Below are 115,343 nucleotides of genomic sequence, written 5' to 3'. Positions count from 1 at the left end.
ATCTTACTCAATTCTGGAAAGTTAGAAACTACAACAGGAACTTTTGCCTGTACATAATCCGAAATTTTGTTTGGTAAAGAATAATAATAACTGAGTCCTTTATTCTCCTCAATGCTCAATCCAACATCTGCTGTAGGTGTAATAGCGCGTAATTCTTTAGGATGTAGTTTTCCTAAAAATTGGACTTTATCTAGCACTTCATATTGCTCTGCAATCGCACGAAACTCATGTTCCATAGGTCCACCGCCAGCAATTTTGAGTACGGCATTATCAATATATTGCATCGCCATAATCGCTTTGTCAATGCCGCGAGAATAATTAAGCCAACCTTGATACAGGATAATCTTTTGTTCTTGAGAATCTATTTGTTTTAGATTTTGCCTTTTAGGCAGATTTCTCACCACAACAGGTCTATTAATTTGATATTCTTTTACAAACCAATCAGCATAAGAATCGCTCGCAGTCATCATATTGCTAAGCTTAGGAAAATAGGTTCTCTCAATCCACCGCCATACTTTTTGCGATAATTTTCCTTGGACAGCCGGCATCTCACTGAACATTTCGTGGCTATCAAAAATCAAAGGGATGTCAAGTGTCTTAGAAATCTTATAATTGGGGATAATCGTCTCTAAATCATTGGATAATAAAACGGAATTTTTGTCAGCCCTTTTCTTTAAATCAGAATAAAGTTTTAGCATAAACTCTGGATAGGCAGTTTTCAGAGTTTTTGATTTTAACGGAATTCTATAGAAATCATAAGGCCTAGACATTGGCTCTGCACCGCCCCAATCGTTACCAATCAATATAATTTCGAAATTATTTTCCAAAAGACTTTGACAAACTTTCTCTACACGTTGATCGGTATACAAATTACTGAAAACACTGACTATGACTTTCTTTTTCAAGGAATTAAATTTTGATTGGCTAAAAATTAAGTAAGCCTACAAACCTAATTAAAAGCCTTAACATAAACAAAAAATAATGTCAGAAAGTCCATTTTTTTAGAATGGTAACAAATTTGCAAAACAAAAAGTATAAAATTCAATATTTTTTGTTGTAATTTTATTTAATCTTTTTTATTAACACAGAGACACATCACAATGGATTATAAATTTTCAGACGGTTTGAACGGCGTGTTCAAACAAAGCAAAAATGAAGCAAGACGTTTGCAGAGCGAGTTTCTGAATACAGAGCATTTTCTCTTGGGAATTATCAAGACCGAAAACTCTGCCAAAGAAATCCTTGAATTACTTAATGCCGATCTTACACAAATCCGTAGAAAAATAGAAACCATAAGCACCGCAAACTCTAACCCGTTTGTGACTAACATGGGAAGTATTTCTTTAACTAAAATGGCGGATCAAGCTGTAAAACGTGCAGAGCTAGAATGTAGACAATATCAAGCTTCAGAAATCAATACGGTTCATCTATTATTGGGTATTCTTTATAAACAAGAAGATCCTACAGCTAATATTTAACAAGCTTACGATGTTGATTATGAAGGTGTGCAAAGAGAATATCGCAAAATGCTAAAAAATACCGATCAATTACCACAAAATAGTGCCTACGACGATGACGAAGAGCGTGAGGATTTTGGTCAAATGAAAAAACCAACTGGTAATCTTGGCTCTGGTAAAAGCAAGACGCCGACTTTAGATAATTTCGGTAGAGATCTTACAACTTTAGCTAAAGATGGCAAATTGGATCCTGTTATCGGGCGCGAAAAAGAAATAGAACGTGTTTCTCAGATTTTATCTAGAAGAAAGAAAAACAATCCACTTCTTATTGGTGAGCCTGGCGTTGGTAAGTCTGCTATTGCAGAAGGTCTAGCGTTGAGAATTCATCAGAAAAAAGTATCGCGCGTCTTGTACGGAAAAAGAGTGATCACTTTAGACTTGGCAAGTTTAGTTGCTGGGACTAAGTACCGTGGTCAGTTTGAAGAACGTATGAAAGCCATCATGACAGAATTGGAGAAAAACCGAGATGTCATCTTGTTTATTGATGAGTTACACACTATTGTTGGTGCAGGAAGTTCTACAGGAAGTTTGGATGCATCTAATATGTTCAAGCCAGCTTTGGCAAGAGGCGAAATCCAAGTAATTGGAGCAACAACTCTTGACGAATACAGACAATATATTGAGAAAGATGGTGCGTTAGAAAGACGTTTCCAAAAGGTAATGGTAGAGCCAACTTCGGTTGAAGAAACCATCCAGATTCTTCATCAGATTAAAGATAAATATGAAGAACATCACAACGTAAAATATACCGATGAAGCAATTAATGCTTGTGTTAATTTGACAGCGAGATATATTACCGATCGTTTCTTACCGGACAAAGCGATTGATGCGATGGACGAAGCAGGATCTAGAGTGTATATCAAAAACATGAAAGTACCTTCTGAGATCATTGATTTCGAAACAAAAATCGAAGATGTTAAAGTACACAAACAAAGTGCTGTTAATGCGCAAGACTATCTTGAAGCCCGTAAGCTTAAAGACGAAGAAGAGCGCTTGCAGTTAGAACTTAACCTCGCTCAAGAGCAATGGGACAAAGATGTTAAAGAGAAAAAAGAAGAAGTTACCGAAGAAAGCGTTGCCGAAGTTGTCTCTATGATGAGTGGCGTGCCTGTAACCAAAGTAGGCAAGAATGAGCTAGACAAATTATCTGCGATGGATGATAAATTGAATGGCAAAGTGATCGGTCAAGAAGAAGCTGTTAAAAAGGTGGTGAAAGCTATCCAAAGAAACAGAGCTGGTCTTAAAGATCCTAACCGTCCTATCGGAACTTTCATTTTCTTAGGAACAACAGGTGTTGGTAAAACCGAATTGGCTAAAGTTATGGCGCGTGAACTGTTTGATTCTGATGATGCTTTAATCAGAATTGACATGAGCGAATATATGGAGAAGTTTGCAGTATCAAGATTAGTTGGTGCGCCTCCAGGATACGTTGGTTATGAAGAAGGAGGACAATTAACGGAAGCCATCAGACGTAAGCCTTACGCGGTTCTTCTCTTAGACGAAATCGAGAAAGCACATCCAGATGTATTCAATATTTTGTTACAGATTTTAGATGAAGGTCACGTTACTGACAGTTTAGGAAGAAAAATTGATTTCAGAAATACGATTATCATCTTGACGTCTAACATTGGGACAAGAGATCTTAAAGATTTCGGTGATGGTGTAGGATTCGGGACTAATGCTAAGAAAACTAATACGGATGCAAGAGCAAGAAGCACGATAGAAAGCGCTTTGAAGAAAGCATTTGCGCCAGAGTTTCTTAACCGTATAGATGATATTATTATTTTCAATTCTTTAGAAAAAGAAGATATCAAGAAAATCATCGATCTTGAATTGAACAAATTATATTCTCGATTAGACAAATTGGGTTATAAAGTTCAGTTAACAGATGAGGCTAAAGATTTTATTGCAGAAAAAGGTTGGGACAAAGATTTCGGGGCAAGACCACTGAAACGTGCCATCCAAAAGTACATCGAAGATCTATTAGCAGAGATGTTGGTTAACAAACAGATGAAAGAAGGTCAATCTATCACCTTAAAGCTTAACGAAGCTAAAGATGGCTTAGAAAGTGAAACGCTTGCTAAGAAAGAAAAAGAAAAGATCAAATAATTTTAAATAGAAAGCCGCTCAATTTTGAGCGGCTTTTTTTGTATATTTTTCTATTTAAAATCAAATAAAATGAGCAATCGTATAGATGATTAATCCTACCAATCCACCTACAATAGTCCCATTGATACGGATAAATTGAAGATCTTTCCCGACTTCTAATTCTAGTTTTCGGCTGAGTTCTTTGCCTTCCCAATTACCTACGGTATTACTAATTAAAAGGCCAGCTTCTTTGGTGTTTTTCAAGATATATTTGTACGCTGTCACTCTAATCCAAGAATCAATTTTGTGTTGTAATTTCTCATTAGATTTAAGGTTAGTGGCCAGTTCTGTAAGATTTTTTTTGATGTAAATTTTCAATGCAGATTGTTCTTCGGTAAGTTCATTAATCACGGATTTCTTAATTGAAAACCAAATATCCTCGGCATATTGCGTAAGCTTTTCGGTTTTAAGAAAGTCATCTTTAATGGACTGAAACTCATTCTCCCATTTGGTTTCAGTTTTTATTTCATCCGCGAATAATAGAATTTTTTCGGTGATTTCTTGTCGTAATGGATGATTAATGTTTTGTTCTATTTCTTCAAAATAATGGCTTAATCCAGACACAATTTTTTCGGAAATTTTCCTATCGACAGATTTTGGTACAAAGAAATAACTTTCTTTTTCTACACGTTCTGTGACGATGGTTTCATTTTCAATAATATAGTTCTTAATCTGGGCACTGAGATTAGTAATGATTTTTTGATGATCGTTTTTCTGGATGACATAATCTATTCCGTTTCCGACTAACTTATTAATTTTAACAGAATCTGTAAGTTCTAAAGCTTTATTGGTGATAAATTTTACCACTTCCTTATCATCTAATTTTTGCAGAATATCTAATAATATTGACGAAGCTTCTCTTACAAAAACCTCTTGATTACGATCTTTTTCTATCCAATCACCCGCAAAACCGGATATTTTTAGTTTAAGAATATAAGGTCTGATATTTTCAGGTGCCAAAAAATTATCAACGACAAAATTACCAAGGTTGTCTCCAATTTTCTCTTTGCTTTGCTCTATTAGGTTGGTATGTGGTATTTTAATCCCCATTGGATGATGAAACAACGCTGTAACCGCAAACCAATCTGCCAATGCGCCAACCATCGCAGCTTCTGAGAAAGCTCTTATGTAACCAATCCAATGAGATGGGTTATGTTTCTGTAAAAAAGTCATTCCTATAAAGGTAAAAGCCATTAATAAAAATAAGCCTGTGGCTAAGGTTTTATACCTTGTAAGCTGTTGTTGCTTTTGTTGATCTGTCATTATGAATAAAATAAAAATGCTATCCTAACAAAGTTAATTTTTTACACGGAATAAGTCATCTTAATCGATAGCTTTTATTGCTTTTAACAGAAAATCTCAATGAATCTTAGCTCAGGTATTTATATAATTTGCCGTAACTTTGATGCATTCTAAATAAATAAAATGCTAGACATTCAAAATATAAGAGAACAGTTCCCTATTTTGCATCAAGAGATCAACGGAAAACCTTTAGTTTACCTAGATAATGCAGCATCTTCACAAAAACCTAATTTTGTAATAGAGACTTGGGAGAATTATTATAAAACTATTAATGCTAATGTGCATCGTGGCATCCATACGTTAAGCCAGCTCGCAACGGAAGAAATGGAATTGGCGCGTAAAAAGGTTCAAAAATTTATCAACGCACAGCATGACTATGAAGTAATTTTTACGAAAGGGACTACAGAAGGGATTAATCTTATTGCTTATGCAATGAGCAATCTTGTAAAAAAAGATGACGAAATTATCGTCTCTTATTTGGAGCATCATTCTAATATTGTGCCTTGGCAAATGTTGTGCGAAAGAACTGGCGCAAAATTAAAAGTTATCCCAATGGACGACAACGGGATTCTTCAGATTGATGTTCTAGATTCTTGGCTTAACGAGAAAACTAAAATTATTGCTGTTAATCAGGTATCTAACGCATTAGGTGTTATCAATCCAATTGACGAAATTATTGCTAAAACCAGACAATTGTCTAATGCTTTTGTATTGATAGATGGTGCGCAATCTGTACCACATTTAGCAATTGATGTTCAGTCAATGGACTGTGATTTCTTTGTATTTTCTGGACATAAGATGTATGCACCGATGGGAACCGGGATATTATACGGAAAAGAATCTTCTCTTAATCAATTACAGCCTTTTCATGGTGGTGGCGAGATGATTGCGACCTGTAGTTTTGAGAAAACAACCTACGCGGATTTACCATTCAGGTTTGAAGCGGGGACGCCTAACGTTGGCGGAAATATTGCTTTGGGCGCAGCAATTGATTTTATGAATCAAATAGGCATTAATAATATCAATCAGCACGAACATGCTTTGTTAGAATATGCTCAAAAACATCTTTTAGAAATCGAAGGCTTAAAAATATATGGCGAAAAAGCCCAAAGAACTGGTGCGATTTCTTTCAATCTAGAAGGTGTTGGGATTGCCTCTGATGTTGGGATGATCTTAGACAAAATGGGCATCGCCGTGAGAACGGGACATCATTGTGCCCAACCGATTATGGCTTATTTCGATATTGCAGGTACTGTAAGGGCAAGTTTTGCAGTTTACAATACTTTCGAAGAAATTGACAGACTGGTAGAAGGCGTTAAGAAAGCACAGAAAATGCTATCTTAATTTCCCTAAAGATAAATTAACTAATCCCTCCAATTACGGAGGGATTTTTTATTTTCTGCCAAAAAATCCGATGGCATAAGAATTGTGAAATTTACTTACTTATTTCACAATAGCTTAATTGAGCTGATTATTCGGTATTAATTAGCTTTAACCTTTAAAACAAATGACAATTTGTCATCCTAATATATTATGACAGAATTTGAAGATCTCAATTTAGATGAAATCCTAGAAGATGGCTTCGGAATTATAACTGAGGAAATTAACTTAGCAGATCAGAAAGAAACAGACGCTGGACAGATTTTGTTTCCGATTCTTCCTGTAAGAAATATGGTGATGTTTCCTAAAGTTATTACGCCAATTACAGCTGGTCGAGAAAAATCAAAAAAATTATTAGAAGATGCGATGCGTGACAATCAACTCGTTGGTATTGTTACCCAAAAAAATGCATCAGAAGATAATCCTACAGATAAAGACCTTTACCGTGTTGGGACTTTAGCTAAAGTTATCAAAATTATTAAGCTGCCGGAAGGTAATATTACGGCAATTACTCGCGGCGTAAAGAGATTTAAAATTAAAAATCTATCAGCTACAGATCCTTATTTTATTTCAGAAATTACAGAATTAAAAGATTCTAACACGCGTAATAAAGAACAGTTTGAAGCTTTGGTTGATAATATAAAAGATCTTTCACTTAAGATTATCGACTTAGATCCTAACATCCCAAGTGCTGCTAATTTTGCGATTAAAAATATAACGGAGCAAGAAGATTTGCTTAATTTCATTGCGGCAAATGGTAACTTTTCATTCGAGAAAAAGCAAAGTCTTTTGGATGAAAAATCTATCAACAAGCGCGCCGAGTTGCTTTATGAGCTAATGCACGAAGATTTCAGATTGTTAGAATTAAAAAATCAAATTCATCAGAAAACAAGCAAAGATCTAGACAAGCAACAAAGAGAATATTTTCTTAATCAGCAGATCAGAACTATCCAAGAAGAATTGGGTGGCGGACCAGACTCTGATGTTGAAGAATTTAAAAAGAAAGCCGAAAAGGTAAAATGGACTGAGGAAGTAGAAGCGCATTTCCAAAAAGAAATACAGCGTCTGCAACGCCAGCATCCTAATTCTCCAGATTACAACGTCCAGAGAAACTACTTGGATTTCTTTACAGACTTGCCTTGGTTGCATTATTCCAAAGATGTTTTTGACCTTAAAAAAGCTGAAAAAACCTTAGATAAAGACCATTTTGGCTTAGAAGATATTAAGAAAAGAATCTTAGAACATATTGCCGTTCTTAAGCTAAAAAGTGATATGAAATCGCCGATCCTTTGTCTTTCTGGGCCTCCGGGCGTTGGTAAAACATCGTTAGGAAAATCTATTGCCTCAGCTTTAGGCAGAAAATATATTAGAATTTCGTTGGGTGGTTTACACGACGAATCCGAAATCCGTGGTCACCGTAAAACTTATATTGGTGCTATGGCAGGTAGAATTTTGCAAGCTATCAAAAAATCAGGAACATCCAATCCAGTCATTGTTTTGGACGAGATTGACAAAATCGGAAAAGGCATGCACGGCGATCCGAGTTCTGCGTTATTAGAAGTTTTAGATCCTGAACAAAACAATAATTTCTATGATAATTTCTTAGAAATGGGTTATGATTTGTCCAAAATCATGTTTATCGCGACAGCTAATAATCTTGGCGAAATCCAGCGTCCACTTTTGGATCGTATGGAGATTATAAATATTGCGGGTTATACTTTAGAAGAAAAAATAGAAATCGCTAAGCGCCATTTGGTCAAGAAGCAACAATCCGAAAATGGATTAACGGCAACCGCTTTTAAACTAGGAAATCCAGAAATCAAACATATCGTCGATGCGCATACCTCAGAAAGTGGCGTAAGAACTTTAGAAAAACGCATTGCAGCAGTTGCCCGTTGGGTAGCGCTACAAATTGCGATGGAAAACGATTACGATCCTAAAATCACGATCGAAAAAATTGACCAAATTCTTGGCATCCCAAGACCGAGTACGCTCGCCGAAACCACTGATGTACCAGGCGTTGTAACAGGATTGGCTTGGACAAGTGTTGGTGGAGATATCTTGTTTATCGAGAGTATTTTGTCCAAAGGAAAAGGCACGCTAACAATGACGGGTAACCTTGGAAACGTGATGAAAGAATCTGCAACCATTGCATTAGAATACATCAAAGCGCATTACGAAGATTTCGGATTAACAGAAGCAGATATCGCAGAGAAAAACATCCACGTGCACGTCCCAGAAGGCGCTACGCCCAAAGATGGACCTTCGGCTGGGATCGCGATGTTGACCTCCATGGTGTCGAGTTATAAAAATAAAAGCATTAAGCCTAATCTAGCCATGACGGGCGAGATTACTTTGCGCGGAAAAGTATTGCCTGTTGGTGGTATTAAGGAAAAACTTCTAGCCGCTACTAGAGCTGGGATAAAAGAAGTAATCCTTTGCGAAGCCAACAGAAAAGATGTCGAAGAAATCAACAAAGATTATCTAAAAACACTAAAAGTCAATTACGTTAAGTCCATGAGTGAAGTCATAGATTTAGCCATCAAAAAATAATTTTTCATATCAGAGAAAGAGTTCAGATTTAATTTGAGCTCTTTTTTTTGGCGCCATTTCCGTCTACAACTCCCACTCTTTTATCTTGGCTTTCGCTGCGCTTCGCCATGATAAAAGGAGTTCCGTCTCCGCCGGGGCGCATGATTCTTCGCTAGACGAGTCGTTAATAGACAAATTGTCACTTTGCCCGTTATGGTATTTTTTTTGAGATTCAATCATCAGTTTTGTTAGGGTTCAAAATTCTAACAAGACACCAACAACAAATCGTAAAATCATCAATTAACAAATTAACTAATACATCAATAAATATGTCAACAGGAAAAATTAACGTATCGGTAGAAAACATCTTCCCACTGATTAAAAAATTTCTTTACAGCGACCACGAAATATTCTTAAGAGAATTAATCTCCAATGCAACGGATGCAACGACTAAACTTAAACATCTCATTAATATCGGAGAAGCGCAAGTAGATTATGGCAATCCAATCATAGAAGTTAAGATTGATAAAGATGCCAAAACCATCTCTATCAAAGATCAAGGTCTTGGGATGACTGGCGAAGAAGTAGAAAAATACATCAATCAAGTAGCTTTTTCTGGCGCTGAAGAATTTCTAGAAAAGTACAAAGATTCTGCTAAAGATGCCGGAATTATAGGACATTTCGGTCTAGGATTTTACTCCGCTTTTATGGTGGCTAACCAAGTTGAGATCATCACAAAATCTTACAAAGATGCGCCAGCCGTACATTGGACTTGTGATGGTAGCCCAGAGTTTACACTAGTAGAAAGTAACAAATCCGACAGAGGGACAGAGATTATTCTTCACGTTGCAGAAGATTCTTTGGAGTTTTTAGAAGAGTACAAAATCTCTGAGCTGTTAACTAAGTATAACAAATTCAACCAAGTTCCGATTAAATTTGGTACAAAAACCGAAACACTTCCTTTGCCAGAAGGTGCTGCAGACGATGCAAAACCAGAAACGATCGAAGTGGATAATATCATCAACAATCCTAATCCTGCTTGGACTAAAAATCCGTCTGAGTTAAAAGACGAAGATTACAAAAACTTCTACAGAGAGTTATATCCACAACAATTTGAGGATCCATTATTCCACATTCATCTTAACGTAGATTATCCGTTTAATCTTACGGGCGTTTTATTCTTCCCAAAGCTGTCTAACAGCATGAATATCGAGAAAGATAAAATCCAATTATACCAGAATCAGGTTTTCGTAACCGATGAGGTTAAGGGGATTGTACCAGATTTCTTAATGTTGTTAAGAGGCGTTATCGATTCTCCAGATATCCCATTGAATGTCTCTAGATCGTACTTGCAAGCAGACGGTGCGGTGAAGAAAATCTCATCTTATATCACCAAGAAAGTGGCCGACAAAATGGTAGAACTTATCCGTGATAACCGAGAAGATTACGAACAAAAATGGAACGATATCAAGATCGTTATCGAATACGGAATGGTTTCTGAAGACAAATTCTATGAAAAATCAGATAAATTTGCCTTATATCCAACCGTTGACAATACCTATTTTCTTTGGGATGAGTTGATTGAAAAAATCAAACCTAACCAAACCGACAAAGACGGAAAAACTGTAATCCTTTATGCGTCTAATGCCGATGCGCAAGACAGTTATATCCAATCTGCGAGAGACAAAGGTTATCAGGTTTTATTGTTAGATACGCCAATTACGCCACATCTTATTCAGAAATTAGAAACGTCTAAAGACAATATTTCATTTGCGAGAGTAGATGCCGATCACGTTAATAATTTAATTAAAAAAGACGAACCAGTTCTTTCAAAATTAAAAGAAGAAGACAAAGAAACCCTTAAAAAATCTGTTGAAGAAGCGATTAATTCTCAGACTTACACCGTGCAATTAGAAGATCTGGATAGCCAAGATGTGCCATTTACCATTACACAGCCTGAGTTTATGCGTCGTATGAAAGACATGCAACAGATGGGGGCTCCGTCTATGTTTGGCAATTTCCCAGAGATGTACAATCTTGTGGTTAACGCTAATAGCGACTTGGCAAGTGACATTCTTAACACAGAAAATACGGAGAACAAAAATACTAAAATCCAACAAGCTTTGGATCTTGCAAAACTCTCTCAAAACCTATTGAAAGGGAAAGAATTAACCGACTTTATCAAACGTAGTTTTGATCAGTTAAAGTAATTTTTTTCATTCATTGATATTCCAGAATCCGAAACATTAATTTGTTTCGGATTTTTTTATTTTTTTTTAAAATTAGCGTATTTCAAAAAAAATAATATCTTTGTATCTGAAAATCAAGTTCAACCAATTAAAAAACAACGAAGTAATGTTCAAATACAATCAACATACATCTGTAGGATTGCCTTTTGCAAAGGCGAGGCTTCGTGGTTTGGTACACTCTTAGAATAGCAGTACAATGAAATATCAAAACCCGAAGTCGTAAGATTTCGGGTTTTTTATTGCGCAATATTTCAAACTCAAAACAGTTTCCCCGAAATCATTTTATTAGGAGCTTAATCCCGCTTTCCGCTATATCTTTTTTTGCCAATGCTGTCACTCTGAGCCTGCAAAAGTCCAACAACAAAAAAAGGATGTCGCTGCAATCGGGGCTAGGAATTACAACTCCAAACAAAGCTTTGTCATAAAATTGAAGATTTTGACAAAAAACAAATCAACTAAAAATCTAGTTGAAAAGAATTGGTGTGATTTATTGAAAATCTAATATCTAATATCTCACATCTAAACTCTAAAACAAAACAATGGGAAATTTAAAACTAAAAGGAAAAGATATATTAAAATTAGGCTATCCAAATAATCAGAGCGTAAACATTGCTTTGGAAGTGATGAAGAGAAACTTCGCCACCAAAAATATTCATTATGTGAAATCTCTTCTCAAGGAAATCCAGCAAAATCCGGAGAATTTCGAGAAAGATTTAACCTTCGGACAGATTGCAGAAGCTTTGCTTTCATCCAAGAAAACAGAAAAAAGAATGCTCAATACCAACCGAGCGACTTTCAATATTTTCGGAAATAATATTTCAGATGAAGCCAAAAACCAGTTGTATACCGCTTTAAAGCTTCCTATTTCAACGCAAGGTGCCCTGATGCCCGATGCACACAGCGGTTACGGACTTCCAATCGGTGGAGTTTTGGCGGTAGAAAATGCAGTGATTCCTTACGGAGTCGGGATGGATATTGGCTGTAGAATGAGCTTAAGTATTTTGGATACGCCAATTTCATATCTGGACGGCGCAAGAGATAAATATGAAAAAGCTCTTGCCGAACATACCAAATTCGGGATGTATGAAACGCACAAATCTCACATCGATCACGAAATTTTCGACAGAGATACGTTCGGTTTAATTCCGATTTTGAAAAGATTAAAAGTAAAAGCCATCAAACAAATGGGAAGTTCCGGCGGTGGAAATCACTTTGTAGAATTCGGGGAAGTAGAAATCACAGAAGAAGACAAACAAATTGGGCTTCCAAAAGGAAAATATTTAGGCATTCTTTCACACAGCGGTTCTCGTGGTTTAGGCGCAGAAATCGCTCAATATTATTCGAGAGTGGCGATAGAACAATGTCCATTACCCAGAGAAGCCCAAAATTTCGCTTGGTTAGACTTGAATACGCATCTCGGATTAGAATATTGGACGGCGATGAATTTGGCGGGAGATTACGCTTCGGCTTGTCATGATGATATTCACAGAAGATTGGTAAAAGCCGTCGGTGGAAGAGTGAAAGCCAAAATTGAGAATCATCACAATTTCGCTTGGAAAGAAATCCATAACGGAAAAGAAGTAATCGTTCACAGAAAAGGAGCAACTCCAGCCAACGAAAATGAGTTGGGAATGATCCCAGGATCGATGACAGCAAAAGGTTTCATCGTTCGAGGAAAAGGAAATCCAGATTCGTTAAATTCTGCTTCACACGGCGCAGGAAGAGCTTTCTCTAGAGGCGAATGCAGAAGCCGTTTCACTCAAAGTGATATTAAAAAAGAATTAAATTTCAAAAATGTCACGTTGATTGGCGGAAATACCGAAGAAGCTCCAATGGCGTACAAAGACATCAATGAAGTCATGAACGCACAAAGCGAATTGGTTGATATTCTGGGAACTTTCCAGCCTAGAATTGTGAGGATGGATAAGTAAAATGGTTTTTAGTTTTTAGTTGATGGTTGTTAGAATTTTTAACGTCATCAACTATTAACCATCAACCGACAACCGACAACAAACAAAAAAACAATGGACAAAATAATACAAATAACCTCAGGAAGAGGACCTTTAGAATGTCAATGGGTAGTTGCCAAAGTTCTAAAGGTTTTTCTTGAGGAAGCAAAAGATAATAAAATAGATTACGAAATTATCCATCGTGAAAAAGGTGATGAAAATCTGACTTTGAAGTCTGTAACGTTGCTTTTAAAATCAAAAAATATAAACGAATTTTTAAAAACTTGGTTGGGAAGTATTCTTTGGACAGGGAAAAGTACGTTTAGAAAATTGCATAAAAGAAGCAATTGGTTTATCGGGATTTTTGAGTTGGAAGGTTTGGGGAAAATTCAATTTAATGAAAAAGAAATTAAGTTTCAGACGGCGAGAAGTCAGGGAAGTGGTGGGCAAAACGTGAATAAAGTTAACACCGCCGTTAGAGCAACTTATCCGAAAACCGGACAAAGTGTTTTTGTGCAAGATTCGCGTTCGCAATTGGAAAATAAGAAGCTTTCTATTATTCGCTTGAAAGAAAAAGTAATGGAATTTCACATTCAGCAATTGGAAAAAAGGATGCAAGAAACGTGGAATAATCATCTTAATGTACAACGAGGAAATCCAATAAAAACGTTTTCTGGAAGTGATTTTAAAAAGAATTATCAAGGAAAATCTTTCAAAAAAGAAAGACATCAATTGAAAACTGAACTTAAAAATTACAATAATGACCTAAACTAAAAATAGAAAAAAATAACTTTTATAAAGGAAAAATAGCGCCATCTAATACTAATGGCGCTATATTTATTAAGCTATAATTAGCTTTTCTGTTGATTTTTTAGAATAATAGTAGATTAGATAAATAAGAGGTCCTATTATTGGTAATAAAAAGAACAAAAAATAGCTAAGGACTGTAATGGCTGTCTTTTCTTTTCTAATTAAAAAACTAGCAATAATTGTTGGAATGAAAAGCGAAATTGTAAATAAAATTAAAATTACCATGTTTTTTTTTATGTAAAAGTATAAAAAAAATATAGTATTGTTTGAGTTTTAGCAAATAGTTTATTGAAAATGTAATATTTATAGTTTTTCGATAGCTTTAATAACTTGATCTTTATCCAAAACCATGGCTTGCAAATGCTCTCCAGAATATTCTATAAATTGTTTTGGCATTGGTGCATTTTGATAAATAATCTGACCATGAAAAAACGGAACTGTCGTATCGCCTTTGCTATAAATAAATAATTTCGGTAGGTCTTTTAAATTTTTAATATCTTCTTTGGCGGAGTAAGGAGATATCATATACTTCTCAATCATCTCCTTATTTTCTGGTGAGAAATGAATTGCAATATCTGTAAATGATGCCATACCGCCATCTATAATAAGACCAGATATTTTAGCCTGATTTTCTTTAGCCAGATGAGTTGCAATCTGAGAACCTAAAGATGCACCGTATATATATAATTTTGTATTTTTAATATCAGAGCGACTCAATAAATAGTCTAACATTTTTTGTCCATCACTTGCCACATTAGCATGCTTAGGCTTTCCTGTAGATTTTCCATAACCGCGGAAATCCACCATCACAACTTGGTAACCATTATCTACCAGAGGCTTTACCATGTATTGATAAGTTGTTACATTACCATTTGCACCATGAAAAAAAAGAATAGTTTTTTTAATTTCGGCTTGATTAGGTTTTAAAAATATAGCAGTTATAGTATCTTTTTTATCTACAGCTAGGCTGATATTTTCAAAGTTTTTGAATTCTAAGGCTTTCATTTCTTTACTAGGTTGATAAAATTTATCGTCCATTTGCCCTTTGTAAAGATTAGAAAATAACGCAATAACCAAAGTGAATAGTAATGTAGTTTTCATAATATTGTTTTAAATGATGTGTCAAAACTACGTTTGCATCACATCTTATGAAAAAATAAATTCCCGAATGGTTAAAATTGAATACTGATTGGTAAAAAAAATGTTCGGTACAATACCGAACATTTTGTATTAAATATATTATTAGCTTAATCTTTTAGATTTAGCATAAAATGAAGCTATTTTTATAGAAAATTAGTTATCCTTATTAAGAAAAGCATCCCAACCTTGTGCAGTTAGCGGTACCATTTGGTTAGAGCCTCTTGCGATAAGGTGATTGCCATCATTAAGATCTGTTGCGTGACCAATCACACTAAAGTCAGGATGTCCTACAATTTTATCAAAATCCTCTGGCGCAATGGTGAACAGCAATTCATAATCTTCGCCGCCGTTAAGTGCTGCCATTGCAGGATTAAGGTTGAGCTCGTCTGCTGTGCTTATGGTAAGATTGTCCAAAGGTAATTTTTCTTCATACACACGGAAACCAACCTGAGATTGATCCGAAAGATGAATCACCTCAGACGCCAGACCATCAGAAATATCAATCATAGAGGTTGGAGTAATTCCTAATTCTTTCAACATATTTTTAACATCTGTTCTCGCCTCAGGCTTTAGTTGACGCTCTAAGATATAGTCGTAGCCTTCCATTTCTGGTTGTGCGTTAGGATTAGCTAAGAAAATGGCATGCTCTCTTTCTAGGATTTGTAGACCAAGATAAGCACCGCCAAGGTCACCAGAGACAACCAAAAGATCATTAGGTTTTGCACCTTTACGGGTTACAATGTCTTCTTGATTTTCTAGTCCAATAACGGTAATGCTCATAACCAGTCCAGCATTAGAGCTTGTGGTATCGCCCCCAACAAGATCCACTTTGTAACGATTACAAGCCAATTGTATCCCTGCATACAGTTCTTCTAAAGCTTCCACCGGAAAACGATTAGAAACCGCTAGCGAAACTAAAATCTGAGTTGGTGTTGCGTTCATCGCTGCGATATCACTTAAGTTAACCACAACAGCTTTGTAACCCAAATGCTTTAACGGTACATAACCCAAATTGAAATGAACACCTTCTGCCAGTACATCTGTGCTAACAATAACTTTTTTACCATCAGGATTAATAATGGCGGCATCATCTCCCACGCCCAATTCTGAGGACTCGTTAACGAGCGGGAAATGCTCTGTTAGATGTTTTATCAACCCGAATTCTCCTAATTTAGAAATCGGCGTTAATTCTTGAGATTTATCTTCAAACATAATTTGTTAACTTAATTAAAAATTTCTGGATCAATATTATCTGGACGGAAAGGCAAAGCCTTGATATCATCTCTGGTCATCACCTTAGTGTTTTCGGTTTTGTAAGGCTCCAGTGCTTGGATAATATCATCTGGTGGCGTTGTTGCTTTTCTCAACATCATATCAATCCATACGCCTGTAGCTTCTGCTGTCGCACAATGTGTGCCGTCTGGCATATAAAATTTATGCACAAATTGATAGATTGACGCATCCTCCGATGTTCCTGCAATTTCTACACTTACAAAAACATGTTGATCTGCATATATTTCCTTAAAAAAAGAAAATCTTTCGTGCAGGATCACAGGACCAATTCCCCAACGGTTAAGCTGCGCTAATCCCATTTTTTCCTGGTTCATAAAAGCCATTCTTGCTTGTGCACAATAATTGACGTAAGACGAGTTGGCAAGGTGTCTGTTGGCGTCTATATCGCTCCAACGCACATCAAATTTATAATAAAATGTTTTCATCTTTTTTTAATTATAATGGCAATTCCCTCACCACGCAAGAGCCTGAGCTCGGGTCGGGCTGTCCGCTGTATCTTTTTCTTTTTTCGCTCGGACGGCTCCGCTACGCTCCGCCGCCTCACTCCAAAAGAAAAAGGATGCCGCTTCCATCCCTATTGCGGAGAGGCGTACAATTACCAGATTATTTTAAGAATAATAAGTTTCAAAATTACTCCAAAAAGATGGTTTATAAAAATCGTACTTTTGAAACTCAAATTTATTACATAAGGTTAATGAAGAAAGTTGTTATAATTGGTGGCGGTGCTGCAGGATTTTTCTGTGCTGCCAACTTAGATGAGAATCTATATCAAGTCAAAATATTGGAGCAAAATAAAGACGTCCTTCAGAAAGTGAAAATCTCTGGCGGAGGACGTTGCAATGTGACGCATGCGTGTTTTGATCCACAAGATTTAGTTAAGTTTTATCCACGCGGTGAGAAGGAGTTGAGAAGTGTTTTCAGCAAATTTCAGCCGGGCGATACCATGGACTGGTTTGAGCAGCGCGATGTAGAGCTCAAAATCGAAAAAGACAACCGAATTTTTCCTGTGACCAACCAATCTCAAAGCATTATTAATGCTCTAACTTCAGAGATCACGAAAAAAAATGTTGAGGTTATCACACAATGTAGCGTAACGCAAATTGAGCAGAAAGACAATCGTTTTTTAATAGAAACAAAAACGGGAAGTTTCACTGCGGATTATGTAATTTTCACGACAGGAAGCGCACCAAAATCCCTAAAATTAGTAGAGAATTTGGGGCACAAAATTGTGAGTTTGGTGCCGTCATTGTTCACATTTAACATCAAAAACCCTTTATTATCAGAACATATGGGGACGTCTTTTGAGTGGGCAGAAATCACGATTCCCCAACTAAAATTAGAAGAAAGCGGACCTTTATTAATAACACATTGGGGGCTAAGCGGTCCCGCGGTGCTTAAGTTGTCAGCTTGGGGTGCCAGGTTATTATCTGATGTTGGTTATAAATTTGAGATTTTTGTCAATTTCATCTCGAAATCCGTGCAAGAGGCTGAAGAGGATTTTTTAGATTTTAAAAATTCAAACCCTAAGAAAACCATTGGGCAAAGCAAAATTTTTAATGTGACCAATCGTTTCTGGCAAAGCCTTTTGAGTTATTCTAAGATTGATCTGGACAAACAAATATCTAATATTAACAAAAAAGAAATGCAAGTGTTGCTGGAGAATCTTTGTGTTCTGAAGTTGCAAGTTAATGGTAAAAGTACCTTCAAAGATGAGTTTGTAACGGCTGGCGGCGTAGATCTTAAAGAAATTAATTTCAAAACGATGGAGAGTAAAGTCGTTCCGCAGTTCTATTTGGCTGGTGAAGTCCTAAATATTGATGCCATAACGGGCGGATTCAATTTTCAGGCATGTTGGAGCGAGGCTTGGCTCATTGCTCAGGATCTTAATTCTAAAGGGTAAAGCAGAATGCGCATCAACCCAAAAATATCATATAAGATTTTCAACGGGATTATTCTGTTGAGTTTTTTATACTTTTTTTGGTTGATGTTGCGCATCACTTTATTGTATGTTCCTTATAGTTCTACAGCTTTATTTTTAGCCATAAAACAAACCGAAGTTACATCAAGACCAGAATATTTAACGATATTTTACACGCATGTCTACAGCAGTATTTTTGTGTTGTTAACGGGATTTATTGCCTTGTTTTTTAAATCTAAAAAAAGCAAGTGGCATCATTATTCTGGGAGGGTTTATGTGAATTTTACGCTTGTTTTTTCTTCTTTGTCGGGGATTTATATGGGCATTTTCGCTAATGGTGGATTGGTGGGGAAACTTTCGTTTGTGATACTAGGAATTCTTTGGTTTTATACCACTTACAAAGCCTATCAGGAAATCCGAAAAGGAAATGTTATAAGCCATCAACATTGGATGTGGCGCAGTTACGCTTTGTGTTTTTCTGCGGTGACATTGCGGCTGTGGAAAGTAATTTTAGTATATTTATTCCATCCTAATCCCATGGATGTCTATCAGATTATTGCGTGGCTGGGTTGGATTCCTAATTTGGTTTTAATAGAGTATTTAATAAAAAAACAAAAATGATGAAATATCAATTAATATTCTCTGCTTTGTCTTTAACATTGATTTTAGCATCGTGTAAAAAAGATAAAACAGAATTAGCTGAGAATAAAAAAACGTCTGATTCTATAAAGGTTGAGCCAGAAGTGCATCAAGAGTTGTATGGTATCTATACAGGAAATTTTGAGAAAGAATATGATCCTAACTCTGACGATTATAGTGAAGAATATAATATCAAAAAATTATCCATAAAACTTAACCGTATCACCAAAGATAGTGTCTATGGTTATAGTATTGTTAATGGTAATCAACGTCCTTTCCGTGGGGTTTATAATAAGAATTCTAAAAAATTTGTGCTAGATGAGCCAGGCGATGACAAAACAGATGGTCGCTTTCTGGTAAATCTTAGAAAAGATAGTCTTGTAGGGACTTGGGATGCTTTTGATGCAAAGGCGGTGAAGTCTCCTAAAAAAACGGTTAAGCTTTTGAAAAAACAATTTGTTTACAATTCTAACTTTATGTTGGATAAAGACAAATCTGATATTGTGGACTGGACAACCACCAAAAGAGGAGAAGCATCTTACGTGGATGATGACGGCAAAAAACAATCGTACGAAACCGAAAAACAGCGTTATGCTTCTGATGCTATCTTTACAGTTAACGCTTCCAAAAAAGTTTTAACCGAAAAAGAGATCAAGAATCTGAAAAAACTGGACTTAGAAATCATTAAGAATGCAATATTTGCAAGACATGGTTACTCTTTTAAGAAACAGACGTATCGCCAATTTTTTGATTTTCAGGATTGGTATGTCCCTGTTTCTAATAATGTCGATGCAGAATTGACACCTTTAGAGAAAGAAAACGTAGCACTTCTTAACAGATTTATAAAATATGCAGAGGATAATTACGATAACTTTGGCAGATAGCTAAGAATTACTATTTTTGAATAAAAAATTATATGAAGTCATTCTCAAAATATATGAGCGTTTTTGCGGTTCTTGTATTGCTATTATTAGGGTCTTGCCAAACGAGAATTGTGGATGTGCAAAAGCCATTGCATGATAATACATTAACGCTATATAAAACATATGTTATCCAGACTAAAGACAGCCAGAAAATCAAAATGGAAGTCATTAAAGTAGATGGCGAAAAAATCTACGGAAAACTGAAATCAGGAGAGCAAAAAGAAATTTTGAGAAGCGAAGTCCGAGAGATCAACAAAACAGATTATCTTACTTCTGCTGTAATTGCAGTTGCAGCAATAGCAGCACTAATTTTTATACCAATCTAAAAAAAATAAAATGATGAAGAATTTATTAATTTTTGCAAGTATGTTTTTTTTCACTGTGATTAATGCGCAACAGGATAATGATTTGCCCAAGCCAATAAGTTCTAAAGATGCAAAGGCACCACAGTTTCCTGGAGGGATTGATGCATTTAATAAACTTGCTCAATATAATTTTAATGCAAAAAATGTCAAATGTAAAGGTGGAACGATTTCTACAAAAATTAATTTTACGATTGATGCAAAAGGTAACTTAATAGATGCAAAAGCTATAGGTCCTAATGAAAGCCTTAATAACGAGGCAATTAGATCGGTTGAGTCTGTTAAAGAAAAATGGACGCCAGGATCGCTTAATAACGAGAATTTAAAATCTTACTTTTCTTTACCTTTTAAGATGTCTTGCGGCTAACGGCAAGGGCTTCTATAAGGTAAAGAATGATGCCACCAACCAGATAACAGATAATATCAATCCAACTAAAAGAATTACCCAATACGATCATCGCGACTTTGTTGTCTTTTAATCCCAGAAGTTCTCCAAAGTGGAAATATTGTAAAAATTCAATTATAAAAGAGAAAATAACTAACCCAATAATTAATTTTGTTGGGTTTATTATTACAAAAGCTTTAACAAAATAATACATCAGCATTACCACAAAAACATCACCAAGATAAGCTCTAACAAAGAAAATATCTTTAAAAGTTGTAGCAATTAATACTTCTACAACAAAGATGATTAGGGCTATTATTAGGTTTTTTAGACTGAATTTAAGTTTCATAAGTGCTTCAATAGTAGTAAATTTTAAAAATCAATTTCAAAAATATAATTGATAGGATGCGCGCCATTATCTGATACTTGCCAATTGTTATCGTTAATTCTCAGGAAAGTACTTTGTTTTACTTTACTATTATAAAACTGTATTTGTGGAGTAGATAGTTTTGGGTTATATTCTCCTATCTTGGCAACAATTTGTATTTCAACAACAAAGCCATTTTTCGGAAATGATACTTTTTCTTCTAACGCAATTTTGTTGTTTTTTCTAAGCAATGATGATACGGGGATAATTAAAGGATTGTCATTAATTTTAGTATTACCAGGGAGGTTATTTTGTAATTCGTAAAAATTGATGATAAGAAAACTTGTATTTTCTATTTTGGTTTTTATTGGTATTTCTATACTCTTTACAATGCCTTCTTTATTGTAATTATTATTTATAATTGTACCTAATCCTATTCCTTTTGGCAAAAAAGTGGTATTGTTATTTTTGAAATTTTTACCGACAATAATTGTTTGTCTGTGAGGAATTATAACATCATCAATAGGTATAAGCTTAGGACTTAGATAAACGTCTTTAGAATATTCACTTTTAAAAATATTTCGTTTTTCGTAACCAGACTTTTCTATTCCAAAAAACTCAGGCTTATTTTCATTCAGGTTAAAAATACCTAAAGAATCACTGTAAAATATTTCGTTATCTAAGGTTATTTTAGCATACTTTATTGGTTCGTTGTTGATGCTATCTTTTATATAAATTTTTTGAGCATTAAAAGCAACTGTAACAAAAACCAAAAGCGTTGTCAAGAAATTTGTCCAGCGATAAAAATTAAGTGTTTCCATTGCTATTAGATTTTAATTTTCAACGATAACCCTATTTCCCAATCATTTTTTTGATGGAATTAAGTTTCATTAGTGCTTCAATTGGTGTCAAAGTATTGATATCAATTTTCGTTAACTCTTCTCGGATGTTTTCTAAAACAGGATCGTCCAACTGGAAGAAGGATAATTGCATATTTTCTTCGGTCACGCGTTTTATTTTTTCGCCAGAGTTTTCTGTGGATGATCTACTTGCTTCCAAGGTTTTTAGGATTTCGCCAGCGCGATTAACGACTTTATAAGGCATACCTGCTAGTTTTGCCACATGAATACCAAAGCTATGTTCGCTTCCACCAGAAACTAATTTTCTCAAGAAAATAATGTTGCCTTTGTTCTCCTGGATTGCCACATGGAAATTTTTAATTCGGTCAAAATTAAGCGTCATCTCATTCAGTTCATGATAATGCGTCGCAAATAATGTCTTAGCCTGCGTTGGATGCTGGTGAAGATATTCTGCAATCGCCCAAGCGATAGAAACGCCGTCGTAAGTGGATGTTCCGCGACCAATCTCGTCCAGAAGAATCAAGCTTCTCTCGGAAATGTTGTTCAGTATATTAGCGGCTTCATTCATTTCAACCATAAACGTAGATTCGCCAGCAGAAATATTATCTGTAGCGCCAACTCTGGTGAAAATTTTGTCTAAAGTTCCAATTTCTGCATGTCTCGCCGGGACAAAACTTCCAATCTGAGCCAATAAAGAAATAATCGCCGTCTGTCTCAAGATCGCCGACTTACCCGCCATGTTGGGACCTGTAACCATTATAATCTGTTGAGAATCCTTATTAAGGAAAATGTCGTTCGGGATGTATTTTTCTCCCAAAGGCAAAGATTTTTCGATAATTGGATGACGACCTTCTTGGATGTTAATATCAAAACTGTCGTTAAGAATCGGTTTAGTATAATTGTCTTCTATGGCAAGATTAGACAAGCCTACGGCGCAATCTAACTCGGCAATTAATCTAGCGTTTTCTTGGATATGATCGATATAGATGAGTACTTCTTCACAAGATTGTCTGTATAATTGTAATTCTAAAGCAGAGATTTTTTCTTCTGCACCTAGAATTTGACTTTCATATTCTTTAAGCTCTTCGGTGATATAGCGCTCAGCATTAACCAGCGTTTGTTTTCTGATCCAATCTTCGGGAACTTTATCTTTATGCGTATTTCTAACTTCAATAAAATAACCGAAAACATTATTGAAATCAATTTTTAGGCTCGTAATACCCGTGCGCTCTATCTCTCTGGCGCACATATCGTCTAAGAAACCACGTCCTTTGCTCTGTAAACCGCGCAGATAATCCAATTCTTCTGAGATACCTGTCATAATCACCTTTCCTTTATTGATGTTAACAGGCAATTCTTCATTAAGGTGAGATTGGAGGTATCTGATGAGATCTTCCATATTATTGAAAGGATCTAGCCAAGCCAAAACATCCGGAAAAGCATGAAGCTTCCCTTTAATTTCCTGAATATTAATAATGGATTGACGGAGATAACCGAGTTCTTTAGGTGAGATTTTTTCAGCAGCTAATTTGCCGACCAAACGATCAAGATCAGAGATGCCTTTCAATAAATCCTGAATGTCATATTTTAAATGATCTTCGTTGTTGAGGAACTCTATTAAGCTTAATCTTCGGTTAATATCGCTAATGTTTTTAAGCGGAAGAATTAATCTTCGTCTTAACAATCGTCCGCCCATTGGCGTGTTTGTTTTATCGATAATATCCAGCAGAGATTTGCCTTGATGATTGGACGCGAAAACGATTTCTAAATTTCTCAACGTAAAATTATCCATCATCAGATAATCATCTTGAGGAATACTTTGGATTCTGGTAATATGCTGTAAAAGTGCATGATGAGTATCTTCTACCAAATAAGCAAAGATAGCTCCTGCTGCGGTAACGCCTAATTTTTGCTCGTCAATCCCGAATCCTTTTAAAGATTTAGTTTTAAAATGTGACGTTAATTTATCGTAAGCATAATTGTATTGATAGGCCCAATCTTCTAGCTTGAAAGAGTTTTTGTTGTTAAGCTGAGACGGTAATTCGGTGGTTCTTTGATAGATAATTTCGCTAGGGTCAAAGGTATGTACAATGTGCAATAGCTTTTCTAAAGGCCCTTCGCTGACCAAAAATTCTCCAGTTGAGACATCTACCAATGCCATCCCAAATTTTTCTTTCTCTCGATGGATAGACAATAAAAAGTTATTCTTCTTAGAGCTTAACACCTGGTCATTAAAGCTGACACCTGGCGTTACCAACTCTGTAACACCACGTTTTACGATGCCTTTTACGGATTTTGGATCTTCTAACTGATCACAGATTGCGACACGCATGCCAGCTCTCACTAACTTTGGCAAATAAGAATCCACCGAATGATGCGGAAAACCCGCCAATTCTATATGACCGTCGCCATTGGCTCTTTTGGTCAGAACAATACCAAGGATCTGAGACGTTTTTATGGCATCTTGCCCGAAAGTTTCGTAGAAATCACCCACTCGAAATAATAACAATGCATCAGGATATTTTGCCTTAATGGTATTGTACTGCGTCATCAACGGGGTTTCTTTCTTCGCTTTTGCCATAATTAAAAATTGGGACTCAAAAATACGAAATTCTAAAGGCTTGTAAAATTATTATTAATAAAATCTTATGCACAAAGAAACCGTATTGTTAAGAGTTTTTTTATCTTTGTTATAGCATGTACATATACAATACAAAAGACTTTCTAAAGACAGTTATTAGCTTACATAAGACAGATACCTTAAAGGTGCTTTTTCCATCGATGGTGATGGTTGGTCTGTACTCTTGTGGCATTGCTTATTTAGAATTAGAATACCTTCATCTTAATGCAAAATCTGGCGTGACCAATATTGGTATGCTGCATAGTATGTTAGGATTTGTATTATCGTTGCTGTTGGTTTTTAGGACTAATACAGCCTATGATCGCTGGTGGGAAGGTCGTAAGCTCTGGGGTAAATTGGTTAATGATACTAGAAATTTTGCTATTAAAATTAATTCTATTTTAGGAGATGATCATAAAGCAGATAAAGATCAATTTGCTAAATACTTAAAGTATTTCCCTTTATTTTTGTCAAAACACCTTTCCAAAGAATCTACACGATTGGCCTTGGATGACGAGTTTTCTAGTTTAGAAAATAATCTGAAACACCATCCACCTTTAGAATTATCGTCATTAATCTTTCATAAGGCTAAACAGTTGAACAAAGAAGGTAAAATTTCTGATACAGAAATGTTGCTTCTTAATAATGAATTGACTGGTTTTATGGATGTTTGTGGAGGTTGCGAACGCATTAAAAATACACCTATACCATATTCTTATTCGTCCTTTTTGAAAAAATTCATTATTTTTTATGTCTTAGCTCTTCCTGTGGCTTACGTAATTAGTATTGGATACTTTATGATCCCATTAACGATGTTTATTTATTATGTATTGATGAGTTTAGAAATTATTGCTGAAGAAATAGAAGATCCTTTTAATAATGATGAGAATGATATTCCTATGGATACGATTGCTCAGAATATTATAAAAAATGTGGATTTGATTTTAAAAAAATAAACTGTGACTAGAAAACTGAAATTAGAAGAACTGGGAAGGATAGATGTGGATGCTTTTAAAGAGGCAGAAAAAATACCTTTGGTAGTTATATTAGATAATGTAAGAAGCATGCATAATGTTGGAGCAACATTTCGTACTGCTGATGCTTTTTTAGTAAAAGAGATTGTGCTATGTGGTATTACGCCGCAGCCACCTCATCGCGAAATTCATAAAGCAGCCTTAGGTGCGACAGAAAGTGTAGATTGGCATTATGTAGAAAATGTTGTAGAAGCGGTTAATTCTTTAAAAGGAAAAGGCTATATTATTGTTGGTATCGAGCAAACTACACACAGTATGTATCTTACGGATTATGATATTGATCCTTCGCAGAAATATGCAGTGATTTTAGGAAACGAAGTGGATGGCATTAGTGATGAGGTATTGCCGTATTGTGATATCTTGTTAGAGATCCCGCAGTTGGGTACCAAGCATTCTCTTAATGTAAGCGTATGTGGTGGGATAGTTATGTGGGAATTTGCAAGAGAACTAAGTATCTCAAAATAAAAAAAACTGCAATAGCAAAGCCAGTGCAGTTCGAAATAAATCTAATAAAAAGTAAAAATGAAAGGCGACAAAGATAAGGTTTTTATTTTTTATTAACCAAATCTTTTTTCAAAAAAAATCAAATACCTTTATGAAACTTTGATGATATAATTTATTTAACTTAGTTATATGTTTATAAAAGATTACATTTCCAAGGATTTTCCTGCATTCAATTCTGGCGATTCTATAGAAGAAGCATCAGAGTTGGCTAAGGAATTCGGGTATTCACATGTCTTTGTTAAAAAAAAAGGCGTGTATCAAGGTGCGCTAAGTCAAGCTTTTCTAGAAGAAAGTCCAGAGGGTAATTTGGATGCATTGGCTGTACATTATGAGAGATTTGCAATAAGAGAAGATGCTAATTTGTTAGATACAGTTAAGTTATTTCATACATTTAATGCCAATATTATCCCTGTTATTAACATCAGCGAAAAGTATGTAGGTTATATTTCTTGCGATGATATTTTCAGTGAATTTTCTAAATATCCTATTTTTTCTGAAGCGGGAGCAACGTTAACGGTACAGACTAATAGCAAATATTACTCGATGGTAGAAGTTGCTAAGATTATAGAAAGCAATAATGCCAAACTTTATGGCTGTTTTATAAGTGCCATCAAAGAAGATAATATAGAACTAATACTTAAGATAAGTCATTGTAATCTAGGCTCTATTGATGAGACTTTTGAGCGATTTGGGTATAATGTAATTCATAAATTTTATGATGATCAAAAGGAAGATCTAATGAAGGATAGATTCGGGTTTTTCCAAAAATATTTGGAGTTTTAATATATGATAGCAGCGATATACACACAAAAAAAAGATCTCGATACTTTTCTTTACCTTAATAAATTTATTACGGATCTAGAAGCACGTAATATACCAGTAATCCTGCATCATAGCATGTTAGAAGGCCTTAAGTTTTCTAAAGATTATGATACTTTTCTTACCAAAGAAGATCTTAAGGAGAAAAAAGTGAATCATGTTTTTAGTTTCGGAGGCGATGGTACAATTCTTAGTGCCATGTCTTTTATTAGAGACCTTGAGATCCCTATCGTTGGGATTAATCTTGGACGTCTAGGCTTCTTGGCTAATTTTAAAAAAGAAGAAATTTTTGATGAACTTGACCATATTATTGCGGGCGACTACAATATCAGTAAACGAAGCGTTATTAAGATTAAAACCAATCAACAAGACAAAATAGATTTCCCGTATGCGCTTAATGATGTTACCTTGTCTAGGCAGGAGACAACATCCATGATTACGGTAGATTCTTATATAAATAATGATTTTCTCAATGTCTTCTGGGGTGACGGATTAATCATCTCTACACCTACAGGATCTACAGCTTACTCTTTAAGTTGTGGAGGACCTATTATATCACCGACTAATAATAACTTTGTCATCACGCCTATTGCGCCACATAATCTTAATGTACGTCCATTAATAGTTAATGACCATGCTACCATTAAGTTGATAGTCAGTAGTAGATCTGCACAATTTACATTGTCATTAGACTCTAGGTTGTATTATATGGATATTGGAGACGAGATTATCTTAGAAAAAGGTGAGTTTTATCTCAATCTTATTACACCTAAAAGTTTTAGTTTTTATGAGACTATAAGACAAAAATTACTTTGGGGAATTGATAAACGGAATTAAAACAAAAAAACCGCAATAGGGATGGAAGTGGCATCCTTTGTAGAAAAGGAAGTGATGCGTAGCTTAAGCAGAGGTTTTCTAAAAAGATATAGCGGACAGCCCGACGCTACAATTGCTTGTGAGGCTAAAGAAATGGAAAATTGTGGCGGATTGCCAAAATAATCTTATTTTTGAGCAACGAATAGTTCGTAACAAAAAAACAAAATCTAAAAAACAATAATAATATGAGTAGAAAGTTTCCGGCTGGTGTAGCCACAGGATCTTTGGTAACAGAAATTTTTGATTACGCAAAAGAGAAACAATTTGCATTGCCAGCGGTTAATGTGATTGGATCTAGTAATGTTAATGCAACTTTGGAAACTGCTGCAAAATTGAATGCACCAGTTATTATCCAATATTCTAACGGTGGTGCTATTTTTAATGCAGGGAAAAGTCTTTCTAACGAAGGTCAAAGAGCTGCTGTATTAGGTGCTATTGCCGGTGCAAAACATATTCACACCTTAGCAGAAGCTTATGGTGCGACAGTAATATTACATACAGACCATTGTGCAAAGAAATTATTGCCATGGATTGATGGATTGATGGATGCTAACGAGCTTTTTTATAAAGAAACTGGTAAGTCTTTGTACTCTTCTCATATGTTGGATCTTTCTGAAGAGCCTCTTGAAGAAAACATCGAGACTTCTGGAAAATACTTTGAGAGAATGGCAAAAATAGGCATGACTCTAGAAGTAGAAATCGGTGTAACTGGTGGCGAAGAAGATGGAGTAGATAACTCATCTGTGGATAATTCTTTATTATACACACAGCCAGAAGACGTTGCTTATACTTATGAAAAGTTGAAAGCAATCTCTGAGAACTTTACTATTGCAGCTGCTTTCGGTAATGTACATGGTGTTTATAAGCCAGGTAACGTGAAGTTAACACCTAAGATCTTGGATAACTCTCAGAAATTTGTTCAGGAGAAATTCAACACGGGAGATAAGCCAATTAATTTTGTCTTCCATGGTGGATCTGGATCTACTTTAGAAGAAATCCGTGAGGCAATTAGCTACGGCGTTATCAAGATGAACATTGATACAGATCTTCAGTTTGCTTACACAGAAGGCATCAGAGATTATATGAATGATAAGATAGAATATCTAAGAGCGCAGATTGGTAATCCAGACGGTGCAGATGTTCCTAACAAGAAGTTTTATGATCCAAGAGTATGGGTAAGAAAAGGTGAAGAAACCTTCTCTACAAGACTAACACAAGCTTTTGAAGATCTTAATAACATCAATACTCTTTAATAAATTATACAATTATAGATTGATTGTAAATTAAATAGTTTTAAATTTGCAAAATCTAAAAATCTAAATTTTCATAAATGGCATTTGATTGGTTTAAAAGAAAAAAACAAAATATAACAACTTCTACAGAAGAGAAGAAAGACGTACCAAAAGGTTTGTGGCATAAGACACCAACTGGTAAGATTATAGAAGCAGAAGAGTTAAGAGCCAATAGTTACGTGTCTCCAGAAGATGGTTTCCATGTAAGAATTGGGAGTAGAGAGTATTTTGAAGTTTTGTTTGATGACCAAAAATTCGAGGAGCTTAATGCCAATGTAGAAAGTGTTGATATTCTTAAGTTTAAAGATACTAAAGCTTATACAGATCGTCTTAAAGAAGTGAAATCAAAAACTAAATTAACAGATTCTTTGCGTAACGCAGTAGGAAAAGTTAATGGTGTGGAGATTGTTGTTTCTTGTATGGATTTTGCCTTTATTGGAGGATCTTTGGGATCGGTAATGGGAGAAAAAATCCGTAGAGCTATAGATCACGCAATTAAGCATAAGTTACCTTTTATGATTATCTGCCAATCTGGTGGTGCTCGTATGCAAGAAGCGGCTTACTCGTTAATGCAAATGGCGAAAGTACAGGCTAAATTAGCACAGCTTTCTGACGCTGGTCTACCTTATATCGCTTATCTTACGGATCCAACTTTTGGAGGTGTTACGGCATCTTTCGCAATGACTGCCGATATTATTATGGCAGAGCCAGGTGCATTAATTGGATTTGCAGGACCAAGAATTATCAGAGAAACGATTGGTAGAGATTTACCAGAAGGTTTCCAGACTGCAGAATTTTTGCAAGAAAAAGGATTTGTAGATTTTATAGTAAAAAGAACAGAGGTTAAAGAAGTGCTGTCCAAGACCGTAAGGTTGTTGACACACGTTTAATTAAGATAATAACTCTCACGAAAGTGGGAGTTTTTTGTATGAGAAAGTTTATTCAGATTTTTGTTGGCGCACTGCGATCATTGTCTTTTAATAAGATAATGACTATTCTTGGGATAGGGATAGCACATCCGTTATTCTCAATATTGTATTTTTATGCTAGTTTTAAAGCCTTTAATATTGCTAAAAAGCTTTATCCAAAGACGAGTAATACCAATGGAGAAGGCAACGCTTTCAGACATAGTTTTTGGATGTGTATGATCATGATGTATTTCTGCAAAGTATCATCACCACAAAAGTCTTTGATATGGTGCAAAAAGCTTACTGACCTGCACGAGGATCTTTTCCCTAACAAAGCTTTAGAGACGATGATGGACCTTCATAATAACAAAATAGGAATGGATTACTTCATGAGTTTATTGCCTGGTACACACCGACAATTTTTTGAAAGTTCCTTTTTTATTGAAGAATTAAAGAAGAAAACCGCTGAAGCTATTATATTAAAACATGTAGACCAAATTTTAGATGACCGACTAGTGTATTTGGAAGAATAAAAAAGTAGTTATAAGATAACATGTTTTACAATTATAAAAAAGGTCGAAATATCAATTTCGACCTTTTTAGTAAACAAATTGTTTTAATTAAAATGTATTTTAATGTCTAGCAGTTGTTTTAAGTACAGGATTTACAACTGCATCCAGGCAATTTTTAAGATTGACTTTAATATATTGTGGACTGCCGTAGTCACAACCCTGTCTTTTGGTCTGAACTTTTAAATATAAATTATCCGCATATTGGCTGTGCAAGGTTTTAAATTCATAAAAATTAAAAGTGGACGTTTCTTCAATCTTTAATAATGCCGAGTTAGCAATTTCAGTAAAGCTGGTAATGGTCTCACCAGTTTTATTAGCGTACGCAAAAGAAATATTGTAAGTTGTACACAAGTCGGATTTGGTAACTTTTAGATAATCTGCAGCACATAACGGCGTTACAATATTAGGGTCGTTAGGATTTTGTCCATCAAAGACCATTTTTGGCATGATTGATACATCATAAATATAAGTGTAATCTCCTAGTAATGAAACTTGTACCACACTGGTATAACTTATCTCTATCCGATCAAAAGGTTGATTAATACTTGATACAATTAATGCTCGTCTGTGTCCTGTGCTGCCTAAAAGACCAAGAAGATTAAGGTCTAATAGCTTGAATTGAGAACCAGGAACCTCTGGGCCAACTTTAGTATTTCCTAAATAACGTTGCACTTTGAACGCTGTTAATAGGCTAACATCTACTAGTGGGACTTCGAAACCGCCCATGACAATTCTTATTTCGTCACCTGGTCTTGCGATATGTCTTAGTTTTATATTAAGTTTTTGTCTATTAAGCGCTGCGACTGCCCTACTGAAAACAGCATAAGAATCCATATTATCATCCACCGCAAGATAGGGATGTACCACTGACGATAATGCTGTCGCTACACCTAATCCCATATCTTCTACGCCCCAAAGAACGTCATCAACAAAAGGATTAAGTTTAACAGATCCTGTGTAATCTGCAGGTTTTGCTGCGCCGTTCACTATAATTGGTGTTAATGTACAATTGCTTCCTACTGTCTGTTTCTTTTCGTAATAGTCGCCATATACTTTTGCTCTATTGGCAACTGTGAGAACAGATCCGAGATTAATACGCACACCATGGTAATCTATAGGTTTCCCATCATTTCCTCTTGGGATAAAAGAAAACTCGAAGACATTGTCTCCAACCAACAGATCAAGCAATGCGCCTTCTCCAACTCCAACAAGTGGTCCAATACGATTGTCATTTTGGTCTATTGCTGTAATGGTTATACCTCCTATTACTTGAAGCAAGCTGTAATCTTGTCCCATTTTTATTTTAACCGGTGTGCCCTTGTTCACTTTATTGGTAAACTTAAGGTTCTGCCAAGTGGTACCAAGACCTAAAAGCCCGACGTTAACTCCTATTTCAGAATGGGTAGACATATCACCATCTACAGCATTTGTAGGATTAGTGACATTTCCTAAAGGAATAAATAAAAGCCCAATTGAGTTCCAAGATTGATCGGTCGCAAATATTTTTTCAGTTGTTTCATTACAATTGCTTAGGTCGTATACATCCACGGTTATAGATGAAATATTCTCACATCTTGGCGCAGCAACCGCCTTAGCAGCAACGGTATAAGTATATGTCCCAACGGTGTTATAAGTAATGTTTTGCCCTTGTGTTACTATAGTTCCATTTTGATCTGTAATAGTAATATTACTTTCATAAGATGTAGTAATATTTGGGATATTAATAGAACTTCCTTTAGCAACTACAAAACTATTACCATTGCTAAATGAGATATGATTTTTTAGAACTTGTATGTCAATAGGAAGTGTATACATTGTATCTAGTGTTCCTCCTAATAGATTAGCAAACCTAACTTTTCTTCTAATTCTCATAGCCCCTTCATATACTGTGAATTCGAAAGCAGGAGTCCCTATTTTCTCATCTGAAGCATCTGTCCATGTTACACCATTATCATTACTTACTTGAAAAGTATAATGATAACTACCTAATCCAACACCTGTTGCTGCACCTGTACTATTGATTTTAATGATACTGCCATCACATACAATTGTCGCAGGCGTACTGATGCTTCCAGGATCATATGCTATTGCTAAATTATTTCCTCCAGATGAGAGGTTATTAAAGTCATACAGTAAGCCAAGCGTCGAGTTATCAATTTGATCTGGCGTCGAGACATATTGCATCGGAGATTCTAATATATTTTTGACAAAATTCTCTTTTGCAATAAACTGAGATTTAACAAAACTTAAGGGCAGCAAAAGTAGAATTAAGACAATATAAATGTTGTTATATTTTATAGGTTTCATTTTGATATGTTTTTAAGATTAAATAAATTTTGATAATTGATTATCAATTACCTAACTCTTAATACAATATTCATAAAAGAACCATTTCTTATAATAGCATTAGAATTAATTTTATAAGTTAATATACCATCTGCATCGATAGATACATTAGTAAAAACGTTAGAGTCTACAGAAATTACATAGTAATCGTAATCGCTGGCATTTTGTACAAATTCTGACAAATTAGCAGTAGTTGTAGAGCTTGCTGCTACAGGTGAGGTGAATTTTTTATTGAATAACTTATATGTTTTTACTTTATAAATTTGATTGGTATTATCATAAGTATAATCTGCTGCTTCACCAGTTCCTATCAATGCATCATTACTGTTAGTAGGTAATATAATGGATGGCATATAAAAATATTTAGAAGCAGCGGATGCAGAAGGAGCAGCAGTGAGTGGTATCCAAGCAGCACCACTCCAACTATAGAAGCCCTTAGGAACGTTTTGTGAACCAGTGTTGTAGATTAGTAAGGATGTTGCATTTGTCGAGCTAGAGAGCTGTTGACTTAAGGAAGTAAGTGTAATTCTAGGTAATAATACACCTTTGTTATCAGATGTAATATCTAATACAGAAGATGGATCTGGGTTTTCTGTATTAATCCCAACTTGTGCGCTAGATAAAGAAAAAATTATCAAGCATGCGAAAATAATAATTTTTGTTTTCATAATATTGATTATTGGTTTCACTAAAGTTAGGTATTTTTTTTGTCGGTTTGTTGTTTTTAATTATTAATAATTATTTAATTTGTATTTTATATTAAATATTTGTGTTTATTTCATATAAAATTATTTCATGTCTAATTTGTTTTATTTACTGATTATCAGATTGTTAAGTGTTTTATATTGATTATCAGATGTTTAGGTGTTTTTATTGCTTTGTTAATCTTGTTAAGATGAAAATTTTTTATTTGATATTCAGCTCGTTTTTTCAATATTTCAACGTTTTTATATTTGTGTAATTGATTGTTTTATAGTTGTTTATTAGAATGTTTCTATATGTAAATGCAAAAAGCTTAGGTAAAATACCTAAGCTTTGATTCAATATGATGACAATTATTATTTTTTAATGAATTTTTTATTTTCAGTTCCTCCATTTTTTAGTTCAATGGTCATAAAATAAATACCTGCAGAAAATTTCTCAACGTTAATCGTTGTAGCCTTGGTTTCTAATACAACTTGGCCGTTAGTATTAATGATTTTAATGTTAGAAATCTCTTGTGAAGATTGTACATTAATATATTTATCAGTAGGATTGGGACTTATTTTAAGATCATTAACTTTATTTACAAGATCTACACCTAAGTTTTGTGACTTATTAATACATCTTACACTATAACCATAACTTTTTGCATCACCACCAAATCCTGTTGAGCTAGTTGGTGCTATACCAAGGTATACATAGCGATAAAAATCAGGATTACTACTTGCTGTCTTTGTCCAGATATATGCACGTGTCCCTTCAAAGGCAAAAGTTTCATTTTTTCGAGAACCTGCTCCAGCTATTTTAAGATTACTATTAAAGGCTCTCGTTATACCATTATTGGTTGAGCCTTGTGGTCTGGGAAATATGTTTTCTTTTGTCATAACGTTGTTCCAATCTGCTTCGCTTGGCATTTCCCAATTTTCTCCAATTGCACTACAAGGATCCATGCCGTTATTTGCTGTTACGTCTTTAAGAGATCTAGCAGACCACGTATCATTCTGCAAAGGATTAGCAAACCAGCCTGTGTAATCTTTTGTCCATGGACTTCCGCCATTAATGTAAAATATTTTATTCCCGTTACCTAGACCTAGCGGATTGTTGGGTGTTGGGTATTCTTCGCTCATTTCTGAGTCTTTTAGTTGATGACCATCATCCCATCTACCATATTGAAAATAGTCACCTCTTGCAGCTTCATCATCTATACTTGCTGCAACTTTGCTACTTCCCAAATTTTGTTGTAACCACTCGTTACCGTCCGCCGCTCTTACAGTGGTGTAAGAAACATTTTTGTTTTGGTAAGTCAACGTGACACAACCCTTGTCACCTACGTTATTTCCTGCAATTGTTTTAGTGCAATTTTCTTGAGCATTGGCAGCACATATTACTCCTAAACTTAATACTAAAATATATTTTTTGAGCATAATTTTATTTTTCTACAAATGTATTTATTTAGAATAAATAAATATAATGAAGTTTGTCATGTTTTTTTATTTGAAAAAATGAAAAACTTTTGACAATTATTTTTTAGCTTTTTATTAAATAACTTACTTTTACCAAAATTTGATTATTCTATGGCTTTAAGTCGCATTTGGTCTGCATTTATTATCATTGCAATTGCTGTTGCAAGCATAAAATATCTTTCTTCTGATCATTATAAAGAGATTTTTAATGATATGGTTGTAGGGAAAGGTGGAGATACCATAAAAATTACTCAAAAACCGATGGCTGATTTTCCTATTAATATTCAGCAGAATTTACTTAAAAATAATAATTACGAGGAATCACATATTCATTATAAAAAAGATGCAACTACTGATAAAGTCAATGTTTATAGGATACAGACAACAGATGGCGTTATTGGGACAAGTGAGACTGCCGTTAATATCTGTCTAAAGCTTATAGGTATTATGGCTCTTTTCATGGGCTTTATGAGCATTGCAGAAAAAGCAGGCGGCATTAATTTATTAAGTAGATTAATCCAGCCATTTTTCTCTAAATTATTCCCAGAAGTCCCAAAAAATCATCCATCTTTCGGGCATATGATGCTTAATTTTAGCGCTAATCTTTTGGGTTTAGATAACGCTGCGACGCCTTTTGGACTCAAGGCGATGGAGAGTTTACAAAGTCTTAATCCTAGCAAAGATAAAGCGAGCAATGCGCAAATTATGTTTTTGTGTCTGCATGCGAGTGGCTTGACTTTAATTCCTGTTTCGATTATTGCAATCCGATCATCTATGGGCTCAGAGACACCAACAGATATATTTTTGCCGTGTATGATTGCGACATTTTTTGCAACGATGGCGGCGATGATTATTGTTTCTATCAAACAAAAAATTAATTTGTTTCAGCCGATTGTTTTAGCCTATGTTGGTGGCATTTCTGCCATTATCGCGTTGTTAGTTGTTTACTTGGTTCAATTAAGTAAAAACGAATTGGATGTTTTCAGTAAAGTATTGAGCAATGGACTAATATTGTTCATTTTTCTAGCGATTGTTTTAGGTGCGATTTATAAGAAAATCAATATTTTTGATGCTTTTATAGATGGTGCGAAAGATGGTTTTACCACTTGTGTTAAGATTATTCCTTACTTAGTAGGAATGCTAATTGCGATTTCGTTATTAAGAACAAGTGGTGTTTTCGAAGTTATTATAGACGGAATGAAATGGCTCGCAAGTGCCACACATCTTGATACAAAGTTTGTAGATGGTTTGCCAACTGCTTTAATAAAACCATTGTCGGGTTCTGGAGCGAGAGGCATGATGGTCGATACAATGACAACTTTTGGCGCAGATAGTTTCCCAGGAAGATTATCGGCGATATTGCAAGGAAGCTCAGATACTACATTTTATGTGATTGCCGTGTATTTCGGTTCTATTGGGATAAAAAATACTAGATATACAGTAGGTGCGATGTTACTTGCAGATCTAGTTGGTGTAATCACTGCCATTACGTTGGCTTATATGTTTTTTGGATAAATTATGATACAAGATAAAGATTTTACATTACGACTAATACGTCAATTGACGCAAGCTTTAGACAGGATTTTATTAGGGAAACCTGAAGAAAGCTTGATGCAAAAAGATTTGGATTTCGATTCTTTGATGAAAGATATTTTTAAAATCGATTACAAAACACTTTCTGCGCTCTCAAAAGAAGATATTGTAGCTCTTGTTGATCAGCGCGAAACCAAAGATCATGTTGATTATTATGAAATGTTAGGTAATGTTTTTCAGTTTCATTTTACTCAAAATCAAAATAAAGACGACGCTGAAAAGGCTAAATTATTCTACGAAAGCTACCTACAGAAAAGCGGAATTTTTGCTTTGCCTATTATCAATAGATTAACGGTTCTCAATCAATATCTTAATTCTTAAACGTTCCAAAAATCGCGGTCTAGACTACGGTATTGTATGGCTTCTGAGATATGATGTGTCTCAATGTTTTTTGATTGTTCTAGATCAGCAATCGTTCTGGAAACTTTTAGAATCCTGTCGTAAGCTCTCGCCGAAAGGTTTAGTTTTTCCATAGCGTGTTTCACTAAGGCCTTGGATGTTTCGTCTAGTTGGCAATGCGCTTCAATATCTTTAGGCCCCATTTGGGCATTATAATTAATATTAGAGTTGACATAACGCTCTGTCTGGATGTCTCTCGCCATGATTACACGCTCTCTGATGGCCTGGCTACTTTCACCTTTACGTTTGGCGGTTAGTTGGTCAAATTCTACTTTTTGAACTTCAATATGAATATCAATTCTGTCCAGCAGTGGTCCTGATAATTTATTCATATAACGTTGCATCTCAAAAGAAGAGGATGTGTTATTGGGATCATCCGGAAAAAATCCAGATGGGCTGGGATTCATGCTAGCGACTAACATAAAACTTGCGGGATAATTAACGGTAAACCTCGCTCTAGAGATGGTTACTTCACGATCTTCTAACGGTTGGCGCATGACTTCTAAAACGCTTCTTTTAAACTCGGGCATTTCGTCCAGAAATAAAACACCATTATGAGCCAAGGATATTTCTCCAGGTTGAGGATTACTCCCGCCACCAACTAAAGCAACATCAGAAATCGTGTGATGAGGTGACCGGAAAGGACGAATCGTCATTAATGAGGTTTCTGCTCCCATCTTTCCTGCCACAGAATGAATCTTGGTTGTTTCCAAAGCTTCTTTCATATTAAGTGGTGGTAAGATGCTTGGGACACGCTTTGCCAACATCGTTTTGCCACTTCCTGGAGGACCAATTAAGATGATGTTATGTCCACCAGCTGCGGCTACTTCCATGGCGCGTTTTGCGATGTCTTGACCTTTAACCTCAGAAAAATCAAAAGGAAACAACAATATCTTTTCTTGAAATTGTTTCCGGGTGTCCACCACAGTCGGCGTAAGTGTTATTTCTTCATTAAAAAAATCAATAACCTCTTTAATATTCTCAATGCCGTAGACTTCTAGATTGTTGACAATTGCTGCTTCGTTGGCATTTTGTTTAGGTAAAATAATTCCTTGGAAACCTTCTTCTCTTGCTTTTATCGCAATGGGCAATACGCCACGTAAAGGTTGTAATCCTCCATCCAAAGAAAGTTCTCCCATGATAATATACTTGCCTACTTTCTCGGATTTTATCATATCAGATGCGGCCAAAATCCCTATTGCAATGCTAAGATCGTAGGCCGAACCTTCTTTTCTGAGATCTGCTGGTGCTAGATTAATGGTTATTTTTTTGCCAGGAAGTTTGTATCCGACATTCTTAAGCGCTGCCGAAATACGATAACTACTTTCTTTGATAGCATTGTCAGGAAGTCCTACGAGATGATAACCAATCCCTTGGTCTACATTAACTTCTATCGTAATTGTTTGGGCAGAAACACCTTGGATGGTGCTTCCATATATTTTTACCAGCATTTGTGTTTGTTTATTATAAAGTTAAAAAAAAATCACTGATATAATATATATAAAAGAAAAATGCTTTAGAATAACTAAAGCATTGTATAATTTATGATGAAGGGTATTACATGAATCGCCCTCCTTTCTTAAGATTTTTAAGATCGAGAACGTAATCTTTTATCAATTGATCATTGTCTCTAGGGCAGATAAGCAAAGCTTTTTCTGTATCTACAACAATATAATTCTTTAGTCCATCAACGATTACAGCTTTGTTTTGGTTTTTTATTCTAATTACATTACCTTTTGTGTTGTAAGTCAAAATATTTTTAGAATTCATGGCGTTGTTGTCGTCATCCTTTTGAGCGTTGCTATAGACAGATGTCCAAGTGCCAAGATCGCTCCAGCCAAGATTGGCGGGGATAACGTAGACGTTGTCAGCTTTTTCTAATATGCCGTTGTCAATAGATATTTTAGATATTTTAGGATAAATAAGCTCTATGCACTGTTGTTCATTCTTTGCATTATAATCACAACTATCAAACAATTGCGACATATCCGGCAAGAATTTTCTAAACGCAGCAATGATACTTTTGGCACTCCACACAAAAATCCCAGCATTCCAAAGGAAATCTCCAGATTGTAAGAAGGTTTTTGCAATTTCTAAATTGGGTTTTTCTGTAAAAGTTTTCACCTTTGAGACCACTTCGCTTTTATCTTCTATAAACTGAATGTAGCCATAGCCAGTATCTGGACGCGTAGGTGTTATACCTAATGTTATAAGATAATCGTTGTTCTCTACAATATTAAAAGCAAGATTTACTTTTTCTAAAAATGTTTGTTCTTTTAATATTAAATGATCTGCAGGTAATATAATAAGTTTGGCATTAGGATTAATTTCTTCAATCTTTCTTGCCATGTATAAGTTACAAGCTGAAGTATTTTTCATCGCTGGTTCTCCAACAATATTATTAATCGGGAGATCAGGAAGTTGATGATGTACAAGATCTATATATTCTTCATTAGTTATAACGAAGATGTTGCTTTTAGGAATAATTTGGTTGATTCTGTCGTAGGTCTGTTGGATCATTGTCCTACCAGTTCCTAATATATCATGGAATTGTTTAGGATATTTTTTTGTGCTCATTGGCCAAAAGCGACTTCCAATTCCACCAGCCATTATTACGCAATAATTATTGCTCATGTTTTTAAGTTTTTAGAACTTTAGTTAGTGGTTTAAACAAATATTTTTTTCCATTTGTGAAATGAACACAAAGGTACAGTTTTTTTCTAATTTCCTCAATGGTGTAACGTTCTTGATGGTAAATAAATTGTGCGCCGACTTCTAAATTTTCTAAAAAATTTTCGTTAGAAGACAGGTCTTTAGCATGAAAAAATCTTACCAAGTCATGACTAGACATAAAATTAGCTTTCGGACTCTTGGAAAATTTTATAAGAATTAATTGTAATTCTTTTTCGTAAATATCAAGACTTTCTAGAAGCATTGTACCAAATACTAGTTTCCATTCTTTGCCATGAGCTTCAATTCTTTTATAATCATTAAAGGCTATAAGATGTGCCAGCTCGTGGGTTAATACAAAGAAAAATAATTGCGGTTCTAATGTAGAATTGATTGTAATCTGATGGCTATTGTCTTGTAATTTTCTGTAATCACCAAGCTTAGAATTGCGATTTTTAGTAATCTTGATATGGATCGTATGATTACCAAACCATTTCTTAAGCAACGGAAGGCAATTGGGAGGAAGGTATGTTTCTAAAACTGTGATAGACATTTGTGGATTGCAAATATAAGATATAAAAAGAATTGCGTTTCAATATAACTGGTATGTGATTTCAGAAATTCTATTGTTTTAAGAACTCATTATCAAAATGACGAAAAAGCTTTTGCGACTTACATTAATTAGAATGGTCTATATGTTAAATAATATCCTCAATATGGTTTTCCGTATTTTTATTGAGTGGTGAGAATTTATCTTTGGACTATAGAAATGAAAGATTTCTATTGATGTATCAGAGGTATAAATCCATGTATTATGATGTTTAATAACGTTTTAATTGCTGAAAATTATGTTAATTCTCAAGTGTCTGCTCAAGATATAGTTTCAGAATTGTCTATTTCTAAAGTCGATCATGTTTGTTATTGTGATGATGCATTCTCTAAAGTTCAAAAAGCTTTAAGTAAAGGTGATACCTACGATTTATTAATAACCGATCTTAATTTTGAAGATAATCATTATTTACAACAGTTTAGATCCGGAGAAGATCTTATAGAAGTTGTGAAAGAGGTGCAGCCAGATATTAAGGTGATCGTTTTCTCAACTGATATTAAGTCTTCCGTTATTGGTAGACTTTTTAAAGAAAGACGTATTGATGCTTATGTGAGAAAATCAAAATACGAGACGGGAGATCTTAAGCGTGCCATAACGGCATTGTCCAAAAATGGAAAATATTTAACCATAGATCTAAAAAAATCTGTCAGAAGAGTTAATTCTTATGAGTTTTCTGATTACGATATTGTATTGATTTCTCTATTGGCTCAAGGAATGTTGGTTAAGCATATTCCTTTTTACTTGAAAAATAATAATATCAAGCCTTGTGGATTGAGTAGTGTGGAAAAAAGAATTAACCAGCTTCGTGGTATCTTGAAAGTAATTAGCAACGAGCAATTAGTTGATTTTTGTAAAAAGTCGAGGTTAATTTAAAAAAAAATAACATCAGAATACGGAAAACCGTAAAAATATAGCAATACAAGTTTTTACCTTTGTCATCTAATTTTGGGAAATGTAAAGTAAAAAACACGCACTTAATCATAATAACTTATACGACCACTTTACATTTTTTGAATAAGACTCAACCTAGGTTGAGTCTTATTTATTTTCTATACATCTCTGTATGTGGTAAGTTGTCTTCTAAGTATTTTTTATCCGTCGGAATAAAGCCGAAGTCACTGTAAAAATTAATTAAATAATCTTGTGCTGATATTCTGATAGATGGCGTCTTGTAGCGATTTTCTATAACATCTATAGCATAAGCAACTAATTGACGACCAAGCTTTAGTTTTCTGTAGTCGGGATGTGTTAATACACGACCAATACTCGATTCTTGGTATTTTATGCCTTGGTCAAAAACTCTACAATATGCCACGACTTTACCGTCTTTCTCTGCCCAAATATGGATAGCTTTTTGGTCGGTATCGTCTGCATCAAGATAAGCCGCTTCTTGCTCTACAACAAAAACTTCCTGCCTTACCTTTAAGATGCCGTAAAGCTCTTTGGTTGTTAATTCTTCAAAATTTTTGACACTCCAGATGATCATTCAGAAAAATTGATTTTATTTTTAATAAGGTATTCGTTAGTTCTGGCAATGAAGCTAAGGATCTCGTCGCCTCCAGTTTTCTTTTCAGCAGAAGTAACATACATGGTAGGATAATCTTCCCAACTTTTAAGAAGTTCGTCTTGGTAAGCAATAACATTGCGGTCTGCACCACCGGGTTTCATTTTGTCCGCCTTTGTAAAGACAATAGAAAAAGGAATACCGCTTTCTCCACACCATTGCATAAACTCTAAATCAATTTTTTGTGGAGTATGTCTTACATCAACCAATACAAATAGATTAACAAGATTTTTACGATTGAGGATATAATTGGTGATTAATTTTTCAAAATCTTTTCGTAAGCTTTTAGAAACTCTAGCGTAGCCATATCCGGGTAAATCTGTTAGATACCAATTGTCATTTACGATAAAATGATTAATCAATTGTGTTTTTCCGGGTGTTTGAGATGTTTTTGCAAGATCTTTGCGGTTCATTAACGCATTGATTAATGAAGATTTTCCAACGTTGGATCTTCCTATAAATGCATATTCTGCCATTGTTGGCTCTGGGCAATCTTGCCACTTTCCGCTACTTTTTACAAATTCTGCAGTTTTTATCAGCATAGTTTTATAATTAAAAACCATTAAGAACAATTAGATTTAGAAGTCTTTTTAATTCTTAATGGTTAGATTTTTATTAGTATTAATTTTGCTTACATTACTTTCTGTAGCCAATGGTAGAGCGTGTCATTAAACTCATTTGGCTTTTCCATCATGGCAGCATGTCCGCATTCTTCTATCCAGTAAAGATCAGAATTTGGGATAAATTTATGCATATCTTCTGCAACTTCCGGAGGTGTTACATTGTCTTGTTTTCCCCAGATTAGACAAGTTGGGCAAGTTATCTTAGGCAGGTCATGCAGCATATTGTGCTTTATGGCGCTTCGCGCTAGCATAACAGTTTTTATACCTTTCATCCTGTCGTTAACTACGGCAAAAACTTCATCTACTAACTCATCTGTAGCAACATCTGGATTGTAAAAAACCTCTTGGGTTTTCTTCTTAATGTAATCTTTGTCGCTCTTACGAGGGAAGCTGTCTCCAAAAGTCCTTTCATATAAGCCAGAGCTTCCCGTTAGAACCAAGTTTTTAACAAGATCTGGTCTAGCCAATGTTAATATTAATCCAACATGGCCACCCATAGAATTACCAACAATCGTTACAGGCTCATTGATATGCTCTTCAATAAACTTGATGACATACTTTGCGATTGTAGTAAGATTGGTGTTAAGAATTGGGAGGTCGTATATAGGCAATTCTGGAACGAAAACTTTGTAGCCTCGTTCTGAAAAGTAGTTGACAGTATTATCGAAATTGCTCAGACCACCCATTAACCCATGCAAAAGGACTAAAGAATGACCATCACCAGATTCGATGTAACTGAATTTTTTATTTTTTTTCGTTTTAAAAATCATAAGAATGCTCGTAAATAAGCCATGCAAAAATACAAATAAAAGCTAAATTATCCTTTTTACAAGCCTTTTTTACATATAATTTTTTAAATATTTAACATAAAACAATGTTAAGCATACAAGATATGCTTCTTTAAGGCTTTCTTTTTTATCTTGTTTTACCTTTTAAATTTTCATTTTTGAGCTATGTATTTTGATGTGTAATTTGTGTAAAAGCTTTACTAATCTGTTTTTTCTGTGTTTGTACCTTTAATTTGTTTACAATCAAAGCATTGTATTTAAGATTTCTTTAACAATAAAGTTATAAACATTAAGTAATATTGTGGGTGAAAGTGGTAATAAGTGGAAAAATTTTCTCTAAATTTGTCCCAAATGAAACATTTTATAGGCACATATGAATGTAAGATTGACGACAAGGGTCGTGTGAAGCTTCCGACTTCGCTTATTAAGCAGATGGAGAGCTTTGCTGATGAGGCTTTTGTGGTTAAGCGTGCTGTGTTTCAAAATTGTTTAGAAGTTTATCCAATGAAGCCTTGGGATAAGCTTATGGAAAAGATTAATAGCCTTAATCGTTTCGTAAAGAAAAATGCTGACTTTATCAGACAATTTACTGCAGGTGTGAAAATAGTAGAACTAGATTCCGCAGGTAGATTGCAAATTTCTAAAGATCTCGTTCTATTTTCTGGTCTTTCCAAAGATTTGGTAATAACTAGTGCGGGAGAATTATTTGAGATTTGGGATAAAGACGCATATGAGAAAGTTATAACGGCAGATGCTGTAGACTTTGCTAGTTTGGCAGAAGAAATAATGGGCACAAATATCCTTGATGATGTATCATAATCCTGTATTATTAAAACAAAGCGTGGATGCTTTGGTTGTGAATCCTGATGGCATCTATGTGGATGTAACATTTGGTGGTGGTGGGCACTCTAGAGAGATTCTTTCTAGATTGTCAGAGAAAGGTAGGTTGTATTCTTTTGATCAAGATACAGATGCACTTCAGAATAGTATTGATGATGAGAGGTTTACTTTGATTAATCAGAATTTCAGATTTCTAGAGAACTCTTTGTTGATGTATGGGGTAACTCAAGTTGATGGTGTTTTAGGTGATTTGGGAGTATCTTCACATCAGTTTGACGAAGCAGAAAGAGGTTTTTCTATAAGAAATAGTGCGCCGTTAGATATGAGGATGAATGTGATGCAAGGTCTAGATGCAAAGCGTGTCATTAATAATTTTGAAGAAGAACAACTAGCTGATATTTTCTATCATTATGGAGAGTTGAGAGAAGCGAGAAAGTTGGCGAGAGAAATTGTGCATCATCGTAAAAATAAAACGATAGAAACGACACAAGATCTTAAAGATGTGTTTTTCTATATGCCATCTCATAAGAGTAATAAGTTTTTTGCACAATTGTTTCAGGCGGTTCGTATAGAGGTTAATCAAGAATTAGAAGTTTTGAAGGAGATGCTTCTTCAGTCTTATAATATATTGAAGTCAGAAGGGCGTTTGGTTGTGATTTCTTACCATTCATTAGAAGATAGATTGGTAAAGCGTTTTATGAAAAACGGTATGTTTGAGGGAGAGCCTCAGCGTGATATTTACGGGAATTACAAAAAAACATTTGATTTGATAAAAACCAAAGCGATTGTTCCTGATGATATCGAGATAGAAGAAAATTCTAGAGCGAGAAGCGCTAAGATGAGAATCGCTAGTAAAATATAAATAAATTAACATTGGCTAAAAGAAACTTTAACCGTCCCCAGAAAAAATTAACCCTTATGGATATCATCAAGGGTAATTTCCTTAATCGGGATGAGATTAGAGGTCACTATGCCTATTTTGCATTAATATTTGCATTGTTAATGACTATGATCTATAGCAATCACTTGGTTAATGGTAAAATAAAAAGAGTTAATCAGCTTAAAGAACAAACCGAAGAGTATAAATCTAGAAATGCCTATGCTCAAAGTAAGTTAATTAAAATAAAATTAGAATCCGAATTGGGAAAAGAAATGTTGTCAGATTCATTAATGACACTAGAAAATCACCCTATGAAAATTCTTGTAAAACTAGATAGCACAGATGTCAAACCAAAACAATGATTACGAAAAGAGACGCTCAAGAGCATTGAGATGGGGCTACCTTTTTGCATTGGTAGCTTTTGGTCTTTTTGTGATATTTTTAATTAGAATATTGATTCTTCAGAACACTAACGTTCAGGAGATTAAAGACGATTACATTAATAAAAATTACCGCGAAGCAACACTTAATGCTGCGCGAGGTAATCTTTATGCCGCCGATGGATCTATTTTGGCAACAACCGTAATGCGTTATGATGTGTATCTTGACTTCAAAACCATGAAGGATAACATTTATCAAGAAAACATTGGCGCATTGTCAGATTCCTTAGGAGCGATGTTTGACAAGCCAAGAAGTTATTTCAGAGAAAGATTAGCACAACAGAGAACCAAGAGAAATCAATACTATTCATTAGTAAAAGGACTTGATTTTGACGAATATGATAGACTTAGGAATTTTCCTATTTTTAAAGAAGGGAAAAATAAAGGCGGTTTTATTGTTGATAGAAATTACAAAAGAGAATTAGCGACGACTCAGATTGGCGCCGGTACTATCGGGATGGATAATGGTGAGTTGAAATCCGGACTAGAAGGTGCTTTCAGCAAATATTTAACCGGAACTAACGGTAAAAGATTAGAGCAACGTATTAACTCTGCACAATGGAAACCAATTGATTATTGGAAAGTACAAGAGCCAGTAGATGGAGAAGATGTGTACACAACTTTGGATCTTAGGATACAGGATATTGCGCATACCGCATTAGAAAATCAGTTGCTTAAGTTTGATGCAGATCACGGCTGTGTTGTCGTGATGGAAGTTGCTACAGGCAAGGTAAAGGCTATGGTTAATCTTAGAAGGACAGAACCAGGCATTTATGTTGATGCTTATAATTATATCATTAAAGATGCTCAAGAACCGGGTTCTATCATCAAAACAATGTCACTGTTGGCAGCTATGGATGATGGTTTTGTGGATGATAATACCAAAGTAAATATTGGTAACGGTAATTGGAACTATGCAGGACAATTAATCACAGATGGTCATGGTGGAGGTACTTATGATCTAAGTGATGTTTTGGCGAAGTCTAGTAACGTGGGTGCTGCAAAAATAATTACACAACATTACGCAGATAAGCCAGAAGTTTTTCTCAATCATTGGAAACGTTGGAAGATGTTTGACAAGATGGATATAGAATTACCAGGTATCGCTCGTCCTTCTATCCAGACTCCGCAAAGTAAAAGATGGAACAAAGCGACTTTAGCCTCTTTGGCTTATGGTTATTCTTCTAGTTTTAGTTTATTACAGCTAACAACTTTCTATAATGGTATTGCTAATCACGGTAAAATGGTAAAACCTCTTTTTATTGATAAAATCATGAAAGATGGTAAAGTTCTTTATGAAGCCAAGCCAGAAGTGATGGTTAACAAAATGGCTTCTGATAAAGCGATTAACATGATGACATCGGCATTAACCAAAGCTGTAGAAAAAGGAACCGCGAAAAGTATCTATACACCAAATCTTAAAATTGCAGGTAAAACAGGAACCGCCCGTTTCGAGTATTGGAAACCTGGACCTAGAAAATATCAAGCATCGTTTGCAGGATTTTATCCTTCCGACAACCCGAAATATACTTGTATCGTCATGATTAATCAGCCAGATACATCCAAAGGTTTTTACGGAGGATCTGTATCGGCACCAGTTTTTAAAGAAATTGCAGGTAAGACATTTCTCAAGATGCCTCTTAATATAGAGAAAGAAGTATTAGAGGATAAAAAAGTGAAGCTTGATAAAATGATTGAGCCTAATACCAAGATCGCAGTATCTGGTAATTCTATGCCTAATGTTGTTGGGCTGATCGGGAAAAATGTCATTCCGCAGTTGGAGAATTTAGGCTTTAGGGTAGAGTTTAATGGCGTTGGTAAAATCCGTGAACAGTTTCCTTCAGCAGGTGCTGTCATTGGAAAAAATCAAAAAATATATTTGACATTACAGAAATAATTTAGAATAAAATGAAGTTAGAATTATTGTTACAAAACCTTTCGGTTATAGAGATTATTGGTCATCAGGATCAGGATATTTCTCTGTTAACATTCGACAGCAGAACAGTTGTCGCTAATGCTTTGTATGTAGCAATAAAAGGTGAAGTTGCAGACGGACATTCTTATATTGATGCAGCAATTCTTAAGGGCGCTACAACAATTGTTTGTGAGACTTTACCCATTTCTTTTGCCGAAAATGTAACCTATATTTTGGTTAAAGATTCTTCTAAATCCTTAGGACATTTAGCGTCTAATTTTTACGATAATCCTTCTAAAAAACTGAAATTAATCGGCGTAACAGGTACTAACGGAAAAACTTCTGTGACGACTTTATTATTTGATATTTTTAAAAATTTAGGTTATCCATCGGCGTTAATTTCAACCGTTGAATATCGTATTGCAGACCAAATAATCCCAAGTACGCACACAACGCCAGATGTTATTAGGTTAAACGAAATGCTCGCTAAAGCCGTAGAAGTCGGTTGCGAATTTGCCTTCATGGAAGTCAGTTCTCACGGCATCTCACAAGACAGAATAGAAGGTTTGCATTTTGCAATCGCTGGATTTACCAATATCACGAGAGATCATCTTGATTATCATAAAACATTTCAAAATTATATTGAGGTTAAGAAGCGATTCTTTGATGACTTAGACGCTTCTGCCGTTGCGATTACCAATGCGGATGATAAGAATGGTAGCGTTATGTTGCAAAATACAAAAGCAAGCAAAAAAAGTTTTGCCCTAAAAACGATGGCGGATTTTCATGGTCGTCTTTTGGAAGCAGACTTTAACGGAATGTTGCTCAATTTCAACGGAAAAGAATTTTGGACAACATTGACAGGAAGATTTAATGTTTATAATTTATTATTGGCTTACGGAATAGCTTTAGAATTGAATATGAAAGAAGAGGAAGTATTACAAGCGATTTCGAAATTGCATCGTGTTAATGGTCGTTTTGAAACTATAAAATCAGACAGCGGAATTTTCTTCGTCATAGATTATGCGCACACGCCAGATGCTCTAGAAAATATCTTGGACAGCATTAACGAGATCCGTACCAAGAACGAAAGATTAATTTGTGTTTTCGGTTGTGGTGGAGATCGCGATCATGGCAAGCGCCCTCAGATGGGAAATATCGCCAGCAATAAAGCGACTGTCGCAATTATAACGTCTGACAATCCAAGAACCGAAGATCCTAATGCGATTATTAAAGAAATAGAAGCGGGTGTAGAACCTCAGAATTTTAATAAATATATATCAATTACCGACAGAAAAGATGCTATTAAAATGGCAATCAAATATGCAGAACCTAAGGATATTATCCTTGTGGCAGGCAAAGGTCATGAGACTTATCAAGAGATTAATGGTGTAAAGCATCATTTTGATGATAAGGAAGTGATTAGAGAACTTTTGAATTTGATGGGAAAGTAAAATTGAAAATTTAATATAAACCGACAATCAACATGTTATACTATCTATACGAATATCTAACCAGCCACGGCATCCATGTTCCCGGGATGAATCTTTTCCGTTACATCTCTTTTCGAGCGGCAATGGCGGTGTTATTTTCTTTAATTATCGCACTGGCTTTTGGTAAAAAAATCATCAATTACTTGCGTGCCAGACAGATGGGAGAGTTGGTAAGGGATCTAGGCTTAGATGGTCAGAAGCAAAAAGAAGGGACACCAACGATGGGTGGATTGATTATTATTTTGGCGACTATTATTCCGGTATTGTTATTCACAAGGATTACTAATATCTATATTGTTCTTTTGTTGATATCTATGTTATGGATGGGCGCAATAGGATTTTTGGATGACTACCTCAAAAAAATAAAGAAGAATAAAGATGGTCTTAAGGGCAGGTTTAAAGTCATTGGGCAAGTTGGATTAGGATTAATTGTAGGTGTTACAATGTATTTTCATCCAGATGTAGAGGTTAAACGTAAATATTCTGACGCTAGAGTTGTCAACAGAAATAACGTTGAAAAAAACTTTATGCAAGACGAGCGTATACCAGTTTCTACAGTGCCTTTCACAAAGAATAACGAGTTTGATTATAGTGGATTGTTATTCTGGATGTCTCCAGATGATGCACATGAGTGGGCTTGGGTAGTTTTTATTCCGATTGTGATTTTTATTGTTACAGCCGTGTCTAATGGTGCTAATATAACTGATGGTATCGATGGTCTGGCTGCCGGCACTAGTGTCGTCATATTGCTGACATTAGCATTCTTTGCCTATTTGTCAGGTAATATCATTTTTGCAGATTATCTCAATATTATGTTCTTACCTAATATGGGAGAAACCACCATTTTTGCGCTCGCTCTGGTGGGAGCAGTGATCGGATTTTTCTGGTATAATACATACCCAGCTCAAGTTTTTATGGGCGATACGGGAAGTCTGATGTTAGGTGGAGTTATTGCAGTTTTGGCTATTGTATTAAGAAAAGAATTATTAATCCCTGTATTGTGCGGTGTATTCTTGGTAGAGAATGTATCTGTCATTTTGCAGGTAGGTTATTTTAAATATTTAAAAAAGAAAAAAGGTTTAGAATATGCTCAGAATCATCGTTTGTTTTTGATGTCGCCCTTGCATCATCATTATCAAATGAAAGGTTATCATGAAAGCAAAATTGTAAACCGTGCCATTATTTTAGGAATGTTATTAGCAATCATTTGTTTGATAACTCTTAAGATAAGATAATTAAAAACCAAATGTAAATTATGAAAGTTGTAATTCTTGGTGGTGGAGAAAGTGGTATTGGCGCAGCTTATTTAGCTAAAGCCAAAGGATTTGATGTCTTCTTATCAGATATGGGAAACATCAAGGATCACTTTAAAAATGAACTAGACGCTCTTAAGGTTTCTTATGAAGAAGCACAACATACAGAAGAACTTATTCTTGCTGCAGATTGGGTTATAAAGAGTCCTGGTATTCCGAAAAAGGCAGAAATCGTACAGAAAATTCAGCAAAAAGGAATCCGAGTTTCTTCAGAAATAGAATTTGCTTCAGAATTTACAGAGGCTAAAATTATTGCAATTACAGGTAGTAATGGTAAGACCACTACAACATCTTTAGTTTACCATATTTTAAAAGAAGGTGGTTTTAATGTTGGATTGGGTGGTAACATTGGCAAAAGTTTTGCAAAGCAAGTGGCGGTTGATAATTTCGATTATTTTGTATTGGAGGTAAGTAGCTTTCAGTTGGATGATATTCAGAATTTTAGACCTTACATTTCTTTGTTGCTTAATTTGTCTAAAGATCATCTGGATCAATACAACTACAATTATGAAGAATATGCTTTGGCTAAATTCAGAATTGCAGAAAATCAAGATCAAGACAATTTTTTCATCTACAATAAGGATGACGAAATGAGCCAAAATATCCTAGAAAAAATAGATCTTAAGGTATGTAAAGTACCATTCTCTATGACCGAAAAGCTGACGGAAGGTGCTTATGCAACGGATGACGATATCGTGATTAAAATTAATGATGACTTTAGAATGAAAATTTCTGACTTGTCATTGGTGGGGAAACATAATGTAGCCAACAGTTTAGCCGCGAGTATTGCCGGTAAAATCCTTAAAATCAGCAACGAAAGTATCAGAAATTCGTTAATGACTTTCCAGGCGGTAGAACATCGTCTAGAGCCTGTTGCAGATATTAATGGTGTTAAATACATTAACGATAGTAAAGCTACTAATGTTAACGCGACTTATTTTGCTTTAGAAAGCATGAAAAAACCTACAATTTGGATTGTCGGTGGCAAAGATAAAGGCAACGATTATTCTGAAATAGAAGAACTCGTTAAGAAAAAAGTAAAAGCTATTGTATGTCTAGGCGTTGATAATCAAAAAATCATCGATTTCTTTAAAGAGAATAAAGAAATGATTTACGATACATCTAGCATGCAAGATGCAGTAGAAGTTTGTAAAAATATCGCCGAAGATGGAGACGTGGTTTTATTGTCGCCATGTTGCGCTAGTTTTGATTTATTTGACGGTTATGAAGACCGCGGTAATCAATTTAAAAAAGAAGTTTTAAAAAATTAACAATCAATAGTTAAAAATCTTCATTAATCATTTTTAATTATTCATTACATGATGGAAAACCAATTAACAGAAAACAAATTTGAGTGGCTAAAGGGCGACAAAGTGCTTTGGATGGTAATTATTTTGCTTTCCTTTTTGTCTGTGTTTCCTGTTTATTCTGCAAGTTCTAATTTGGAATATATTGTTAATAATGGTACCACAACAGGGCATGTTATAAAGCATATCATCTTTGTTATTGTTGGACTTGGTATTATGCGAGGCGTTGCAGGATCTGTAAAATATGAGCATATTGGCAAGCTGAGCGCAGTATTATTAGCAGTTACTGTATTGCTATTGTTGGTGACAACCTTTACAGGACAGACGATAGAAGGTGCCAGTGCATCGCGTTGGTTAAAGATTCCGGGTACGCCTATTTCTTTTCAACCTTCATCATTTGCCTACCTTATGCTAATCATTTATTTGTGTAGGTATTTAACTAAGAAAATAAGTCGCGAGAGATTACCGTTAGAAAATGTTATTTATATCTTCGGACCAATATTACTTGTTTTTATACTAGTTGCCAAAGATAATGGATCTACTGCTCTAATGATTCTGATGGTTTCTATAGGAGTTTTGCTATTTGGACAATTACATTGGAAGTATATCGCAGGTTTTATTTCTACTGCAGTAGTAGCGGTTGTTTTATTTTTACTGATAGCGCTTAATACTAATCTGATTAATAATAACCGTGTTCATACTTGGATGAGTCGTGTTGAGACTTTTACCAATTCTAAAAAGAGTACAGAAGTAGAAGACGAATCTATTAAAGCAAAAAACTACCAAGTTATGCAAGCCAAAGCGGCAATTGTACATGGTGGTTTCCAGGGGATTGGGCCTGGTAAAAGTGCTTTGAAGCAAACGTTACCTCAGTCGGTTTCGGATTTTATTTTTGCGATAATTGTAGAAGAATACGGCTGGGTTGGTGCCTTTGTACTGATTAGTCTTTATATGATTATGATTATTAGAATCGTAATGATTGCGAGTAAGATGCCAGCTTTTTTTGGCTCTTTGCTAGTGTTAGCCATTGGTTTAATGATTTTTGTACAGTTGGCAGTAAATATTGCCGTTGCTGTTAATCTTATACCAGTTACGGGACAACCGTTACCATTAATAAGTTACGGAGGTACCTCTATGTTAGTGACGTATATTCAGTTAGGAATTATATTAAATGTAAGCTCAAGAATCCAAGTTTATGACGAAGAAGGAATGGGCAAAAAACAAACAATAGAAGAGATTAATGACATCGCCTAGAGTATTATTAAGTGGAGGAGGCACAGGTGGACATATTTTTCCAGCCATCGCCATCGCGCAGGAAATCCAAAAAAGATATCCTGATGCTCAATTTCTGTTTATTGGTGCAGAGAACAAAATGGAGATGGAGAAAGTACCACAAGCAGGATTCAAAATTGTGGGACTTAATATTGCTGGCTTTAACAGAAGTAATCTTCTTAAAAATATTGGACTCCCTTTTAAGTTGATTTCAAGCTTAATGAAAGCTAGAAAAGTGATTAAGGATTTTAATCCAGATTTTGCTATTGGTACTGGTGGTTTTGCCAGCGGCCCCGCGTTATATGTGGCTTCCAAGATGAATATCCCAACCTTTATCCAAGAGCAGAATTCTTTACCGGGGAAAACCAATGTTTTTAATGGTAAAAAAGCAAAAGCCATTTTTACAGCTTATCCAGATATGGATCATTTTTTTCCAGGATCTAAGGTCATTTTTTCGGGTAATCCTATCAGACAAAATATCATCATAGACCTAATTGATACAGATCTTGCAAAAGAAAAATTAGGACTTGATAAAACTAAATTAACCATTCTTTCTGTTGGTGGATCTTTGGGATCTAGAACAATTAATAATGCTTGGAAAGCTAATCTAGCTCAACTTAAAGCCAAAGATTATCAATTGATTTGGCAAACCGGAAAGCTGGATTTTGAAACGTTGAGTAAAGATTCTCAAATCTCAAATCTCAAATTTCAAATCCATCTAAAGGAATTTATCTCAGATATGGCGTTGGCTTATTCTGCGGCAGATGTTATTGTGTCTAGAGCGGGAGCTATTGCCATATCAGAATTGTCAGTGGCAAAAAAGCCAGTATTGCTGGTTCCATTTCCTTTTGCTGCAGAAGATCATCAGACTAAAAACGCGATGAATTTAGTTGAAAAAAATGCAGCCAGAATGGTAAAAGATTCTGAAATGGACGAGAAGTTTTGGACAACATTATCTTCAATCTGCGAGGATGGAGAATTAAGAAAAGAAATGTCTCAACAATTAGAATATTTTGCAAAACCTAATGCAACAAAGGAGATTGTAGATGATATTTTTAAAATTTTAGAAACTAAATAATTAATGAAATTACATTTATACATATTTGCTTTATTAGGCTTGGTTAGTTTATCAAGCTGCAATACGGGCAGACCATATTTTAAAAATTTAGCTTCAGAACATAATACAAAAGAGCGTCAAAATCTAGCCAAAAGTTTTGCAGAACAATTTTTTGCAAAATGCGAAAAACAAGATTATTCAGAGATTCAAGGATTTAATATGGATGTTAATTTCAAACAAAAAGTCTCTAGTGAAACGATTGAAAAAATTTGTAAAAGCTTTGACAGAAAATTAGGAAAAATAACGATTGGTAATCTTTATAGCGCAAAAACAAGAACGTTCCCGAAAGATTATATGGATTTTTTCGAGTTTAATATCAAAAACGAAAAAAATGATAGCATTAAGTTTTTGAGAATAGGATTAACGCGAGATAAAGACTTTCTCAGCGCATTTTCTGTGAACAAAGAGGAATTAATTAATTATAGAAAGAAAAGTAAATCAAAATAATGAAACTGCTCAATACATATCACACGTTTTATTTTGTAGGCATCGGAGGCATCGGGATGAGTGCATTGGCGCGTTATTTCCATTCTTCGGGTCATAAGGTTTTGGGTTACGATAAGACACATACCAAGCTGACTAATGCTTTAGAAGCAGAAGGTATTGATATTATTTTTGAAGATCTAATTGATGAAAAAATCACAGGTCTGGATAAAGAAAGAACTTTGGTGATTTATACACCAGCGATTAAGAATTTGGAGATTCTTAATTACTTTAATGAGCATGAGTTCTTTGTGATGAAGCGTGCAAAAGCTTTGGGTCTAATCACTCAAGATACACAATGTATCGCGGTTGCCGGGACGCATGGTAAGACGACGACTTCTACATTAATTTCGCATTTATGTAAAGAAGCTAACTTGCCATTTTCTGCTTTTTTAGGCGGGATTTCAGAGAATTTTAAATCAAATTTCCTCTACAACGGCAACGAAATTTCTGTGGTAGAAGCCGACGAGTATGACAGAAGTTTTCTTAATCTTTCGCCAGATTGGGCAGTGGTAACTTCTATGGATGCAGATCATCTGGACATCTATGGCGATACCAATCACATCGAAGAAAGCTTTAGAGAATTTGCGGCTTTGGTGCCAAGTTCACAACAATTATTTGTTAAAAAAGGCTTAGATATTGGTAGAGATCATATCACTTATTCGGTTAATGAGAAGGCAGATTATTATGCTGATAATCTAAGAATGGATCATGATAAGATTTATTTTGATTTTCATACATCTACAAAAACCATTAAGGATTTTGTCTGGGAAATTCCCGGGATTCATAATGTCGAAAATGCCACTGTTGCCATTGCTATTCTTAATAATATGGGTGTTGATTTTGACACTTTAAAGAAAGCAATAGCTAATTTTAAAGGAATCAAAAGACGTTATACAAAGCATATTTTCGAGAACGGAAAGATTTATATTGATGATTATGCGCATCATCCAACAGAGCTTAATGCGGTAATTGGATCGATTAAAACTTTTTATCCTGAGAAAAAATTACTGATTGTTTTCCAGCCACATTTGTTTAGCAGAACAAGAGATTTCGCAGACGATTTTGCACAAAGTCTTTCTACGGGAGATGAGTTGTTATTGTTGGACATTTATCCAGCGAGAGAGTTACAGGAGAATTTTGATGGAGTAACATCGGCTTGGTTGTTGGATAAAGTGACTGCTGACAAAAAAGAAGTAGTGACATTACAAGAAAGTTTTGATAAAATTAAAGAAAAAGATTTTGATATTTTATTAACTGTTGGAGCAGGAAATATAGATACATTATATGACCCGATTATGAATTGGTTGCCTAATTTTTAATTTTGAACAAATAAGATATACAGAGTTGTTGCATCAATAGTTATAAAAAGACATTAATACATTGTACTTTTTACATAGTACAGAAGATATGAAAAATAAATACAGAATATTAAAAATATTGGTTACTGTTGGGATTTTGATTTTCCTGCTGAGTTTCTCCCTGAAGCGTTTCAGCAATAAGCCTATGGAAAATATCAAGATTTCTATGGATGATAAGCAAGCTTCTGTATATTTTGTAGACGAAAAGGATATTAAAAGTATAATTAAGCAATCTAATCCTGAGAATAAAATAGGGACTTTGGATATTCCAAAGCTAGAAAAACGACTTAATGATATAGAGTTTATAGATAGTGCTAATGTCTATCTTAATCTTAATGGGACGCTTAATTTGGACATCAAACAAAGAGTTCCTGTTTTTAGATTATTAAAAAATGGCAGAGACTTTTATGTAGATGCTAAGGGTGTAGAGTTTCCTACTTCCAAGAATTATTCTTATCCCTGCATGTTGGTCACTGGTAATGTAAAAAAAGACGAATATCAAAATCTCGCCGCACTTATCGATAAGATTGACAAAGATGATTTTAGTAAAAAATATTTTATAGGGATTTCTAAAGACAAAGGCGATTATAACTTGCTTACTAGTGATGCCAATTATAAGGTAGAAATTGGAGATCTTAATAATATAGATTTTAAAGTAAAAGGCTTTAAAACCTTTGTAGAAAAATATCTGGTTTCACAAGATCCTAATAAATATAAAAAAATATCATTAAAATATGATAATCAGATTGTAACAACGCTCAATCCTTATTTTAAAGACAATGACAGTCTATTAAGAGCTCAGAAAAAAGCCTTAGTTGTACCAATTGTAAAAAAGGAAGAAACAACATCTGTAAAAAAAGAAGAGCCTAAAAAAGAAGAAAAGAAAAAGGAAACTATAAAACAAAAATCGAAAGAAACGATAGTTAAAGAAAAACCTAAAGTTACTTCTGCTAAGCCTAAAGAAGATACAAAAGGTACAAAAAACAAAACACAGCCTCCTAAAAAAGGCGAAACGAAGAAAAAAACAAAAATAGTAATAGAATAAAAAATCAAATCGAGCATATCATGGAAACACAAGAGTATTCAGTAGGACTGGACATTGGGACAACTAAGATTGTTGCCATTGTCGGTCGTAGAAACGCTCATGGAAAAATTGAGATCCTAGGCGTTGGTAAGGCTAAAAGTCTTGGTGTACACAAAGGTATTGTTAATAATATTGCACAAACGATCAGCTCTATAAAGGCGGCCGTAGAGCAAGCAGAAAGCAGCGCTGGTGTACCTATACGTAAGGTAACCGTAGGGATTGCGGGTAAACATATCCGTTCTTTGCAACATTCCGATTATATCATGAGAGAGCATCCAGATCAGTATATTACTGATGATGATATTGATGCTTTAAAAGATCAGGTTCGTAAGTTGGTTATGTTACCAGGAGAAGAAATTATCCACGTATTACCACAAGACTACAAAGTAGACTCTGAAGGAGAAATCCAAGAGCCTATAGGTATGCATGGCAAACGTCTAGAAGCCAATTTCCATGTTGTTGTAGGACAGATGGGATCTATCAGAAACATCGTAAGATGTGTAAGAGAGGCAGGCTTAGATATGGAAGCGCTTACATTAGAGCCTTTAGCATCTTCAGAAGCCGTTCTTACAAAAGAAGAAAAAGAAGCAGGTGTAGCAATAGTAGACATTGGTGGTGGGACTACAGATATTGCGATTTTTAAAGATAATGTTATTCGTCATACGTGTGTCATTCCATACGGAGGAGGGATTATCACAGAAGATATTAAAGAAGGTTGCTCTATCATAGAAAAAAATGCAGAACAGCTTAAGGTAAAATTTGGATCCTCAGTACCAGAGCTAGAGAAGGACAGTACATTTGTTACTATTCCGGGCTTACACGGAAGACCAGATAAAGAAATTTCTTTAAAAATTCTAGCAAAAATTATCAATGCCAGAGTAGAAGAGATTTTAGAAATGGTAAATACCGAGCTTAAAGCGTATGGCGCTTTTGAGCAAAAGAAAAAATTAATTGCAGGTATCGTTTTAACAGGAGGAGGTTCTAATCTTAAGCATCTTCGTCAGTTGGCTAATTATACAACCGGTTTTGATAGCCGAATAGGATTTGCTAACGAGTATGTTTCTAATGATAAAAATCAGCAACTAAAAGGACCAGAATTTGCAACTTCTATAGGTTTATTGATGGAAAGTCTTAAGATCAGAGACAAAAAAAATACAATTTTAGCCCCTGAAATTGAAGAAAAACCAGAAGAAAAACCAGTAGATATCGTAGAAGTAAAGCCACAAGCACCAGCAGAATCCGATATTCAAAGTACTAAAGGTCAGGCAGGTAAAACAAAGGGGCTTACCTTTGGGCAAACCATTTTAGAAAAAGTTAAAAAATTCTTTGAAGAAGTAGAGTAAAATTAGTCAGATTGTGTTAAATTTAGAGATTGCACAGACTGTTGATATATTATAAAAAAAAGACAATGGAAAATAATAATAACACTCAAGGATTTTCATTTGATTTGCCGAAAGGCAACTCTTCCATTATCAAAGTAATTGGTGTAGGAGGTGGCGGTAATAACGCGCTTAAGCACATGTATGAGAAGGGGATTTATGGCGTAGATTTCGTCATTTGTAATACCGATGCGCAGACATTAGATAACAATCCTGTTGCTAATAAAGTTCAGCTAGGGATTGCGATGACAGAAGGATTAGGAGCAGGAGCAGATCCAGAAGTAGGAGAAAAAGCAGCTATCGAGAGTATTGATGAGATTAAAGCATCAATGGGACAGAATACCAAAATGGTTTTCATTACTGCTGGTATGGGAGGTGGTACCGGTACCGGTGCTGCACCAGTTATCGCAAAAGTGGCCAAAGAAATGGGGATTCTGACCGTAGGTATCGTAACTGTACCTTTTAGTTTTGAAGGCAAAAGAAGATTAGATCAAGCTCACTTAGGTCTCGAAAAACTGAGAAATAATGTAGACTCTCTAATCGTTATTAATAATGATAAATTAAGGCAACAGTTTGGTAATTTAGGATTCAAATCTGGATTTTCAAAAGCTGATGAGGTTTTAACTAATGCAGCAAAAGGCATGGCAGAGGTTATTACTGGATATTTCGATGTTAATATTGACTTCCGTGATGCCAAGTCTGTTCTTCAAAATTCAGGAACTGCATTAATGTCAACAGGTATAGCTTCTGGCGAAAACAAAGCAGAAGAAGCTGTTAAAAAAGCATTAGATTCTCCGTTATTGAATGATAACAAAATCACTGGTGCGCAAAACGTTCTATTACTTATTAGAAGTGGCGTGGCAGAAGTTACCATGGACGAGATTGGAGTAATTATGGATCATATCCAGCAAGAAGCAGGTAATACAGCAGATATTATCTTTGGTGTTGGTACAGACGAAGAATTAGGTGATTCTGTAAGCGTGCTAGTTATTGCAACAGGCTTTACTAATGAAAATAAAAAGCATGCTGGTACAACAGAAACTATCAAGTATACATTAGAGGATGATCGTTTTGGAGACAAATCTAGAAAAAGACCAGACTCACCTTTTAAAAATAGAGCAGAACTAGAAGATAGTAACCCATCAACTGAAAGAAATTTTTTCAGACTAGAAGATGACGAGGATTTTTCGACGCCCAATTTTCAAACTAACACTTTAGCAGCTGCATTAGTAGAAGATGCACCGACTGAAACTAAGTTTTTTGAAAACGAAGAATCTGAAGCTTTCAACCAAAATTGGGATACCATGAACGCGCCTCAAGATTATAACTTGTTTAATTTCGATGAGGAGGAAGATTACGGAAAAGAAGCTCTAGAAGCTGAGGCTTTTAGTTTTGACGTAGAAGATAAGCCTAAGGCAAGTCTATACACAGAAGAAGAAAAACCTGTACAAGTTAACTTTGTTGTTAACGATCCAATACAAGAAGATTCTTTTTTTGTTAAAGAAGAACCAAAACAAGACATTGTAAAGGAAGTCTTACCAGAGGTTAAAAACGAAATTATTATAGAGCAACCCGTTAGAGAAGAAGTAAGAATTCCACAGCCAGAGATGCGCTATACAGTTCCTGCAGACATCCAAAAACCGGAAGCTATAGCAGAAACACCACAGCAGCAAGTCGTAAGTGAGAAAGCTTCAGAGTTTACTTTCATAGACAAGACTGCAGAATCTAGTAAAATTCAGGAAAGAAGAAATAAATTGAAAGAATTTAATTCTCGTTATCAAAAATTAGATCAAAAAGAAATTTTCGAAAACGTACCTGCTTACAAGAGAAAGAATATTTTTATTGATGAACAAAATGCATCAGACCAAAATATTAATACTTATTTCTCAGACAATGGTGGACAGATGCAATTAAGAGAGAATAAATTTTTAAACAAAGACGTAGACTAATATGAGTCTTGAAAAAGTTATAACAGCTGCGATAATCGTCGCAATGAAAGAGAAAAACAAAGTTGCTTTGGATTCTCTACGTGCTGTAAAAGCACAAATTATTTTGTTGCAAACAGAGCAAAGAGGTGCTGAAGTTACAGAAGAACAAGAAATTGCTATACTACAACGTATGATTAAGCAACGTAAGGATTCTTATGAGCAGTTTGCGGCACAAAACCGTACTGACCTTGCAGAAGTAGAAGAAGCTCAGATGAAAATCATAGAGCAGTTTTTACCTAAGCAATTGTCGGCTGATGAGTTACAGGTAGAAATAGCACGTATTATCTCAGAAACAGGAGCAGAAAGTGCCAAAGACATAGGAAAAGTTATGGGAGCAGCCTCTAAGCAATTGGCAGGTAAGTCAGACGGAAAAAGTATTTCTGAAATGGCGAAAAAACTATTGTCTTAGCAATACCGATGTTTTTCGGTTAAGTAAGGATATCCAGAACATGCATATCGATTTGATTAATTAATCCAATTTCTTTTTAGAAGTTGGATTTTTTTTGGACATTTTGTCTTAATATAAATTTGGCATTATTTTGATAACATATCTCAATATTGATATTAGTTTATAATCAATATCTTTGCAGATAGAAAACAATAAAAATTTATAATAATATGTATCCAGCAGATTTAGTAATGCCTATGAAGGCTGAGCTTACCGATAAAGGTTTCCAAGATCTAACAACTCCAGCACAAGTTGATAGTGCTCTTAAGCAATCAGGTACTACATTGTTAATGATTAATTCAGTGTGTGGTTGTGCAGCAGGTGCAGCAAGACCAGGTGTTGTATATTCATTAACAGGTGACAAAAAACCAGATCATCTGGTAACGGCGTTCGCAGGTTTTGATGCAGAGGCAGTAGCTGAAGCTAGAAAATTATTAGCACCGTTCCCTCCATCTTCTCCATGTATCGCTTTGTTTAAGGACGGAGAGTTGGTACACATGTTAGAGCGTCACCACATAGAAGGTAATCCAGCAGGTGCTATTGCAGCTAATTTGCAGGCAGCTTATAACGAATATTGCTAATTAAATTTTTAGCAAATCATTTCAAAAGTCGGTAATCTATTTGCCGACTTTTTTATTAAATTAAATATAATGAGATGAAAGCTGATGACAGGTAGATTCTTATTTCATCAGAAAATAGAGCGTACTAAGAAAAAAATCTAAAGCTAGATTCTGGTAAGGTATTGTTTTTTAAAAAAGCTTCATACTCGGGAGATAATATCGCTCTACCATAAGTGTTTTTTCCGCTCATACTGCCGAGGCGGATTTTATCTTTACCATATTTACGATTCAGTTTGTCCATCGCTTTCATGATAGGAAGATGTTTTTCTTGTAAATCTTTCTCAAAGAGACTCGTTATTCTTGCATCTTCTGGCACAAAATCTGAAACGAAAACACCTGCTCTTTTATAAGAAAAACCATCAATATAAATTTTTTCGAAAAGCTGAGAAGCTGCCCTAGCCAATATGATGGAAGAGTTAGAAGGGTTGTCCAAAGTTACAGAACGGTAGCCATTATAAGAAGGAAGATCTTTTCTGAAACGATTAGTCCCAACAAAAATACTTAGTGTTTTGCAGCAAGAATTCTGTTTTCTAAGCTTCTCGGCACAATACAATGCAAAAGTCTCTATACGTTCTTTTAGGATTTCCTTTTCGGTGATCATATCCATAAAACTTCGGGTAACGGTAATCGATTTTTTGTCCGAGGCTTTCTCAAGTTCTAATTGTGGTATACCTTTTAGTTCATTAATAAGCCTTATACCGTGGATACCCATGATTTTTTTCACCCAGATTTCTGGCTTTTGTAAAAGGTCAAAAGCTTTGTGTACACCAGCATCTTTAAGTTTTATAGCATAGCGTCTGCCAATTCCCCATACGTCTTCTATAGGAAGCCATTTTAGGGCTTTTTCAATTTTTTCTGACGTGTTAAGAATATATATGCCTTCAAATTGTTTCGGGAATTTCTTGACGATTCTGTTGGCAACTTTACAAAGTGTTTTACTCGGTGCAATACCAATACTTACCGGGATATCCATTTCTGTCTGGATCTGTTGTAGCATCTCTTGGCAGTAATCTTCAAGGTTAAAATATTTAAAACCATGAAAATCCAAAAAAAGCTCGTCCACGCTGTAGACTTCATGTTCTGGAGCGTAAGTTTTGGCAATATTAATGACGCCTTGACTTTTAAAGTTATAAAGCTCAAATTTTGACGATAAAACCTTAACATCATATTGCTTAAATAATGCCTTGTATTGATAGGCTGGCGCACCCATTGGTATGCCAAGATCTTTGGCTTCTTGACTTCTAGAAATCACACATCCATCATTGTTAGATAACACAACCACAGGCTTTTCCTTAATAGAAAAGTCAATGGAGCGCTCACAGCTAACAAAAAAATTATTGCAATCTACCAGACCGAACATGGCTTATTTTTCATCAAAGTTAGTTAGAAATAACATACTAAATCTTTTAAGTTTTCCACAAAATGATTTTCGGTTTTTTTTAAGTATTTTTACATTTGTATTTTGATGTAATGAGCAATAAGTTACTTTATTTGTTAATTTTTCTATCTTTTGTAGGGTTATCTGCACAAGCTAATTTGGAGTTTCGGGGAGTTAAGACTAAATTTGATACACATCGTAATCTTCTTAATAAAGAATTTGATAAAATTCTAAAAGAAACTAAAGATCCTATTAGAAAAAGTGCCGTAGAGTCTCAGAAAATATTATTTCAGAAAAAATTAGATAGTATAGAAAATACCGTTTTTTTAGCGACTTTAGTAAAGGTAAAAACCTCAGAAGATCTATCTAAAATCATCCCAAAAGAAAATGGAATAAATAATGCAATGCTTGCTAATGTAAAGAAAACGGGCGAGAAATCTGCCGAGTATCCAGGAGGTTTTAATCAACTAAGGCAACAAGTCTCAGAGATTCTTTATACAGAAAATATTATAGCCGAGAGCTCCAATATTTTGAAAACTCAAGTCGTTTTTATTGTAGAGCGAGATGGTAGTATTTCTTCTGTAAAAGCAGAAGGAGATAATGATACCTTTAATCGTCAAGCAATTATTGCGATGTATCTTATTAGGGATAAATTTTCTCCAGCTTTTATAAATGATATTCCTGTAAGAAGCCATTATAAAATGCCTTTAACATTAAATTTCAAATAAAATAATGCTTTCTAAAAGAGTAAAATACGCAATAAAAACTTTATTGTTTCTGGATAATATGTTACCAGATCAGCTTTATTCTGCAAAGAAAATTTCGGAGAGCGAGAGAATTCCGTTGAAGTTTTTGGAGCAGATTCTTAGAGAGCTTAAGCAGCATAAAATCCTAAAAAGCGAACGTGGTGCAGAAGGAGGCTATACTTTTCTTAAGAAACCCGAAGATATTAAAATTATAGATATCATAAGGATTGTAGATGGTCCTATCGCCATGTTGCCTTGTGCGTCTATTAACTTTTATGAACCGTGTGCAGATTGCATAGACGAGGCGACTTGCAGTATTAGGAAGCTTCTCGTTAGAGTAAGGGATGAGATGCTACCGATATTAGACACAAGTATTGCAGAGCTTAAAAATAAATAAAAAGTTTTTTTTCTTGCTTCTAAACAACACAAAACATGTTTACAGACGATTATTTTATGAAAATGGCTTATCAAGAAGCCGAAGCGGCAATGGAGCGTGATGAAGTCCCAATAGGCTGTATTATTGTATCTAATAATAGAATTATTGCCAAGGCGCATAACTTAACGGAAGCGCTTAATGACGTTACTGCTCATGCAGAAATGCAGGCTATTACTTCTGCTGCTAATTTCTTGGGCGGAAAGTATTTGCAAAATTGTACACTTTATGTAACGTTAGAACCATGTGTAATGTGCGCGGGCGCATTGAGCTGGTCACAGATATCTAAAGTAGTAATTGGTGCGCGAGATGAGCAACGCGGTTACATTAACAAAGGCCTTTCTCTTCATCCAAAAACGGAAGTTGTTACTGGTATTATGGAGCAACAATGTTCGGCGATTGTTAAAGATTTTTTTAAGAGTAAACGCTAACAAAGAAGCCTTTTGTATGATAATCAATCCCGTATAAACGGACTTTAAATTTTTAATGTTTTTATGAAGTTGAAGGTTGTGAAAGGCTTAGCTGGGTTGTGTAATCATCCTATTTTATATTTATTACATGAATAAGTTTGTCATTTAGATGCGTAAAATCACCATCACATGTAATTAATGGACAATCTAAAACTAATGAAGTTGCAGCGATCCACAAATCATTTTTTCCCATGTTTTTTGCTGAGCCGTTAAGTTTTTCACCATTTTTATCAAATGACTTACCTTGTGAATATGAGTCTATTGATACATATGCATTAATTAATTCAGAATCAGAACTATTTATATCTATACAAGTTGTTGAGTTAATGAAATCGTCTAATACTTTCGTTTTTGATGTTCCCCAACCCAACTTTATTTTAATAGAGTTTAACTCTGCTTTAGTAACAACAGAAATAACTAAAACTGGACTTTTAATTGAATCTATTTCTTGGATGATTTTTTCACCTAAATAATTTCCTCTCAATATATGTAATATTGAACATGTGTCTAAAACTATATAATTCATAATTTTAGACTATCTATTAAATTACTAAATTCGTCGTCGTTTTCTTCACCTGGCCATTGACCCAATAACTCAGAAATTGAATTGGTTAATTTACGCTTTTCGACACTAAACATTAATTGTTGATTAGTGCTATGTGTAGAAGGTTTTTTATTAAAATATTTATCTCTAGATTTATATTTATCGAATGATAAAATATCAACAAAATTTATACCTCCATTTGCTTTATAATGAGCAATTCCATGAATTGTCAAATCATGCCCCATAAATTCCTTAATATTTGAAATTATTTCGGAATTATTAGTGTAGATGTAAACTATTCCATCGTTTGTTTCTAATCCTAATCTACCTTTAGAAACTTTCATCTCGTCTAATTTCCCACTTATGATAACTCTTTGTGGATTAGGAATACTGTCTTCAAGTTTAATAATTCTTTGAAAATCTTCGTGTTTTATTTCAATTTCTGGAATTGAACCACGATTTGATAATAAGAATATTTCATCCTTATTTATGAAGTTTTTTTTGAACTTCAGCAAAGATTTTAACAATGGTTTATCTAATTCTATTCCTGATGATTCATCATTTAATGCTTGTCTAAATGAATCAATTACTAAAGCCATAGGTGTCATTGATAACAAAGGTTCTTTATCATCAAATACATCAAGTTGTAAAGTTTTGATAGTTTCAGAAAATTTTGAGCATTCTAGTGTCAGCTTTGTTCCTTCAGTTGCACTACCAGTAATTTTCTCTAAATTAATCTTCAACGCATCTTTAATATTTTTTGATGGATTAATTTCGCTAAAACCTTTAAACCTAAACATAAGTGATTTAGTAGCAATATCTTTTGTTGATTTTGCTAAAAGAGATAAACGATCAAATTCTATTTTCCCATTATCTTCTTCGTTGCCTATTATGTTTATGTCATAGTTCATTTGGTAAAACTACTAATTATTTTGATACGATGCTTTTTAGGATGGAATATATATATATATAATTTTGCGATATCACAGATTTGGCATATCCAGTTGTAGGCTTTCCTACAAATTTAGTTCTTGGAAATATTCTAGCCTAGCCGATGCTTTTCTGTGGAAACACAAATATAAAAAATGTTTGAAATAAAAGCCATCGCTGGATTAAAAAGTAAAATATTTTGTGAATTGCTAATAGATTTTTTTAAAGTAAAAAGATAAAAAAATGCTTCCTTTTTGGGGAAGCATTTTGTGTATTATTGATCTTTGCCAAGATAGTATAATCCCTTCAAAGTATGTAATCTGTCTGCAATATGGATTTTGTCAGTCAATGGTTTGTAGACATGACTTACGCCTCCTGTGGCAATCACAAAACAATCATCGTTAACCTCATCATTAATACGATCTATAAAGCCTTCTACCATACCTAGAAAACCATAAACCATTCCGCTTTGCATGCAGCTTACGGTATCTAAACCAAGTACGGATTTTGGTTTTTTCAGTTCTATTTCTGGGAGTTGCGCTGTCTGATTAATTAGAGAATTAAGAGAGGTTACAATGCCTGGAGCGATAATTACACCTAGTGACTCACCAGTTTCTGAGATGCAACTTGCTGTTAATGCTGTCCCAAAATCAAAGATTATTTTCTTTTTGTCAGGATACATTATATGAGCAGCCACCATATTGGCATAGATGTCTGTGCCACGTTGCTTTGACTTAGCTTCTACGCTAGACGGTGTACTACCATTAACCAATATGGCTTTCTTGAGGTGGATTTTTTCTATAGCACTAACAACATCACTCGTTAATTGAGGCACAACAGATCCTATGATGATTTTGTCTATATTTTCCGGGCTTATTTTGTATGTCTGATAGAGCATCATAAACTGTACATACAGCTCATCTCTTGTGCGATAAGGTTTGGTGTTAATAACCCAAGAAATATCGCAGTTATCATCGTCAAATAAGCCGAAACGGATATTAGTGTTACCGATATTAATTACAATTGAATTCATTTTATTATTTATCAATGATGAAATGTAGCAATTTATCTATTTTTGAAATACCAACTGAAAACTATTGTTTCAAATTGATACATTTTTAGATGTTGATAATTTTATATTATTTTACTTCTAGGTAATTATCTTCTGGGTTAACGTCTGCTAAACGATGACTGAAATCTATACCCAAAGCCGAAATTTGATCTTTATTATAAGGAATTGTAAAGCTATATTCTTGCTGTGTCCATGGCCAATATGGGAGATTGTTGATAGGGCCGTAGATGTCAGCAGTTTTCCAAGTATGGGTAAGGCTAAGCGGAATGTTATAGTTAATAACCTTCTTATCTTTAGTCAAAATACTGAAATCAATAGGCATCGGCACGCCACCTTTGTTAACCAAAGTAATGGTTGTGGACGTCGTGTCATATTTTACGTTTTTGATACCATAATCAATGGTTTTGGTAGTGTTAATCCAGTAATGTAAAAACCACTTAAGATCCATGCCAGATATCTGTTGTGCAATATGTAAGAAATCTCTTTCTGTAGAATGTTTCATCGCCCAATCATCATAATAACGGAGCATAACTTTTTTAAGGTTGTCTTCGCCAATAATGTAGCCCAATTGTACCAAGAAAAGTTCTCCTTTTACATACGAAGCAAAAGAATAAGCGGTACCGTTGTCATGGTGATCTGCTAACCAAACGGCAGGTTCTTCTTTTCCGGTTTTGGTAAAGCTAGCATATCTGGAGATAGATCCTACAAAAGGATTAGGCTGAGCTTCTTTTGGCGGAAATAATTGGTACATCACATAACTTTCAGCATAACTTGTAAAACCTTCATCCATCCAAGGTCTAACGCTTTCGTTGGTCGCAAACATCTGCTGGAACCAAGAGTGAGCACCTTCGTGTACCATTAATCCCATTAATCCTTCTAGAGAACTTGCTTCTCCTAAGATCATGGTAGTCATCCCATATTCCATACCGCCATCACCACCTTGTACAAAAGAGTATGAAGGCCACTTGTAACGCCCAAATTTAGAATTCATAATTTGAAAAAATTGCGTTAGGTAAGGCTTGGTCTCTGCCCAGAATTTAGTTTTTTCTGATTTTTGATAGACCAAATAGACTTTAGGACCATCTAAAATTGGGAAACTCTCTACCGAATAATCTCGGTCTGCTGCCCAAGCAAAATCCAAGATATTTTTGGCTGTCCATTTCCAAGTAACTTTATTATCGGCATCAGCTTTTATGGTAGGGTTATCGGTGTAACCTTTTACATCATTTAGGTTTTCTAAAGTTCCGCCTGCACCAATCACATAATCTTTATCTATTTTTATGTTGATATCGTAATCAGAAAATGGAGCATGAAATTCTCTTCCTATGTAATCAAAAGTTGCCCAACCATCATAATCATATTCGGCGATTTTAGGATACCATTGCGTCATGGTCATGTCTACGCCTTCTCTGTTGTTACGTCCAGCTCTACGGATTTGCATCGGAATGTTGGCGTCCCAAGCCATGCTAAAGGTAACGTTAGATTTTGGTTTTATCTTTTCGGTAAGATAGACTTTCATAATCGTCCCTTGGATCTCGAATTTCAGGTCTTTGCCATTCATTTTTATCCAATGGATATTTTGGTGGCCTTCTTCTTCGGTAGGGATAGATGCTAGTCTGCTTACTGCACCATTGGTTGTTTTTGCGGACAATCTACCATCTGCATTAATACCTTGTCCTGCTACGCGCTGATCCATCATAGATCCAGCTTTAAAGGCGTTCCAATACAAATGAAAATAGACAACATCCAACTCATCCGGTGAGTTATTAGTGTATTGCAAAGTCTGTTGACCTTTGTAGGTGAAGTTAACAGCATCGACATCAATATCCATTTTATACTTGGCATATTGTTGATAATAAGCATCTTTCTGCGCTGTTAATAGAAGAGAACAAAGAATGAATAATAAAGAAAAATTCAGTTTTTTCATAGGTTGACTTTTTGGGCGTGTCCCTTCGCTCGGTAACATCCGCCGCTCGCTGCGCTCGCACTTCTGTTCCTCGCTCGGGTCGCTACGTCCGCTTCAATCTTTTTTACAATGCCATAGAGCTTCGCGCCATGTGTTGTAAAAAAGGATTTCCGCTCACATCGCTCACGCGAGAGTTAGCTTTGATTCAAATTTTCTCAAAAATACTAAGTTTTTATGGATTAGCAAGTAGGAAAGGTCTTGATTACACAAAACTACAAGCGTAGAAATGTTTACAGAATAATCGTTGTATTGATTTTTTTATTAAATTGCTTATTAATTTCCGTCAAATGAAAGTTATAGCATTCTTATCGGTTTTACTTCTGTTGCCTTCTTGTACAACAAGATCTTTTTATGAAACACAGAAATCTGAGATTCAGAATAACGTCGATGTTTTAGTAAAAAAACAAAGTGAAAGTACGCCAACAATCGATTACTATAATAACTGGGGAAAACCGAATGGTCAGAAATAATATTTAATTAGATATACAGCCATCGCAGCCCGACTTGAGAGAAAAGATTGACTTCGTCGAACCACTTTGTTAGGTTTGGGAGCAGAAGGCGGATAAGTCTGCACAATTAATTTTATTATTAAGACTTACCATAAATTTCGACAATTAAAATCAATTCAAGTTCAACTTTAACAGACTTCAACTCAAAAATTAATTAGTTGATTAGGATGATTTTTGGAACTTTGAAAATATTCGATAAATTTTCATGCAACTTCAACAGGTTGTTTATCAGTAAGATTAACTATTTAGCTCAATGAAATAAATGTCCATTTTACGTTTATTTTATTTTTCTATATTTAGATAAATCAATCTCTGAGTTTATGAAACAATGCCTTATCATATTTAGTGTTTTAATTTCCTCCGTTAGTTTTTCTCAGAATGTGAAGTTCAAAGATGCGTATTCCAAAGCGTTTCTAATCGGAACGGCGGTGAATGACGACATCGTGACTGGGAAAGATAAAAAACAACAAGATATTGTCCTTCAGCATTTCAACACCATAACGCCGGAAAACTGTATGAAAGCCGAAGTAGTGAATCCTCTTCCCGGGAAATTCGATTTTTCGCAGGCGGATGCTTTTGTTGAGTTTGGTTTGAAGAATAAAATGTTTATCGTTGGTCATACTTTGGTCTGGAAAAATCAAACGCCTGACTGGTTTTTTAAAAATGAAGATGGAACTCAAAAAACCAAAGAGCAAACCAAAGAGCGTCTGCACGAGCATATAAAACTCGTAGCAAGTCGATACGCAGGGAAAATACAAGCTTGGGATGTTGTGAATGAAGTGATTGATGATGATGGCAGCTACCGAAACGAAGGCTGGGTAAAAGGTGTAGGTGACGGCGATGAACTGATGAGATTGTCTTTCCAATACGCCGCGAAATATGCTCCCAATACAGAATTATATTACAACGACTTCAACGCATGGCGTCCAGAAAAGGTGAAAGGAATAGTCCGAATGGTAAAAATGTTGCAGGCTGCCGGAATCCGAATTGATGGCATCGGAATCCAAGGTCATTGGGGATTGGATTATCCGAAAAATCAATACATAGAAGATGCCATCGACGCTTACGCTGCCTGCGGAATCAAAGTGATGATTACGGAAATTGACGTGGATGTTTTGCCCGTAACAAAGGAAGGTCAAATCATCGGTCAGGCTTTTACGCACAAACAGTTTCAGAATGAGGAATTTAAAACTTTTCTTGACCCTTACATCAATGGACTTCCAAAAGATGTGGATGAGCAATTAGCCAATCGATATGCGGAATTGTTCCGGATTTTCTACAAAAAAAGAGATAAACTGGACCGCGTTACTACATGGGGAATGAAGGACGAAATGTCCTGGAAAAACGATTACCCAATCCCTGGCAGAACCAATTATCCGCTGCTTTGGGACAGAAATGGAAATCCGAAAAAAGCGTTGCAAAAAGTGATTGAAGTCCCGACTGCGAAATAAAATTATTTTAGATTTAATTAATTCTGAATATTGGATATAGCCGATGCGTTTTTTCGTAGTATTCCGAGTGTTTATAAACCCAATCCAATTGTGCTTGTCCGTCTTCTGCAAATTTTGGATCGATGGCTATTTCCATTTCGAAAGCGGTTTTCAAAGCCTTGTTGTCTTTCAGAAGTTTGGCGGCTGTATCTTCGAAAACATAAGCTGAATAATATTCTTTCTGACCCAAAATCGCATCGAAGAAATTCCAGTTGAAATATGAATCTACAGCTTCGGGCTCCAAAGTTTCTAAAAGAAATTTAACACCATCTTGATCTAGCGGCACTAGAAAATCGCCCGCCCGGAACTTCATTTTGCCAGAATCTTTGGTCACAAATGTGTCGTAATGCAGATAATGACCTTCGTAAGGATTCGGAACGGTTTTGAAATCTTTGATTCGGTATTGTTCCACCGCAATTGTAGAATCCTGTTTAATTGGAATCATTTTGATTTGGTTAAGTTTCAGCAAATCAATCACTTTCCATTCATGTTGTGGGATGACATAATATTTCGGAATCGTGATTTCTTTTGTCGGAACGTACGTATTGTAGAATTTTATAGGCTTTGAAAACTTAAAGTTTCTGTCATACCAAAGTCTGGTTTTTCCGGAAACCTCGCTTGGTTTATATTTCGCTTCAAAACCTTTAAAATCAATCGTTTCATATTTTGTAGAATCGAGTTTCCACGCCAAAGCGTATTGGTTTCCTACTTTGTACTGGTTCAGATTTTCGGCTCTTTTCTGCTGAATAGTTTTGTAATTTTCATCGATATAATTTAGGTTATCAACCATATAATCGTAAGTCACTTTCACACGGTCTTTGTACGGCTTCAGCATATGCGTTTCCACAACAGTTCCGATGGCATTGAACAAAGTTGTGTAGCCAGTCGCATATCTTGGAGAGTCCATGAAAGCTGGGAAACCGCCGTCCGGAACGTCGCCATGAATATTGACATAAGGAACAGAAATCACGCCTTTTTTTGCCATATTTCTAAGAAGCGCTTTCTGCATTTCGTCGTTAAAATAATTGCCGAGAACATTTCCCAACCGTTCTTTATTCGTTGAAATATAAGTGAAAGTGTATTGATAATCTGCGCCGTTGCTCACATGATTATCTATGAAGACATCAGGTTTCAACCACTGAAAAATCTGCTGAAAACTTCTGGAATTTTTTGAATCTGTTTTGATGAAATCTCTGTTCAAATCGTAATTTCTCGCATTGCCCCGAAAACCATATTCTTCAGGGCCATTTTGGTTGGCTCTGGAAAAACTTCCTCGGTTCATCATTCCGCTGATGTTGTAACTTGCAATGGCTGTGAAAATTACATTTTTTTGTGTTTTAACTTTTCCCGTTGCTAAATTTCGCATCAACATCATTGTTGCATCGATTCCGTCTGGTTCGCCTGGATGAATGCCGTTATTAACAAATAAAATAGCTTTTCCTTTTCTCGCATCTTCGAAACTCTGTTTTGTCGGGTTGAAAATCACAACATCGATTGGAGCGCCGTTGTCATCTTCGCCTTTCGTTTCATAACTAATTGATGGATATTGTTTTGCTAAATCCTGATAGAATTTTCGCATCTCTTCAAACGTTGTGGTTTGATTGGCATTGCCTTTTTCGAAAGGGGTTTGGATTTGGGAGTGGGCGAAGGTGGAAATGAGGATGAAGAGAATGGAGAGGTTTTTCATTTTTATTAAAGCAAAGAACAAATCTACAATTTTGAAACATATTTAGCCTCGACAAAATCCGTCAGCCAAACATTATTTTCTGAAAGGTAAAACATAATTCCGTCTTCGAACATTTTCCCAGTTTGGATGATGAGAATAATCGGTTTTCCGTGGCGCATTCCGACTTTGGTTGCTGTTTCTTTGTCTTGGCTTAAGTGAACGTGTTGTCTGTTTCTTTTTTCAATTCCTTTTTTTAAAATAGACTCGACATTGTTTTGAGCAGTTCCGTGGTAAAGAAATTCTGGCGGTTGTTGTGGTTTCAAAGCCAAATCTACAGCAATCGAATGTCCTTGATTGGCTCTGATTTTCGATTTATCTTCATTGAAAATGAAACGTTTTTTATCGTTAGTTTCTACAATTTCATTCAATTCTTCTACTGTAAAATCTACATTATGTTTGGAACATTTTGCTTTTAATTCATCAACATTTGCCCAACCATTCTCATCCAAAGTTAAATCAATGGTTTCTGGTTGGTGTCGAAGAATCAGGCTTAGGAATTTGCTGATTTTTTTCTTTTGTGGTTCGGTCATTTACTTTTATTTTTCACTAATATAAAAAATCCACAGAAAAATTCCGTGGATTATATTTATAAAAATTGAATTAAATTTTAATCGTTAAGTTTCAAAACAGCCATAAACGCTGACTGCGGAACTTCTACTCTACCAATTTGTTTCATCTTTTTCTTACCTTCTTTTTGCTTCTCAAGAAGTTTACGTTTTCTGGAAATATCACCACCGTAACATTTGGCGGTAACGTCTTTTCTCAAAGCTTTGATGGTTTCTCTGGCGATAACTTTCGCCCCCAAAGCCGCCTGAACAGCGATATCAAATTGTTGTCTCGGGATCAGTTCACGTAACTTTTCACACATTCTTTTACCAATGTAAAAAGCGTTAGAGTCATGAATTAATGAAGATAAAGCATCCACCATATCACCATTGATCAAAATATCCATTTTTACCAACTTCGATGCACGCATGCCGATTGGCGAATAATCGAACGAAGCGTAACCTTTAGAAATAGATTTCAGACGGTCATAAAAATCGAAAACAACTTCTGCCAATGGCATGTTGAAAGTTAATTCTACTCTGTCTGCTGTCAAATAACTTTGGTTGACGATTTCTCCTCTTTTCTCTATACAAAGTGTCATTACCCCACCTACGAAATCAGATTTTGTAATGATCGTTGCTTTAATATAAGGCTCTTCAACTCTGTCAAGTAGATTGGGATCAATCATTTCTGACGGGTTGTTAATTAGTATTGGAGTGTCTGGTTCTTTTTTAGAATAACCATTGTAAGATACGTTGGGAACTGTTGTGATAACATCCATATTGAATTCTCTATCCAAACGTTCTTGTACGATTTCCATGTGAAGCATTCCTAAGAATCCGCAACGGAAACCGAAACCTAATGCAGCAGAACTTTCTGGCTCAAATACCAAAGAAGCATCATTAAGTCTAAGCTTTTCTAATGAGAATCTTAATTCTTCAAAATCCTCAGATTCTATTGGGTAAATCCCTGCAAAAACCATTGGTTTCACTTCTTCGAAACCATCGATAGCGGCAGCGGCAGGATTCACGAAAGAGGTAATGGTGTCACCAACTTTTACTTCGCGAGCATCTTTGATCCCAGAAATAATGTAGCCTACATCACCACATTCTATTTTCTTTTTAGGAACTTGTTTTAATTTTAAAGTTCCAACTTCGTCAGCACCATATTCTTTACCTGTGGCAAAGAATTTAATTTTTTCGTTTTTAGAAATGCTACCATTTACTACTTTGAAATAAGCTTCAATTCCTCTAAATGGATTATAAACAGAATCAAAGATCAATGCTTGAAGCGGTGCTTCAGGATCTCCAACAGGAGCTGGCACTCTTGCAACAATCTGCTCTAACAAGTCGTGAACACCTTCACCTGTTTTACCAGAAACTCTAAGGACATCTTCGTACTTACAGCCTAAAAGTCCCATAATTTCATCGGTAACTTCTTCTGGATTGGCAGATGGAAGATCGATCTTATTAAGAATAGGAATAATTTCTAAATCGTTTTCTAATGCTAAATATAAGTTACTAATTGTCTGTGCTTGGATACTTTGTGCAGCATCTACAATTAATAATGCACCTTCGCAAGCTGCGATAGAACGAGAGACTTCGTAAGAGAAATCTACGTGTCCTGGGGTGTCAATTAAGTTAAGAATGTATTTTTCACCATTCAACTCATAATCCATTTGGATCGCGTGAGACTTGATGGTAATACCACGTTCTTTTTCTAAGTCCATGTCATCCAAAGTCTGAGATTGTAGCTCTCTTTGGGTAACAGTATTGGTATATTCTAAAAGACGATCTGCTAATGTACTTTTACCGTGATCGATATGTGCAATGATGCAGAAGTTTCTTATGTTTTTCATGTATAATTCTTGTAATTTGCAAAAATACATTTTTTTTGTGAAGTTGTTGTTTTTATGGAATGGCTAAATTGAAAAACTGTTTAACTGTAACTTTAGGCATTATTGAATTGTCAAATAACCAAATCATCGCAATTCATTATAACAATGTTAAAGATTTATAAAATTATAGGCTTGATGCTAGGCTTGGACTAATAATTGATTAAATTTGGTAACACAAAACGATTACTAACGTAAAAATAAATAGTTATGTCATTTGAATTACCAAAGTTAGCTTACGCTTACGACGCATTGGAGCCTACTATTGATGCAAAAACAATGGAGATCCATCATTCTAAACATCATCAAGCTTATGTAGATAACTTGAATAATGCTATCAAAGGAACTGAATTAGAAGGAAAATCTATCGAAGAAATTTGTGAAGTAGGTACGGATAAGCCAGCAGTTAGAAATAATGGCGGAGGACATTTTAACCATACTTTATTTTGGGAGATTTTAACACCAGGAGGAAGTAAAGAGCCTGTAGGAAATGTAAAGGCAGAAATCGAAAAAATCGGTGGATTTGAGAAATTTAAAGAAGATTTTTCTAATGCTGCTAAGACTAGATTTGGCTCAGGTTGGGCTTGGTTGGTGAAAAATTCTGATGGTTCTGTAGTTGTTTCTTCTACGCCTAATCAAGATAATCCATTAATGCCAGTTGCAGATGTAAAGGGTACACCAGTTCTTGGATTGGACGTTTGGGAGCATGCCTACTATCTTAATTATCAGAATAGAAGACCTGATTATGTAGGTTCTTTCTTTGATGTAATTAATTGGGATAAAGTAGAAGAACTTTACAATAAATAATACAATCTCTATTATTATAAAAGCGCCGATTAGTACTCTTGCTAATCGGCGCTTTGTTTTTTTAGGCAAAAAAAATTGTGTCAAGATTATCTTGACACAATTTTTATATTTTATAAATCCTAATTAAGGTTCTTTTTGTAAAATAACAAATGCTGGGAAGTGGTCGCTATAACCACCAGTGAATTTGTCCCCATTCCAAGAACGGAAAGGATAACCTTTGTAATTACCTTCTTTGGTAACAAGATAGCCTGGTGCATACACTTCAGTTTTAAAAACAGTATAATCTTTTCTAAGCTCGTTGCTTGGTGCATAAAGATTGCTAGATACAATAATCTGATCAAACAAGTTAGGAGCATCTTGATAAGCTAATGATGCAATACCTTTTTTGTAAAGAGGATACATTAAGTTAAGATATGGTGTACTTTCTGAAAGATCTTTCGGAGAAGCAGCGGCTTTTAATGTATTTCTAAGACTAGAGCTTACAGGGTCATCGTTAAAATCTCCCATTGCAATTAGTTTTGTGCTTGGATCCATTGCGCGGATACTGTCCATTTGTTGTTTTAATACAGCAGCAGCAGCATTACGTTTTGGAAGAGAAGCAGCTTCTCCACCTCTTCTAGATGGCCAGTGGTTAAGGAATAATGCAACTTTCTCATTGTCTAACATTCCTGTTAATACTAAGATATCTCTACTATATTCTCTCTTACCTCCGTCTCCAAAAATAACAATCTCCTTCTTAAGAGAGTTGGTTGGAGTAAATCTTCTTTTCTGATAGATAAAAGCCACGTCTACACCACGGTAGTCATAAGAGTTGTAATGCACAACACCATAATCATACTTTGCTAAAGATGGCTGCTTTACTAGATCTTGTACAACCTGACGGTTTTCTACTTCTAATAAACCTACAATAACTGGAGCAGTACCTGTTACAGATGCGCCTAATTCTGAGATTACTTTAGCTTGATTGGTTAATTTTGCATTATAGATTTTATGATCATAATTTTTTGAACTTTTAGGCGTAAATTCTTCTGAACTACCTTGGTATTTTACAACTCTTTTTCCTTTAAGAGCATCGTCATTCCAGATTCCTTTGTAGTCTTCGTCTACCATAAGATATTTGATAGAGTCAATAGGAATGCTTCTATGGAAAGCTGGATTTGATTTATCCTTAGTTCCATCTATATAATCTGCTGATTGTATAGTATCGAAAAGGTTTTCGACATTCATAAGGCCTAAGGTCGCTACTTTACGCATTTGTCCTTTTTGCTGAGAAAAGACCATGCATCCTACTGCTAAGGCAAAAAAGCTTAAATATTTTTTCATGAAATAAAGTTATTTAACAATTATGGGACGACAAATGTAATTCTTTTAAAATTATTGACGAAAAAAACTGTGTTTTATATGATTAGATAAATGTAAATTAAAATTAAAACAGAAAATTATGTTAAAGAGTTCTTAATTTATTTTTTTTAAGTACATTTGTGCCCCTTGCATTATAACGCATTGACAGTAAGATTAAAAAGAGATTAAAATAGTTTAAACTTATGATTAAAAAGTTATCATTAGTCTCCTTATTTACGCTACTTCCAGCATCATTTTATTTTGCGCAGACCACTGTGTTTGCGTATCTTAAGGATGCAGATGGCAAGCCCATCGAGAGAGCGAGTGTAGATCTAAAAGGAGAAGGAAATGATGTAACGGCAGACAAAATTGGGTATTTCCAGTTTGTAGATCTTAAGCCGGGTCATTATCAGATTGTAGTAACAAAATCAAATTTCGAAACCAAAGTGTTAGAATTTGACGTTGCAACTGAAAAGAAAAAGGATTTGGGTGTTATTACCCTATATTCTAATTTAACTGGTGCAGACCAGGGGCTTGCAATTATTGACAATTCAGGCGATGAAGAAAACTCTAGTCAGAGTTCTACAGTAGGCTTATTGCAATCTTCGCAAGATGTTTTCAGCAGAATTGCAAGTTTTGATCTAGGTTTTTACTGGTTCCGTCCAAGAGGTATCGATGGAAGAACTGGTGATACAATGCTTAACGGCGTTTCTATGGTTAAAGCTGATAATGGTAATGTAGATTTCTCCAACTGGGGTGGTCTTAACGAAATTACACGTTATCCAGAGATTGCAAGCAACCACTCTCCATCAGAATACGCTTTCGGTGGTGCAAGTTCTGTTATCTACAAAAATACTAATGCTAGCGAGTATCGTAAAGGTTTCCAAGCGACTTACTCTTTGACTAATCGTAATTATCGTAATAGAGCATCTTTAAGATATACCTCTGGAATGTCTAAAAGCGGTTGGGCTATTACAGCTATGGCAGCAAGACGTTGGGCACAAGAAGGTATCCAAGAAGGTACTTTTTATGATGCTTGGGGAGGCTATTTAGGTATTGAGAAGAAATTATCTGATAATCACACAATTACTTTTAATGCTATTGGTGCGCCTTACAGAAGATCTACGGCAAGTCCAAGTACACAAGAGGTTTTTGACCTTAGAGGAGTACATTATAACTCATATTGGGGATGGCAAGATGGTAGAAAACGTAGCGAAAGAGTTCGTGAAGGTTTCCAGCCAATATTGCAATTGAACGATATTTGGAAAATCAATAAAAAATCTACTTTACAGACAAGTTTATCTTATCAATTCGGGAAAGATAAAAGTGCAAGATTAGATTGGCAGAATGTAACTAACCCGTCACCTACTTATTATAGAAGATTACCAAGTTACTTTATGGGACAGATAGAAGCAACACTTCTTAAAGATCCTACTTATGATGTATCTAACTTAAGAGATGCTTATAATACTTCTAGAGAATTGTGGGCTAATGGAGATCCTAGCGTAACACAGCTTAACTGGGACGCTCTGTACAGAGCTAACATGGGGCAAGCGCCAACAACTCAATATGGTGTAACGGGTAAGAGAGCTTTGTTCTATCAAGTTAATGATATTAGCGATGATAAAATCTGGAATGCTGCTACACATTACACTTACAACTTTGATGATAGAACGAAATTTATCATGAACCTTTCTTATCAGAACTATAGATCAGAACTTTACAGAGAATTGAAAGATCTTTTAGGTGCTGATTTTGCTTGGAACAGAGATCCTTTTGCAGGGACTAATCAGCCCGGGAAATCAGGCTTATTTAATGAAGGTGAAGAAAATGTTGCTAAAAGAGTAGGCGATAGAATAGGGTATAACTTTATCTTTAGAAGACAAGAGGTTAAAGTTAATCCAGGATTGAAATTCTCAACAGGGAAATTCGATGCGTTTGTATCGGCTTTTGCAGGATATAGTACTTCTAATAGAGAAGGCATATTTAAGCATTATTTATACCAAGATTCTGCTGGTAAGAGTGGAGATAAGAACTTCTGGAACTTTGGTATGAAGGGTCAGTTAGTTTATAAAATTGACGGTAGAAACTTCCTTGTTTATAATGGAGCATATTTCTCTCAAGCACCTTTCTTAGAGGATTTATACATCAATCCAAGGCTTAACGCATCTATAGCACCTAACATTAAGAATACAATTGTTAATGCTAATGATCTTAGTTACGTGATGTCTACGCCATTCCTTAAGTTAAGAGCTACTGCTTACCTAATTGATACACAAAATGAAACTAATGTTCAGCGATTTTTTGCTGATGGATTATCTTTCAGTGAAGAAGATTCTAGCAAGCCTATCCAAAGTGCTTTTGTAACGCAAGTTATGTCTAACGTGGAGAAGCGAAATATGGGTGTAGAATTAGGTCTTGATTATAAAATCTTACCAACATTATCATTACAAGGTCTAGCAAGTTTAGGACAATATACTTATAAAAATGATCCTAATATTTACTTTGCTTCAGATGTTGTTGGAGAATTTGCTAATGGTAAGCCGTATACTAATTTTGGTAAAGCTAATTTAACAAATTATAAATTAGGAGGTACGCCACAACGTGCATTCTCATTAGGATTCCGTTATAGCTCACCTAAGTATTGGTGGTTAGGCGCTAACTGGAATTATCTAGATCAAAACTTCATAGATCCATCGGCTATCCTAAGATCAGAGAATTTTGTACAAAACGGAAATACACATACGCCGCATGCTAATGTTACGCCAGAAGAGCTTAGAAAATTGATGGCTCCTACACAATTACCTTCATCATTTTTCTTGAATGCTAATGTTGGTAAATCTTGGATTGTTGGTAAGTATTATGTACTAATATCTGGATCTATTAATAATATCTTAGATAATACAAAATATATTACAGGAGGTTTTGAACAAAGTAGAAACATTAAGTATGAAGGCTTTGTTGAAGATAACCAGACAAGAAGTCAAAGCCAGTTTGGGCCTAAATATTGGCACACACAAGGACGTTCATATTTTGTAAATTTACAAGTGAGATTCTAATCTACAAAAACAACTACAATGAAAATTAATACATATTTTAAAACAGTAATTTTTTCTGTTGCGATAGCAACAACCATTACTTCATGTGTGAAAAACGATGACTGGGAAACTCCACCAATCGTTTGTAATAATAGGTTTGATGCGCCTACAATTAGCATGGCTGATTTTGCAAAATTAGCACCAGCTACAGGAACTTATAAGATCCCAGCTGATGGCGCTGCAGTTATTATTGATGCTTACATAGTGTCTTCTGATGAGGCAGGTAACTTCTATAAAACTATTTCTATCCAAGATAAGCCAGAAAACCCAACTGTTGGTCTTTCTATAGAAATTGATAAAGGATCTAACTATGTAGATTTCCCTGCAGGATCACATGTTAGACTTAAGCTAAACGGATTAGTATTAGGATGGGACAGAGGAACTAGAAAAATTGGTTCTGTAGATCCTCAATATGCAATTGGACGTATCCCAAGTATTTTGTTCCCAAGATACATCGCTGGTGTATGTAATGGTAACGGGATGGAGATTGTCAAGCTTGTTCCTACAAAAGTGAACAATCTTACTGATGCTAAAAATGAAAAGTATCTTAATACATTGGTAACTGTTCCTAATGTTCAGTTTTCTAATGATGAGGTTACACCAACTCCAAAAGCATTTGTTGATTATATCGCAGGTGTAGGACAAGATTCAGATAGAGGAATTGTAAGTAAAGCTGGAGGAACTGCTGTTCTTAGAAGCTCAGGATTCTCTACATATGGTTCTCAATTATTGCCAACGAAGAGTGGTGATTTAACCTTTGTGGTAAGCCGTTACAATGCAAACTTCCAGATGTATATCAGAAATCTTAGCGATATCAATTTCACTCAAGATCGTTTCACGACAGGTGGCGGGACTAATCCAGGTACTGGGACAGAAGCTGCTAACCTATTCTTTAAAGGTTCTGATTTTGAAAACTGGAATACATTCTTAGCCTCTCTTAACAGATTTGGATTAACAGCAGGATTAGCCGTGCAGAGTCCAGGCAATGGTAAAGATGGGTCTAACTCGTTCTACTTAAACGGAACACCTTCTACTAATGCCTTTGTATTCACAACGACCGCTGAGGCTTCTACAATTCCTGCCGCGCCTAAGAAGATCACTTTCTGGGTAAAAGGTAGTGCAGGCAAGTCTTTATCCATGAACTTAGAGACGACAGATGGTCGTATATTCTTTAACTTAGGGAATTTCGGAGATAATGATGTAACATTAGCACCACAAGAAAACAACCAATATTTAGGTGTTGTTGATACTAAAGGTCAATGGAAATTAGTAACTCTAGACCTTACAGGAAAAACACTTAAAACTACTGGAGATTTATTTGCTATCAAAGCAGGATCTAATACAAAATTTGATTTGCATATTGACAATATCAAGATTGAATAATAATCTTCTTATAAATAACTCCTGACAATCCTTTAGATTGAAAGGCAATAATAAAAAAGCCAAAGCAAATATATTTTTGCTTTGGCTTTTTTATTATAATTTTTTGATCAAAAAACAAAAAGAGAATAAGTGAAATCAGTATTAATTTTAACCTCTTGAAATTATAAATAATTCTAAGTTAGAATACCATTTTCACAGTGTTAGTTAACCCTATTTATAAAGAAAATAATTGTATTATCTAATCACTAAAGGATCAACTTATTTCTTTTTTGAAGAAGATTTAAGAAGGCAAATATCTTTGAAAAAAATCTCCACCTCGTTATAATGAGTGGGGATGTTTTTAGAAACCCAAAAGAGCATATTATGAGTGTTGCTGCCAAAAGCTTCTACAAAAAGAGCCTTGTTAAGGCGATAAGCTTCGCGGAGTAATCTTTTTATTCTATTGCGATGTACAGCTTTTTTAAAGAATTTTTTAGACACAGAAACGCCAACTTTTGGATAAAGTGATTCGGTATCTTCGGTTTTAATAGAAATAATTCGGAGAGAACCACAAGTCATCCATTTGCCTTTAGCAAAAAGCAAATCGAGGTCTTTTTTTTGTTTTAATTTTTCTGTTTTTGGAAACCCGAATTCTTTCATTTGTTTATTTTCTTCCAGTTAAGCTGTTAATCACTTCTGCAGCAGCATATAGACCAAATAATGCAGGAATAAAGCTTATCGTACCGTAGAAGGATTTTTTAAAGTTGGTACCGTCCGTTAGTTTTAGGCTTTTTTCGTCTTGTATTTCTGTAGAAAACACACATCTGAAGCCTTTGGTTATGCTTTCTTTTTTTAGTCTTTTTCGGACTTGTTTTGCCAATAAGCAATTGTTGGTTTTGCTAATATCGCGCACTATAACTTTACTTGGGTCTGTCTTGCCACCTGCGCCCATTGCAGAGATTACTTTTATCTTGTTACGACGGCAGGTTTTTATCAAAGTTAACTTTGGAGTGAGTGAGTCTATGCAATCCAAAACGTAATCAAATTTCTCAGAAAGGATAACTTCTTCCATGCGTTCTGGACTTAGAAATTCATTCATTTTAACCAGATTTAATCTAGGGTTGATGTCCAATAATCTTGCAGCAACTAGCTCTACTTTGTGCTGTCCAATGGTAGAATACAGCGCGGGAAGTTGTCTGTTAATATTGGTAATATCTACAATGTCGCCATCTACGATATGCATATTTCCTACACCTGCTCTTGCCAAAAATTCTGCTGCAAAAGATCCAACGCCACCTAATCCTATGACTAATATCCGAGCGTTAGATAATTTTTCTAAACCATCGTGTTTCAATAAAAGTTCGGTGCGTTCTAACCAGATGTCAGTCATTTTTTTGGATTTCAGTTAAGTTAATTTTTATCTGTTGAGCTAAGTTTTCGATAGAAATATTCTTGATTACAGAAGCCCGATTATAAAGGTCTTCTATATTAAAATTTCTATCGTCTGTTTCTAAAAAGATCTTATCAATCGGAAAATCTTTAAAAACAGTTTGCAAAGATAAGTTATCTAGTAAAGATTTTCCAAAACTTAAATAAAAACCTGCATCTTGCACGCTATCTGCAATGCTTTTCTTTTTGTTAAATCCATGGATGATCATCGGGACTTTGGCAATTTTTTTATATCTAATCATGTCTGAGAAACGTCTTACACAATGGATGATTAATGGTTTTTTAATTTCATTAGCCCATTTTATCTGCTGTACAAAAATGTCACTTTGCGCTTTCTCAGAGATATTAATCAATCCATCTAATCCGCATTCTCCAATGGCTACGCATAATGGATTTTGAGATGCAGATATGAGCCAATCCATAGCTTCTTTTGGTTGAGTTAAAACATCTTGCGGATGTATCCCAACAGAAAAAGGATATGGAGGTGCTGTCTCTAACAACTTTAAATTATAAATGCCGTTTTCTACATGAGAATGGTGATGATGAAAATCAAAAAATTGCATTGTCAAAGATAATCTAAACTCTCTTTTTAATTAAAAATAAAAAGCTAATTTTACTCCATGAAAATGTGGTTATGAAGAAAAAGTTTTCAGATAAACAAATCCAGATCTTAGACGTTGCCGAAGAACTGATTGCTTTAAAAGGTTTTGACGGTACTTCTGTACGAGAAATATGTGCCAAAGCTAAGATTAATGTGGCTATGATTTCTTATTACTTTGGATCCAAAGAAAAGATGATGTCTTATCTTTATCAATATCGTGTGCAGAGAACCAAGGAGAGCTTTTCAGAGTTTGCACAGACTATTAATGAAGGTAGAGCAGAAATGCAGATGAAGGCTATTATTAATTATATAGTAGGATTATTATTTCAATATAACTATTTTCATGGCTTTGTGACGCAAGAAATACGGGCAACGGATAGCGTAAAAGAAGATTTGTTAGAGTTCTATCAGATCTGTGTAACAAGAATAGACGAAATTATAAAAAAAGGCATTGTAAGCGGTGTTTTTCATCATGCTCCAAAATCTGAAGATGTGCTAACTAATATCCTAGGATCTACGATTTTTGTAATTAGAAATCGTAATTTTTATGAATTATATCTGCCAGGCACTAGCGATAGTCAATACTTAAGTAATGCAGAAAAAAAGGTAAAATCTAACCTTTTACATAGTATTTTTGCATTGTTAGGATATGATGCAGATTAATAATTCTTCGGGGTTTGTCTTTTGAAATCCATTTATAACACAACCAAAATAGATAAAAACGTTAATATTATCATAAAATAAATGCGGTTGCTAAAAAAGTTTTATTTTTGCAAATCGCAAGGACAGACTTATGGCTCTGCCTCACAATAATTAGTATGAAAAAATATATCATCATTGCACTCACAGCATCCGTTATTTTATCGTGTAACTCACAGATGGATAGGGCTATGAAAAGTGCGGATAAAAACCATATCTTACAAGTTGCAAACGAAAAATTTGCAAAGAAAAAGTGGAGCGATGCTTTAGCGCTTTACGGGAGATTGGATAAGTTAGTAGCGGGGACAGATGACGCACCTAATGTTGTTTTCAACTCAGCATTTGCTAATTATTATGATAAACAATATAAGCTAGCAGCGCACCAATTTAAAAATTTCTCTAATAGCTTTCCTCAAGATCCAAGAAAAGAAGAAGCAGCATATATGTCTGCATTATGTTATTATGAGGGATCTTTGGACTATAACTTAGACCAGAGTAATACAGAATCTGCGATTAATGAGCTTCAGGATTTCCTTAACAATTATGGACAATCAGAAAGAGCTAAAAATATTACGCAATTAATAGACGAGTTAACGTATAAGTTAGAATATAAAGCTTACGAGAACGCACGTCAGTATTACAAGATGGGCGAGTTTTTAGCAGCTGATGTAGCTTTTGATAACGTGTTGGATGATTTCCCAGCAACCAAGCTTCGACCAAAAATTGTAGATTATATCATGAGATCAAAATACGAATTGGCTCTTAACTCAATCTATGATAGAAAGAAAGATCGTATAGAGAATGCATTAGCTTACACCAAAACGGTTGAAAAAGATCTACCTAATTCAGAATATTCTAAGACCGCTTTAGAATTCAGATCAAAATTAGAAGAAGAAAAAATTAAATTTGCTAAAGTTCAAGAAGATTTTGAAAAAAGAAAAGCAGAGATAGAAGCTAAGATAAAATCTGAACAAGACAAAGAAGAAAACAAGGACAAAACCAAGCAACAAGAGAAAGAACAAGAGAAGATTCTAAGAAATGTTGAGAAGACAAGACGGGATAGCGCAAAGATAAGTTCTCCTGATCCAAATGCGACTTTCAGAATCCGAAGATAATTCATATATTTGCAAACTAAATAATTTCCCGCAATGAGTGTAAAAGATACTAAAGCAGAGGTAAATACCGTTACCTATGACAGAAATAAAATCGAAGAGAAAGTTGGCAACATCTATGAAGCTATCGTTATCATGGGAAAAAGAGCGGAGCAGATTAATGCTGAGATTCGCACAGAGCTTCATGGTAAGTTAGACGAATTTGCTGTTCACAACTCTACACTAGAAGAAGTTTTTGAAAATAGAGAACAGATTGAAATCTCTAAACATTATGAAAAATTACCGAAACCAACTTCTATTGCGATACAAGAATGGACGGATGATGAGATCTATTTTAGAGAAACAGGAGAAAGAAACTAATTAATCCTGATAGAAATATAAAAACCACAGATTGTTCTGTGGTTTTTTTCTTGCAAAAAAAATGATACTTTTGTCCTACAAAACATCTAATCTATGAGCTTGCAAGGAAAAAAAATCATCTTAGGAATTACAGGTGGCATCGCTGCCTATAAAATGAATTACCTTGTAAGAGATTTCATAAAGCAGGGCGCTATCGTTAGAGTTGTTATGACGCCATCTGCAAAAGATTTTGTTGCGCCATTAACACTTTCTACTTTATCTAAAAATCCTGTCCTAATAGACTTCTATAACCAAGATCATAGCTGGAATAATCATGTCGATTTGGCATTATGGGCAGATCTCATTGTTATAGCACCTTGTACCGCAAATACTTTAGGTAAAATGGTCAACGGCTTATGCGATAACTTGTTGATGGCAGTTTATATGTCTGCAAAATGCCCAGTCTTTATCGCACCTGCTATGGATTTGGATATGTATCAGCATCCTTCAACCATTAAGAATCTAACGAGTTTAGAATCTTTTGGTCACTATATTATCCCTGCAGAATCTGGCGAATTAGCTAGCGGATTAGTTGGCGTAGGTCGACTTGCAGAAGTAGAAACAATTTTGAAGTATATCCAGAATTATATTGATACCAAAGAAACTAAACAAAGTTTTGCGCAAAAAACAATCCTAATTACTGCGGGGCCAACTTATGAAAATATTGATCCCGTAAGATTTATTGGGAATCATTCTTCTGGTAAAATGGGATTCTCTATAGCTGAGGAAGCTGCAAAACGTGGTGCCAAAGTTATTCTTGTTTCTGGACCGACTTCTCTTAATTCTGAACATCCCAATATAGAAATCCATCTTGTAACTTCTGCGAAAGAGATGTACGAAGAAGTTTTTAAGTCTTATCATAACGTAGATATTGCTGTTGCAAGTGCTGCTGTTGCAGATTATGCTCCTAAAACAATCGCCACAGAAAAGATTAAGAAAAACGATAGCGAGCTAAGTATTGAGCTAATTAAAAATAAAGATATTCTTAAAGAAATGGGTGCACAGAAGACGCATCAATTTTTAGTAGGATTTGCTTTAGAAACACAAAATGAAGAAGAGAATGCTAAGGCAAAACTAGAGAAGAAAAATCTAGATTTAATCGTTCTTAACTCTTTGAGAGATGCTGGTGCTGGGTTTCAAAAAGATACTAATAAAGTTAAAATTATAAGCAAAACGGATATGGTTAGTTATGATCTAAAATCAAAAGATGATGTTGCTTCTGATATTCTTAATCGTATTGAAGAAAAATTAGGATTATAGATAATAATTCTTCAAGATATAAGATTAAGCATAATCTAACGTTTTTATTTCAAGTTAAAAAGTGTATTTTTACAAAACAATCCTTTATTAGAGATATGAAAAAGCTATACAGCATATTTATTTTTTTATTAATAAGTCAATTGTCTTTTGGACAAGAATTATTAGCTAATGTCCAGGTTAACGCCCAGCAATTAAGCGGTAGTAATACACAAGTTTATTTGACTCTAGAAAAATCCTTGAGAGATTTTATTAATAAAACGAGTTGGACAGGTAAAAGGATGCAGAACTTTGAGAAGATCAAAGCTAATTTTGCAATCGTTATCGCAGAGCGACCAAGTAATAATACCTTTAAAGGAAGTATTGTTGTGCAGGCATCTCGTCCTGTATTCAATTCGCAATACGACTCACCTTTGCTTAATATCAATGACACGACATTCTCTTTTGAGTATAATGAGAATGAGAATTTAATTTTTAATGAGCGTCAGTTCTCAGGTAAGAATCTTACGGATGTTATTAGTTTTTATATCTATTTGATTCTAGGTTATGATGGCGATAGTTACCAACTAAAAGGCGGACAGCAATGGCTAGATAAAGCTTTGAAAATTTCTCAAAATGCAATGAATAATAACTACGCTGGCTGGTCACAAGTAGAAAGCCAAAGAACAAAAGGAGCTTTGATAGATGCTTTGCAAAATGAAAACTCAAATACCTTGAGAACCGTTTTTTATAACTATCATAGACAAGGCTTAGATAATTTAGCAAGAACAGATCAATCTCAGGCTAAGCGTAGTATTGCAGAAGCGCTAATGCAACTGAAATTTTACGAGAATAGCTTCCAGATGAATTATCCATTCAATCTATTTATCGATACCAAAAAAGCAGAGATTTTTAATATTTTTGATTCCAATAATAATGGATCTGTTAATATGAATGATCTAAAACAATTAATGAGTACATTTTCTCCAAAAGATATTGACAGTAAGTGGAATAAGTGGAAATAAAATCCATTAGACCTTAATAATATATTATGCTTTCTAGAATTAACATTCAGAATTTTGCGCTTATTGATCATCTTGATATTAATTTGCATCAAGGATTGCAAGTTATTACAGGAGAAACTGGCGCAGGAAAATCAATCATATTGGGTGCATTGCGCCTTATTTTGGGAGAAAGAGCCGACCTTAAGGCTATTGCATCATCTGAGCAAAAAAGTATTGTAGAAACGGAGTTTCAGTTAGATGATTCTTATCGTCTCTTTTTTGAGGAGAACGATTTGGATTACGACGCACACAGTATTATCCGCAGAGAAATCTTGCCAAGTGGTAAGTCTCGTGCTTTTATTAACGATGTTCCTGTGACTTTGGATGTGCTAAAATCGCTTACATCGCAGTTAATTGATATCCATTCTCAATTCGAAACATCGCAACTTTTTCAGGCACAATATCAGTTTCAGATCGTTGATGCTTTATCGGATAACAAAACTAAGATTAAAACGTACCAAAAAGAGTTTTCTTCTTATCAGAATCTAAAAAAGCAATTGTCAGACCTTAACGAGCAGTTTTCTAATGCTAACAAAGAATCTGATTATAAGAATTTTTTATTAACAGAGTTAGAAGATGCACAATTAGATGATCTGGATTTTGTCCAACTGCAAGAGCAACTTTCTACGCAGGAAAATTCAGGTTTTATATCTGAGAATTTGGCTGTTATTCTTCAACAATTTTCTCAAGAAGAAGTAGGAGTTTCTACTAATCTGCTAGATGCGAAACAGAAACTACAAAAGATATCTGACGTTGCGCCTCAGTTTTCTACCTTACAAAAAAGATTGGACGAAGCTTATTTTGAATTAAAGGATATTTTCTCAGAAATAGAAAATGAAGCTGAAAAAATAGAACTTGATCCTGAAACGTTACAAATACTTCTTCAAAAAATAAATACGATTAATGCACTGTTTTTAAAACATCAAGTTGCAGATATTTCAGCATTAATTGATATTAGAAATCAACTTTCTGGTGATCAGAATTTATTTTCGGATCTAGAAGCACAAATTAACGAAGTAGAGAATCAGATAATTAATCTAGAGAAACAATTAGAAAAACTATCACAAGAACTTTCTTCTAATAGAAAAAAAGTTGTGCCTCAGGTTGTCTTAAAGATTGAAACTTTATTAAAACAATTAGGGTTAGAAAAAGCAAAAATCGAAATTAATCTTGATGATGCTTTGAGTTTTAATAACTTTGGGAAGGATAATATAGAAATGCTTTTCCAAGCGAATTCTGGCTTTCCTATGAAGCCAATACAATCTGCAATTTCTGGTGGAGAAAGATCACGCGTCATGCTAAGTATTAAGAAAATACTGGCAGAAAGTAGTGACTTACCAACTTTAATTTTGGACGAAATTGATACAGGAGTTTCTGGCCGTGTTGCCGAAGAAATAGGAAATGTCATGCAGGTTATGGCGAAAGATATGCAGCTCATTGTTATAACACATCTAGCACAAGTTGCTGCCAAAGGTGATTATAATTATAAAGTTACCAAGCAAGATATTGATGGTAAGACTCGGTCTACTATTATTGCTCTGGATAGGGAAGAAAAGCTACAAGAGATTGCCCAGCTTCTCTCAGGAAATAAAGTGACAGATGCCGCTATCCTCCAAGCAAAAGAACTGATGAAATAGAAAAAGCTACCAAATAATGGTAGCTTTTTTACTTATTGTAAGCTGTTTAATAATTTTTGAGTGTCTTCGTAGTCATCTCCGGATTTCTTAGCTAATTCGATGGCTTTTGCCGCCCATATCTTGGCATTAGCTTTGTCTCCTACCTTGTGATACAGATTAGCTAGGGTATCTGTATAAGCGTAGTTTTCTTCTTTCTTTACGGCTTCTTGTGTCCAGCGTATTGCTTCTTGTAAGCTACTTTTAGTATCAATTTTTTCGAAGAAATTCCAAGCTGCTGAGTTGAGTTCGTTAGCGGTTACATTGGTGTAATCTTTATATATCTCAAGGCTTAGCTTTTCATAGGTAGCTATGTCTTTGTTTCTCAGTGCTGTTTTTGCTTTTTGTTTAAGGAGAAGTGTTGTTGCTTTTTCTTTTCCAATAAGCTTTTCTGCTTCGGTTAGAAAGTATTGCTCATCAATTTTTTTTGTGTCTTTATTGTAAGCTTTTTCTATGATAGAATTTATTTCAAAACTTTTATTAATTGCATCGTATTGTTCTAATGGTAATACTTTAATAATATCTTGTTTTCTATTTTTAAAAATTTGGTAAGATTCTCCATCAGCTTTATTAACGGAAGATAATAGGATGTTGATATCATCTTTGTCTAGAGCTTGTCCTTCTTTAGTTTGGAAATATCTTATAATTACTTTTTCAGCATAAGCCGGCTCTGTATAAAAAGTAAGGCTAATTAAGTTTTTCAGGAAATCTGCATCTTTTTCTCCGGCATCAAATTTACTTTTTAAAGCACCAATTTGTCTTGAAGGATCTTCTGCATCTTTTGCAAACTTAATAAAATCAGCTTCTTCTACATATCCTAATGTACGGTGCACAACTTCGCCATCACCATTTATGAAGAGATAAGTAGGGTAGGCATTGACTTTAAATTTTTTAGCTAAAGCAACACCTTCGCCTTTTTCCATGTCTAATTTTGCATTGATAAAGTGGCTGTTGTAGTACTCACCAACAGTTGGTAGCGTAAATATATTTTTTGCCATCAACTTACATGGACCGCACCAGCTGGCATATGCATCTAGAAAAATGAGCTTTTTCTCTTTTTTTGCTTTGGCTTGGATTTCTTTAAAGCTTGTATTTTCAAATTTTATTCCTTGTGCAAATGTTATTGTACACCAAGAAATTAGTACTAGAATAATGGATTTTTTCATAAATTATTTAATGGTAAACAAATGTAGAAAATCCAATAGCACTTGCAAGCATTTTTATGATAAATTTTATCTAAGAAAAAGACTGGCTGTTAAGAACTAAAAGAGGATCGATATATTCTCGGTCATTGCTCAATCTAGGTACTTTATTCTGACCACCTAGTTTCCCGCGGTTAGCCATCCATTGATAGAATAGCTTATGCTGTGCTACGTGGACTATAGGCCTCTTAAGTGTCATGTTATTATAACGCTTGGCCTCGTAATCCGAATTTAGTTTTTTAAGACAATTGTCAAAAATATCGGTAAAGTTCTCTAGTGATTCTGGATGTTTTGTAAACTCAAAAATCCACTCATGAGAGCCAGATTCCCCATTTTGCATAAAAATAGGCGCGCCTGTAAAATCCGAAACATTAGATGATGTTTGCAGGCAAGCTTCTGTAATCGCAGTTTCTACATTATCAATCATTAGCTCTTCTCCAAAAGCATTGATATAATGTTTTGTGCGTCCAGATATCTTGATTCTAAATGGATTAATAGAAGTGAATTTAACCGTATCACCAATAAGATATCGCCAAAGTCCGCCGTTAGTTGTAATGACTAAAGCGTAGTTTTTATGAAGCTCTACATCTTCTAAAGAAATGACTTTCTGTTGGCTCGTCCCGAATGTTTCCATTGGGATAAATTCATAGAAAATACCGTAGTCCAACATTAGTAACATTTCGTCGCTATCAGATCTATCTTGTATCCCAAAAAAGCCTTCGGATGCATTATAAATCTCGTAATAACGGATTGGTTTACCCATTATTTGCTGGTATTGTTCTCGGTAAGGTTTAAAGCTGATACCTCCATGAAAAAATACTTCGAGGTTAGGCCATAATTCTGAAATAGAAGCATCGTTGGATTCCTTGAGGACGCGTTGTAATAAAATCATCATCCAGCTTGGCACACCAGTTATGCTACCAACATCTTGTTTAATAACTTCTGTAACAATAGCTTTTAACTTAGTCTCCCATTCTGTCATTAAGGAAACTTTTTTACTTGGAGTATTAATGATCTCTACCCAGAAAGGAAGATTTTCAATTAAAATTGCAGATAAGTCTCCAAATTTAGTATTGAAATTCTGATACATTTCTGAACTTCCACCCAAGCGTAAATTTTTATGTTGAAATAATCCACTTTCAGGATGATTATTAACGTAAATGGAAATCAAGTCTTTACCCGCTTTATAGTGACATTCTTCTAAGCTTTCGTCCGTTATGGGTATAAATTTGCTTTTGGCATTGGTTGTCCCAGAAGACTTTGCAAAATGTCTAATCTGACCAGGCCAAATAATATCGCGTAAGCCTTGTCTTGCTTTTTCGATATAAGGTTCATAGTCTTCGTAGGTTACAATGGGAACGTTATTTTGAAAATCTCTATAATTAGAGATGTCTTTAAAACCGTAGCATTTTCCATAGGCTGTATCTTCTGCATGGAAAAGTTGAGAGAATAAAACGCCTTTTTGAGTTTCTGTAGGATGGTCTATAAAATTATGAATTTGATCTATCCTCTGTCGGATAAACCAATTAACCATTGTATTGAAAAGCGCTTTTGTTGCCATTACAACAAATATAACAATTTTAAGAATATTAATTGCTAATCTTTTGGTTGTTATAATAAAAAAAACCTGCAGCATTGCTACAGGTTTATATGTTTGCTTGTGCTAATATTATTCAGCAGCAGCTTCTACAACTTCAGTTTCTTCATCGTCATCATCATCCTGAACGCTAGCTCCACCTTTCATTGCATTTCTAGACATCTTAACAGCTACAACAACTGCGTTATCTGGGTGCATAAAAGTGTAAGTTTCGTTTTTCAAAGATTCTACATAAAGTTTGTTACCGATTTTAAGAGGTGTAACGTCAACAACGATTTCGTCAGGTAAGTTAGCAGGGATTGCTTTAACTTTTAACTTACGGAAAGATTGTCTTAACACACCACCAGAAACAACACCTTTAGAACGACCTGTAATTCTTACAGGAACTTCCATAACAACTGGCTTGTCATCAGATAATCTGTAGAAGTCAGCGTGAAGAATCTGATCTGTTAATGGGTGAAATTGGATGTCCTGAAGAACAGCTGCAATTGTCTGACCATCAACTTCAATAGATACCGTGTGCGCTTCTGGAGTGTAAACAAGACCTTTGAAAGCTCTCTCTTCTGCAGAGAAATTTAAAGGTGCTTCACCTCCATAAACAACACAAGGAACTAATTCAGCATCACGTAAAGCTTTTGTAGATTTCTTACCCACGCTTTCTCTTTTTGTACCTTGGATTGTAATAGATTTCATTTTATAAAAATTTAATAAAAATTGTTTTATTTTTAAGTTTGCAAATATACAATAAATATTTATAAAATATTATTGAAGTTATTGCTTTGATATTTAGATGATAAATTTATCACTAATAGATTGGTGCTCGTGGACGCTTTTCATTACATCAGCAAATAATGCTGCACAAGACAATACTTTTATTTTTGTTGATAATTCTGTTTTAACAGGAATGGTATCTGTAACAATTACTTCTGATAATTGAGATTTTTCTATATTGTCATAAGCTTTTCCAGAAAGAACGCCGTGTGTTGCCATTGCTCTTACAGATTTAGCTCCTTTTTCCATCAATATATCTGCTGCTTTGCAAAGTGTGCCTGCAGTATCAATCATGTCATCAATTAAAATTACATTTTTCCCTACAACATCGCCAATAAGAAACATTTCTTCTATTACATTAGCTTTCTTTCTTTCTTTATAAGCAATAACAACTTCGGCACTTAAGTGACCTGCGTAATTTTTAGCTCTTTTTGCACCACCCATATCAGGAGAAGCAATGGTTAGATCCTCTAATTCTAAAGATTGAATGTAATCAATGAAAATGGTTGAAGCATAAAGGTGATCTACAGGAATTTCGAAGAAACCTTGGATTTGATCAGCATGAAGATCCATAGTCATGATTCTTGTAGCGCCAGCAGCTGTCAATAGATTTGCGACAAGTTTTGCGCCAATTGGTGCTCTAGGCTTGTCTTTTCTGTCTTGTCTTGCTAGTCCGAAATAAGGGATTACCACAGTTATACTCTTTGCAGAGGCTCTTTTTGCGGCGTCAATCATTAATAATAGCTCTAAGAGGTTGTCCGCTGGCGGAAAAGTAGAGCCAATAAGAAATACTCTTCCTCCTCTTACAGATTGATCTAGAGAAGGTTCGAATTCTCCGTCGCTAAACTCTTGAAAATTAATTTTTCCTAACTCTTCGCCGTAATGACGAGCAATGTTTTCTGCTAGGACTTTGCTAGTTCTCGTTGAAAATAGATAACTTAATTGTGAAGCCATTTTTACTTTTTAGATGTGCAAATTTACAAAAAAATAACCCACTTGAAAAATATCAAGTGGGTTAAAATTTATTCAGTTGTTAATCATATCTATGGAAAAGTTACTCCAGAGTAGTTGTTAGGGTTAACTAATGGTAAGCTTGACTTGTAAGTGCTATTAATCGCTTTGATAAATTCGTTAGCAACAATACCATAGCCTCTACCTGTAAGGTGTACACCATCTAACGAGAATGCTCCACCAGTTACAAATGTGGCTGTGTATCTTACTCCATCCCATTGTATACCAGAAGCAGAGTTAAGTTCTACCATTTTCTTATTGGCATCTACAAAAGCTAATCCTTTAGCATCTGCTAAACTCTTGATAACATTGTTATATGCTGCAGTTGCTGTTAATACTTTGCTAGTTTCTAATTCTGTCAGAACGTATTTGTCATCCAAAGGTACTGATGTTCCTCCACCAGCTTTAGGTGTTAATAATGAAGATGCTGTTAATAATATATAATCTTTAGCCGTTGTTTGTCTGTAAGAAGGAAGACCAATTGATGAAAGGTCTTTCAGGTCTTTGTCTTTAATTACAGCGCCATTGGCAACCGCGCCGGCTGTAAATTTAATAAGGCGCTTTTTGTATTCTGCGTCATCTATTGCGCCTAAAGCTTTTGCTTGTGCAAGTCCTGCATTGTAAGCTGCGTATCCACTATTTAATTGATTTGCTTGTGCTGCTGCTAATCCTGCTATTGGCATAGAAGGAACTCTTGTAAAGAATGGGACAGAAGTAACGCTTGGGATATTTGCTATAACACCTTTTGCTCCAGCTGATGTAAGGGTGTTGACAAGAGCGGTCTGAGCTTGTGTAAATAATGCGACATCTGTAATAAGATTAGAGCCATCGCCGCCCGATGATGCATAGCCTAATACATCATTGTTTCCAATCCAAAGAGAGAAAAAAGTTGGTTTTTGAACCATCGCATCTTTTATTACACTTGTTGTCGGAGATGTCGCGAATCTCACGAAATAAGGATTTGCTAGGCCTACTGGTAATCCTGCAGGATTACCATATCCATCAGCAACTAAATGGAAAGATTTAGCTCCAGGAACTCCCATGTTCTGATATGGTCCGCCAGCGGTAACGTTATCTAAAGCAGCTGCTGGTGCACTTGGAGTTGGTGATAGGCTTCCTTCTTCTACTTTAAGTGTAAGTTTTCCAGGGAATCCTGGTAGACCAATAAATCCACCAATGTTATTTGGCATCAGGGGTTGCTTAAAGTCTCCACCGCCAGCAAGCTTCATTTGTTGAGCTAGCATATTGGGATAAGATTCTTGTTGCCCATCAGAATAAAGCGCATTATCTCTATATCCTGAAGTTAATGAGTTGCCAAGAGCGATATATTTTGAGAAATCTGCCTCTCCTTTTGTGACTACTACATCCTTCACATCTGTATCAAAATCAGTTTTACAACTTATGGTAAATGCTAAAGCTGATAATGCTAAAGTTGAAATTAATATTTTTTTCATAATTAGATTACTTTTTAAAATGCATTGTAAGAGAATCCTAATCCAAGATAAAATGCCTTGGCTTTTGCTTGTCCTACAAAATTACTATAAGTGTTATTTACATTTCTGCTTTGTGGCATTGCATAAGCACCAGCAACATCTACCCCTAATTTATTGAATTTAAATCCTAAACCAGCAGTTAGTACATAAGAATTGAAAGATGGAGTCTCCGGGATGAAATTTTCGTTCGAGTAAGGTGATTCGTCATAGTAAGCTCCAATTCTAGCTGCAATCATATCTGTTACCAAATATTGCGTACCTAGTCTAAAGGTTTTTGCGTTTTTGAAATTCTTAGGCGTTACAAGGATTGTTCGATCTGCTTGGTTGCCAATAGGCGCATTTTCAAAATCCAATGTTAATTTATTATATTTTTCCCAGCCATGGTAGTTGAAGTCTGCTGATAGTGACCATTTTGGAGTGATTTTATAGGTTGCACCTAGGGTGTATTCTTCAACTAGAGGAAGAGTTGCTGTAAAATTATCCTGTCCTGTTGCAGAAAGCCCTAATAATGGGAAAGTTGAGTTAGGTATATTAAATGTTGCTTTACCATTTTTGGCCTTCATATCTATGGCAGAACGGTATGCGACACTTAGGTCTAAGTTAGAATTAGGTTGGAAGTAAAAACCAAACCCGAAACCATGTCCGCTTGCTTTTTCATCTTTAATATTAAGCGTGCCACTAAATTGCGTTACAGCTTTTGTCCAGTCTACTTTTCCTTTTGCGTAGATATAGCTTGCTCCAAAAGATGCCCAAGGTGCTAATTTGACAGAAATCATAGGTTGAAAATAATAACTTTTCAATTCCATTTTTTGAACCAATTCTCTGCCTTCCCAATCAGAAGGCCATTCTATTGTGCTGCCAAAAGGTGTTGAAAAACTGAATCCTAATGATACATCGTCTGTAACTTTATAGGCAACAGCTGCATAAACAGGTGTTCCTGTAGGGTTGTTAGTTACAGCGCTTTGTAAAGTATTCATGTTTTGGAATGTCACTTTATTAGTTGCTCCAAAACCACCTGCTGCAATGCTTAACTTAGCTGGGATAAAAGAAATCCCTGCTGGGTTAAAGAATGCAACACTGGCATCTTCTGCGTGTGCACTAGTATGTGCCATAGCTAATTGCTTTACACCTTGCAAAGAAACTCGGAAGCCTCCTGCGTAAGATAGTACACCTGCAGCCAAAGCAGTTGTTATTAATACTCTTTTCATAAACATTGATATTATTGTATAGGCCAAATATATAATTATTTTAATAACAAATGTTAAATTTCCGTAATAAAATCAAACAGTAGTTAATTATTTCAATCTGTTTAATTATTTTATATTCATTTATTCGCCTGTTTTAAAGTGTTTTTAAGGTTTTTATGATGATATTTTTGTTGATTGTTTAATGCTAAACATTGCAATGCTAGCCATAATATATGATATAAATCACATTGTTGAATTTGTAATTTTTATGCTGTAATTTAAGTTATTAGATAATTTTTAAGTAGTAAAGATAATGTTTTTGTAATCTTGTGTAGCTTTGTAAAAATCCTTAGGATTAAGAGGTGTTAAATAAAATTTATATTAAATTTGCAAGAATTAAATAAAAACATATGAGTTGTGGATGTAAAACATCCGGCGATTCTTCCCACTCGTGCGGTACAAAATCCGCCAGTGGTTGTAGCAGTGTAGATACTTGCGGTAATAGTTATAAATTAAGTGTTTTTGATTGGCTGTCAGATATACAAAATCCTAAAGGCGCTAATGCTTGCGATTTTGTAGAAGTGCGTTTCAAAAACGATAGAAAATATTTCTTCAAAAATACCCATAACCTACCGTTGAACATCGGTAGCATTGTTACATTAGAAGCGAGTCCCGGACATGATATAGGCGTTGTAAGCCTTACAGGTGAGTTGGTGAGAATCCAAATGAAAAAGAAAAGAACGCAAGAAGATGCAGTTCTTAAAGTTTATAGATTGGCGACTCAAAAAGATATTGAGATTTGGCAAGATCTTCGTTTGAAAGAAAACGATATCAAGGTACAAGCAAGAAAAATTGCTTATGCGCTTAATCTAGAAATGAAAATTACGGATGTAGAATATCAAGGTGATGGATCAAAAGTTACCATTTATTATACAGCTGACGCTCGTGTAGACTTTAGACAATTGATAAAAGAGTATGCTTCATTATTCCGTACAAAAATTGATATGAAGCAAATTGGATTTCGACAAGAATCTGCTAAAGTTGGCGGTATAGGATCTTGCGGAAGAGAATTGTGTTGCTCTACTTGGTTAACGGATTTCCGATCAGTAAATACTAATGCAGCAAGATATCAGCAATTAAGCATCAATCCTCAGAAATTAGCAGGACAATGTGGGAAATTGAAATGTTGTCTTAATTTTGAATTGGATACTTATATGGATGTTCTGAAAGACTTCCCTTCGTCCAATACCGTATTGAATACTGAGAAAGGCAAAGCTTTTTGTATAAAAATTGATGTTTTCAAAAAGAAGATGTGGTTTGCTTATGTAGATAACTCAATGGCTTGGTATGATCTTGACACTAAAGATGTTAAAACGTTTATTAAATTAAACAAAGAAGGAAAGCCTTCTCCAGCTCTTGAGGATGTTAAAGTTCCGGATATTCAGGTTATGAAAGTTGATTTGATTCAAGAGAATAGTCTTGATCGTTTTGAAAAGAAAAACAGACCAAAATCTAACAACAATAATAACCAACGTAATAAGCCAAGAACAGAGCGCCCACAGAATACAGATAGAACTAGCCAGAAGCCAATTGTTAATCAAGGTGATAAGCCGGTGCAATCTGAGAAACCCGCTCAGAATCGTCCAAGTAATTCTAACCCTAATCAAAAAGGAACAAGACCTCAAGCGCCTAGGGCAAAAGGACCAAGACCAGATCAAGCCTCTCAGAAACCAGTTGTAAAAGCGGATAGCTCTACTGATGCTAAGGTTGTTGCGCCACAAGGGCAAGAGAGTAATCAGCCTGCGAAAAAGAATTTTAATAAAAAATATAAAAAGAAACCATCTAACAATCCTAACCCAAATCAAAATAAAAATAATGATGCGTAAGATTTTGGGACTATTTTCCGTTTTATGGTTACTTGTCTCATGTTCTAATCCCAACGAAAAGGTTTACATGACTGCAGTTGGAGAAGCTTGGAGCAAAAAGGATAGTCAAAAAATAGATATTGATATAACTGACTCTCAGAATGCTAAAAATATTATATTTGTTATAAGAAATAATAATGAATATCCTTATAGCAATCTTAGGCTAATCTCCTCTGTGCAAGATAATCAACAGAAAGTGATGTCAAAGGATACGCTTAATTATATCTTAGCCAAGCCCAATGGAGAATGGTTGGGGAGTGGTTTTGGAGATACTAAAGAGATTTTGGTTCAATATAAATTGAATTATAAATTTCCTAAAAATGGAAAATATACCATCGATGTCATTCAGGCAATGAGAAAAGACAAACTTAATGGTATTGAGGATATTGGTGTAAAAATTGAAAATGTAAAGCCATAAGTTAGTCTATGGAAAACAATAAAAATAATAAAGGAAATTCTGGGGCTAAGTTTCCCTTACCTCCTAAAAAAAAGACGAGCAAATCTGGTATCAGAAGATGGATTACTATCATCTGGATTAGTTTTGTTGCTGTTGTATTAGGGATTACAGCGTTATTCTTCGCAGTCTCTCAAGGATTTATTGGAGAAATGCCAGATGTTAAAGAATTAGATGATCCGGATATCTATGTTGCTTCTCAGATTATTTCTTCTGATGGACAAATTCTAGGTCAATTTGAGAAAGAAAAAACGAAGCCAATTACTTACAAGGATCTTCCTCCGTATTTAGTATACGCTTTACAGGCAAAAGAAGATGAGCGTTTTAAAGAACATTCTGGTATAGATCTTAAGTCTGTCGCTAGAGCAATCTCTTATGGCGGAAAACGAGGTGGTGGATCTACGATCTCGCAGCAGTTGGCTAAACTTTTGTTTACAGGAAGCGCTTCTCAGAATAAGTTTCAAAGAAGTTTTCAGAAACTTAGAGAATGGTGCGTTGCTGTAAGTCTAGAAAAAAGATATACCAAAGAAGAAATCATTGCTTTGTATTTTAACAAAATGGACTTTCTTTTTAATGCAAAAGGTATAGAAATGGCCTCTAAGGTTTATTTCAATAAAAGCACAAAAGATTTAACGCTTCCAGAAGCGGCTACTTTTGTCGCGATGCTAGAAGCACCAAGAAGAAATAACCCATATAGAAACCCAGAAAGGTCTAAAGAAAGACGTAATGTTGTTCTTAAGCAGATGTTAGAGACGGGTTATCTAGATGAGCCTACTTATGAGAAAGCTGTTGCAGAGCCTGTTGTTGTTAGCTTCCAGACTGTAGAAAAAGTAGACGAAGGTTATTCTGCTTATTATAAATATTTCTTAAGAAAAGAAATACAGACTTACTTAGATGAGTATGAAAAGTCAACAGGTAAAGAACTTAATCTTTATAAAAATGGCCTTAAAATATATGTGACGCTTGACTCTAAAATGCAAAAATATGCTGAAGATGCAATTAGAGAGCATATGGTAAATCTTCAAAAGAATTTTGATAATGAAATGAAGAGAAATCCTAACCGTCCTTATTATCACCTTAACAAAAAGCAGATTAATGACATTATGATGCAGGCTGTTAGAAGAACAGGTCGTTATAAGCAGATGAAGGCAGAAGGTATGCCAGAGGATTCTATCATGATCGATTTTAACACGCCTACCAAGATGACTAGGTTTACTTGGAATGGAGAAGAAGAAGTAGAGATGACACCTTGGGATTCTATCCGTTATCATAAACAAATTGCGCAAGCAGGCCTTATGGCGATGGATCCTAACTCTGGAGATATCAAAGCTTGGGTTGGTGGTATTAATTGGCAACATTTCCAATATGATCACGTAAAACAAGGGAAACGTCAGGTAGGTTCTACTTTCAAGCCATTTGTGTATGCTACGGCAATCATGCATCTGGGACTTACACCTTGCTCTACAATTTCTAATGGTACTTATACTAAAGGAAGTTGGTCTGTGCCTGGTTCTGGCGGAAATATTACAATAAAGAATGCTTTAGCATATTCTAAAAACCCTGTCGCTATTAGATTAGCGGAGATGGTTGGTACAAAGAATGTGATCCAGACCGCTCGTGATCTAGGAGTTACCGGACATATAGATACCAGTTTGCCAATGGCTTTAGGAACCTCTGATATTACTATATATGAAATGGTTGGAGCCTTAAGTACATTTGCTAATTTTGGAAATTATACCAAGCCAGAAATGATTTGGCGTATTCAAGATGCTAATGATAGGGTTATAAAAGAAGTAAAGCCAGTCGTAAAAGAAGTCATGAATGAAAGGTATGCTTACACCATGATTGATCTTATGAAGGGCGTTGCAGAGTTTGGTACAGCTTCTGGAGAATTAAGAAGAATGGGTATTAATGCAGAAATTGCTGGTAAAACAGGTACAACACAGAAAAACTCCGACGGTTGGTTTATGGGGATTACTCCAAAACTCGCAACAGGCGTCTGGGTAGGCTGGGAAGATCGTGCAACTCACTTCTGGAGTACAGGAGAAGGACAAGGTGCAAAAATGGCATTGCCTATTTGGGGATATTTTATGAAGAAAGTTTATGCAGATAAATCCCTTGGTATAAAACCCGAAGACAAATTTGTGAAACCTGCAGATTGGACAGGAGGATGTAATGATCTTAATGGATTGAAAGGTGGTTATGGTGACGAAGATGGCCTCCGTACTATTGATGAGATTAAAAATCCATCTCCTCCGCCTAGTTCTCATAATAATGGACAAAAAAAGGACGATAATGTTAATGACAACCTCCATTCTGGAGATGATATAGATTTTAACAAATAAGAATTATAGCCCACATTATTGTGGGTTTTTTTGATATGGATTTCAATAAAATTAGTGCTGGCTTTACAAAAGTATTTCCCGGAGACTTTAGTGGTAACCTTTTGCAACGTCAGACGCCGGGTTTTATCTTTGCAACAGTAGAGCCAGAGCAGTTTAGTAAGATTAAAGTAATTTCTTTTAACCAAAAACTTTCTACGGAAATAGGACTAGGAGAATTAGAGACAGAACAAGATATAGATTTTCTAGGTGCACAGCATTTAGATCAATCTATTATTACTTATGCTACAGCTTATGCAGGACATCAATTCGGGAATTGGGCAGGGCAGTTAGGTGATGGGCGTGCTATTTTGGCAGGCAAAATTACCAATGAAGATAATCAATCATTTGAGCTACAATGGAAGGGCGCAGGAGCAACACCTTACTCTCGCTTTGCAGATGGCAGAGCCGTGCTGAGGTCATCCGTTAGAGAATATCTTATGAGCGAAGCGATGTATCATTTGAGAGTTCCTACGACGCGAGCGTTAAGCTTGGTAGAAACTGGTGAGTTGGTAACGCGTGATATGGCTTATAATGGTAATCCAGAACAAGAAAAAGGAGCAGTGGTCTTGCGTGTGGCAGAGTCATTTTTGCGCTTTGGTCATTTTGAATTGTTGGCATCTAGAAATGAGCTGGATACTTTACAACAACTTGCAGACTATAGTATTGAGAATTATTTTTCTGAAGTTAATATTAAGTCAGAATCTAAATATTTGGACTGGTTTCAGGCAATTTGTGATCGTACAGCGACCATGATTATTGATTGGTATAGAGTGGGCTTTGTGCACGGTGTGATGAATACTGATAATATGTCTATACTAGGACTAACAATAGATTACGGGCCATATTCTATGTTGGATGCCTATGACCTAGATTTTACCCCTAATACAACTGATCTTCCTGGGAAGCGTTATGCCTTTGGTAAGCAAGCTCAGATTTCACATTGGAATTTAATTCAATTAGCTAATGCACTTATGCCTTTAGTTAAAGATGAAAATGCTTTGCAAAAAATCCTCGAAGATTATTCTAAAAACTTCTGGACTTTGCATGATGAAATGCTTTGCAAGAAATTCGGTTTTGATAAATTAAAGCAAGGTGACGAAAAACTATTTACTGACTGGCAACAGATGATGCAGGATTTTGGCTTGGATTACACTTTATTCTTTACAGCTATAGAGCAATGGCGAAAAGATTCTGATTTAATAATTTTCGAGGCAGCTTGTTATTCTCAGTTTTCTGATGAGGTTAGAACCCGACTTTCAGGTTTTCTTAATAATTATAATTCTAGATTACAAGAAAATGTGATGAGCCAAGAAGAATCATTACAGCTTATGTCTGCTAATAATCCGAAGTTTATCTTGAGGAATTATTTGTTGTATGAAGCCATTCAAGATTTAGAAAATGACGATGCTACTAAGTTTAATCAACTTTTACAAGCACTTCAGAAACCTTATGAAGCTTTGTATCCTGACCTTCAACTAAAGAAACCAAGCTTGTATGATAATGTTTTAGGATGTTCTCAATTGTCTTGTAGTTCTTAATTTTTATTATAAATCCTACTTTTTATACTTTTGCAAAAAAATTTTTAGATTGAAACTAAAACTTAAAATTAAAGAAATCATGAAATTAATCTTTCCATCGACTTGGCAAGAATTGATTTTATTTTTAATATTCCTCGGTGCGTACGGAAGTTTTGCATATTATTTGGCGGTTAACTTTAGAATTGTTTACGATGAGAGAATTCCTTGGGATGCTTATTTTAGCTTTGATAACCGTTCTATTGTGACTTCTGGTGGCGGTTTTGAGAGACATCCGTTATCTAATTATTTCTTTTCTTGGATTCAGGATTTTGCGTTGTGGATCTCAGATGGTAAAAAAGATGCTCAATTTAGAATTGTGTTAGCATTGCTTTCATCTTTAACAGTTAGTTTGTCTTTGATTCAAATATTCAAATATTTAAAAAACATTATTCAGCTTCCTAATATCATCAGTTATTCTATATTAGGATTATTTTCTTTGTTTACGACTAATATATTGCTGTCTTTTACGCCAGAAACTTACACTTATACCTTGTTGTTATTGTGTTTATTCAATTATTATGTGGCAAAACAATTTAAAAATAACAAAGCACTGTCTTTTGTTGCAATTACGCTTGCTGGTGTTAGTATTGGAGGATTGACGATTACTAATATTGTTAAAGTCTACTTGCCGCAATTGTTTCAAAAAAATCTGTATTGGAATTGGAGAAAAATAGGAATTGAAATTTCTAAAGTAGCCGTTTCTGTTGCTGTCTTCTTGTTGTTGTTTTTGTACAGATTGGATTTTAATTTCATGAATTTTTTCAATAAAACAGGAGAACAGTACGAGAAGTTTTCTAAGCCCAAAGTTACGCCGTTATGGGATATGATTTATTCTTGGTTTTTCGGAGGAAATATGTTGTTTTCTAGCTTTGTTGTGCGTGATTATCATAATGCCAAGGGTTTTGAGTATAAAGCGATTTTCATGGATGTCTTTAGCAATTGGAGTTCTTATCTTGTTGTAGGCATCATCGTTTTTCTAATACTTTGGAGCTTCTTTCGAAATTTTAAAAATAGATTAGTTCAGATTTTATTCTGGTCTTTTTGTTTTGATATATTAATCCATTGTATATTAAAATTCGGTCTTCATACCTCGTATATTTATGGTGGGCACTTTGTTTTTGTTTACCCGTTGTTGCTAGGATGGCTGTTTTATAGTTATAAAGATTCGCCAAAGATGTTGAGCGGGTTATTGTCACTTATAATGGTCTTGATTGTATATTTTGGAGTTAATAATTATCTTAGATTACAAGAGTTTATAGATTTTCTAAACGTTTATTACACATAAAAAAAGACCGAAATTATTCGGTCTTTTTTATTTATCGTCGGATGTGAGTTTATTTTGCTTCTACACAAAATACTCTGTATTGTACAGCTACAGCGTTACCATACATTGATTTTACACGGTTTAGATCTGCAGAAGCACTTTGTTTTGTAAAATAACTTCCGGCCAATATTTTATAATTAGGACGCAAAGAAGCATCTTTTTCAACTTTAAGAGATGGGAAGCTTTGTCTAAATTCTAATGCTATTTTTGAGGCTTCTTCATTACTTTTTACAACAGCAACTTGTATTTTGTAACCCATTATTTTAGGGTTTTTACGACATATTTCGTCGTTGCTTAACTCTCTATTGGGCACCACGATTTTTGGTGTTGTAGACTTAGGTGTATCAATATTAGTGTTAGATACATTGTTTCTGTTGCAATTATCTTCTTGTTTAGATAAAAGCTGATCTACTCGAGAATCCATTGTAATGCTAACTTGCGTGCCAGAGATTGTATCTTTTTTAACAACGTATTGCGCATCAATTGTATAGGAGATAAATAGAGTAAATATCGATAAAGCTTTAAGTAGATTTTTCATCTAGTATATTTTTAGCAAATTTAAGATAAAAATGAAAAATGCCAAACAATCTTATTTAGAACGGTTACAAATTGTTCGTAAATGAGAAAAAGCATTGTTATCGTCCTCCTAAATTTATGTTAAAGTCTTATTTTTGCTGAATTGAATGAGAACTCAATATTTTTTACTAACCCAAGATTAATTAAATGATTAGTTGGAGAAAGCATTATAAAAAAAGTCTGATAGCATTAGGATTATTGTTGTCAACTAGCGCTTCGATTTATGCACAAGGCGACCCAAAGAAGGGTCAAGACCTTTTTAAAGCCAATTGTACGGCATGTCACGCTTTAGATAAAAAAGTGATAGGTCCACAACTTGGTGGCATTGTTGAGAAGTTGAAAAAGGAGGAAAATCTTGATACAGATTGGTTACACAAGTGGATCAAGGATAATAAAGCTCTTAGAGCTTCCGGAGACAAATACGCTAACAAGATTTTTGAAGAGTATAACAAAACTGAAATGTTGGCTTTCCCAAATCTTTCTGACCAGGATATAGACGATATCTTGGCTTATACGACAGATCCACCGAAAGAGGAGCCAAAAGCGGATGCAGCCGTAGCGACTGATGCAGTTTCTGCTGGTCCTTCAGCTCAGGATCAATTAAATTCTAAAGCTATTATTGCTGGATTTATTGTTATTGCAGGTCTATTGTTTTGGTTGTTGTTAAAACTAAGACAATTAGTAAAGCTACAACAGACACCAGATTTATTAGATTTAGACTCTACAAGAATTCAATCTTTCTCAGAGCTTTATGCTAAATATCAAGTTGTAGGTAAAGGGCTTATTGCAATATTAGCAGTCTTTGCATTATATGGTGTATGGAATTCTTTAATGTGGATTGGTGTTTATAAAGGCTATAAACCTGAGCAACCTATTCATTTCTCTCACAAAATTCACGCTGGAGAAAACAAAATTGACTGTCAATTATGTCACTCTAGTGCAAAATATGGTAAGGTGTCCGAAATCCCTTCTATGAATGTTTGTATGAACTGTCACCGTACTATTTCTGAATATAACGGAAAATATATGGAGCCAGGAAAAGATAAAGCATTCTATGATGGAGAGATCCAGAAGATTTATGCATCTGTTGGTTGGGATCCTGCTAAAGGACAATATACAGGTAAGACCTCTCCAATTGAGTGGACGAGAATCCATAACATGCCAGACTTTGTTTACTTTAATCACTCTCAACACGTTGTGGCTGGTGAGAAAGCAATTATCTCTTCTTTCAATAAGAAAAACCCTACTAATCAGATTGATGTAGTTTGTAAAGCGTGTCATGGTAAAGTCGATACAATGAATGTTGTACAGATGGCCAACAACTTTACAATGGGATGGTGTATCGATTGTCACCGTACTACAGAAGTTGATATGACTAACGGATATAATCAAGAGTATTTTAAAAACCTACACGATAAGTTGAAAAAACAATACGGAGAAGGTGCTAAAATTACTGTAGATGCTATCGGTGGTCTAGAGTGTGGTAAATGTCATTATTAATAACAAAAATTAGAAGTATCAATGGCTTCAAATAAAATACAATTCAGAAGTATTCACGAACTAAAAGACCAATCGCTTAATGCGAAGTTGGCTCAAAAGGAGTTTCAGAACGAGATTCCGGTAGATGAATTCTTAGGAGATGCTGATAAGATGAATAATTCTGGAACTTCCAGAAGAGATTTCTTAAAGCTTTTAGGTTTTTCTACAGCGGCAGTAACACTTGCAGCTTGTGAGGCGCCGGTTATTAAAACGATTCCTTATGTTGTGAAACCTCACGATATTATCCCAGGAATTCCTAATTATTACGCATCTTCATATTTCGATGGATTTGACTTTGCTAGCGTTTTAGTAAAAACTAGAGAAGGTCGTCCTATTAAAATCGAACCTAACCCAACAGCAGGTAGCTTAGGTAAAACTAATGCTAGAGCTCAGGCAAGTGTTTTGTCTCTTTATGATAATGATAAAGTGAAAAAACCAAGTCTTAATGGTACAGAAGAAGAAAACTTTGATAAAGTTGATGATTTTGTAATCAAAGGACTTACTGAAGCTCAAGCTTCTGGTAAAAAGATTGTGGTATTATCTCACACTTTACCAAGTCCAACTTTCAAAAAGTTATTTGGAGAATTTAAAGCCAAATATCCTTCAGCTGAGTTAGTGACTTACGAAGCATATCCTCATGCAGCAGCATTGGATGCAGCGGTAGAAGTTTTCGGACAAAGAGCATTGCCTGTTTATGATCTTTCTAAAACAGAATTAGTCGTTTCTTTCCGTGCAGATTTCTTAGCAGATTATAACGCAGGAAGTTTAGAAACTTCTTACGCAGAAGCTAGAAAACCAGGTGCTAATATGCTTAGACACATCCAAGTGGAGTCTAACATGTCATTAACTGGAGCTAATGCTGATACAAGAGTTAAGTTAAAACCAAGTGCTGTTAATAAATTATTGGTAGAAGTATATAATGCTGTAGTAAGCGGTAGTTCTTCTGATAAAGCAGCTAACGAGATCGCTAAAGAATTATTAGCTAAAGGCAACAAAGCTGTTGTTTTCGGTGATGGTTCTAAAGCAGCTTATGTTTTAGCACATTTAATTAATCAAAAATTAGGTTCTGTAGCTTTCACTGGTAAAGCTAACATGCTTAAAGATTTTGATAATGCAAAATATAACGAGTTATTAGCGTCTATGAATGCTGGACAAGTTGGCGTATTGATTACCAATAACGTTAACCCAATCTATTCTCATGCTAATGGTGAAGCTTTCAAAACTGCATTGTCTAAAGTAGCTTATAGCGTAGCAATTACAGATAAGAAAAACGAATTATATAAAGCTTCTAAAGCGGTTATTCCTTTTGCACACTGGTTAGAATCTTGGGGAGATATTTCTCCTGAGACAGGTTCTTACTCTTTAATGCAGCCTACTATCCAGAAGGTTTACAAATCAAGACAGATTGAAGAATCTCTTTTAGTTTGGATTAACGGAAAAGGGAGTCCAGCTAATGATTTTTATCCTTACCTTAAAGCTAATGCAGCGACACTATTAGGTGGAACTTCATTTAACAAAGCTTTATATAATGGATTTATTGCTGCTAATGTAGGATCAACACTATCTTATTCTGGTGGTAATGCATCTCAAGCAGTTTCAGAATTGAGTGCTTTTAGAGCATCAGATTTAGAATTACAATTATATCTTAATACAGCGATTGGAGATGGTACACAGGCTAATAACCCTTGGTTACAAGAATTACCTGATCCAATTACAAGATTGTCTTGGGATAACTATTTGACAATTTCTCCAAAAGATGCAGAGCGTTTCAAATTAGAAAACGATCTTAACGGAAGAATGCAGTTGGATGGTTCTATCGTTGACCTTACAGTTAATGGTAAAGAATTAAAGAATGTTCCTGTGTTTATTCAACCAGGACAGGCAGAAGGTTCTGTAGGTCTAGCTTTAGGATATGGTAAAAAAGACTCTGGTAAAGTAGCAGAGACAGGTATTAATGCTTATGGATTATTTGACGGATTCAATACAGTCGTTTCTAACGTAACATTAAAGAGTACTGGAGAAGAGCATCCATTTGCAGGTATGCAGCTTCAGAATACCTTAATGGGTCGTTATGAAATTGCTAAAGAAGTTCCTTTGGCTGATTTCATCGGAAAACCTGTTGAAGAATGGAACAAACCATTAGCAATGCATACCATTGGAGGAGAACTTCCAATAGGTAAGATTGACCTTTGGGATGCTTTTGATGATACAGATGGTCCTCACTTTAACCTATCAGTAGATCTTAACTCTTGTACTGGTTGTGGTGCTTGTGTTATTGCTTGTCAAGCTGAGAACAACGTTCCTGTTGTTGGTAAAGACGAAATCAGAATGTCTCGTGATATGTTCTGGTTAAGAATTGACCGTTACTATTCTGCTAAAGAAAAAATCGAGAATAAAGAGGCTGTAGATAGAGGATTGAATGTACCTAATTTGTACGAAATCCTTATCCAACCAAGTGAAAGTCCAGATGTGATTTTCCAACCGGTAATGTGTCAGCACTGTAACCATGCGCCTTGTGAGACTGTATGTCCTGTTGCGGCAACATCACATGGTAAGCAAGGTCAAAACCAAATGGCTTACAACAGATGTATTGGTACTAGATATTGTGCTAACAACTGTCCTTATAAAGTAAGACGTTTCAACTGGTTTACATATAACCTTAATGATAAATTTGATTTTAATCAAAATAACGATTTAGGTAGAATGGTTCTTAACCCAGATGTTGTTGTAAGAACAAGAGGGGTGATGGAAAAATGTTCTATGTGTATCCAGATGACTCAAAATGTTATTCTTGAAGCTAAAAAAGATGGTAGAAGAGTTGTTGATGGAGAATTCCAAACGGCTTGTTCTAAAGCTTGTTCTACTGGATCAATGAAATTTGGTGATATGAATGATAAGAGCTCTGAGGTGAGAACATTATTCTCGGACAAAAGAAAGTATATTTTGCTAGAAGAGATTGGTACTAAGCCAAACGTATTCTACCATACTAAAGTTAGAAATAGAAAAGAAAACAACGTTTAAATAATAAATAGGTAAAAAATGTCAGGACATTACGAAGCTCCGATAAGGGAACCTTTAATTATTGGTCATAAGACTTATCACGATATTACGGAAGATATTGCAAGACCTATCGAGGAACGTGCAGGCAAATTATGGTGGGCATCACTATACGCAGCATTAGTACTTTTCATCTACGGATTTGGTTGTATAGCTTATACAATTGGTACCGGGATAGGCGCATGGGGATTAAATAGAACCATTAACTGGGGTTGGGATATTACCAACTTCGTATGGTGGGTAGGTATCGGTCACGCTGGTACACTAATCTCTGCTGTACTATTATTATTTAGACAAAGATGGAGAATGTCTGTTAACCGTTCTGCAGAAGCGATGACGATCTTCGCAGTTTGCCAGGCTGCTATTTTCCCAGTAATCCACATGGGTAGAGTATGGGTAGGATATTGGGTTTTCCCTTTGCCTAACCAGTTTGGGTCTCTTTGGCCTAACTTTAACTCTCCTCTACTTTGGGATGTATTTGCAATTTCTACATATTTCTCAGTATCAGTAGTATTCTGGTTTATGGGACTTATTCCTGACTTTGCAATGATTAGAGATAGAGCAAAAACACCTTTCAACAAAAAGATTTATACAATTCTTGCATTTGGATGGGGTGGTAAAGCAAAACATTGGCAAAGATTCGAAGAACTATCTTTAGTTCTTGCAGGTCTAGCTACACCACTAGTATTCTCGGTACACACGACGGTATCATTTGACTTTGCAACGTCAGTAATTAAAGGATGGCACTCCACGATCTATCCTCCTTACTTCGTAGCAGGTGCAATCTTCTCAGGATTTGCAATGGTACAGACACTATTGTTAGTAGCAAGAAAAGTATGTCACTTAGAAGATTATATTACTATGTATCATATTGAGATTATGAACATTGTAATTGTTCTAACAGGTGGTATGGTAACTGTAGCTTATGGTTGTGAGTATTTTATCGCTTGGTATTCAGGATCAAGATTCGAAGATTTCGTATATCTTTCTCCAGGTGCAGCAACTGGACCTTACTGGTGGGCTTTCTGGGCATTGATTATCTGTAACCTTGTAGTGCCTGCGGCATTCTGGTTCAAGAAAGTAAGAACTAATATTTTTGCAACATTCTTTATTGCATTAATTATTAACATAGGGATGTGGTTTGAGCGTTTTGACATTATTGTAATCAACTTGTCAAGAGATTATTTACCATCATCATGGACCATGTTTATGCCAACTATTATTGATGTTGGTGTATATCTAGGTACATTTGGATTCTTCTCAGTATTGTTCTTATTGTATGCAAGAACATTCCCTGTAATCGCACAGGCTGAATTGAAATCTATTTTGAAAATTTCAGGTGAAACTTATAAAGCAAAAGAAGGAGATGAGCACCACTAAAATTATATACGGACTTTACGGCGACGACGATGATTTAATGCACGGCGTTAAAGCCTTCAACGATAAAGGGATCAAAATTCACGAAGTTTATACGCCCTTCCCAGTACACGGTCTAGATAAAGCTTTAGGTCTTAAGAAAACAAGAATTTCTGATGCCGCTTTCTTCTATGCTCTTTATGGAGTTTCTATTGGTGCATTAACAACGTACTATATGATGAATCATGATTGGCCTCAGAATATTGGTGGTAAGCCATCATTTGATTGGGGACATAACATGCCTGCATTTGTAGTACCAATGTTTGAGTTGATGGTTTTCTGTGCAGCACACTTAATGTCTCTAACTTATTTAGTTAGAAATAAAATGTATCCAGGTGCAGCACCTCAGAATCCTGACCCAAGAACAACAGATGATAAGTTCTTAATGGAATTTATCACAGACGATGTAGAAACAGTTAAACAAGTTTTAATTGATACAGGTGTTGAAGAAATAACTGTTAAAGATGCTTAAGATGAACAAGAATATTTTAAAAATTACAGCAGTCCTTGGATTAGCAACTGTTCTATTGAATTCTTGCAGTAAAGAAAATCCACCATTAGTATATTTCCCAGATATGTACTTCCCGGTGGCTTATGATCCATTGATGAAGGCAGAAGATGCTTATTCTAAACATGAAAACGAAATTCCTTTGTTTGTTGCCAATAATGGTGCAACGGGTCTTATTCCTGTTTCAGGAACAGTATCTCAAAACAAAGATGGCGTTATTGATGAAGAAGGAGCTCCTAAAAATATGGACGAATATAACGCAGGTTATGAGGCATCCAAGTCCAATACTGTTTCTCCTCTTAAACCTGAAAATCTTCAAAAAGATTTAGAAAGAGGGAAAATATTATTTGACCATACATGTGCAGCGTGTCACGGTGTAGGTGGAGATGGACAAGGACCAATTGTACAAAGCGGTGCTTATTCTGGTGTTCCTAATTATAAAGATAGAGAGGTTACAATTGGATCTGTACATTATGTATTGACTAACGGTAGAAATGCCATGGGATCTTATGCAGGACAATTAAATCCTGGAGACCGTTGGAGAGTTGCTCTATATGTTATGAATGCTTTTAAAGCTTCTGGTGCTACTCCAGCTACAGCAGCAGAGCCAGCTAAAGAAGATAAAGCTTCAACAGAAAATAATACTAACACTAAAAAATAAATAGTAAGAACATGTATAGTTTTTCCCCTAAGTTAAGATTATATTCCATTATACTGATTGTTGTAGGATTAGTGTTATTTGGTATTGGTTTCGGTCTCAACAAAAGTTTAGACGAAACAACAATAAGCCATTGGATGGAAGCCGTACATTCTGGCGGCCATGAGACTCCTTCTCACTCTAGTGAGTTAGTTGGACCTCAAGATCATGCAGCTCACCTAGAGCATGCAACGATGCAAGTTCATAATCAGCCATTGGCTGCTTTACATATTGCAGCTGTATTCCTTTTTGGAGTAAGTTGCGCAGCATTGTTTTTCTATAGCATACAACATGCAGCTCATGCAGGTTGGTCTATAATTGTGACAAGAGTAATGGAGGCTGTTGCTTCTTTCATCCCATATGGTGGTGCTATTCTTATCATTATTGTTTTGTTAAATGCTTTTCATGCAGGACATTTATTCCATTGGATGGATGGTAGCTTGACAGATCCAGAATCTGTAAACTTTGATGTTATTTTATACGAAAAGAAATTATTCCTTAATATTCCTTTCTATATCATAAGAACTTTTATCTACGTAATTGGAGCTTCTTTCTTTGTATGGAAAATTAAGAAAGTATCTAAGAATGTTGATGATAAAAAAGGAGACAGAAAAGCTTATGCTAACTTATACAATTGGAGTGTTGGTTATATCGCATTCTTTGGATTTGCTTCAGCTGCTTGGGCTTGGGACTGGTTAATGTCTATTGATCCTCACTGGTATTCTACATTGTACATTTGGTATTCTATGGTAAGCTGTTTATCAACTGCTGTTGCTATGATTATCTTAGTGAGTGTTTATTTAAAGAAAAAAGGTGTTTATCCTCAATTTAATGATAACCACTTGCATGATCTAGGTAAGTTTTTATTTGCAACAAGTATGCTTTGGTCTTACCTTTGGTTCTGTCAGTTTATGCTATATTGGTATGCTAACGTACCAGAAGAGGTTAATTACTTCTTTGGAAGATTTGAATATTATTCTCCAACATTCTTACCAATGTTAATTCTTAATTTCATAATTCCATTATTTGCATTAGTAAGTAGTAGAATTAAGAGAAATTACAAAATGGTAACAACTATTGCTGTTGTTGTAATTTTAGGACACTGGTTAGATTATTTTAATATGGTAATGCCAGGTACAGTTGGACCTTATTGGAATAACTTGCCAACATTATTACTAACAGTTGGTTCTTTTGCTGCTGTTATGGGATTATTTGTATTTGTAACGATGACAGCATTAACTAAGCTGAAGTTAATACCAACAGGTAACCCTTACCTTCATGAATCTGAAATTTACGAATATCCTTTCTAAGCATATCGTTAATTATAATATTGAAACCCGGCAATTTGTCGGGTTTCTTTTTTATCTTTATTTTATAATTAAAAACACATTGCTATGATACAGAATATTCCTATTAATAAAATTCTTTTTTTAGATATAGAAACAGTACCGCAAGCCGAAGATTGGTCTCATCTAGATGAACAAACGCAATACCTTTGGGATAAGAAAACCAAAAATCAACGGAAAGATGATGTGACAGCAGAAGGGTTTTTTGTAGACAGAGGCGGGATTATGGCAGAATTTGGAAAGATTATTTGTATCTCTATTGGGATGTTAGAAAAGAATAACGAGCTTAAAATTAAATCCTTTTATGGAGACAATGAGAAAGATTTACTGTTGGAGTTCTGTGAGATATTTAATACCCCAAGATTACGAGATGTGATATTATGTGCACATAATGGTAAAGAATTTGACTTTCCGTATATCGCAAGACGCTTGTTGATTAATGGCATTCAGCCACCTGTTATTTTTCAAATGTTTGGGAAAAAGCCTTGGGAGATTCCACATCTTGATACCTTAGAGTTATGGAAATTTGGGGATTGGAAATCTTTTGCATCATTAGAATTATTAGCTCATATATTTGATGTACCGACACCTAAGGACGATATAGATGGCTCTCAAGTTGCATCAGTTTATTATCAAGATAAAGACTTATTAAGAATAGTTAAATATTGTGAAAAAGATGTCTTAACTTTGTGCAATGTTTTCAGACGGATGCGTCAAGAAGATATTATTAAAAGATTTGATTAAAAATGAATTATACAGACGACCAAATAGCGGATATTGGAGAAGAGATTATTAAAGAACTTAAAACTATTTTTGATCCAGAAATCCCGGTTGATATTTATGAGTTAGGGCTAGTGTACGATGTACAGATTTCTGATGAAGGAGATGTCATGGTACTTATGACGTTAACATCTCCTAATTGTCCTGTGGCAGAGACTTTGCCAGTAGAGGTAGAAGATAAAGTACGTGGTGTAGAGGGTGTAAAATCTGCCAAAATAGAGCTAACCTTCGAGCCGACTTGGACGAAGGAAATGATGAGCGAAGAAGCAAAATTCGAGTTAGGAATGCTTTAAGATTAGCCGTTTTTTAATCTGCATATTCAAAAAGAACCATCTTTTTAATATCAGGATGAAGGCTAAGATATACCGGAGAGTTGGCTGCAGTTTCTTCAATAAATAGGCGGTCTTCTTCGGTATATTTTTTTGGAAATTTTACAACAGCAAAGATTTCACCAATTCTTCGTGGATTAAAGTACATCGTTTTCTTAAGCTCGCAAGTTGCACCAATAATGTCAATACCGCGAGTCTCACCTTGTATGGCGATATTAGCAAACATACTTTGTGCAAAAGATGTTGCAAAGAGATCTGTTGGTGAGAAGTTTTCTCTTTTGTTATAATTATCAGCAGGGATTACAAGGTCCATCTCATTGCCTGAGTCTAAGTGAACAGAATGTATCTTGTACTCTCCTAAATAAGTAGTTTTTGAAGTCATAGTTTTTTGGTTTTTAATGTTTTACTAAAGTTACTCAAAAAACCAATTCATCAATACTAATAATTAATTATTTTTTTATTCTCTTTAAAAATGAAAAATATCTTTGGCTCTGTTATAAGCACTTTCAAAATTGAGTAGGTTCTGTC

102 protein-coding genes and 1 pseudogene (2 of these 103 cut by a window edge) are annotated in these 115,343 nt (G+C 35.0%); 65 read left to right on the top strand and 38 right to left on the bottom strand.

The window, feature by feature from the left end; all coding sequences use genetic code 11:
• Window positions 1–905: the 5' portion of a glycosyltransferase gene (locus ACQQ6V_RS10850; RefSeq protein ID WP_448845540.1), read on the bottom strand. 190 nt of this gene lie to the left of the window's left edge; the window shows 905 of its 1,095 coding nt (coding positions 1–905); its start codon is at window positions 903–905; its stop codon lies off the left edge, out of view.
• A 195-nt stretch (window positions 906–1,100) separates the two neighbouring features.
• On the opposite strand from ACQQ6V_RS10850, the pseudogene ACQQ6V_RS10845 reads away from it, so the two are divergent.
• Window positions 1,101–3,626: pseudogene (locus ACQQ6V_RS10845) on the top strand (ATP-dependent Clp protease ATP-binding subunit).
• Window positions 3,627–3,686: 60 nt separating this feature from the next.
• Here the strand turns inward: ACQQ6V_RS10845 and ACQQ6V_RS10840 are convergent.
• Window positions 3,687–4,928: a DUF445 domain-containing protein gene (locus tag ACQQ6V_RS10840; RefSeq protein WP_448845539.1), complete on the bottom strand. Its 1,242-nt coding sequence runs from the start codon at window positions 4,926–4,928 to the stop codon at window positions 3,687–3,689.
• Between the two features lie 162 nt (window positions 4,929–5,090).
• On the opposite strand from ACQQ6V_RS10840, the gene ACQQ6V_RS10835 reads away from it, so the two are divergent.
• The 5 genes from ACQQ6V_RS10835 (at window position 5,091) to prfH (ending at window position 13,851) form a co-directional block, all read left to right on the top strand.
• Complete coding sequence (locus ACQQ6V_RS10835; protein ID WP_448845538.1) at window positions 5,091–6,311, top strand: aminotransferase class V-fold PLP-dependent enzyme; 1,221 nt, start codon at window positions 5,091–5,093, stop codon at window positions 6,309–6,311.
• A 189-nt stretch (window positions 6,312–6,500) separates the two neighbouring features.
• Entirely contained in the window at window positions 6,501–8,900 is a 2,400-nt protein-coding gene (lon, locus tag ACQQ6V_RS10830; protein WP_448845537.1) for an endopeptidase La, read from the top strand.
• 308 nt (window positions 8,901–9,208) lie between these two features.
• Window positions 9,209–11,089 carry a molecular chaperone HtpG gene (gene htpG / locus ACQQ6V_RS10825; RefSeq protein WP_448845536.1) on the top strand — a complete coding sequence of 627 codons (1,881 nt, stop codon included), beginning with the start codon at window positions 9,209–9,211 and terminating at the stop codon, window positions 11,087–11,089.
• A gap of 578 nt (window positions 11,090–11,667) precedes the next feature.
• Window positions 11,668–13,059, top strand: a complete 1,392-nt coding sequence (locus ACQQ6V_RS10820; protein WP_448845535.1) for an RtcB family protein — start codon at window positions 11,668–11,670, stop codon at window positions 13,057–13,059.
• Between the two features lie 93 nt (window positions 13,060–13,152).
• Window positions 13,153–13,851, top strand: coding sequence for a peptide chain release factor H (gene prfH, locus ACQQ6V_RS10815; RefSeq protein WP_448845534.1), 699 nt, complete (start codon window positions 13,153–13,155; stop codon window positions 13,849–13,851).
• A gap of 339 nt (window positions 13,852–14,190) precedes the next feature.
• Here prfH and ACQQ6V_RS10810 read toward each other — a convergent pair whose 3' ends face one another.
• From ACQQ6V_RS10810 to ACQQ6V_RS10800, 3 genes are all read right to left on the bottom strand, one after another.
• Window positions 14,191–14,988: an alpha/beta hydrolase gene (locus tag ACQQ6V_RS10810; protein ID WP_448845533.1), complete on the bottom strand. Its 798-nt coding sequence runs from the start codon at window positions 14,986–14,988 to the stop codon at window positions 14,191–14,193.
• Window positions 14,989–15,180: 192 nt separating this feature from the next.
• Window positions 15,181–16,239: a thiamine-phosphate kinase gene (gene thiL, locus ACQQ6V_RS10805; protein WP_448845532.1), complete on the bottom strand. Its 1,059-nt coding sequence runs from the start codon at window positions 16,237–16,239 to the stop codon at window positions 15,181–15,183.
• Between the two features lie 11 nt (window positions 16,240–16,250).
• A complete protein-coding gene (locus ACQQ6V_RS10800; protein ID WP_448845531.1) occupies window positions 16,251–16,745 on the bottom strand; it encodes an acyl-CoA thioesterase in 495 nt (164 codons plus the stop codon).
• A gap of 269 nt (window positions 16,746–17,014) precedes the next feature.
• On the opposite strand from ACQQ6V_RS10800, the gene ACQQ6V_RS10795 reads away from it, so the two are divergent.
• From ACQQ6V_RS10795 to ACQQ6V_RS10775, 5 genes are read left to right on the top strand one after another with little or no spacing between them, the layout of a single operon-like run.
• Window positions 17,015–18,220, top strand: a complete 1,206-nt coding sequence (locus ACQQ6V_RS10795; protein WP_448845530.1) for a BaiN/RdsA family NAD(P)/FAD-dependent oxidoreductase — start codon at window positions 17,015–17,017, stop codon at window positions 18,218–18,220.
• A gap of 6 nt (window positions 18,221–18,226) precedes the next feature.
• Window positions 18,227–18,859, top strand: coding sequence for a DUF2306 domain-containing protein (locus ACQQ6V_RS10790; RefSeq protein WP_448845529.1), 633 nt, complete (start codon window positions 18,227–18,229; stop codon window positions 18,857–18,859).
• Window positions 18,856–19,761, top strand: a complete 906-nt coding sequence (locus ACQQ6V_RS10785) for a YARHG domain-containing protein (protein ID WP_448845528.1) — start codon at window positions 18,856–18,858, stop codon at window positions 19,759–19,761. Before ACQQ6V_RS10790 ends, ACQQ6V_RS10785 begins: the two co-directional genes overlap by 4 nt.
• A 32-nt stretch (window positions 19,762–19,793) precedes the next feature.
• Window positions 19,794–20,126, top strand: a complete 333-nt coding sequence (locus tag ACQQ6V_RS10780; protein ID WP_448845527.1) for a bacteriophage spanin2 family protein — start codon at window positions 19,794–19,796, stop codon at window positions 20,124–20,126.
• A gap of 10 nt (window positions 20,127–20,136) precedes the next feature.
• Window positions 20,137–20,529 (top strand): hypothetical protein, encoded by a 393-nt coding sequence (locus ACQQ6V_RS10775; RefSeq protein WP_448845526.1) that lies wholly within the window; start codon window positions 20,137–20,139, stop codon window positions 20,527–20,529.
• On the opposite strand, the gene ACQQ6V_RS10770 is transcribed toward ACQQ6V_RS10775, so the two are convergent.
• Genes ACQQ6V_RS10770 through mutS form a run of 3 tightly spaced genes read right to left on the bottom strand, consistent with a single transcriptional unit; the run spans window position 20,510 to window position 24,355 of the window.
• Window positions 20,510–20,896 carry a ribosomal maturation YjgA family protein gene (locus ACQQ6V_RS10770; protein ID WP_448845525.1) on the bottom strand — a complete coding sequence of 129 codons (387 nt, stop codon included), beginning with the start codon at window positions 20,894–20,896 and terminating at the stop codon, window positions 20,510–20,512. The two genes, ACQQ6V_RS10775 and ACQQ6V_RS10770, sit on opposite strands and share 20 nt — an antisense overlap.
• 23 nt (window positions 20,897–20,919) lie before the next feature.
• On the bottom strand, window positions 20,920–21,735 hold the full coding sequence (locus ACQQ6V_RS10765; RefSeq protein WP_448845524.1) for a hypothetical protein: 816 nt from the start codon (window positions 21,733–21,735) through the stop codon (window positions 20,920–20,922).
• A 31-nt stretch (window positions 21,736–21,766) separates the two neighbouring features.
• Entirely contained in the window at window positions 21,767–24,355 is a 2,589-nt protein-coding gene (gene mutS, locus ACQQ6V_RS10760) for a DNA mismatch repair protein MutS (RefSeq protein ID WP_448845523.1), read from the bottom strand.
• 116 nt (window positions 24,356–24,471) lie between these two features.
• Between mutS and ACQQ6V_RS10755 the strand changes: the two genes are divergently transcribed.
• The 8 genes from ACQQ6V_RS10755 (at window position 24,472) to ACQQ6V_RS10720 (ending at window position 30,360) form a co-directional block, all read left to right on the top strand.
• Window positions 24,472–25,350, top strand: coding sequence for a bestrophin family protein (locus tag ACQQ6V_RS10755; protein WP_448845522.1), 879 nt, complete (start codon window positions 24,472–24,474; stop codon window positions 25,348–25,350).
• A gap of 3 nt (window positions 25,351–25,353) precedes the next feature.
• Window positions 25,354–25,893 carry an RNA methyltransferase gene (locus ACQQ6V_RS10750; protein ID WP_448845521.1) on the top strand — a complete coding sequence of 180 codons (540 nt, stop codon included), beginning with the start codon at window positions 25,354–25,356 and terminating at the stop codon, window positions 25,891–25,893.
• A 168-nt stretch (window positions 25,894–26,061) separates the two neighbouring features.
• Complete coding sequence (locus ACQQ6V_RS10745; protein ID WP_448845520.1) at window positions 26,062–26,715, top strand: CBS domain-containing protein; 654 nt, start codon at window positions 26,062–26,064, stop codon at window positions 26,713–26,715.
• 3 nt (window positions 26,716–26,718) lie between these two features.
• A complete protein-coding gene (locus tag ACQQ6V_RS10740) occupies window positions 26,719–27,588 on the top strand; it encodes an NAD kinase (protein ID WP_448845519.1) in 870 nt (289 codons plus the stop codon).
• A gap of 21 nt (window positions 27,589–27,609) precedes the next feature.
• Window positions 27,610–27,750, top strand: a complete 141-nt coding sequence (locus tag ACQQ6V_RS10735) for a hypothetical protein (protein ID WP_448845518.1) — start codon at window positions 27,610–27,612, stop codon at window positions 27,748–27,750.
• A gap of 62 nt (window positions 27,751–27,812) precedes the next feature.
• Window positions 27,813–28,880: a class II fructose-bisphosphate aldolase gene (fbaA, locus tag ACQQ6V_RS10730; protein ID WP_448845517.1), complete on the top strand. Its 1,068-nt coding sequence runs from the start codon at window positions 27,813–27,815 to the stop codon at window positions 28,878–28,880.
• 77 nt (window positions 28,881–28,957) lie between these two features.
• On the top strand, window positions 28,958–29,809 hold the full coding sequence (gene accD, locus ACQQ6V_RS10725) for an acetyl-CoA carboxylase, carboxyltransferase subunit beta (protein WP_448845516.1): 852 nt from the start codon (window positions 28,958–28,960) through the stop codon (window positions 29,807–29,809).
• A 38-nt stretch (window positions 29,810–29,847) separates the two neighbouring features.
• Entirely contained in the window at window positions 29,848–30,360 is a 513-nt protein-coding gene (locus ACQQ6V_RS10720; RefSeq protein ID WP_448845515.1) for a DUF6973 domain-containing protein, read from the top strand.
• Window positions 30,361–30,459: 99 nt separating this feature from the next.
• On the opposite strand, the gene ACQQ6V_RS10715 is transcribed toward ACQQ6V_RS10720, so the two are convergent.
• The 3 genes from ACQQ6V_RS10715 to ACQQ6V_RS10705 form a co-directional block, all read right to left on the bottom strand.
• Window positions 30,460–32,706, bottom strand: a complete 2,247-nt coding sequence (locus tag ACQQ6V_RS10715) for a hypothetical protein (RefSeq protein WP_448845514.1) — start codon at window positions 32,704–32,706, stop codon at window positions 30,460–30,462.
• Between the two features lie 47 nt (window positions 32,707–32,753).
• Window positions 32,754–33,413 carry a phage tail-like protein gene (locus ACQQ6V_RS10710; RefSeq protein ID WP_448845513.1) on the bottom strand — a complete coding sequence of 220 codons (660 nt, stop codon included), beginning with the start codon at window positions 33,411–33,413 and terminating at the stop codon, window positions 32,754–32,756.
• A 390-nt stretch (window positions 33,414–33,803) separates the two neighbouring features.
• Window positions 33,804–34,871: a T9SS type A sorting domain-containing protein gene (locus tag ACQQ6V_RS10705; RefSeq protein WP_448845512.1), complete on the bottom strand. Its 1,068-nt coding sequence runs from the start codon at window positions 34,869–34,871 to the stop codon at window positions 33,804–33,806.
• A 150-nt stretch (window positions 34,872–35,021) separates the two neighbouring features.
• Here ACQQ6V_RS10705 and ACQQ6V_RS10700 point away from each other — a divergent pair, with 150 nt between their 5' ends.
• Together ACQQ6V_RS10700 and ACQQ6V_RS10695 are read left to right on the top strand one after the other, a co-directional pair.
• Complete coding sequence (locus ACQQ6V_RS10700; protein WP_448845511.1) at window positions 35,022–36,425, top strand: spore maturation protein; 1,404 nt, start codon at window positions 35,022–35,024, stop codon at window positions 36,423–36,425.
• A 3-nt stretch (window positions 36,426–36,428) separates the two neighbouring features.
• The gene (locus tag ACQQ6V_RS10695; protein WP_448845510.1) at window positions 36,429–36,824 is read left to right on the top strand and encodes a hypothetical protein; all 396 of its coding nucleotides are present in this window, start codon (window positions 36,429–36,431) and stop codon (window positions 36,822–36,824) included.
• On the opposite strand, the gene ACQQ6V_RS10690 is transcribed toward ACQQ6V_RS10695, so the two are convergent.
• From ACQQ6V_RS10690 to ACQQ6V_RS10680, 3 genes are all read right to left on the bottom strand, one after another.
• Window positions 36,821–38,353: a YifB family Mg chelatase-like AAA ATPase gene (locus ACQQ6V_RS10690; RefSeq protein ID WP_448845509.1), complete on the bottom strand. Its 1,533-nt coding sequence runs from the start codon at window positions 38,351–38,353 to the stop codon at window positions 36,821–36,823. The genes ACQQ6V_RS10695 and ACQQ6V_RS10690 overlap by 4 nt on opposite strands.
• A gap of 106 nt (window positions 38,354–38,459) precedes the next feature.
• Complete coding sequence (locus ACQQ6V_RS10685) at window positions 38,460–39,536, bottom strand: mannose-1-phosphate guanylyltransferase (protein WP_448845508.1); 1,077 nt, start codon at window positions 39,534–39,536, stop codon at window positions 38,460–38,462.
• A gap of 4 nt (window positions 39,537–39,540) precedes the next feature.
• Window positions 39,541–40,125: a SprT-like domain-containing protein gene (locus ACQQ6V_RS10680; RefSeq protein ID WP_448845507.1), complete on the bottom strand. Its 585-nt coding sequence runs from the start codon at window positions 40,123–40,125 to the stop codon at window positions 39,541–39,543.
• 261 nt (window positions 40,126–40,386) lie between these two features.
• Between ACQQ6V_RS10680 and ACQQ6V_RS10675 the strand changes: the two genes are divergently transcribed.
• Complete coding sequence (locus ACQQ6V_RS10675; protein ID WP_448845506.1) at window positions 40,387–41,055, top strand: response regulator; 669 nt, start codon at window positions 40,387–40,389, stop codon at window positions 41,053–41,055.
• Window positions 41,056–41,224: 169 nt separating this feature from the next.
• On the opposite strand, the gene ACQQ6V_RS10670 is transcribed toward ACQQ6V_RS10675, so the two are convergent.
• The 3 genes from ACQQ6V_RS10670 to ACQQ6V_RS10660 form a co-directional block, all read right to left on the bottom strand.
• Window positions 41,225–41,668: a GNAT family N-acetyltransferase gene (locus ACQQ6V_RS10670; RefSeq protein ID WP_448845505.1), complete on the bottom strand. Its 444-nt coding sequence runs from the start codon at window positions 41,666–41,668 to the stop codon at window positions 41,225–41,227.
• Window positions 41,665–42,288, bottom strand: a complete 624-nt coding sequence (gene yihA / locus ACQQ6V_RS10665; RefSeq protein WP_448845504.1) for a ribosome biogenesis GTP-binding protein YihA/YsxC — start codon at window positions 42,286–42,288, stop codon at window positions 41,665–41,667. Before yihA ends, ACQQ6V_RS10670 begins: the two co-directional genes overlap by 4 nt.
• An 89-nt stretch (window positions 42,289–42,377) precedes the next feature.
• Entirely contained in the window at window positions 42,378–43,139 is a 762-nt protein-coding gene (locus ACQQ6V_RS10660) for an alpha/beta fold hydrolase (protein WP_448845503.1), read from the bottom strand.
• Between the two features lie 369 nt (window positions 43,140–43,508).
• Between ACQQ6V_RS10660 and mraZ the strand changes: the two genes are divergently transcribed.
• The 16 genes from mraZ to ACQQ6V_RS10580 all read left to right on the top strand — a co-directional run bounded on the left by mraZ (window position 43,509) and on the right by ACQQ6V_RS10580 (window position 61,058).
• Window positions 43,509–43,976, top strand: a complete 468-nt coding sequence (gene mraZ / locus ACQQ6V_RS10655) for a division/cell wall cluster transcriptional repressor MraZ (RefSeq protein WP_448845502.1) — start codon at window positions 43,509–43,511, stop codon at window positions 43,974–43,976.
• The gene (gene rsmH / locus ACQQ6V_RS10650; protein ID WP_448846199.1) at window positions 43,966–44,859 is read left to right on the top strand and encodes a 16S rRNA (cytosine(1402)-N(4))-methyltransferase RsmH; all 894 of its coding nucleotides are present in this window, start codon (window positions 43,966–43,968) and stop codon (window positions 44,857–44,859) included. Before mraZ ends, rsmH begins: the two co-directional genes overlap by 11 nt.
• Window positions 44,860–44,870: 11 nt before the next feature.
• A complete protein-coding gene (locus tag ACQQ6V_RS10645) occupies window positions 44,871–45,239 on the top strand; it encodes an FtsL-like putative cell division protein (protein ID WP_448845501.1) in 369 nt (122 codons plus the stop codon).
• Complete coding sequence (locus ACQQ6V_RS10640) at window positions 45,220–47,214, top strand: PASTA domain-containing penicillin-binding protein (RefSeq protein WP_448845500.1); 1,995 nt, start codon at window positions 45,220–45,222, stop codon at window positions 47,212–47,214. The genes ACQQ6V_RS10645 and ACQQ6V_RS10640 overlap by 20 nt, the downstream gene beginning before the upstream one ends.
• 11 nt (window positions 47,215–47,225) lie before the next feature.
• On the top strand, window positions 47,226–48,686 hold the full coding sequence (locus tag ACQQ6V_RS10635; protein ID WP_448845499.1) for a UDP-N-acetylmuramoyl-L-alanyl-D-glutamate--2,6-diaminopimelate ligase: 1,461 nt from the start codon (window positions 47,226–47,228) through the stop codon (window positions 48,684–48,686).
• A 32-nt stretch (window positions 48,687–48,718) separates the two neighbouring features.
• On the top strand, window positions 48,719–49,960 hold the full coding sequence (mraY, locus tag ACQQ6V_RS10630; protein WP_448845498.1) for a phospho-N-acetylmuramoyl-pentapeptide-transferase: 1,242 nt from the start codon (window positions 48,719–48,721) through the stop codon (window positions 49,958–49,960).
• Between the two features lie 20 nt (window positions 49,961–49,980).
• Window positions 49,981–51,309 carry a UDP-N-acetylmuramoyl-L-alanine--D-glutamate ligase gene (murD, locus tag ACQQ6V_RS10625; protein ID WP_448845497.1) on the top strand — a complete coding sequence of 443 codons (1,329 nt, stop codon included), beginning with the start codon at window positions 49,981–49,983 and terminating at the stop codon, window positions 51,307–51,309.
• 51 nt (window positions 51,310–51,360) lie between these two features.
• Window positions 51,361–52,599, top strand: a complete 1,239-nt coding sequence (locus tag ACQQ6V_RS10620; RefSeq protein WP_448846198.1) for an FtsW/RodA/SpoVE family cell cycle protein — start codon at window positions 51,361–51,363, stop codon at window positions 52,597–52,599.
• Window positions 52,586–53,695: an undecaprenyldiphospho-muramoylpentapeptide beta-N-acetylglucosaminyltransferase gene (gene murG / locus ACQQ6V_RS10615; RefSeq protein WP_448845496.1), complete on the top strand. Its 1,110-nt coding sequence runs from the start codon at window positions 52,586–52,588 to the stop codon at window positions 53,693–53,695. The genes ACQQ6V_RS10620 and murG overlap by 14 nt, the downstream gene beginning before the upstream one ends.
• A 3-nt stretch (window positions 53,696–53,698) precedes the next feature.
• On the top strand, window positions 53,699–54,181 hold the full coding sequence (locus tag ACQQ6V_RS10610) for a hypothetical protein (RefSeq protein ID WP_448845495.1): 483 nt from the start codon (window positions 53,699–53,701) through the stop codon (window positions 54,179–54,181).
• On the top strand, window positions 54,181–55,539 hold the full coding sequence (gene murC, locus ACQQ6V_RS10605; protein WP_448845494.1) for a UDP-N-acetylmuramate--L-alanine ligase: 1,359 nt from the start codon (window positions 54,181–54,183) through the stop codon (window positions 55,537–55,539). The genes ACQQ6V_RS10610 and murC overlap by 1 nt, the downstream gene beginning before the upstream one ends.
• 88 nt (window positions 55,540–55,627) lie before the next feature.
• A complete protein-coding gene (locus ACQQ6V_RS10600; RefSeq protein WP_448845493.1) occupies window positions 55,628–56,623 on the top strand; it encodes a cell division protein FtsQ/DivIB in 996 nt (331 codons plus the stop codon).
• 20 nt (window positions 56,624–56,643) lie between these two features.
• The gene (ftsA, locus tag ACQQ6V_RS10595) at window positions 56,644–58,005 is read left to right on the top strand and encodes a cell division protein FtsA (RefSeq protein WP_448845492.1); all 1,362 of its coding nucleotides are present in this window, start codon (window positions 56,644–56,646) and stop codon (window positions 58,003–58,005) included.
• Between the two features lie 65 nt (window positions 58,006–58,070).
• Window positions 58,071–59,990 (top strand): cell division protein FtsZ, encoded by a 1,920-nt coding sequence (gene ftsZ, locus ACQQ6V_RS10590; RefSeq protein WP_448845491.1) that lies wholly within the window; start codon window positions 58,071–58,073, stop codon window positions 59,988–59,990.
• A 1-nt stretch (window position 59,991) separates the two neighbouring features.
• Window positions 59,992–60,438 (top strand): GatB/YqeY domain-containing protein, encoded by a 447-nt coding sequence (locus ACQQ6V_RS10585; protein ID WP_448845490.1) that lies wholly within the window; start codon window positions 59,992–59,994, stop codon window positions 60,436–60,438.
• Window positions 60,439–60,647: 209 nt separating this feature from the next.
• A complete protein-coding gene (locus ACQQ6V_RS10580) occupies window positions 60,648–61,058 on the top strand; it encodes a BrxA/BrxB family bacilliredoxin (RefSeq protein WP_448845489.1) in 411 nt (136 codons plus the stop codon).
• A gap of 124 nt (window positions 61,059–61,182) precedes the next feature.
• Here ACQQ6V_RS10580 and ACQQ6V_RS10575 read toward each other — a convergent pair whose 3' ends face one another.
• Window positions 61,183–62,457 carry a Y-family DNA polymerase gene (locus ACQQ6V_RS10575; protein ID WP_448845488.1) on the bottom strand — a complete coding sequence of 425 codons (1,275 nt, stop codon included), beginning with the start codon at window positions 62,455–62,457 and terminating at the stop codon, window positions 61,183–61,185.
• 110 nt (window positions 62,458–62,567) lie between these two features.
• Here ACQQ6V_RS10575 and ACQQ6V_RS10570 point away from each other — a divergent pair, with 110 nt between their 5' ends.
• Genes ACQQ6V_RS10570 through ACQQ6V_RS10560 form a run of 3 tightly spaced genes read left to right on the top strand, consistent with a single transcriptional unit; the run spans window position 62,568 to window position 64,085 of the window.
• Entirely contained in the window at window positions 62,568–63,203 is a 636-nt protein-coding gene (locus ACQQ6V_RS10570) for an energy transducer TonB (protein WP_448845487.1), read from the top strand.
• Between the two features lie 4 nt (window positions 63,204–63,207).
• A complete protein-coding gene (locus ACQQ6V_RS10565; protein WP_448845486.1) occupies window positions 63,208–63,618 on the top strand; it encodes an RrF2 family transcriptional regulator in 411 nt (136 codons plus the stop codon).
• Window positions 63,619–63,653: 35 nt separating this feature from the next.
• Complete coding sequence (locus ACQQ6V_RS10560) at window positions 63,654–64,085, top strand: nucleoside deaminase (RefSeq protein WP_448845485.1); 432 nt, start codon at window positions 63,654–63,656, stop codon at window positions 64,083–64,085.
• A 109-nt stretch (window positions 64,086–64,194) separates the two neighbouring features.
• Here the strand turns inward: ACQQ6V_RS10560 and ACQQ6V_RS10555 are convergent, their stop codons facing one another.
• The 4 genes from ACQQ6V_RS10555 to ACQQ6V_RS10540 all read right to left on the bottom strand — a co-directional run bounded on the left by ACQQ6V_RS10555 (window position 64,195) and on the right by ACQQ6V_RS10540 (window position 68,597).
• Window positions 64,195–64,650: a PIN domain-containing protein gene (locus tag ACQQ6V_RS10555; protein WP_448845484.1), complete on the bottom strand. Its 456-nt coding sequence runs from the start codon at window positions 64,648–64,650 to the stop codon at window positions 64,195–64,197.
• Window positions 64,647–65,579, bottom strand: a complete 933-nt coding sequence (locus ACQQ6V_RS10550) for a hypothetical protein (protein ID WP_448845483.1) — start codon at window positions 65,577–65,579, stop codon at window positions 64,647–64,649. Before ACQQ6V_RS10550 ends, ACQQ6V_RS10555 begins: the two co-directional genes overlap by 4 nt.
• 293 nt (window positions 65,580–65,872) lie before the next feature.
• Window positions 65,873–66,631, bottom strand: coding sequence for a type III pantothenate kinase (locus ACQQ6V_RS10545; protein WP_448845482.1), 759 nt, complete (start codon window positions 66,629–66,631; stop codon window positions 65,873–65,875).
• A gap of 106 nt (window positions 66,632–66,737) precedes the next feature.
• A complete protein-coding gene (locus tag ACQQ6V_RS10540) occupies window positions 66,738–68,597 on the bottom strand; it encodes a M1 family metallopeptidase (RefSeq protein ID WP_448845481.1) in 1,860 nt (619 codons plus the stop codon).
• Window positions 68,598–68,923: 326 nt separating this feature from the next.
• On the opposite strand from ACQQ6V_RS10540, the gene ACQQ6V_RS10535 reads away from it, so the two are divergent.
• Both ACQQ6V_RS10535 and ACQQ6V_RS10530 read left to right on the top strand, forming a co-directional pair.
• Window positions 68,924–69,106, top strand: a complete 183-nt coding sequence (locus ACQQ6V_RS10535) for a hypothetical protein (RefSeq protein WP_448845480.1) — start codon at window positions 68,924–68,926, stop codon at window positions 69,104–69,106.
• 359 nt (window positions 69,107–69,465) lie between these two features.
• The gene (locus tag ACQQ6V_RS10530) at window positions 69,466–70,596 is read left to right on the top strand and encodes an endo-1,4-beta-xylanase (protein WP_448845479.1); all 1,131 of its coding nucleotides are present in this window, start codon (window positions 69,466–69,468) and stop codon (window positions 70,594–70,596) included.
• 13 nt (window positions 70,597–70,609) lie between these two features.
• Here the strand turns inward: ACQQ6V_RS10530 and ACQQ6V_RS10525 are convergent, their stop codons facing one another.
• The 3 genes from ACQQ6V_RS10525 to lepA form a co-directional block, all read right to left on the bottom strand.
• Complete coding sequence (locus ACQQ6V_RS10525; protein ID WP_448845478.1) at window positions 70,610–72,322, bottom strand: M14 family zinc carboxypeptidase; 1,713 nt, start codon at window positions 72,320–72,322, stop codon at window positions 70,610–70,612.
• Between the two features lie 23 nt (window positions 72,323–72,345).
• Window positions 72,346–72,891: an RNA 2'-phosphotransferase gene (locus tag ACQQ6V_RS10520; protein WP_448845477.1), complete on the bottom strand. Its 546-nt coding sequence runs from the start codon at window positions 72,889–72,891 to the stop codon at window positions 72,346–72,348.
• Window positions 72,892–72,968: 77 nt separating this feature from the next.
• The gene (gene lepA / locus ACQQ6V_RS10515; RefSeq protein WP_448845476.1) at window positions 72,969–74,765 is read right to left on the bottom strand and encodes a translation elongation factor 4; all 1,797 of its coding nucleotides are present in this window, start codon (window positions 74,763–74,765) and stop codon (window positions 72,969–72,971) included.
• A gap of 246 nt (window positions 74,766–75,011) precedes the next feature.
• Between lepA and ACQQ6V_RS10510 the strand changes: the two genes are divergently transcribed.
• Complete coding sequence (locus ACQQ6V_RS10510) at window positions 75,012–75,608, top strand: superoxide dismutase (RefSeq protein ID WP_448845475.1); 597 nt, start codon at window positions 75,012–75,014, stop codon at window positions 75,606–75,608.
• Window positions 75,609–75,731: 123 nt separating this feature from the next.
• Here the strand turns inward: ACQQ6V_RS10510 and ACQQ6V_RS10505 are convergent, their stop codons facing one another.
• Window positions 75,732–76,931, bottom strand: a complete 1,200-nt coding sequence (locus tag ACQQ6V_RS10505; RefSeq protein WP_448845474.1) for an endonuclease/exonuclease/phosphatase family protein — start codon at window positions 76,929–76,931, stop codon at window positions 75,732–75,734.
• Between the two features lie 221 nt (window positions 76,932–77,152).
• Between ACQQ6V_RS10505 and ACQQ6V_RS10500 the strand changes: the two genes are divergently transcribed.
• Window positions 77,153–80,008 carry a carboxypeptidase regulatory-like domain-containing protein gene (locus ACQQ6V_RS10500; protein ID WP_448845473.1) on the top strand — a complete coding sequence of 952 codons (2,856 nt, stop codon included), beginning with the start codon at window positions 77,153–77,155 and terminating at the stop codon, window positions 80,006–80,008.
• Between the two features lie 18 nt (window positions 80,009–80,026).
• A complete protein-coding gene (locus ACQQ6V_RS10495) occupies window positions 80,027–81,430 on the top strand; it encodes a DUF5689 domain-containing protein (protein ID WP_448845472.1) in 1,404 nt (467 codons plus the stop codon).
• 258 nt (window positions 81,431–81,688) lie between these two features.
• Here ACQQ6V_RS10495 and rnpA read toward each other — a convergent pair whose 3' ends face one another.
• The 3 genes from rnpA to ACQQ6V_RS10480 are packed head-to-tail and all read right to left on the bottom strand — an operon-like array spanning window position 81,689 to window position 83,421.
• The gene (gene rnpA, locus ACQQ6V_RS10490; protein WP_448845471.1) at window positions 81,689–82,069 is read right to left on the bottom strand and encodes a ribonuclease P protein component; all 381 of its coding nucleotides are present in this window, start codon (window positions 82,067–82,069) and stop codon (window positions 81,689–81,691) included.
• Between the two features lie 4 nt (window positions 82,070–82,073).
• Window positions 82,074–82,799, bottom strand: a complete 726-nt coding sequence (locus ACQQ6V_RS10485; RefSeq protein WP_448845470.1) for a tRNA threonylcarbamoyladenosine dehydratase — start codon at window positions 82,797–82,799, stop codon at window positions 82,074–82,076.
• A complete protein-coding gene (locus ACQQ6V_RS10480; protein ID WP_448845469.1) occupies window positions 82,792–83,421 on the bottom strand; it encodes a TatD family hydrolase in 630 nt (209 codons plus the stop codon). The genes ACQQ6V_RS10485 and ACQQ6V_RS10480 overlap by 8 nt, the downstream gene beginning before the upstream one ends.
• A gap of 71 nt (window positions 83,422–83,492) precedes the next feature.
• On the opposite strand from ACQQ6V_RS10480, the gene ACQQ6V_RS10475 reads away from it, so the two are divergent.
• The 6 genes from ACQQ6V_RS10475 to recN all read left to right on the top strand — a co-directional run bounded on the left by ACQQ6V_RS10475 (window position 83,493) and on the right by recN (window position 89,606).
• Window positions 83,493–84,122: a TetR/AcrR family transcriptional regulator gene (locus tag ACQQ6V_RS10475; RefSeq protein ID WP_448845468.1), complete on the top strand. Its 630-nt coding sequence runs from the start codon at window positions 83,493–83,495 to the stop codon at window positions 84,120–84,122.
• Window positions 84,123–84,277: 155 nt separating this feature from the next.
• On the top strand, window positions 84,278–85,273 hold the full coding sequence (gene bamD / locus ACQQ6V_RS10470) for an outer membrane protein assembly factor BamD (protein WP_448845467.1): 996 nt from the start codon (window positions 84,278–84,280) through the stop codon (window positions 85,271–85,273).
• A 33-nt stretch (window positions 85,274–85,306) separates the two neighbouring features.
• Complete coding sequence (locus ACQQ6V_RS10465) at window positions 85,307–85,630, top strand: DNA-directed RNA polymerase subunit omega (RefSeq protein ID WP_448845466.1); 324 nt, start codon at window positions 85,307–85,309, stop codon at window positions 85,628–85,630.
• A gap of 93 nt (window positions 85,631–85,723) precedes the next feature.
• The gene (coaBC, locus tag ACQQ6V_RS10460; protein WP_448845465.1) at window positions 85,724–86,929 is read left to right on the top strand and encodes a bifunctional phosphopantothenoylcysteine decarboxylase/phosphopantothenate--cysteine ligase CoaBC; all 1,206 of its coding nucleotides are present in this window, start codon (window positions 85,724–85,726) and stop codon (window positions 86,927–86,929) included.
• A 95-nt stretch (window positions 86,930–87,024) separates the two neighbouring features.
• Entirely contained in the window at window positions 87,025–87,930 is a 906-nt protein-coding gene (gene porD / locus ACQQ6V_RS10455) for a type IX secretion system protein PorD (RefSeq protein WP_448845464.1), read from the top strand.
• Window positions 87,931–87,956: 26 nt separating this feature from the next.
• The gene (gene recN / locus ACQQ6V_RS10450) at window positions 87,957–89,606 is read left to right on the top strand and encodes a DNA repair protein RecN (protein WP_448845463.1); all 1,650 of its coding nucleotides are present in this window, start codon (window positions 87,957–87,959) and stop codon (window positions 89,604–89,606) included.
• A 32-nt stretch (window positions 89,607–89,638) separates the two neighbouring features.
• On the opposite strand, the gene ACQQ6V_RS10445 is transcribed toward recN, so the two are convergent.
• From ACQQ6V_RS10445 to ACQQ6V_RS10420, 6 genes are all read right to left on the bottom strand, one after another.
• Window positions 89,639–90,808 (bottom strand): thioredoxin family protein, encoded by a 1,170-nt coding sequence (locus ACQQ6V_RS10445; RefSeq protein ID WP_448845462.1) that lies wholly within the window; start codon window positions 90,806–90,808, stop codon window positions 89,639–89,641.
• Between the two features lie 70 nt (window positions 90,809–90,878).
• A complete protein-coding gene (locus ACQQ6V_RS10440; protein ID WP_448846197.1) occupies window positions 90,879–92,405 on the bottom strand; it encodes a GH3 auxin-responsive promoter family protein in 1,527 nt (508 codons plus the stop codon).
• Between the two features lie 108 nt (window positions 92,406–92,513).
• A complete protein-coding gene (locus ACQQ6V_RS10435) occupies window positions 92,514–93,134 on the bottom strand; it encodes a 50S ribosomal protein L25/general stress protein Ctc (protein ID WP_448845461.1) in 621 nt (206 codons plus the stop codon).
• Window positions 93,135–93,227: 93 nt separating this feature from the next.
• Window positions 93,228–94,166, bottom strand: coding sequence for a ribose-phosphate pyrophosphokinase (locus ACQQ6V_RS10430; RefSeq protein WP_448845460.1), 939 nt, complete (start codon window positions 94,164–94,166; stop codon window positions 93,228–93,230).
• An 89-nt stretch (window positions 94,167–94,255) separates the two neighbouring features.
• Window positions 94,256–95,677, bottom strand: a complete 1,422-nt coding sequence (locus ACQQ6V_RS10425) for a G-D-S-L family lipolytic protein (protein ID WP_448845459.1) — start codon at window positions 95,675–95,677, stop codon at window positions 94,256–94,258.
• 14 nt (window positions 95,678–95,691) lie between these two features.
• Window positions 95,692–96,924 (bottom strand): OmpP1/FadL family transporter, encoded by a 1,233-nt coding sequence (locus ACQQ6V_RS10420; RefSeq protein ID WP_448845458.1) that lies wholly within the window; start codon window positions 96,922–96,924, stop codon window positions 95,692–95,694.
• 389 nt (window positions 96,925–97,313) lie between these two features.
• On the opposite strand from ACQQ6V_RS10420, the gene ACQQ6V_RS10415 reads away from it, so the two are divergent.
• The 5 genes from ACQQ6V_RS10415 (at window position 97,314) to ACQQ6V_RS10395 (ending at window position 104,528) form a co-directional block, all read left to right on the top strand.
• Window positions 97,314–98,789 carry a PSP1 domain-containing protein gene (locus tag ACQQ6V_RS10415; RefSeq protein WP_448845457.1) on the top strand — a complete coding sequence of 492 codons (1,476 nt, stop codon included), beginning with the start codon at window positions 97,314–97,316 and terminating at the stop codon, window positions 98,787–98,789.
• The gene (gene gldH / locus ACQQ6V_RS10410; RefSeq protein WP_528072284.1) at window positions 98,782–99,246 is read left to right on the top strand and encodes a gliding motility lipoprotein GldH; all 465 of its coding nucleotides are present in this window, start codon (window positions 98,782–98,784) and stop codon (window positions 99,244–99,246) included. The genes ACQQ6V_RS10415 and gldH overlap by 8 nt, the downstream gene beginning before the upstream one ends.
• An 8-nt stretch (window positions 99,247–99,254) precedes the next feature.
• Window positions 99,255–101,627 carry a penicillin-binding protein 1A gene (locus tag ACQQ6V_RS10405; RefSeq protein WP_448845455.1) on the top strand — a complete coding sequence of 791 codons (2,373 nt, stop codon included), beginning with the start codon at window positions 99,255–99,257 and terminating at the stop codon, window positions 101,625–101,627.
• Window positions 101,628–101,662: 35 nt separating this feature from the next.
• Entirely contained in the window at window positions 101,663–103,204 is a 1,542-nt protein-coding gene (locus tag ACQQ6V_RS10400) for a protein adenylyltransferase SelO (RefSeq protein ID WP_448845454.1), read from the top strand.
• 79 nt (window positions 103,205–103,283) lie between these two features.
• On the top strand, window positions 103,284–104,528 hold the full coding sequence (locus ACQQ6V_RS10395) for a DUF6080 domain-containing protein (RefSeq protein WP_528072280.1): 1,245 nt from the start codon (window positions 103,284–103,286) through the stop codon (window positions 104,526–104,528).
• A gap of 49 nt (window positions 104,529–104,577) precedes the next feature.
• Here ACQQ6V_RS10395 and ACQQ6V_RS10390 read toward each other — a convergent pair whose 3' ends face one another.
• Entirely contained in the window at window positions 104,578–105,105 is a 528-nt protein-coding gene (locus tag ACQQ6V_RS10390) for an SPOR domain-containing protein (RefSeq protein ID WP_448845452.1), read from the bottom strand.
• 185 nt (window positions 105,106–105,290) lie between these two features.
• On the opposite strand from ACQQ6V_RS10390, the gene ACQQ6V_RS10385 reads away from it, so the two are divergent.
• The 8 genes from ACQQ6V_RS10385 to ACQQ6V_RS10350 all read left to right on the top strand — a co-directional run bounded on the left by ACQQ6V_RS10385 (window position 105,291) and on the right by ACQQ6V_RS10350 (window position 114,779).
• Window positions 105,291–106,643, top strand: coding sequence for a c-type cytochrome (locus ACQQ6V_RS10385; protein WP_448845451.1), 1,353 nt, complete (start codon window positions 105,291–105,293; stop codon window positions 106,641–106,643).
• Window positions 106,644–106,664: 21 nt separating this feature from the next.
• Window positions 106,665–109,703, top strand: a complete 3,039-nt coding sequence (locus ACQQ6V_RS10380) for a TAT-variant-translocated molybdopterin oxidoreductase (protein ID WP_448845450.1) — start codon at window positions 106,665–106,667, stop codon at window positions 109,701–109,703.
• 18 nt (window positions 109,704–109,721) lie between these two features.
• Window positions 109,722–111,119, top strand: coding sequence for an NrfD/PsrC family molybdoenzyme membrane anchor subunit (nrfD, locus tag ACQQ6V_RS10375; protein ID WP_448845449.1), 1,398 nt, complete (start codon window positions 109,722–109,724; stop codon window positions 111,117–111,119).
• Entirely contained in the window at window positions 111,106–111,627 is a 522-nt protein-coding gene (locus tag ACQQ6V_RS10370) for a DUF3341 domain-containing protein (protein ID WP_448845448.1), read from the top strand. Before nrfD ends, ACQQ6V_RS10370 begins: the two co-directional genes overlap by 14 nt.
• Window positions 111,620–112,324, top strand: a complete 705-nt coding sequence (locus ACQQ6V_RS10365; RefSeq protein ID WP_448845447.1) for a c-type cytochrome — start codon at window positions 111,620–111,622, stop codon at window positions 112,322–112,324. Before ACQQ6V_RS10370 ends, ACQQ6V_RS10365 begins: the two co-directional genes overlap by 8 nt.
• Before the next feature lie 11 nt (window positions 112,325–112,335).
• Window positions 112,336–113,670, top strand: a complete 1,335-nt coding sequence (locus ACQQ6V_RS10360) for a quinol:cytochrome C oxidoreductase (protein ID WP_448845446.1) — start codon at window positions 112,336–112,338, stop codon at window positions 113,668–113,670.
• Window positions 113,671–113,754: 84 nt separating this feature from the next.
• The gene (locus ACQQ6V_RS10355) at window positions 113,755–114,450 is read left to right on the top strand and encodes a ribonuclease H-like domain-containing protein (protein ID WP_448845445.1); all 696 of its coding nucleotides are present in this window, start codon (window positions 113,755–113,757) and stop codon (window positions 114,448–114,450) included.
• A gap of 2 nt (window positions 114,451–114,452) precedes the next feature.
• Window positions 114,453–114,779, top strand: a complete 327-nt coding sequence (locus ACQQ6V_RS10350) for an SUF system Fe-S cluster assembly protein (protein ID WP_448845444.1) — start codon at window positions 114,453–114,455, stop codon at window positions 114,777–114,779.
• A 13-nt stretch (window positions 114,780–114,792) separates the two neighbouring features.
• Here the strand turns inward: ACQQ6V_RS10350 and ACQQ6V_RS10345 are convergent, their stop codons facing one another.
• Together ACQQ6V_RS10345 and ACQQ6V_RS10340 are read right to left on the bottom strand one after the other, a co-directional pair.
• Complete coding sequence (locus ACQQ6V_RS10345) at window positions 114,793–115,197, bottom strand: OsmC family protein (RefSeq protein WP_448845443.1); 405 nt, start codon at window positions 115,195–115,197, stop codon at window positions 114,793–114,795.
• 84 nt (window positions 115,198–115,281) lie between these two features.
• On the bottom strand, window positions 115,282–115,343 hold the 3' portion of the coding sequence (locus ACQQ6V_RS10340; RefSeq protein ID WP_448845442.1) for a hydroxymethylglutaryl-CoA lyase-like TIM-barrel protein. It continues 787 nt past the right edge of the window; only the last 62 of its 849 coding nucleotides appear in the window; its start codon lies off the right edge, out of view; it ends in the stop codon at window positions 115,282–115,284.

It is taken from the genome of Chryseobacterium electrogenes (assembly GCF_053553015.1).
This window is presented reverse-complemented; position numbering and strand designations above follow the sequence as displayed.

What these genes read in the sequence shown, in the direction of transcription:
- htpG (WP_448845536.1), top strand. Translation starts at nt 9,209, where the DNA reads ATGTCAACAGGAAAAATTAACGTATCGGTAGAAAACATCTTCCCACTG.
- ACQQ6V_RS10395 (WP_528072280.1), top strand. Translation starts at nt 103,284, where the DNA reads ATGAAATTAATCTTTCCATCGACTTGGCAAGAATTGATTTTATTTTTA.
- ACQQ6V_RS10525 (WP_448845478.1), bottom strand. Translation starts at nt 72,322, where the DNA reads ATGAAAAACCTCTCCATTCTCTTCATCCTCATTTCCACCTTCGCCCAC.
- ACQQ6V_RS10695 (WP_448845510.1), top strand. Translation starts at nt 36,429, where the DNA reads ATGATACAAGATAAAGATTTTACATTACGACTAATACGTCAATTGACG.
- ACQQ6V_RS10555 (WP_448845484.1), bottom strand. Translation starts at nt 64,650, where the DNA reads ATGAATTATATAGTTTTAGACACATGTTCAATATTACATATATTGAGA.
- ACQQ6V_RS10690 (WP_448845509.1), bottom strand. Translation starts at nt 38,353, where the DNA reads ATGCTGGTAAAAATATATGGAAGCACCATCCAAGGTGTTTCTGCCCAA.
- ACQQ6V_RS10775 (WP_448845526.1), top strand. Translation starts at nt 20,137, where the DNA reads ATGATGAAGAATTTATTAATTTTTGCAAGTATGTTTTTTTTCACTGTG.
- ACQQ6V_RS10620 (WP_448846198.1), top strand. Translation starts at nt 51,361, where the DNA reads ATGGAAAACCAATTAACAGAAAACAAATTTGAGTGGCTAAAGGGCGAC.
- ACQQ6V_RS10365 (WP_448845447.1), top strand. Translation starts at nt 111,620, where the DNA reads ATGCTTAAGATGAACAAGAATATTTTAAAAATTACAGCAGTCCTTGGA.
- ACQQ6V_RS10765 (WP_448845524.1), bottom strand. Translation starts at nt 21,735, where the DNA reads ATGGAAACACTTAATTTTTATCGCTGGACAAATTTCTTGACAACGCTT.
- ACQQ6V_RS10705 (WP_448845512.1), bottom strand. Translation starts at nt 34,871, where the DNA reads ATGCTCAAAAAATATATTTTAGTATTAAGTTTAGGAGTAATATGTGCT.
- murC (WP_448845494.1), top strand. Translation starts at nt 54,181, where the DNA reads ATGAAACTGCTCAATACATATCACACGTTTTATTTTGTAGGCATCGGA.
- ACQQ6V_RS10820 (WP_448845535.1), top strand. Translation starts at nt 11,668, where the DNA reads ATGGGAAATTTAAAACTAAAAGGAAAAGATATATTAAAATTAGGCTAT.
- ACQQ6V_RS10835 (WP_448845538.1), top strand. Translation starts at nt 5,091, where the DNA reads ATGCTAGACATTCAAAATATAAGAGAACAGTTCCCTATTTTGCATCAA.
- ACQQ6V_RS10390 (WP_448845452.1), bottom strand. Translation starts at nt 105,105, where the DNA reads ATGAAAAATCTACTTAAAGCTTTATCGATATTTACTCTATTTATCTCC.
- ACQQ6V_RS10715 (WP_448845514.1), bottom strand. Translation starts at nt 32,706, where the DNA reads ATGAAACCTATAAAATATAACAACATTTATATTGTCTTAATTCTACTT.
- recN (WP_448845463.1), top strand. Translation starts at nt 87,957, where the DNA reads ATGCTTTCTAGAATTAACATTCAGAATTTTGCGCTTATTGATCATCTT.
- rsmH (WP_448846199.1), top strand. Translation starts at nt 43,966, where the DNA reads ATGTATCATAATCCTGTATTATTAAAACAAAGCGTGGATGCTTTGGTT.
- ACQQ6V_RS10785 (WP_448845528.1), top strand. Translation starts at nt 18,856, where the DNA reads ATGATGAAATATCAATTAATATTCTCTGCTTTGTCTTTAACATTGATT.
- ACQQ6V_RS10700 (WP_448845511.1), top strand. Translation starts at nt 35,022, where the DNA reads ATGGCTTTAAGTCGCATTTGGTCTGCATTTATTATCATTGCAATTGCT.
- ACQQ6V_RS10795 (WP_448845530.1), top strand. Translation starts at nt 17,015, where the DNA reads ATGAAGAAAGTTGTTATAATTGGTGGCGGTGCTGCAGGATTTTTCTGT.
- ACQQ6V_RS10345 (WP_448845443.1), bottom strand. Translation starts at nt 115,197, where the DNA reads ATGACTTCAAAAACTACTTATTTAGGAGAGTACAAGATACATTCTGTT.
- ACQQ6V_RS10545 (WP_448845482.1), bottom strand. Translation starts at nt 66,631, where the DNA reads ATGAATTCAATTGTAATTAATATCGGTAACACTAATATCCGTTTCGGC.
- ACQQ6V_RS10755 (WP_448845522.1), top strand. Translation starts at nt 24,472, where the DNA reads ATGTACATATACAATACAAAAGACTTTCTAAAGACAGTTATTAGCTTA.
- ACQQ6V_RS10445 (WP_448845462.1), bottom strand. Translation starts at nt 90,808, where the DNA reads ATGAAAAAATCCATTATTCTAGTACTAATTTCTTGGTGTACAATAACA.
- ACQQ6V_RS10440 (WP_448846197.1), bottom strand. Translation starts at nt 92,405, where the DNA reads ATGGCAACAAAAGCGCTTTTCAATACAATGGTTAATTGGTTTATCCGA.
- ACQQ6V_RS10360 (WP_448845446.1), top strand. Translation starts at nt 112,336, where the DNA reads ATGTATAGTTTTTCCCCTAAGTTAAGATTATATTCCATTATACTGATT.
- ACQQ6V_RS10680 (WP_448845507.1), bottom strand. Translation starts at nt 40,125, where the DNA reads ATGTCTATCACAGTTTTAGAAACATACCTTCCTCCCAATTGCCTTCCG.
- gldH (WP_528072284.1), top strand. Translation starts at nt 98,782, where the DNA reads ATGCGTAAGATTTTGGGACTATTTTCCGTTTTATGGTTACTTGTCTCA.
- ACQQ6V_RS10485 (WP_448845470.1), bottom strand. Translation starts at nt 82,799, where the DNA reads ATGACTGACATCTGGTTAGAACGCACCGAACTTTTATTGAAACACGAT.
- ACQQ6V_RS10550 (WP_448845483.1), bottom strand. Translation starts at nt 65,579, where the DNA reads ATGAACTATGACATAAACATAATAGGCAACGAAGAAGATAATGGGAAA.
- ACQQ6V_RS10425 (WP_448845459.1), bottom strand. Translation starts at nt 95,677, where the DNA reads ATGAAAAAAATATTAATTTCAACTTTAGCATTATCAGCTTTAGCATTT.
- prfH (WP_448845534.1), top strand. Translation starts at nt 13,153, where the DNA reads ATGGACAAAATAATACAAATAACCTCAGGAAGAGGACCTTTAGAATGT.
- ACQQ6V_RS10840 (WP_448845539.1), bottom strand. Translation starts at nt 4,928, where the DNA reads ATGACAGATCAACAAAAGCAACAACAGCTTACAAGGTATAAAACCTTA.
- ACQQ6V_RS10405 (WP_448845455.1), top strand. Translation starts at nt 99,255, where the DNA reads ATGGAAAACAATAAAAATAATAAAGGAAATTCTGGGGCTAAGTTTCCC.
- lon (WP_448845537.1), top strand. Translation starts at nt 6,501, where the DNA reads ATGACAGAATTTGAAGATCTCAATTTAGATGAAATCCTAGAAGATGGC.
- mutS (WP_448845523.1), bottom strand. Translation starts at nt 24,355, where the DNA reads ATGGCAAAAGCGAAGAAAGAAACCCCGTTGATGACGCAGTACAATACC.
- ACQQ6V_RS10660 (WP_448845503.1), bottom strand. Translation starts at nt 43,139, where the DNA reads ATGATTTTTAAAACGAAAAAAAATAAAAAATTCAGTTACATCGAATCT.
- ACQQ6V_RS10465 (WP_448845466.1), top strand. Translation starts at nt 85,307, where the DNA reads ATGAGTGTAAAAGATACTAAAGCAGAGGTAAATACCGTTACCTATGAC.
- ACQQ6V_RS10770 (WP_448845525.1), bottom strand. Translation starts at nt 20,896, where the DNA reads ATGAAACTTAAATTCAGTCTAAAAAACCTAATAATAGCCCTAATCATC.
- coaBC (WP_448845465.1), top strand. Translation starts at nt 85,724, where the DNA reads ATGAGCTTGCAAGGAAAAAAAATCATCTTAGGAATTACAGGTGGCATC.
- ACQQ6V_RS10370 (WP_448845448.1), top strand. Translation starts at nt 111,106, where the DNA reads ATGAGCACCACTAAAATTATATACGGACTTTACGGCGACGACGATGAT.
- ACQQ6V_RS10540 (WP_448845481.1), bottom strand. Translation starts at nt 68,597, where the DNA reads ATGAAAAAACTGAATTTTTCTTTATTATTCATTCTTTGTTCTCTTCTA.
- ACQQ6V_RS10790 (WP_448845529.1), top strand. Translation starts at nt 18,227, where the DNA reads ATGCGCATCAACCCAAAAATATCATATAAGATTTTCAACGGGATTATT.
- yihA (WP_448845504.1), bottom strand. Translation starts at nt 42,288, where the DNA reads ATGCTGATAAAAACTGCAGAATTTGTAAAAAGTAGCGGAAAGTGGCAA.
- ACQQ6V_RS10535 (WP_448845480.1), top strand. Translation starts at nt 68,924, where the DNA reads ATGAAAGTTATAGCATTCTTATCGGTTTTACTTCTGTTGCCTTCTTGT.
- ACQQ6V_RS10350 (WP_448845444.1), top strand. Translation starts at nt 114,453, where the DNA reads ATGAATTATACAGACGACCAAATAGCGGATATTGGAGAAGAGATTATT.
- porD (WP_448845464.1), top strand. Translation starts at nt 87,025, where the DNA reads ATGAAAAAGCTATACAGCATATTTATTTTTTTATTAATAAGTCAATTG.
- ACQQ6V_RS10585 (WP_448845490.1), top strand. Translation starts at nt 59,992, where the DNA reads ATGAGTCTTGAAAAAGTTATAACAGCTGCGATAATCGTCGCAATGAAA.
- accD (WP_448845516.1), top strand. Translation starts at nt 28,958, where the DNA reads ATGGCATTTGATTGGTTTAAAAGAAAAAAACAAAATATAACAACTTCT.
- ACQQ6V_RS10600 (WP_448845493.1), top strand. Translation starts at nt 55,628, where the DNA reads ATGAAAAATAAATACAGAATATTAAAAATATTGGTTACTGTTGGGATT.
- ACQQ6V_RS10800 (WP_448845531.1), bottom strand. Translation starts at nt 16,745, where the DNA reads ATGAAAACATTTTATTATAAATTTGATGTGCGTTGGAGCGATATAGAC.
- ACQQ6V_RS10400 (WP_448845454.1), top strand. Translation starts at nt 101,663, where the DNA reads ATGGATTTCAATAAAATTAGTGCTGGCTTTACAAAAGTATTTCCCGGA.
- ftsZ (WP_448845491.1), top strand. Translation starts at nt 58,071, where the DNA reads ATGGAAAATAATAATAACACTCAAGGATTTTCATTTGATTTGCCGAAA.
- ACQQ6V_RS10500 (WP_448845473.1), top strand. Translation starts at nt 77,153, where the DNA reads ATGATTAAAAAGTTATCATTAGTCTCCTTATTTACGCTACTTCCAGCA.
- ACQQ6V_RS10505 (WP_448845474.1), bottom strand. Translation starts at nt 76,931, where the DNA reads ATGAAAAAATATTTAAGCTTTTTTGCCTTAGCAGTAGGATGCATGGTC.
- ACQQ6V_RS10520 (WP_448845477.1), bottom strand. Translation starts at nt 72,891, where the DNA reads ATGACCGAACCACAAAAGAAAAAAATCAGCAAATTCCTAAGCCTGATT.
- thiL (WP_448845532.1), bottom strand. Translation starts at nt 16,239, where the DNA reads ATGTTTGAAGATAAATCTCAAGAATTAACGCCGATTTCTAAATTAGGA.
- mraZ (WP_448845502.1), top strand. Translation starts at nt 43,509, where the DNA reads ATGAAACATTTTATAGGCACATATGAATGTAAGATTGACGACAAGGGT.
- ACQQ6V_RS10575 (WP_448845488.1), bottom strand. Translation starts at nt 62,457, where the DNA reads ATGTTCGGTCTGGTAGATTGCAATAATTTTTTTGTTAGCTGTGAGCGC.
- ftsA (WP_448845492.1), top strand. Translation starts at nt 56,644, where the DNA reads ATGGAAACACAAGAGTATTCAGTAGGACTGGACATTGGGACAACTAAG.
- bamD (WP_448845467.1), top strand. Translation starts at nt 84,278, where the DNA reads ATGAAAAAATATATCATCATTGCACTCACAGCATCCGTTATTTTATCG.
- ACQQ6V_RS10735 (WP_448845518.1), top strand. Translation starts at nt 27,610, where the DNA reads ATGGAAGTGGCATCCTTTGTAGAAAAGGAAGTGATGCGTAGCTTAAGC.
- ACQQ6V_RS10510 (WP_448845475.1), top strand. Translation starts at nt 75,012, where the DNA reads ATGTCATTTGAATTACCAAAGTTAGCTTACGCTTACGACGCATTGGAG.
- ACQQ6V_RS10780 (WP_448845527.1), top strand. Translation starts at nt 19,794, where the DNA reads ATGAAGTCATTCTCAAAATATATGAGCGTTTTTGCGGTTCTTGTATTG.
- ACQQ6V_RS10385 (WP_448845451.1), top strand. Translation starts at nt 105,291, where the DNA reads ATGATTAGTTGGAGAAAGCATTATAAAAAAAGTCTGATAGCATTAGGA.
- ACQQ6V_RS10570 (WP_448845487.1), top strand. Translation starts at nt 62,568, where the DNA reads ATGAGCAATAAGTTACTTTATTTGTTAATTTTTCTATCTTTTGTAGGG.
- murG (WP_448845496.1), top strand. Translation starts at nt 52,586, where the DNA reads ATGACATCGCCTAGAGTATTATTAAGTGGAGGAGGCACAGGTGGACAT.
- ACQQ6V_RS10745 (WP_448845520.1), top strand. Translation starts at nt 26,062, where the DNA reads ATGTTTATAAAAGATTACATTTCCAAGGATTTTCCTGCATTCAATTCT.
- ACQQ6V_RS10495 (WP_448845472.1), top strand. Translation starts at nt 80,027, where the DNA reads ATGAAAATTAATACATATTTTAAAACAGTAATTTTTTCTGTTGCGATA.
- ACQQ6V_RS10635 (WP_448845499.1), top strand. Translation starts at nt 47,226, where the DNA reads ATGAAGTTAGAATTATTGTTACAAAACCTTTCGGTTATAGAGATTATT.
- ACQQ6V_RS10355 (WP_448845445.1), top strand. Translation starts at nt 113,755, where the DNA reads ATGATACAGAATATTCCTATTAATAAAATTCTTTTTTTAGATATAGAA.
- ACQQ6V_RS10810 (WP_448845533.1), bottom strand. Translation starts at nt 14,988, where the DNA reads ATGAAAACTACATTACTATTCACTTTGGTTATTGCGTTATTTTCTAAT.
- ACQQ6V_RS10435 (WP_448845461.1), bottom strand. Translation starts at nt 93,134, where the DNA reads ATGAAATCTATTACAATCCAAGGTACAAAAAGAGAAAGCGTGGGTAAG.
- rnpA (WP_448845471.1), bottom strand. Translation starts at nt 82,069, where the DNA reads ATGAAAGAATTCGGGTTTCCAAAAACAGAAAAATTAAAACAAAAAAAA.
- ACQQ6V_RS10675 (WP_448845506.1), top strand. Translation starts at nt 40,387, where the DNA reads ATGATGTTTAATAACGTTTTAATTGCTGAAAATTATGTTAATTCTCAA.
- mraY (WP_448845498.1), top strand. Translation starts at nt 48,719, where the DNA reads ATGTTATACTATCTATACGAATATCTAACCAGCCACGGCATCCATGTT.
- ACQQ6V_RS10565 (WP_448845486.1), top strand. Translation starts at nt 63,208, where the DNA reads ATGCTTTCTAAAAGAGTAAAATACGCAATAAAAACTTTATTGTTTCTG.
- ACQQ6V_RS10685 (WP_448845508.1), bottom strand. Translation starts at nt 39,536, where the DNA reads ATGAGCAATAATTATTGCGTAATAATGGCTGGTGGAATTGGAAGTCGC.
- ACQQ6V_RS10420 (WP_448845458.1), bottom strand. Translation starts at nt 96,924, where the DNA reads ATGAAAAGAGTATTAATAACAACTGCTTTGGCTGCAGGTGTACTATCT.
- ACQQ6V_RS10720 (WP_448845515.1), top strand. Translation starts at nt 29,848, where the DNA reads ATGAGAAAGTTTATTCAGATTTTTGTTGGCGCACTGCGATCATTGTCT.
- ACQQ6V_RS10640 (WP_448845500.1), top strand. Translation starts at nt 45,220, where the DNA reads ATGTCAAACCAAAACAATGATTACGAAAAGAGACGCTCAAGAGCATTG.
- ACQQ6V_RS10580 (WP_448845489.1), top strand. Translation starts at nt 60,648, where the DNA reads ATGTATCCAGCAGATTTAGTAATGCCTATGAAGGCTGAGCTTACCGAT.
- ACQQ6V_RS10670 (WP_448845505.1), bottom strand. Translation starts at nt 41,668, where the DNA reads ATGATCATCTGGAGTGTCAAAAATTTTGAAGAATTAACAACCAAAGAG.
- ACQQ6V_RS10710 (WP_448845513.1), bottom strand. Translation starts at nt 33,413, where the DNA reads ATGAAAACAAAAATTATTATTTTCGCATGCTTGATAATTTTTTCTTTA.
- ACQQ6V_RS10380 (WP_448845450.1), top strand. Translation starts at nt 106,665, where the DNA reads ATGGCTTCAAATAAAATACAATTCAGAAGTATTCACGAACTAAAAGAC.
- ACQQ6V_RS10610 (WP_448845495.1), top strand. Translation starts at nt 53,699, where the DNA reads ATGAAATTACATTTATACATATTTGCTTTATTAGGCTTGGTTAGTTTA.
- fbaA (WP_448845517.1), top strand. Translation starts at nt 27,813, where the DNA reads ATGAGTAGAAAGTTTCCGGCTGGTGTAGCCACAGGATCTTTGGTAACA.
- ACQQ6V_RS10475 (WP_448845468.1), top strand. Translation starts at nt 83,493, where the DNA reads ATGAAGAAAAAGTTTTCAGATAAACAAATCCAGATCTTAGACGTTGCC.
- ACQQ6V_RS10740 (WP_448845519.1), top strand. Translation starts at nt 26,719, where the DNA reads ATGATAGCAGCGATATACACACAAAAAAAAGATCTCGATACTTTTCTT.
- murD (WP_448845497.1), top strand. Translation starts at nt 49,981, where the DNA reads ATGAAAGTTGTAATTCTTGGTGGTGGAGAAAGTGGTATTGGCGCAGCT.
- ACQQ6V_RS10415 (WP_448845457.1), top strand. Translation starts at nt 97,314, where the DNA reads ATGAGTTGTGGATGTAAAACATCCGGCGATTCTTCCCACTCGTGCGGT.
- nrfD (WP_448845449.1), top strand. Translation starts at nt 109,722, where the DNA reads ATGTCAGGACATTACGAAGCTCCGATAAGGGAACCTTTAATTATTGGT.
- ACQQ6V_RS10480 (WP_448845469.1), bottom strand. Translation starts at nt 83,421, where the DNA reads ATGCAATTTTTTGATTTTCATCATCACCATTCTCATGTAGAAAACGGC.
- ACQQ6V_RS10560 (WP_448845485.1), top strand. Translation starts at nt 63,654, where the DNA reads ATGTTTACAGACGATTATTTTATGAAAATGGCTTATCAAGAAGCCGAA.
- lepA (WP_448845476.1), bottom strand. Translation starts at nt 74,765, where the DNA reads ATGAAAAACATAAGAAACTTCTGCATCATTGCACATATCGATCACGGT.
- ACQQ6V_RS10430 (WP_448845460.1), bottom strand. Translation starts at nt 94,166, where the DNA reads ATGGCTTCACAATTAAGTTATCTATTTTCAACGAGAACTAGCAAAGTC.
- ACQQ6V_RS10530 (WP_448845479.1), top strand. Translation starts at nt 69,466, where the DNA reads ATGAAACAATGCCTTATCATATTTAGTGTTTTAATTTCCTCCGTTAGT.